Origin of the sequence: Desulfitobacterium metallireducens DSM 15288 (assembly GCF_000231405.2) — a bacterium.
In the GTDB taxonomy this organism is placed as follows: Bacteria; Bacillota; Desulfitobacteriia; order Desulfitobacteriales; family Desulfitobacteriaceae; genus Desulfitobacterium_A; species Desulfitobacterium_A metallireducens.
The window spans coordinates 1,958,267-2,073,609 of record NZ_CP007032.1; the positions used below are offsets into that span (position 1 = coordinate 1,958,267).

The window sequence follows — 115,343 nt, forward strand, 5'->3', positions numbered from 1 at the left end:
CCAGGACATAGCTAACCGATGGTCATGATGACTTTTTGCTCGTCCTCCACGCAATCTGGTTTTACCTGTAATTCGCATTCCATCGGGAAGTTCTTCAAGGTCTGCGCCCAAAGCTTGAAGTCCTTCAACGACTGTACTAATACGATCAGACTCCTTCACCCGAAGTTCTGCCGCATCACGGATCACAGTTTCTCCCTTAGCAAGGCTAGCGGCTACTGCTAAAATGGGAACTTCATCAATTAAGCGAGGGATAATTTCCCCTTGAATTTCGACTCCATGCAATTCTGAAGGCCTTACCCGCAAATCTGCTCTTGGCTCCCCGCAGATCTCAGCATAATTTTCAAGTTGAATATCAGCCCCCATCTTGAGCAAGACATCCAGAATCCCTGTTCGCGTCGGATTAACTCCAACTTTACGAATAAGTAATTCGCCTTTTTTCATTAAACTCCCGAGAACAAGAAAAAAAGCAGCTGAGGAAATATCTCCAGGCACTGACACATCTTGAGCTGTTAACTTGCTTCCGCCTATAATACGAGACTGAGTGCCTTCGCTCCAAACCTCTACGCCAAAACCACGAAGCATACGCTCGGTATGGTCTCTGGAAAGCGCAGGTTCGATTACCCAAGTTTCTCCACTCGCCCTAAGACCCGCTAAAAGGATCGCCGATTTAACTTGGGCTGAAGCCACAGGAGTTTTAAATACCCCCCCTTTTAAGTCCCCCCCCTGTATCGTCAAAGGAGCAAAATTCCCCTCCTGACGACCAAGAACTTTTACACCCATTTCAAGCAGAGGTCCGGTCACTCGCCTCATCGGTCGCTTCCGAATCGATTCATCTCCTGTAAAAGTGGAAGCAAAAGGGCTACCCGCAAGCACCCCAAGCATGAGGCGAAAGGTTGTCCCTGAATTTCCAACATCGAGTACATCTTGCGGTTCTGTCCAATTCTCGAGTCCTTGCCCCTGAATCCAGACTTCCGACTCGCGGCGTTCCCAATTTACCCCCAGCGCCTTTAAACAGCTCAGCGTGCTCAAACAATCTTGCCCGGGGAGAAAATTCATAATATGAGTATTTCCTTTGGCCATCCCCCCAAATAAAGCTGCACGATGGGAAATGGATTTATCACCGGGAACCGTGATATCCCCATTGATCTGACGCTGGGGATGGATAAATACTCCTTGTTCTTCGGTCATGAGTACTCAACCTCCTAAACCTTGTCTCACTGCATGTGCTTTACGAAATGCGCCAGCAATCTCATCTCCATTTTTTTCCTCGAGCCAGGATCTGATTTCATCCAATTTCCCTTGCCAAACATCCAAAGAAGCTAGCACTGCAGAAGCATTTCGAATCAAGATTTCCTGCCACATCTCCGGGGAACTATCGGCGATCCGGGTCATTTCCCGGAAACTCCGCCCGGCGAGTTCGATAGAGGAGGTTTCATTCGGGGATTCTTCTAAAATAGCTAAAGTCAAAGCGACCGCAAAAAGATGCGGAAGATGGCTCACCAAGGCCACTTGGCGGTCGTGTTCTTCAGGTGTACGCAGCACAACCTTAGCTCCGATTTGGTGAAGGAGTGCTTCTAACTTGTCCACAACCGGTTGAGGACTCGTGGCGCGGGGTACAAGAACATACGGAAAATTCCTAAACAATTCTGCATGAGCCGCTTGGACTCCCGACTTCTCCGACCCCGTCATAGGATGTCCGCCGATAAAATAAACATGACGTCGCTGTATATCGCTCTGGCATACTTCGGTTTTGACACTCCCGACATCCGTAATGATAGCACCTTCGCACACGCGCTCAAGAACGTGCTCTAATCCTTCGTTTAAAAGATGGATTGGCAGTGCCAAGATCACCAGATCTGCCTCTATTTTCTCAGGCCATTCCGTTTGACCGGCTTGGATCCAATTCTGATGTTCTGCCCATCGCAAACTTTCGGGTTGTGTATCGAGTGCCGTTACCTTCCAACCCAAATGGGACAACGTTGCAGCCCAAGATCCCCCAATTAAACCCAATCCGATAACCCATGCCTGAGGTCTTCTCTCCCCTCGCCAACCCGGTGAGAAAAAATCATCATCCATTACCGGTCCCCTCCTTCAGCAAAAGGACGGTCTACAGCCTGTGCAATCTTATCCAATTCAGCCATCATTTTTTGGAAATTAGGAAGGGTTAAGGATTGCTTTCCATCGGATAGAGCCTTCTCCGGTTGTGGGTGAACCTCAACAATCAAGCCATCCGCACCCGCAGCAATTGCAGCCTTGGCCATTGGCGAAACCAATTGCCAACGCCCCGTACCATGACTCGGGTCAACTATGACTGGTAAATGAGAAAGAGAATGAAGGGCCGGAACCATGCTCAAATCAAGGGTATTGCGAGTATAATTTTCGAACGTACGAATACCCCGTTCACAGAACATGACCTGGTCATTTCCACCGTCCAGAATATATTCTGCAGCGAGCATCCACTCTTCCAAAGTAGCCGATGGGCCCCGTTTGAGAAGGATCGGCTTATTCGTTTTGGCCACTTCCTTTAGGAGATTAAAGTTCTGCATATTTCGGGCCCCGATCTGTAAAATATCGGTATAGTAAGCCACTAGCTCAACATCACGGACATCAACAACTTCGGTCGTCACGGCCAAGCCCGTTTCTTCTCGAGCTTCTGCTAAAAATTTAAGACCTTCTTCCTCTAACCCTTGAAAAGCGTACGGAGAGGTTCTTGGTTTAAAAGCGCCACCACGTAAAATGGTCGCTCCTGCTTCTCTGACGGCATGAGCTGTCTCCAGAATTTGTGAACGGCTCTCTACACTACAGGGTCCCGCCATAATATGAATTTGGGAACCCCCGATTTCAAGGTTTCCGACTTTGATAATTGTATCTGTAGGATGAAATTCTCGGCTCACCAGTTTATACGGAGCAAGAATAGGAACGACTTTCTCCACCCAAGATAAGGCTTCTAGATCAAGTCCTTTCAAGCGACTCCGATCCCCAACTGCACCGATGATCGTTTTTTCCACGCCTTGGGAAAGATGAACCTTGAAACCTACTTCGCTTAATCTTTCTGTGATTTCTTGAATTTTTACCTCTTCTACACCTTTTTTAAGTACAATAATCATTTTTACTACCCCTTCCTACCATCCTACGAACTCCAAATTTTTTCTAATTTTGCTCCAAGTCTTGACGCAATTGAACCGCTTTACGTAAATAGATATGGCGCACTTCATCTTGCGATTTTTGAGTATTGACATGGAGTAACACGCGGATACATAGAGGCAACGCTCCCGGTACTGGAATTTCCGTACAACACATTAAGGGCACCCATTTCCATCCGAGCTTGCGTGCGGTAACCGCGGGAAAAGCAGCATTCAAATCCAAAGTCACTGTAAAGAGGGCACTAATAATATCCTCGACTTCGAGAGAATTTTCCTTAATAATAGCCTGTAACATTTCCTGGGTCGCTTTATCTATTTGTTCTGCTGAATTTTCATCGACCGTTATTGCTCCACGAATTCCCCTAACCATTTCTTAACTCCGAACTTTCTCTGGGTGTAGCGCGATGCCCTAGGCCTACGGCAACTTCATCTAAATGCAATAATCCCACAGCAAAAAATACGGCAACGCTCAAATGTTCATCGCGACGAGCAATGCCAATTTTTCCTCCGATATTGAGGCCCATAGCCTTAGGCATAATCTGGCTTAAGGCTTCGCGCGCTGCTCCCGCAACTGCGCCCTCATCAACATGCGTTTCGAGAATTACACCTTCCCGTTTTGCAGCCACGACAGCGCGTTCAATGATCTTTCTTGTGGCTGTAGCATACTCACCGCCATAATCGACAGCGACAGTCTTAATATGTTGTTTTCCAAAAAATTCTTTAAGGTGGCTTTCTTCTTCACGGCTCTCCGCCATAGCCATTCGGAGTGCTGCTTCAGCTATTTTCTTGCTTTCTGCGATCATCTTAATCCTGCCTTTCAAAACGATTTAAACGAAGAAAAAGACCCCGTGTAGCGGCGTCTTTAAGACTCACATCCACCGTCCCACCATCCTTCCTATTCTTTTGCCAATTCACTAGAATACCCTATTTGTACCCATCCTACAGGACATAACCCAAGGTTATGTTGATAGCATTATAGCCTGTTGTACCTTATTTTTCAAGGCGAAATACGAAGGTTTTGCACATTCTTTTCCACGATAAAGCTTTGATTCAGACGCGGTTCGTGCAGCTGTGGATCTCGATTAGTAATCTGTACGCGGACGATTTGCGAGACAGAAGTCCCATCAAGTTGAAGCGTTCCCGATTGAGGAGTAATTTCTAATTGGCCTCGAGATAAGGTGCCAAGTAACTTCCCATTTTGAAGCACGCGAACAGGTGCTGCTGGTGTTGCCTTCAAGGTTATGACCCAGTTCTCTGGAGAAACTTGAGATAAAACCTCAATTGGGGGAGCTTCTATTTTCTGGGCCATTGCAATATAAAAATCAACAGGATCTCGGGCTAGCCCGAGCCCAATTTGGGCAACCACTAAAAGAACGCTAGCTAAAACCATAAAACGAATTAACATGCGTTCAAAATTTAATTTATGTATTGGTTGCATTGGTCTTCGATACGGGCGCATACGCATAATGATCACCTCAGAACATTGTATGCGCCTATTCTAAAAATCAGACCCCAGCCCTGACATACTCTGCAGCAGCCCGTCCGGCTCGATACCCCATAGCGAAAGCCGCTTGTAGATTATAGCCTCCGGTTACTCCATCAACATCAACAACTTCACCTGCCCAATAAAGACCCGGGAAAAGTTTCGAAGCTAACGTTTTCGGGTTAATCTCTTTGACATCCACTCCGCCGGCCGTAACAATAGCCGAGGCTATAGGGAGAGTCCCTAGAACAGTTAACTTTAAACCTTGTAAAATTTGAACTAAATGTTTCCGTTCCTCGCGGGTAACCTGATGAATCACGCGATCAGGCGGAATTTGCGATAGTTGAATAATCACGGGAATTAAGCTTTGGGGCAGAAGCTCATCCAGAGCATTCTTAAATTGCTTATTGCTAAACTTCTGAAAATCCCGTTGTAATCTAAGATCCAGTTGTTCAGAAGTGAGCGCCGGTTTTAAGTTAATGTGTAATTCAACCTTTTCGCCTTGCTGCAGAGCTTCTCCAGCCCAACGGCTTAAGGTAAGAATAATTGGGCCCGAAACTCCAAAATGGGTAAAGAGCATTTCACCGAATTCTGTTCTCTGTTTTTTCCCACTATACCATAACGAAGCTTCAACATTGCGAAGAGATAATCCCTGGACCTCTGAAACCCACTTTTCTGCTGTCTTCAGTGGAACTAAGGAAGCTCGTGGTGAAATGAGATGATGGCCTAATTCTTTTGCAAAACGATAGCCATCCCCCGTCGAACCTGTTCCGGGATAAGAGCTTCCTCCTGTACAAACGATGATAGACTCCGCCTTAATGATCGAATTATTCGTAAGCTTAACCCCTGCGACTTGCCCCTCCTTAGTGAGGATCTCTTCCACCGTCTGATTCGTCTTTAATTCCACACCTACTTCATCAATGAATTGCAACAACGCATGGACGACGGCTTCGGCATCATCGGATACGGGAAAGACGCGTCCGCCTCGCTCTACTTTACTTTCTACACCATAGTGTGAAAAGAACTCTCTTAACCTCACATTATCAAATTCCCGTAAGATTCCGTTCAGAAAACGGCCATTTCCGGGATAGTTGTGAATAAAATCCGAGACATTTTCAGCATTGGTTAAATTGCAGCGTCCTTTACCTGAGATAGCTATTTTGCGACCTGGTTTTTCCTTCTTTTCAAGGAGCAGGACCTTAGCCCCTGCGCTTGCAGCTTGTCCAGCCGCCATTAGACCCGCTGCACCTGCACCGATAACAATTACATCTTGTACACTCATACGATTTCCTTCCTTATAAAGAAAACTACTTTAGATGGGATTATATTCTATCTTATCTGAATTAGTCTACCATACTCTTCCTCAAGGGTAAAATTACTCCTCTTTTTTGCCCCTCTTTTTTCTTTGTGATATATTAGTAATAATTAAAAATAGGGAGGAAAACCATGGAACTTGATACTCGTACAACGTTAATTATCCAAATCTCTGCTGCTGTTGCTACAAATGCTTTAGCTTCCTTGCGCGCTTCGGTTACCGACGCAAAAGCGCTGGGGATATCTTCAGACGAAATCCGTCAAATCGTAAAGATAGCCCAAGAAGTTCAAGAACAACCCTTATCCCATACTCGACATTTATTGGATCAACTTCTGCGTGAGCCTATTCGTAAATCACAGGAGCATACTCATGATCATGAGCATATTCATGGTCCGAATTGTAACTGTGGACACCACTCCTAAGCTATGCCCGAATTCTATCAACTCGTTCAAGGGTTTCATACTCCGTTTTGGGATGGATTCTTTATCCTTCTCAGCTTTATCGGTGACATACCGGTCTATATCTTTCTGTTTGCTATCCTTTTCTGGAATATGGATAAACGCTTTGGCTTTCGGCTAGGAGTTCTTCTCCTTATTTCAATGGCCGTTAATTCGTGGCTTAAGGATGCTTTTCATTTTGCCCGTCCCATTGGTCAAAAGGGAATTCGTTCTCTCTATCTTTCATCAGCCAGCGGCTATGCTTTTCCAAGTGGGCATAGCCAAGCTTCAGCTACCTTTTACCCCTATCTATTAACCCGCTGGAAGAACCTAAAATGGAAGTTCATGGCCCTTTTTATGGTTTTAGGAATTGGTTTTTCCCGACTTTACCTTGGTTTGCACTGGCCAGGAGACGTTATTTCAGGATATACTCTGGGTATTCTCCTCGTGCTTGGGTTCATCCAAGTTGACCAACGCCTTTTTAAAATTCCCTTTTCTTTAGCTCTCAAGATGAGTGCCTCAATTATCCTTCCTTTGCTCGCCTTAACCTTTTACCATACGGCTCAGGGCTTTCAATTAGTAGGGTTTATCATCGGCTTTACTTTAGGCTATTTTCTTGAGGATACCTTTCTTGACTACCAAGAGCAAACCCATTTTTTACCTTCCTTTTATAAAACGATTTTAGGAACCGCTTCTCTATTGATCTGGATACTTCTTTGCTTACCTCTCACCCATCTAGCGATCGTTTTCAACCTTCTCGTGTATTGCCTCGCTGGTCTCTGGACCTCCTTAGGGGCACCCTATCTATTCCGAAGATTAGGTTGGGAAGGTAAATGAAAAAGCACAAGCAGGAATCTACAGACCTAAAAGAGCCTTTTGTTAGGAATGAAGGCCTTTAAATGAGCCGCTTACCGAACTTGTCTTAAACTCGGGTCAGAAGCTTCAGCGGGGCGGCGCATAGGACGTGCGCCGCCGCCAACAGAGTCAGGAGACGATTTTGGCAGGCACCCCCTCTCTTTATACCGAGTTTAGGACTTAGTTTGGTCGGCGAACGCCTCGCCTGAATGGATAACAAAAGGCCTCTTTCAAATAACCCTGATGTATTACAAAGGGCTGGTACACTATGAACTCAGCGTCATAGTATACCAGCCCTTTAAACTACTTATTTAATTAAGGGAACCAAAGTCAGGATCACTTGAAGCACATCCTACGCATAAGACTGGCTCTTTGTTATCAAACACTTGCCTACCGCATTTTATACAATATCGATATTTTCCCTGGTGAAGGAGAATCTTCCCCGTGAATAATCGAAAGGATAAACGTTTATTCTCCATAGTCAACGCTTTGGGACGGCAAATACTCACACACCGCTGACAACGTACACATTTAAGCGGCTCATAAATCAAGGTTAATTCATCATGGTTTTCTTTTTTCGTGAGGGCTCCTTGCGGACAAATTGCTGCGCATACCCCACAGTTAGTGCAACTCTCTCCTATATTTAAAGCGGGAAGAGGAAGAATCTCTTTCTTAGATTCCCACGATTCGACCAAGAATAGCCTGCTATGAGGTATCGGGTAAGCTTCATCCGACGTCATTCCTGGCAACATCTCTTCAAGCTTCTCCCGTCCTAGATCTCGCCAACCTTTTTTTTCAGTAGGAGCAGGAGTACTAACCTTCTGATTTTGAGGCAAGGGCTTAGTCTTACCATCATCAGGGGCAACTGTGATCACTATAGGAGAATGTTCTGTCCAAGCTTTATGCACTTCAGTAAACGTTCTGACACTCTGAGCACAGGCTTTTTTATCCGGACAATTTGCACAATCTCCGGTTGAAATTCCCACCTGTTTCTCCTGTGCCTGAAGTAGCAAAGCCATCCATAAATCCCGATCAAGGATTCCCAAACAAGGAATCTCAAATCCCGTTGGAATTGCTTGGGGACAATTAAGCTGGATCTGGTCAGCACCACGAATATAGTGATATAACTTATCTAAATTGCGATCCACAATGCCATCGCTTGGACAGACAGCCATGCAAACCCCACATTCTGTACATAGTTTAGCCTTAATTTCATAATCTTCAGAAATAGCCTGATGGGGACAACTATCAATGCATAAGCGACATGGGTGAGCAAACGGTTTCTTGATATTGAGGCAATTACTCCGGTGATAGACAAATTGACAGGTATTTAGCATAATCCACCTCTATATTTAAACCTTTTCCATTCATAAGAATAATATTCGACTGAATTAGACAAATTCCTTCTCACCCGCTGCTAAATATGGCGATGTAGTTCTTCTTCAACCCCATTTAAATGTTCTAAAATATGTTCACTCGCTTTTAACGGATCTTTCATTTTAACCGCTTCATAGATTTGAGCGTGTTCCATATACAAGATATTAGGCGTATACTTTCCTGCGTAAAGCTTCGAGCGGCTGGTTTTAAGCATTTGTTGCATCATGTCTGAAATTGTATCCATCAAAAGGATAAGGATCTTATTTTTAGTCGCTCGCGTGACCGCATAATGAAAACGGAGGTCGGCTTTTTCCCCACCTAATTCGGGGTTCAATATCTCCTGCCGCATATCTTCTAGAGCTTCCTCTAACTCATGGAGATCTTCAGTCTGAGCTCTTTGTGCAGCGAGTTGAGCCGCTTGAACTTCGAGAATCTTACGAACCTCTAAAAGTTCTTGAGCCGTCCCTTTTTCAATAGACAGCATCCACGCTAAAGGAGCAATAACCGATTCAGGTCTTAACTTACGCATGAAGGTACCTTCTCCACTTCGTACCTCCAGGAGGCCCATCATTTCCAAGGCACTTAGAGCTTCGCGGATAGATGCTCGACTCACTTGCAAACGCGCCACTAAATCTCGTTCCGACGGTAACTTATCTCCAGGTCTAAGCTCTCCACGCATCACAAGTTCTCGAATTTGCTCAACAATTTCTTCATAAATTTTACGAGTCTTGATAGGTTTTAGTTCCACCGACGTACTCCTCCGCATGTTGAATCCTCTTAATTATTATATATATTTTAGACTATGTACTTAGTTTAACATGCTCCCGCATCAAATGCTATAAATGTTTAGATTTATTTAAATAATTAGCTAATTCCTTTTTGTCTTTGTTTTCAGTTAACTCATTTCAAAAAAAATCAGCTTACCACGGCGTAATTCGCTTCAACACCTGCTAGATGAGAATACATCAGCTGACTCGCTTGAGATATGTCTCTATGCTGGATCGCCTGAAAAATCGTGACATGTTCCTCATATAATCGTCTTGGCATATCGCTTCCTTCATAGAGCTTAATACGGCTAGCTTGCAACGTCCGTTCCATCGTATCGGATAGTACGTTCATCAAGTGAATAAAAATCGTGTTATGGGTCGCTCGCGCAATTGCAAAATGAAAACGCTGATCCGCTTTTTCCCCGAGTTGTTCGGTTTGTAAATCCTGATACATCATGTGAAGTGCATCTTCCAACTCCTGCAAGTCCTCTAAATTTGCCCGTTCTGCAGCGAGTGCAACCGCTTGAACTTCGAAAATTTTACGGACTTCTAAAAGTTCAAGCACCGTATCCTTTTCCATATAAAGTACCCAAGCTAAAGGTGCAACCAAGGATTCGATATTGACTTGGCGAATATAGGTTCCTTCACCACTTCGTGCATCAAGTAAGCCTAACATTTGCAGTGCACTCAAGGCTTCTCGAACTGAGGCTCGGCTGACCTGTAAGCGTTCTGCCAAATCTCGCTCAGAAGGAAGTCGATCTCCAGGTCTCAGTTCTCCTGAGGTTACAAGTTTTCTAATTTGATCTACGATTTCTTCATAAATTTTACGGGTTTTTATGGGTTTAAGATCCATTATAACCTTCTCCTTCATTGTAAATATGAACAAGGGAAGTGATTAAATCACTTCCCAAGCATATGCAGATTTAATTATTTAATCGCAGCAGTCAACGTCGGGATCATTCCCGGGAAAACGTATGCTTGAAGACCAATGATAATTATAACTGCTACCAAGAAGATCATTGAGTGTTTTAAGCTAAAGCGGAAGAGGTCAGATTCTTTACCGACTAGCCCAGTTGCAGCTGCTGCAACTGCAATCGATTGAGGAGAAATCATCTTACCCACAACTCCACCTGAACTGTTTGCTGCAACAGTAAGGACTGGGTTAACTCCGATTTGTTGAGCAGTAACCTGTTGAAGTTTACCAAAGAGAGCATTTGATGAAGTATCAGAACCTGTTAAGAAAACTCCCATCCAACCCAAGACTGGAGAAAGGAAGGGGAATACTTTACCTGTCGAAGCGAGTAAGAGACCTAGTGTATAAGAAAGACCAGAGTAGTTTGCAAGGTAAGCGAAACCAAGAACTGCACTCATCGTAATAATGGAGGTCCCTAATTGTTTAAACGTATTAACAAAGACTTTTACACCTTTAGAAGGGGAAACTCCAAGAATAACCATGCTGATAATAGATGTAAAGAGGATTGCTGTGCCCCCCGCTGAAAAGAAATCCCAACGATAAGAAGCAGCATAAACTACTGGTTTCGCAACAATTGGAGCAGCTTTATAGACGAGACCATCTAGGCCAGGCCAATGGGCAATGTTCACGAACCAACCCATTTGAGTCACCCAGTTTTTGAAGCTTGGAGTTCCCCATATGGCGACCATAATCGTTAAGAGAATAAAGGGAGACCAAGCTCGAATCGTTTGTCCAGCTGTGTAATGCTTAATATCCGTGGTATCGGCTTCTCCTTCGCTGGCAAAACGGAATTCATGTTTTGGTTTCCAGAATTTTAAGAAGACCGCAGTCACAATGAGAGAAGTTAAGGAAGAAATAATATCCGGTAAATAAGCTCCCAATAAATTAGAGGATAAGAATTGCGCACCTGCAAAAGAAACACCGGAAACGAGGACCGCAGGCATTACTTCCTTAGCCCCTTTCCAACCTGACATCAAAACGACTAAATACAGAGGAATGATTATAGATAAGAAAGGAAGCTGACGACCAATGGCTTGAGCAATAACGAAATCTCCCATACCGGTGACAGCACCTGCGGCGATAATTGGGCTACCAATAGCACCAAAAGCAACTGGGGCAGTATTTGCAACCAAACAAATTCCAGCAGCATACATCGGTTCAAAGCCCAGACCGATGAGTAGTGCGGCTGTAATAGCGACTGGAGCACCGAAACCAGCAGCACCTTCAAGGAAGGCTCCAAAGGAAAAGGCCACGAGTAAGGCTTGGATTCGACGGTCATTTGAAAGCGAAGAAATCGAACTCTTAATCACTTCAAAATGACCTGATTCAACGGTTAAGTTATATAAGAACACTGCCGCTAATACGATCCACGCAATCGGAAAGAGTCCGTTAACGATACCCAAAGCTGTGGCAGATAAAGCGGTCCCAACAGGCATCTTATAAACAAGAACAACATCGACGAGTGTAATTAGAACTGTCCCTAACCCTGCGATATGTGCTTTCATTTTTTTTATGGCTAAAGCCCAAAACATAAAGAAAATGGGGATCGCTACGACAAGTGAGGTAAGTGCTAAGCTATTTCCTAATGCAGCATAATTATGAGTCCACGGCATAAAATGACCACCTTTCTCCTCTTCAACTTTTTCTATTAGTTTCTGTCTTTTCTTAGAATAAATACACTAAAATCAATATCCTTATTTAGTGTGAAATTTCATTCCTCCATTCATAAAGTCTATATCTTGGCGTATCTGTTTGAAAATTAGCAATGGTCTGACCGCCTAGCCATGTACATAATAGTCTAAAAATTAGAATTTTGCAATACATTATCTTTATTAATAAAATTTTCACAAACTTTGTTGAATTTTGTCTTATTATGTCATTGAGTATATCTAACAGATAATAAACAAGACCTGACAAAACGTGTTGCGTTCTGCCAGGTCTCTCTGTTAGATCGTTCAATTTACTGAAATGTAATTTCTAATTTTGGAATTTACGTTCTAATTTTTTTACCTCTTCTTGCATGAGTTGATGCACTCTGAACAGAAGCCTTTCCGCATCCAAACGATAAATATTTAGATTTTCGGGGCTTAAAAACTCAATCTTCCGAAACTCCGGTTTCAAAACCAGAGGTAACAAGTCATCCACATTTTCAAGTCGCAACGTTAAAATTATGGGTGCATAGGCCGTTTCTTTATTTCTGCGTCCATCAAAATCATTGACTGTGTAAATATCCAGACTTAAATCAAATTCTTCGATCACAATTCCCTGGAGAGGAATGTTTCTCAGTAAGGCGACTTCTTGTTCTCGCGTTTGTTCTGCCATTTCCTCTTTACTTTTGCCTCCAAAAAGAAAACGACCCGTTTTACCTGCTCCTTTATAATCGAGACGTACGCGCACGCGAATATGTTCGGTTAAAACTTCCTCGCCAATCCGTATTTTCATTAGCATCTCTCCATGTTTAAATTAGTTAAAATAAAATTCGGCATAACCCTGATTTTCTCCTGCAATATGATGGTGTAACCTCGGATTTTATGGATATACTAATGACGATTAAACCATCAGGAAAATGACTACAAGGGGGATAAAGGATGACTACTCGATCAGTTATCGCTATTTTCAAAGGTCCACAACAAACGAAAGAAGCCATCGAAGAGATTCAAGGGGAATCTCTTGCCAATAGCTTCATTTCTGTTTTGGTTCGTAGCGAATATTTACACCAAGGGGATTTTAAGGAAGAACTTGCTAACGAGTTAGCCTATCATCCTTCTGAAATTAATCTCGATCTTTTTAACGCTTGGTTGGTACAAGCCCCGCCGATGAATATCCCAAACCTCGGTGAATGTGTGGTGGCAGGCCCCTTGGCCTACGATTTGCTTCATAAACCACACGGTCAGGGCTTGGGGGAAGCATTATTAAGTTATGGTCTATCCGAGGAACGCGTCCGCCACTATGAGCATGAAGCACGTACAGGTCATTTTCTGGTCCTGATTGAAACTGAACAAGAAAAAGTTAATTCCGTGGCCAATGCGCTCCAAAAATTCGGAGGACGAGATATTGAAAAATGGAATAAGGAACTCGACCATCCCCTTTATTCCAGACATTAGATCAATTGAACCGCTCGCTGTAATTTATAAACTTCAGTCGCACTAAGTGCACGATATTTACCTATAGAAAGGCTTGGTTCCAATTCGAGTGGGCCAAAACGAATTCGCTGCAAGGAAGCAACCGGATACCCAACCTTGGCAAACATCCGTCTGACTTGGCGGTTCCGTCCTTCATGAATCGTGATATCAAGAAAACGAAATAAGCCCTCACCGATTCGGGAGACTTCCCGTACTTTGGCGGGGGCTGTTTTTCCGTCTTCGAGAACGACTCCCGCTCGTAATTGATTCAACGCTTCATCCGTAGGTTTTTCCTTAATTCCTACTCGATACGTTTTCTCCACACCATAGCGGGGATGCATAAGCCGATAGGCTAATTCTCCGTCATTGGTCAGAAGGAGAAGCCCGGATGTGTCGTAATCTAAACGCCCAATAGGGTAAACCCGCTGAGGAACTTCCCGCAGTAGATCAACAACGGTCTTTCGACCCTGTGGGTCCATTGCACTCGTAATAACCCCTGTCGGTTTATGTAACACATAATAAACTAAGGACTCAGCCGGAACAGTGATCAATTTCCCTTGGACGGCCACCTTATCTTGAGGTTGGACCCGAGTTCCAAGAATTGTGACAATCTCACCATTGACCGTGACCTGACCCTCAAGAATCATTTGTTCAGCCTGTCGGCGCGAGGCAACTCCGGCATGAGCCAGTAACTTTTGTAATCGCTCTCCTTTAGTATCGGTATTCATGCTATCTTTCTCTATTCCCTTCACATGTCTTCTCCACTTCTCTATTTCATTACTGATTTTTCAATTGATATACTCCTGGACCGATTTCTGGAAAAACGGCTCTCACTTCATACCAAAACTCAGGGCTCTGTGTGGTGTGAGGCAGTTCAATCAAATAATCCCCTGGAATTTCTAGAAGCTCTTGCCAAGTCTCCTTATTTTTAGTGAGGTTCAAACGGTAACCTACTCTTTGGGCATAGTAGAACGTCATTGGCGGAGGATCGCTAAGGATCATGATACTCCCTGGCGGCGTAGAATCACGAAGCCAGAGTGCTTGTGATAAATACTCTTCCTGCCAAGCATACTTTTCCTCATTACCAAATGTACTATTTACCAAAAGCAGGGATAAAACCAGTATCCCGATGACTACCCCAGGAGTATCTTCGACTTGCTCAAGTGCTATACCTGCTAATAGCGCAAAGGGCAGAATCACAGGTATGAGATAATAATCAAGAGAAATTCGTGAACAAATGATTAAAATATATCCCCAACTGATTATACACCAAAGAAATATTCCATATAAAGTTCCTCGCCTCGTCTGAACGAATAATCTTTTTCGAAATAGGTAAAAACTTCCTATTCCTGACAAAACTAAAACCGGCATACCCACCCCTTCTCGCAGGTGAACCCTTAACTCCCACCAAAAAAGGCCTGTTGATTCTACAACTTGCCCCGTTAGAATTCCTGATACGAATTGACTCGACTGACTAGCTCCCACGTGAACCCAACTGTAATAGAGTAAAGGGGGAAGAAGAGCTAACCCTGAATAGATTAGAATAGGCCGAACCTTCCCTTTTAACGGCCAGAAGCCCATCACAATTGCAACCGGAAATATCATGAGTTGGGGAAGCTTCGCTAAAATCGCCAAAGCCATCATTAAGCCTGCTCCAGCAAACCGTAATCGCCCAGGTTTCTCCTGCCAATAAACCAAGGCATTTATAGCCCAAACTGAACAGGCCTGAACCACCGGCTCTGGCATCACAACCCGTCCATAATACACCGTTAAGGGGGCAAGTGCGTAAATCCCTGCAGCCCATAAACCGGCACGCTCAGAAAAACATTTTTGACCCAGAAGAAAAATGCCCCAAATGGTCAGCAAGGAAAAGATAATCCCCCATGCTCTGCCCCAAAGATCGGACCAACCAAACCAAGTCCAGGTCCACGCTAATAGATATGGTAGAAAAGGAAATTCCAACTCAACTTTTTGAGGAACCGTTCCATCATAGCTCAGAGTCGGAAACCATACCTGAGGAACATCTGTAAGTTTGCCCAGCATATGATAGGCCATGCTCGCCGTGTCCGCCTGTCTCCATCCTTGATCATCTAAAAGTGGATTTAGGATTCCTCGGGAGCGCATTAAAACTCCCAAGATGAGAATCACCAGCAAGAGCCAATAAATTGATGAGCGCTTTATTCTTCCACCCATTCGACTGAGCTCCACGCTCCTTTTTTAAATCGATAGATTAACGTAAAATACCCTTTTATTGTCGACCCGATTTTCATTTTACTTTTTCCTTGTTTTCTTTCATAATGCAAAATCAAAGGAACTTCAGCAATAGTTTGACAGAAGGGGACGACTTTAATAAGCAGTTCAACCATTGCTGCAAAGTTTCGGCTTTCCATCAACTGTTCCCCATAATTATGATAAGCCTTTTTCAGGGTTAATAGTCGATAGGCTCGATAACCGCAAGAATAATCTTTAACCCCAGGGATAGGGAAAAAGAGCGTCATCAGTCGGCCCGCGCCCCAAGATAGAATTTTACGAAAAGGACTAAGACCCAATTGCTGACCTCCAGTGACGTAACGCGAAGCAATAGCTAAATCTGATCCTTCCTTCATTTTTTGGAGCAGCAGAGGAATTCGATCCGCTGGATGGGTATTATCCGCATCTAAAGTAATTAAAATATCCTCTTCAAAATTCACCGAAGCGCTATTTAATACATAGGAAAAACCCGTCATCAAAGCTCCTCCAAGGCCCTTATTTTCCTCGTGATTGAGAACCCTTATATCTCCAAACTGACGAGCGTATTTCTCAGCTAAAACTGATGTTTGATCCGTACTAGCATCATTGACCACAATGATCAGATGAGGCTCCTCTTTTAACACTGAATTCAGATCCTGAAGTAAATTTCCTAAACTTGCTTGCTCATTATAAGCAGGTAATACAACAAAAAGCATACTACGACAGCCTCCTTTAGTCCCTTCGTAGTATGCACATTCTCACTCCTAATAAAACGTATAAAGGACAATCCAAATCGAGGCGATTAAACCAACCAAATCAGCCAACAATCCTAATTTTAAGGCGTACCGATATTTTTTAATACCGACAGATCCGAAATATACGGTCAAAACAAAGAAGGTTGTATCGGTACTCCCCTGTAAAGTTGAAGCGATCCGCCCAATCATCGAGTCTGGACCATACTGATTAATCAATTGTGTTGAAACTCCAAGTGCTCCTGAACCACTTAATGGGCGCATTACGGCGAGAGGAATGATAGCTGTGAGATTAGGATCTAATCCCAAATATCCAAAAACGGGTTGCAAGAAGTGTGAAAGAATCTCTAGTGCCCCCGAATCGACAAACACACGAATCGAAACCAGCATCCCTATTAGAAAAGGCATAATCCTTATTCCAGTCTTGAATCCTTCCTCTGCTCCCGTAACAAAAGATTCGTATACAGGAACTTTACGAAGATAGGCAATAAGCGGAATAAATAAGAGCAGAAAAGGAATCGCCCAGCGGGAAATCTCCGCAATAAACCTCATACCTTACTCCTCCTGCGAATCAGGAAATCAACGATAATGGCTAACGTCATCGCACACCCAGTTGCAAAAATTGTGGTTCCTATAATCTCAGTGGGATTAGAAGATTGAGCTTTCACTCGAATGGCAATAATTGTCGCTGGAATCAAGGTAAGGCAAGAGGTATTCAAGGCTAAGAACGTGATCATCGCCTGACTGGCCACCTCAGGATGAGGATTTTCTTTCTGAAGTTCCTGCATGGCTTTGAGTCCGAAGGGAGTGGCTGCATTTCCTAACCCCAAGATATTTGCACATAAATTCATGATGATAGCCCCTAAAGCGGGACTGTCCGGTTTAAGGGAAGGAAACAAACGGCGAATCATAGGCCCGAAGAAACGTGCAAGAGCTTTGATGAATCCTGCCTCTTCCGCTAAATGCATCAAACCCAACCAAAGACTCATCACTCCGATTAACCCAAATGCGGTCTGTACTCCAAGTTCAGTTGCTTGCATCGCGGATGATGTCACCGTATCAATTCGTCCATTAATTGCAGCCACGATTATCCCCGTGGCTAACATAAATAGCCAAATCGCGTTAACCATACCCTACTCCCCCTTGTCAAATATCTATGATTGGACAAGGGAGATTAGACCCTCTGAATAATTTGGGTTGGGCTGACAAACAAAGTGCTGTTGCATTGTGAACAAGCGTTCCGTATGCAACAGCACTTTATATATCATTTTATGTATTCCTGACTTAATCTTTTACGATGATGATTTCGTCATCGTTATAATCATCTTTCTTACTTTGATTATCCTTTTTCTTTAAAAGAGCGGCAACCTTATCAACCATACCTGGAACTTCGTCAATAATTCGGTCTACGATCATATTGTTATCGACAGGAAGAAGTCGAACTTGTCCATGACCGACAACCAAGAAACCAACCGGCTGCACGGATACGCCTGCACCACTTCCGCCTCCGAAGGGCAAAGCTGAGGATCCTTGCTTATCTTGTTTGTCTTCTTCTTTATTTTTGTCACCCTCGGGTGGTGGAAATTCACTTCCACCTGCCGCAAAACCGCAAGCAACCCTCGAGACTGGAATGATTATTGTACCATCGGGAGCCTCAACCGGATCTCCAACGATCGTATTTACATCAACCATTTGTTGAATGCTTTCCATCGCGGTTTTCATTAACGCTTCAATTGGATGATTCCCCATTTAAAATCTTCCTCCTTATCCCTAGATAAATGCCCGTACTCAGTCCAATCTTATGAACATAATATGTCCGATTCGCAGTTTGAATATCCAATAAACTTTATTGAAATTTACTTTTTTCTCGCATGACTAATCGTATTAAGTCCACTCCTACGACCATGATATGTCCAATTCGCAGTTTAAAGACACAATGAAGCTCGCAAGAAAAACCGGGTTGATTAAAATTAGGGATCACGGAAAGCTGAGGATGATTTGTATCCATCGTAACCTGACGATACAGCTTAGCTAATGAATAACCAATCATGCTCCAAAAATTCCCTGCAAGAATTGCCGTATAGGCCGCATCTTTACAGCCAACCTTCACCTTCCAATCCAACAGGGTACAATGAATACCCCTATAAAACTTGACTTTAATATGGTTGAGTTTGCTCAGGAGTCTTGGAATCATCGGCCAAAGGCGATAAAAAAATCCTCTTCGAAAGTAGCGAAAACGAACATTGACCTTTGTGTCACGTTCTTCTCCTGTCACCGCTTGAGTTTCCTCTAAAACTTCGAGTTGCGGTCCTTCTTCCCATGTAAGTCGAGCAGTAGGAACCTGGAGCTTAAATTTCCAGAGCCCTCCAACAGCTGACATTTGTATTTCTAAATGGTCATTTTCCGCCTGTCGGCGATATTGGAAATCCACCGTTGCCCGAATGAGCAAGATTAACCCTAATCCGATCAAACTGGCGAGTAGAAGCGCCAGAATCCGCACGAAAATCCCTCCGAACAATCCCAAAAATCTTTCTAAAATCTTAGGGTATCCGTATGACTTAAAGAATATGCAAAAAAAGATTCTATTGGGATAGCACCGCAATAGAATCTCCGCAATAGAATCTTTCTATAAAAATCGTATTCCAGAATAGATAAAGTAAGTGGCTATCCCCATTAAGAACAGTCCGCAAACCCAAAGGATCGTTCGATAAACCATCGGAGTCAATAAACGTCGCCCTTTTGCAACGGCACCAGAAACCAATGAAAACCAGATAAAATCTGAAGCAATATGCCCCAAATAGAAGCACACAGATCCCCCAATTCCATTCTTTCCTGCAAGCATTAAGGAACCCATCCCCACGGTCGCCCACCAAAGAACCCAGTACGGATTCGAAGAACTCGTCGTTACTCCAAGCAGTACGGGGTTCATACTCTTTTCAGACTGAGAGGCATTAAGGGACATGTCTAAATCCTTCTCACGGGCCTCTCGAATCATTCCATACGCCATCCAAATGAGGAACAATCCACCAATTAGCCCAATTAAGCCTTGCACAAGCGGGATATTTAAAACCGTGCCAAAACCAAACAACAGCAACAAAACCAGGAGCAGTTCTAAGAAAGCATGGCCAAGAATAATCAGAGGACCTGCTTTAAACCCTCTCCGCAAAGTCTCGTTAATCGTTACCGTGAGTACAGGGCCTGGCATAATCGCCCCAGAAAACCCCATGACTAGACTCGCCACAAAAATTGAACCTAACTCCATCTTATTTTTTATTCCTCATCTTCTTCACTCAATTCTTCCCTTGCTGCTTCCCTCATCTTGTCAAAATCAAGTTCAGGTAAATCTTTTAACGATTTAAGCCCGAAATGAAGGAGAAACTGCTCCGTTGTCCCATAAAGAATAGGGCGTCCTGGTCCTTCTTTACGACCAATCTCCTTTGTCAACCCTTTTTCCACGAGGGTTGCTAATGCGCGATCCGATTGAACTCCTCGTAAAAAATCAATTTCTCCTTTGGTTACGGGTTGCTTATAAGCAATAATTGCCAAGACTTCGAGCGCTGCCCCGGATAAACCTTGGGTAGGCTGATGATAAAGAGTCTCTATATAATGCGACATCTCCGGTTTAGTTCCCAGCTTATAGCCTTCATTAACTTCAAAAATCATAAATCCACAACCAGGCTCTGAATAGCGTTCCTGAAGTTCAGTAAGAAGTTCTGCCACATCTGGAGGATTCAATTCCAGGATAACCGATAACTGTTCAATCATTAAAGGCTCCTTAGCCACTAGCAATAAAGCTTCCAGTCCCGCAATTTCTGTTTCACGAAACAACATTTCCTACTCTCCTTCGGTAAATTCCCCAGCTTTTTCTGTGGGGAACAAATGAATATCCTGCCGAGGTGAGCTTTGTTCACAGCGAATTTTACCCGCTTTCAGAAGCTCTAACAAGGCTAAAAAAGACACAATGACTTCCATGCGAGTATTTCCTCTGATAAGTTGACTAAAACGTGTCCCATGCGGATGGAGAATCACCCGACGAAGCACATCGTCCATCATTTTGTCAATGGATATCTCGTCCGGTTCAACCGTTTTAATTTCTTCGCCCTGCTCAGCTCTCACAATAACGTGGCAAAAGGCCTCCCATAAATCATCAAAACCCACGCCTTCAAGAGGATCTTCCTCCTCCTTAAATTGACTCCGGATTTCGTCTATATCCACCGTTCTAAAATATTTCTGACCTGAGGAAACCTCTAACTCCCCAAGCGTCTGCGCCGCTTCCTTAAAGGACCGGTAAGCGATCAATCGTTCCACTAATTCCTGACGAGGATCCTCCACTTCACCCTCCAATTCTTCTTTTGGAGATTTGGGTAAAAGGTAACGTGATTTAATATACAGAAGTTGAGCCGCTAAAACTAAAAATTCACTGGTCACTTCCATATCTAAAGCATCCATCTGTCGAACAACTTCGATAAAGTGATCCGCAATCTGAGCTATAGGAATATCATAGATATCAATTTTTTCCTGTTGGATTAAATGAAGCAATAGATCTAACGGACCTTGGAAGGCTGGCAATTCAACATAAGGACCTGTTGTAGTAAGCGCTCCTTTTTTCATTCTAAAACCCTAAAATTGGAGACAATAACGCGATTGCCCCCTTCTGATATAGCGAATAGAGTGCTCCAACAAGAGGAAAAAGAACGCTTCCTAAAATATTCGTAAAGAGTACAAGCATCAAAATGACCATTCCATACTGCTCCAAGATGTGTAGAAAATTGCTAAAGCGATCGGGCAGAATCCACCCTAGAATAGAAAAACCATCCAGTGGCGGAATCGGTAATAGATTAAAAACGCCCAAGCCTAAATTCATGAGAACCAGCGCCATCATGATCTTAGAAAGAATCATCATCCAAGAGGAATTTCCAAACGAATGGAGTAATATTACCCAAACTACCATTCCTATAAAAGCGATGCACAAATTCATAAACGGGCCGGCAATAGCAACCAGCATATTACCTCGAGTTGGATTTCCTTTATAATACTGAGGATGCGTCTGGACCGGTTTTGCCCATCCGAATTGAAAAAATACCGCCATCAAAGTCCCAAAAAGATCCAAATGGGCAAAAGGATTCATCGTCAGGCGACCCTGACTTCGTGGAGTGGGATCCCCTAACCGATCAGCGACATACGCATGGGCGTATTCATGAAAAGCAAAACCAATCAACAAAGCGGGAACATTTGCAATGATCGTCGTCAAATCTAATCCTGGCACACTATTTCCTCCTTTGCTCGATTAGGCGTAGCACAAACTCTTTCTCCTCGGCAGAAGTATGAATTCTCTGTTCAAGCCAAGCCAATCGAACCTCTTTTAAAACATTCCCGATTTCGGGTCCTTTAGGAACTCCAAACTGCAGAAGCACCTTGCCATTTACCCCGAGTTTCAATTGAGCTACTGCCTCTTCGTAACTTGAGACGGCTTCATTTAAAACAGGATCCCATTTTAAAGCGCTTCGTATTTCCTGAGAAACACCCACAAGCTGCTGGTCTAAAACAGCCAAGCTCAAAGAAGGCTGAGCATAAAGGATTGCCTGAATTTCCTTAAATTTCAGAGTTTCTTTCCTCAATTCTTTCGTCAACTTCAGGCCTAAAACCTGTTCTGTTTCTTGAAAATTAAAATTTGAGACCGAGATAAGCCACCTTTCTTCAAGAGTCAGGTTCTCATTCTCCGCAACCCGAGCAAAATTCCAAGGCAACTTCTCGCCAAACCATTCTTCAAAAACACCGAGTTCGACCAAACTTTCCCCCATTTTAGGGAAGTGTTTTTCATGAAGCATAAGGAGAATTTCTTGAGTAAAACGTTCTATACTCACTTTCTTTAAAACCCCAGCCTTAAGCGCTGTTTCGACTCCCTCTAACGTCTCCTTTGACAACTGAAAACCATAGCGTTCGGCAAACCGAATGGCGCGTAAAATGCGTGTTGGATCCTCGATAAAGCTAAGATGATGGATAAACCGAATCTCCCCTTGTTTAAGATCCCGTAACCCTCCATAAAAATCAACAAGTTCACCATAGTGTTCCGAATTGATCGCTAAGGCCATTGCATTGATCGTAAAATCACGCCGGAATAAATCATCCCTTAACCGAGATTCTTCGACTTGGGGCAAAGCACCAGGATACTCATAATACTCCCAACGCGTACCCGCAACATCTAGATGCGTTTCATCCGGAAATTCAATTCGGGCCGTTCCAAATTGTTCATGAAGCGTTAATTGCCCAGAGCCCAATTCTTCAAAAAGGGCTTGAGCAAATGCATGCCCATTCCCCTCGACCACAAAATCCAAATCCTGAGTGGGGGTAAGAAGCAGAAGATCCCGAACAAACCCCCCAATAATAAAAACAGAATACCCTAAAGTATCAGCAACCTTTTGGCCTGCTTTCAACAAATCGCGCGTCTTTTTCGGAAGGTTTCCCAGCAGGTTAAGAATATCCTGACGCATTGCTAAACTTCGATCTCGGGTCAGGTTTGTTTCTGTCGGCACAGACCCCCCATGAATTAAACGTAAAACATCGGAGCGGGAAACGATACCTACGAGTTGATTATCTTCTAAAACTGGAATTCGTCCAATGTCCTCCTGAACCATTAACTGCTGAACTTCTTCCCAACCCGCATTTCCATCAACCGTCACAACCTCTTTAGTCATGAACCCTTTCACTGGCGCATGTTCTAAGCCATGTTTAAGCCCTTTATCTACATCACGTCGCGAAATAATCCCAACAAGCTTGCCTTCTTCTACAACCGGAACACCTGTATGGCCGTATCGAAGAAGGATTTGTTGCACATCTTTAAGCTTCATCTCAGGCGCCACACTCTTCACTGGATAACTCATGATGTCGTGAACCAGATGAGGGCTTCTTACCCGTTGCTTGATTTCTTCTTGGAGCTTAACGACCGTCTCTTGCACCGTCTTATTCTTGAGCGTTGCCGATGCAGCTTTAGCATGGCCTGCTCCCCCAAAAACTTGGGCAATTAAATTGACAGGTATCCCCCGCCCCCGTGAACGTCCAACGAGATAGACCCGATTCTCCATCCCCACAACAAGGAACAGCGTTTCTGCACCTTCCATTTCGCCGACGCGATGGGCAAGCAAAGCTAACCCCCCCACATAATCCGAGCTAACTGCGAACGAAATATAGATAGGCACTCCCTCAAACAATTCAGTTTGACCATGATCTAATAATTCTTGGAGCAGAACTTTTTGTTCATCAGTTAAGGGTTTACGTAGATAATCAGAAACAACGCTCAAGTTCGCTCCCTGTTCTAATAAGTATGCTATAGCTCTCACATCTCGAACCGTAGTACTATCGAAAAGCAAACTTCCCGTATCCTCATAAATTCCCAAGGCCAATAAAGTGGCTTCAAAACTACTGAGCGACACTTTGTTGATCTGGATTTGCTCCACTAAAAGCGTAGTGCACGCACCCGTATTTTCAATATGCATCCCCGGGCTAATTGGTCCGGAATAGGGATGATGATCGTAAATCTCCACTTCGAGCGATTCAAGCTGTCTAAGTTCTTCCACTTCTTTCAGCCCAGCTGCCCTACTGAAGTCATGGGTATCAACAAGGACAACCTTATGCACACTCGACCATGAAACATCCTTTAGTTTTGTCAACGGCAGACTATCTTTAGCTAAGGTAATATAGTCCTGAACATAAGTATTAGGTTTACCATCTATCCCCAAAATGCTATCAGGATACAGGGCTTTAGCAGCAACCATTGATGCCAAGGCATCAAAATCCATTTGCCGATGCGCAAGAATTAAGATCATGTGCTTTTCGTCCTTCATTTTTACAAAATCTTGATAATGGTTAATTATAACATTTCTATAATTAAAAAAGCCACCTCTAAAGGTAGCTTCTATTCATTACATTACTTCGTTAATTTCTTCCATCTTTTTATCAATATCAGCTTGTGTCATTCCATCCTTTATCATCCTAAAATTGATCGCATCCATCCAAAAGCCTGCTTTAGCGCTTATTTTCTTATACAACTTGCCATTCTTTTTGCTCCGTTTGGCCCGAGAATCTGCGTTAGCTTGAACAATTGAGCAAATGTAGCGTGATTTAAGCCGCATATCTTCGTCCATGTCTTCAAAACTATCAGTGAGTGTTTGAATCACTTTTTTGTGATATTCCGAAAATTCATCAAGCGGAATTTCCGTCTCCATATGTAAATATTCTTTCATCTTCTCAAATAATTGTTCCATCCATAAACCTCCATCACATTTTCCTAAAGGACCTTAAAATTATATCTTAATTTACAAGGAATAACAAGCCTATCGTAACCAATCCTTCTTCCAAAAATAGATTAGCACAACAATGATGATGAGAAACCCTATTGCATAAAAAATATATAATCCATAATAATTCCTGATCAAAGGCATATGTTCAAAATTCATACCGAAAAAGCTAGTCAACAAGGTGATAGGCAGTAAAACTGTGGCTAAGATTGAGAGTAATTTCATTATATCGTTAGCTCGGATATCAACGGCTGCCTGATAAGCTTCTCTTAGGCTTTCCATCCGTTCATGGGCCTGCCGGATATTTTCAAGTTCTCGTTCCGATTCTGTAATCAGCTCAGGCCAAGGAGAGGATGAGCTTGTGTCAATTCTCCCCAATCGTTCAAACGCTGTAAGATGATTATTCAGAGACTTCTTCAAACCCATAACGCTTCGATGCAGCACAATAATCTTGCTTTGTTGACTGGAATTTATTTGATTAAGAATTTCTTCTTCTAGCTGATCCATTTGGTTTTCAATTGATTCGAGTCGTGTTTGGTGATGACGTAAAACTCGGATTCCAATAATCTGGACTAAATCCATAGGGGAATCAATAATTCCTCGGTTTGCCCACTCAAGGACTTTTTCCTTGCGAAGCAAAGGGTAACCCACGATGACTAAGACATCTTTCGTTAGAAAGAAACGTATCGGATGTTCCTTCTCTTGACGGTCTCGATCGCTAAATAAAACATGATGAAAGCCAGGTCTTAAACGCATGACTCCAGGACGGACTTTTGAAGTTCTATCTCGCGTCGACGCATTAGCCAAGTTCGCTATGGGATGAATTTGCTTAAACCACTGGGTTTGAAATACGGCTTCATCTAACGGAAAAAGCTGAGGCAGAACTTCCCACTCTGTTAATTCCAAAAGATAAATTTTAAAACTAATCTCGTTATCCTTGACAGGTACAGTAAATTCTTCCATATTTTCTCCTTTTCGCCTGGATAATTAGACCTCCTTCTAAATTCAACTTCAAACTTGTTTTACCTTCTCTTTTCTTGTTAATTTTCCATTACCTCAAATTGGATCTCTTGATTTGGATTCTGAGTAGGAATGTTCTGAGTGCTTGATTTTTCTTCTGAATTCTGGTTCTGATTTTTTTGATTATCCTGTTTCTTGACTTCACCCTTCGAACGATTTTCCTGTCCAAAAACAGAGGTTGTTTTTCCCTCAAGAAATAGTTGGGTAACCACTTTTTGAACTTGGTTCGAATTTACCTTCCAATAACTTATCCCTTTTTCGATTGCAAATTTTCCCGGAAGGGTTTGACTCACAATTTGATACTGTTCCGTTTTCTTTAATAAACTGGCAAGAGACCAGATCTGGCTGATACTCAAATCCGTCTGAACTGACTGATACACTTTGGGGATGGCAAAAGGAAGCTTCGGCAAATTTTCAAGTTCAGTCGCTTCCTTAAAAATGGCTTTGACAACTGCCTGCTGGCGAGCTGTTCTTGAAATATCTCCCATTTCATCATTGCGGAAACGGGCATATTGAAGAGCCTGGCTTCCTGTAAGACGCTGGGTTCCTTTTTTTAAATCTATATATCGGTCTTGGCTATCTCCAGTATCATAATGCATATTCTTCTCAACATTTAACGTAATTCCACCTAAGCTATCAATGATACTTTTAAAGCCATTAAAATTTGTCGCAACATAACCGTCAATCGGGTAACCGATCATGGTCTCAACATACTTTTGAGTCGCAGAAAATCCATTTTTCACTCGAGCAATAGCATTGATCTTTTGAATATCTACCCCCGGAAGATCAACTTGAGTATCCCGAGGAATACTCAGGAACGTCAATCTTTCGTTTGATTGATCGATACTGGCTACGAGCAAAGAATCCGTGTTGCAGAGAGAAGTTTCCTCTGGACGATTATCCATTCCGATCAAGAGAACGGTAAAACGTGAACTATTAAAAGATTCTACGGTTTCATTTACCTTATCCTGTGGAGATGCTTTTTCATCCTTAGCTGTTTGATTAACCCTCTGCGATGGTTGCGTTTCTGCTGAAAAAATTTTTCCCACTTGACCCCGTCCCCAAAGAGTTAGAGCAAGAAGTACAATCCCAACGCCAAGCCCAAAACCTAAGATGGCATTAACCCCATATACTTTAAAGAATTCAAGGCTACTTGCCTTTTTTTTGTCTTTGGGCATGTCGTCTCAACTCCATTCTTGAAATCTCAAGAATAGCTTCGACAATCTGAACCCATTTATGCATCATGAAGTATCGTTAATTTTTGGAATCTCCCTATTCCCTTACCTTCACATTGGTAAATTTATGTAGCAACTCTTTTTGAATGGAATATAATACCATTAGATAACCATTAAAGGGGGGATCAATGTGTTTTTCCTTAACAAACTATCATCCCGTACTAATGAGCAAAAACAAGAGCTAGAATTAGCACCCGCACCATCTCCAAGTACTTCAAGCTTAGAACAAGAAAACTCTCCCGAAGTTCTTGAAAACGCAAATACTGAGCTCGATCAAGATTTTTCGTATGAAACGCCAGCTTTATTTAGCAAGTTTCTCCGCAATCAGAAAATCTACTCAGGTCCGGACACTTTCTTTGAAGATGAGTCTTGGGCGCCAGAGTATCAATCTGTTAGGCTCTTTCACAGACAGTGGGGCACAACAGAAGAACAAATATCCTCACCTTCCGACCCCCAATAATCATAGGGCCGTGTCCTTAAATACACGGCCCCTCTCCTTCTCTTAAGCCTAACTCAACGCTATTTTCTAAAGGAGGCAACTTGCCCATGTCTTCTGGTATCTTTGGACCACGTGCCCCGTCCTATCCCCTTCCTTCTTATTTTAATCAACCTTATCGATCTCCCTATGGTCATTCTTCGCACGTCCCATATACCTCGCCAACGTACTCTCGACCTGTTTATCCTCAGCAGTTTACGGAAGTGCCACAATCTTATGCCACTTTTCCTTATCAAAGCTTACCTGTTCGTCTCGTATACCCTGAAAATCCCCCTTACTTCTCGAATTCCGTCTATTCGCCTGTCTCACAGTATTCGAAAGGCATCTCTGAGCAAGGCTTAGAAACCATCTTAATCGCCATACTTGTTCTGGTCTCTTTGGATCTGGTTTTTGTTCGACCGCTGAAAAAGCTTTCAGTAAGTGAACCGTGAGTCACGCTTCCCCACTGTGGCGTCATGTGCTATACCGCCCCTATTCCTAAGAGGTTACTGCTACAGTTTTTTCACCGGTTCGATCATCTTGAACTTCAGTAACCGTTGCGGACCATTTTCCGCAGCGATCGCCCCAGCGGGCTAAGATTTGCTTTTCCTGCCGAATTTCTACAACTTCACAATGATTGGCGCAACCTTTGCAATCGAAACTGCGCGCTTCAAAGCAGGTATCTGTAAGTTGAAGTCCCCGGAATTTACTCATATGGTTTTTCTTCTGAGCTATTTTTTCTTGGGCCAGATAAGCGGCGCCTAATGCTCCCATAACTGCGAAATGATTGGGTACAATTACTTTTTGACCCAGCTCTCTTTCAAAGGCCTGCCGGATTCCTGGATTAGCTGCGACTCCTCCTTGAAAAAGAATAGGGCCAAGTATTTCTTTGTTTTTGCCTACGTTATTTAAATAATTGCGGACCATCGCTTGACACAACCCTGCGAGAATATCGGGTAAAGGGTGTCCTAATTGCTGTTTATGGATCATATCTGATTCAGCAAAAACAGAGCATCGCCCGGCTATTCTAACCGGGTGTTCTGCTCGTATCGCGATCGGACCAAAGTCTTCAATGGGAATCCCTAACCGAGCTGCTTGTTGATCCAAAAAAGAGCCTGTCCCAGCGGCACAAACTGTATTCATCGCAAAATCAACCACAATGCCATCACGCAAAATAATTATCTTAGAATCCTGACCGCCGATTTCCAGGATCGTTTTAACCTCAGGATATTCACGCGAGGCAGCTACAGCATGAGCCGTGATTTCATTTTTTACAACATCTGCACCCAATAAAGTTGCAGCAAGTTGGCGTGCACTTCCTGTCGTCCCAACTCCAATAATTTGAGCAGAATTTCCTATTTTTTCTCGTAACGTCTTTAGGCCTTCTTGAATGGTTTGCATGGGGCGTCCCTGAGTCCTTAAATACATTGCTTCAGCCACTACATTATCTTCCCCTAGTAGCACAATATTTGTGCTAACAGACCCTACATCTACTCCTAAGAAATACTTATGAGTGTGCACTAATCAGCCCTCCTCGATTTGCTTCTTTATGACGAGATCGCTCAAGCAGATCGACAAAGGCCTCGAGTCGGGTCTGAATCCCTGCCTGTCCAGTATGCTCATCAAACGTTAGGGTCATGATGGGTAGGTTATAGTCTTCTTGAATCCGCGGAAGAATGCTTGAGGCCACAATTTCTGGCATACAGCCTAGAGGTAAAATTTGAATAATTCCATCATATCCCTGACGTGCAAAATGAACTGCTGAGCCTACAGTTTCAATTCCGTGCCCCCCCACGAAATGATTCAGATAAGGTTTAGCTAGACGATAATAAGGTTTCAAAGGCCGATATCCCTGCGCCAAACCTTGAAAGACATGTTGCCCAACCCAGCCAGAAAGATAGATCGAGCGATCTACATAGGTTCCTAGGTTTCCTAACTCTTTCTCCACTTCACAGGAGGTAAACGGTTCTAAAAGAGTATAGATCTCTCCAATAATGCCAATATTCAAGGGTTTAATTGTCAAACCCTCTGGATGTTCGGCGTGTTTTTCCTTGATCCTAGCTTGGAGCCATCGGACTACCCCTTGAAGACCTTCATCCGTCATCGCCAACACAAGCCTTCTCTTGGCTTCCTCATAAAGCGCGTCGGCTTCATGCGGATTTTGAGCACGCGGACGAAACCCATGAATGAGAATCTCAATCCGATCCATAGCAACTGATTTACGATAGGCAAACTGGACTGCGCGTATTATCTTAGCCCATGAGTTTTTCTCTCCTGCAAGATATCTAATCCGCCCTGCTAAGCCCAACAATCGCCCTTCAGGCGGTTCAAGTTGAATGAATTCATAATTAAACCCAGCATCCTTAAGAATCATTCGCTCGCTTTCGCCATAATATCCGAATCGACAAGGGCCTCTTCCTGCAGTAATCGCAACCGTATCTGCACCTAATTCCGCTGCTTCTACATAGTTTCCAAGATTGAGTTTAAGAGGTAAACAGGCCGATTCCGGCGCAAGCTTTGTCCCAATATTTAATGTTTGTTTACTATTAAATGGTGCAACAACAAATTCCACTTCCAAAGACTCAAATAGAGCTTGAATGATAATCCAGGCATTCCCCATGTGTGGGAAGGTGACCTTCATGTCTATTTCTCCTCTCTAGCATGTCAAGGAAAGCCTCTAAGCGGGTAATTAGGCCCGCTTCACCTGTATGTTCGTCCAGCGTAACCACAAGATAAGGCTTTTGCTCCGCTCTTGCTCGTCGTGCAAGGAGATCGTTCGTTACCGAATCCGTCCCACAACCAAAACACGAAAGATAAATGATCCCATCGACTTCTGGATCTTCAAGATAAGACTCCCCTGCTCCATAAATTTTCTGCGCATGGCTCCAGAAGATACTTTTTCTAAGAAGTTTCTGTTTTGCTTGAGTTACCGCTAACGGAACATTTTCAACCACCCTGAGATTTGCTTTCTCCGCTAACTTTGAAAGAAGATCAAGATTGGCATACGTTTCATAGGTTAAATAGCTATGCCCCAGGAGCGCAATTGTAGGGCGATGTTCTTCCTCCGCTGCCTCTCCCGAATTATTTTGCATTTCCGGCCATTTTTGATTTCTATTGGGCCCTAAAGGAGGATCAGCTGTCAAACCCAAATTATTGAGTTTTTCTGACTCCGCTATATTTTCGAAACATTCCATGCTTTCCTCAAAACTCCAACCCTGCCTGCGCATTTCATGATAGGTCTGAAGCCAACGTTCTCCTTCAGCAAAAGCGTGCTGAATTTGGTGTTTACTTTTCCCTAAACATTTTCCCCATTGAATCAAGTTCTTGAGGACACTATGTACTCCAGCCTGCCGATTGATATCCACGCTGAGTACCTCAAGGCCTGCTGGGATTACCCCAAGAACGCTTTCGGGAAGTCCCAGTACCTTAGGACAAAGATATGTGTTTTTTTCCATACTGACTAAGCGTGGCAGAAAAACGGCATCTACATCACTCAGCGCATTAAGATGACCCACAAGTATTTTAATCGGAAGGCACGTTTCCGCTGGAGCTTTTTTTAAGCCGATTTCCATTATGTCCCGATTGGTCTGTGGCGTACTCACAAGTTCAATATCTAATTCTCGTAAAAATCCTGCCCAAAACGGATAATAATCATAATAGGTTAACGCACGGGGATAACCTAATTTCAAGCGTATGAACCTCCCTATTTTTTAGTTTTTTGGGGTTGTCGCGATTCATCTTGCGGCTTCAGAATACTTGGTCTTGTATTCTGAAGCGTCACCGGTGAACGGAAAAGAGCCTTTCCTACAGCCTTACCATCAAAAGGGATAACTGGCCATAGATAAGGAACGCCAAAGGATTTTGTCCGCAATAGCAAAATGAACACAGCAATAATTCCTATTCCAAAGCCAATAAAATTTCCGATAAAAGTCATGATCACTAAAAAAAGCCGAGCCAAGCGATTCGCCTGAGCGAGTTCATAACTAGGGGTCGCAAAGGTACCCACCGAAACAATCGCGATATACATGACAATTTCGGGTGTAAATAAGCCCACTTTAATCGCGATGTCCCCCAACATAAACGTGGCCACTAAACCTAAGGCTGTGGATAATGGAGAAGGGGTATGAATCGCAGCCATTCTCATCAAATCCACACCGAATTCAGCGATGAGAATCTGAGGAAGAAGACCCACCTTACCCGGTTGCGAAACTCCAATCCACTTGAGCCATTCCGGCAATACATCTGGATTTAAAGCTCCTGCTAACCATAAGGGCAGTAAAAAAACGGACACGAAAATTCCAATATACCGCACAAAACGCAAGTAAGCACCAACGATAGGTTCTTGCCTATACTCTTCAGCATGTTGCAGATGGTGCCAATAAGTAACCGGGGCAATAATGACGGAGGGCGATGTATCTACGATAATAATCACATGCCCCTCTAAGAGATGAGTTGTTGCTACATCCGGTCTTTCCGTGTACCTCACCCGGGGGTAGGGATTCCAAAACTTACTCCCTAAAATAAACTCCTCCACGCTTTTTTCAGCCATGGGAATCCCGTCGACTTGAATTCCTTGCAGTTCTTCAGTTATCTTACGAACAAGTTCAAGATTCGTTACATCTTCGATATAGGCCACACAGACATCCGTTTTGGACCGTGTTCCAACTTGAACGAGCTTCATCCTTAACTTTGGATCGCGCATCCGTCTACGAATCAAGGCGGTATTAAAAACCATCGTCTCTACGAAACCATCCCTTGATCCCCTTGTAACCTTCTCAATATCTGGTTCTTGTGGGGCTCGAGCAGGGAACGTCCGAACATCTACAATGATTGCTTTTTCCTGACCTTCAACCAAAATGACCATCGGACCGGACAGTAGAAAGTAAAAAATTTTGTCCATCGTTTCGACTTCAGAGACCTGTAAGTTAACGATCCGACCTTTAACCAATTTCGATAACGCATTAACGACCAAATCTGCTCGTTCTAAATCGATGAGTGCTTCAAGGATTAGACTGACAACCTGCGTGTTCACCATACCATTGACAGAATAGATCGCGACTTTTTTCCCACCAATAGACATTTCGCGTAAAACTATGTCAAAGCTATCGGGTACACCCAGTTCTTTATTCATATAATCTACATTTTCTTGATAAGACTTGCTGACCTTAATATTTTGTTCACTCGAGTTACTTGAACTACTTGAATCACTATTACTCAACGCTTAACCTCCCTCTATCCCTTGGGATTAAAGGTAATCGATACGAGATAACCAAAAAGCACAGCGCTTGCGATCCCAATTGCTGCCGCTTCCACACCTCCTGAAAAAGCTCCCATCAAGCCTCTTTTGTCGACAGCCTCCATGGCTCCTTTGGACAGCAAGTAACCAAATCCTGAGAGAGGAACACTCGCCCCTGCTCCCGCGAATTTTACTAAGGGCCCATATACTCCTAATGCCCCTAAAATGGCTCCACCCGTAACAAAGGTCACCAAAACATGAGCTGGTGTAAAAGCGGGTTTTGTTAAGTCCATCAGGAGCTGTCCAATCACACAAATCAGCCCTCCCACAATAAAGGCCGGAATAATCTGCTCAAACATCTGTACGTCTCTCCTTTCAGGCTTCAATCACGACAGCATGTCCAACCCCTGGAATAGATTCTCCCTGTAAAGCCGAAGTCGGGCTATGCAAGGATCCACTCCCGACAAGCAACACGCGTTGGTACTGCTTCGAAATCAACTTCTGCATGATCTCACCGGCAAAAACAACCGCGGAGCAGGCACAACCGCTTCCCCCGGCATGTACATCCTGACTCGAATCGTAGATCATGACGCCACAATCGTTGAATTGGTTCGCCGTTTCCATACCACTTCGTTTCAAGACTTCCTTGGCTAGGTGTAAACCGACTTGCCCTAAGTCCCCTGAAACAATCAAATCATAATCTCCAGGTGTCCGGTTTAAATCCTTCATATGATTTAAAATGGTATCAGCTACTGCCGGCGCCATAGCCGCCCCCATATTATTGACATCCTTTTCGCCATAATCCAGAACTCGGCCGATCGTTGCAGCCGTAATTCGCGGACCTGTCCCGGATTGAGAAAGCACAACACTCCCCGCCCCTGTAACTGTCCATTGAGCGCTCATTGCGCGTTGACTTCCTTGTTCTGTAGGTGAACGGTATTGCCGTTCAGCAGTATCATGATGACTGGAAACGCCAACTAGAACATTGCGAGCAAACTGCCCGTCGATTAACATACTTCCCACAGCCATGCTTAAGGCCATTGTCGAACATGCCCCATAAATTCCGATAAACGGAAAACCCATCGTACGTGCCGCGAAGTTAGCGGAAATAATCTGATTAAGCAAATCCCCAGCCAACATGTAATCCAGTTCTTCAGTCTTGACTTTAGACTGCTTAACCGCTCCTTGCAGCGCCTCTTCGAGCATTTTGCTCTCGGCGACCTCCCATGATTTATTTCCATTCAGATTATCCTGCATAACTTTACTAAACGTCTTACTCAAGGGCCCTTGTCCTTCCTTCGGTCCAACCACCGAATAGGACGAAAGAATGACGGGTGGATTTGCAAAAACCACCGTTTGATTTCCAATGCGTTTAAGATTCATTCAGCTCTCATCCCCAATTCCCTTACATTAAAATCGCACTAAATAATAAATAATTCCTACGACAATTGATGTCGTAATTCCATAGACTAAAACCGGACCAGCCACAGTAAAAAGACGAGCTCCTACCCCCATAACATACCCTTCTCGTTTGAACTCTAAAGCTGGCGCGACCACCGAATTTGAAAAACCTGTGACAGGTACAATTGAACCTGCCCCAGCAAATTTACCAATTTCATCGTATATTCCAAGCCCCGTGAGCAGTGCCCCCAGCAAGATCAGAATGGCCGTAGCAGCTGCGGAAGCTTCTGTTCTCTCTAATCCTGTCAGCACAAGCAAATTGATGATCAGTTGCCCATTCGTACAGATTAGCCCTCCCACTAAAAACGCACGCAGAGAATTACGCATAACGGTAGGTTTAGGGGTCATCGACTTCGTTAAATTTTGATACTCTTGTTGGGTAATATTCACATTGGGTGGTCTTAACTTTTCTCCGGGCATAGGACAACTCTCCTCTCAAATACAAATTAAGCCTTGCAGTAAGTTACTGCTTAGTATTTAACTCGAAATATTTATTTATTCAGAAATCATAAAAAGAGAATAGAAGATTATCTTACAAGAGAAATTTTCCTTTAAATCCTAGAAGGAAAAATCTGGATAACGTCGAATTGAATTCAGGAGAACATGGATAGGGAGGAACAGGTTTGCTCATGGATAAAAAAATAGAGCGTCAGACATTGACCTTGTGTTTAGCAGGAGAGCTAGATATGAGAACTTCGGAAAATCTGCGCCAAGCCATCGATACAGAAATTGACCGTCGCGGAATACGAATCGTGATCCTGGACCTTCATGATGTTACCTTTGTCGATAGTTCTGGGTTAGGAGTGATACTCGGACGATACAAAAAACTTCTCCCACTGGGCGGAAAAATCTTAATCAAACACGTACCCCCTCATATTTATAAAATTATGGAGCTATCCGGGTTACCGAAGATCATCCCCTTTGAAAGTGAATCTTCAGATGTAGGAAGGACGGGAAATGTTCAATGAATAAAAATAGTTTAGCTCTCACCTTCTCTAGTATTGCCGAAAATGTTAGTATTGCACGCATGCTCATCGCTTCAATTGGTGCACAGCTTGATCTTTCCCTCAATGATATTGAGGAGTTAAAAGTAGTTGTCTCTGAAGCAGTCTCAAATGCCATCATTCATGGTTATCAAAATGATCCGGACAAGCTCGTCATACTTGAAATCGAATTTAATGACGAACTATTGCGAATTATTGTGCGTGATCAAGGATGTGGAATATTTGACGTAGAACAAGCGATGCAACCCGCCTATAGTTCTGATCCAGAGCGGATGGGCCTCGGCTTCGTCTTTATGCAATCTTTCATGGACGAACTAACCGTTGACTCTATTGTGGATCAAGGAACAACCGTAACTATGGTCAAGGACCTGAACAAAAATCACCCCTCCTTGCATTAGGAGGGCATTAAAATGATTCAAAGATTAACTGAAATGAATCTTCCTCGCTTTCCTCTGCTTTCAGATGAAGAAATGATGCGCCTGTTACATGAAGCTCAGGAGGGTAATGAAGAAGCCCGAGAAAAATTGGTGAATTGCAACCTCAAATTGATTTTCAACCTTGTTCAACGCTTCTCTCGCCGGGGATATGAATTAGAAGATCTCTTTCAAATTGGCACGATCGGCTTGATTAAGGCTATTGATAAATTTGATTTTAGCTATGGTGTGAAATTCTCAACCTATGCTGTTCCCATGATTATCGGCGAAATTCGACGCTTCCTTCGCGATGATCATCCGATTAAAGTCCCCCGATCTTATAAAGAACTTGTGTATAAGGTCAACCGAGCACGCGAACAACTGTCGGCCACCCTTGGTCGAGAACCTACCATTGGTGAAATTGCCGAAGAAATCGAAGTCGAACGTGAAGACATTGTTTCCGCTCTTGAAGCGGTCCAAAGTCCAACTTCAATTCATGACACGCTTTACCAGGACGACTCTGACCCAATTTATGTCTTAGATCAGCTTCCGTTGGATAAAGATCTGGAACCGAGTTGGTTTGAAAAAATCGCCCTCAATGAGGTTCTCGACAAGCTTTCCGAACGTGAAAAACACGTTATTTTAATGCGTTTCTTTGAAGATAAGACGCAAAGTGAAATTGCTGCCCAACTCCATCTCTCCCAAGTCCAAATCTCACGAATTGAGCGGGCAGCACTTCACCATATCCGAGAACTCCTACAAGTTAATCCCTCAAAACCCAAAGACTCCTTGTAGTGTCCGCGTCATTTGCTGATATAATCCTGCTTTAGCAATAGGTTTCTCGGCCACCAAGTTAACCTGGTTCAGAAGTTCATTTTCACGGTAAAGAAGGACTTCTCCCAATTTCTGTCCTTGTTGAACTGGAGCTTCTATGTCTGGGTTGAGTTTTGTCTCGACCCAGATATTTTTATCTTTACCTTTTTCAACAGTTACACCTAAGGCTTGTTCAGTTACTGCCACAACTTCACTTTCCGCTCCCTTACGGACTTGAACAACACCCTGTTTTTGAGAAGCAGGTGCAAACTCTTTATGTGCATATTTGGCAAATCCATAATTATAGATTTTCATAGATTCGGCAAAATGCCCGCGCACTTGAGGAACGCCCATAACCACGGCAATCAGACGGAGTCCGTCTCGTTCTACCGTCGAAGCCAGACAATATTTTGCTTCGTTGGTCCAACCCGTCTTAAAACCATCTGCTCCCTGGTACCACCACAGCAGCTTATTCGTATTCCACAATTTAAACTTACCATCACGTATATCATATTCTTTAATCGCGGTTAATTTTTTGACCAGCGGATATTTCAAGGCCGCTCGACCCATCAATGCTAGATCATAAGCACTCGTATAGTGTCCTTCAGCCGGTAATCCATAGGCATTCGCAAAATGCGTATTTTTACATCCCAAATCTTGAGCTTTTTTATTCATTTCATTAACAAAGGCTTCATGACTCCCACTAATATGCTCGGCAACTGCAACACACGCATCATTGGCCGAACCTACAGCTATGGAAATCAACATTTCTTCAAGGGAAAAGGATTCACCCGGCTCTAAATAAATTTGTGAACCTCCTAAACTACAAGCATTTTCACTCGCTGTCACTTTATCGGTCAGTTTGACACGCCCTGACTCAACTGCATCCGCTGCAACAAGCATAGTCATAAGCTTTGTCACACTTGCAGGGGCAAGTTCTTTGTTCGCTTCCTTCTGATATAGAATCTGCCCTGATTCCGCATCCATTAAAATTGCGCTTGCGGCCTCGGTTTGTAATTCTGCCCCTTGTGCCGGTGCAGTTGCAGGCGCCGCCTGTACAACCCCTAGATTTCCTAATACCAGCGCTAAGGCTAATATTAACGTCAATCCTTTACGCATTTTTAACCCTCCTTGAGAACTTAATTTTGTACTTTTCTTCTATTATTCCCAGAAATCAAAAAAGCACTCAATTAAGTGTTCACTTAATTGAGTGCTCAATTTTAACCCGACTACAAACCCATACGTTGACGGAAGCTTTTAACATTCGTCCGGCTCACTGGAATTTCATAACGGTCTTTCATGATTAGATTATAGGTATTATTAAACCATGGCACGATGGATTCGATTTTATCCACGTTCGCCAGATAACTCTTATGAACTCGCAAAAAAGAAGGTCCAAGCATTCCTTCCAAGTCACTCAGAGTGTAATTGGTCAAATAACTTTTTTGCTCAGTCACAACCCTCACTAACCGTTCATCAATCGTAGCATAGAGAATATCCGAGCTCGGGATCAAATAGATTTTTCCATTCTCTTCAATCTTTAGTTTGTGGGCTGTGGGATTTAAAGAATGATATATCATGTCTAATTTTCTGAGATATTCTCCAGAAGTATCTTCATAATCCTTAATCTCTTGTGAATGTGGATCGTTTTCTTGCGTAATATCGCTTTCGGACAAGGAGTGCATGATTTCGTAGCTTCTATTTAAGCGAGTGATCGTTTCGTTCAATCGTTCCACATGAATGGGCTTAAGCAAATAGTCAATCGCATTAACTGCAAAAGCCTCAACTGCATACTGATCAAAAGCTGTCACAAATACAATAACAGGATTGGTTTTCTCCACGAACAATTGACGGGCGATGTCAATTCCAGAGGCATCAGGCATTTGAATATCCAAGAAAAGCACATCCGGATTAAGTTTCCTAACCTGCTCTAAGACTTCTTCTCCGCAGGCTGCTTCACCAATCACTTCAATTCCTTCGATTTGTTTTAGCAAATAATGGAGTTCATCTCGCGCTGGACGTTCATCATCAGCAATTAAGACTCTCATCATCACATCTCCTTCAATTCACTCGAAAGATTTCTAGGGATCGTTAGGGTAACACAGGTTCCTTCTCCAACTGTGCTATCAATGGAGAACTGAGCCTGATTATGATAGACATATTTTAATCTTTGGGCAACATTTTGAATTCCTATGCCGAGCCCAGTCGTGGATATCTTTACACCTTGTCGAATGAGTTCCAGCTTTTCCGGGGAAATTCCTACACCATTATCTTTGATTTGAATTACTAAATATTCAGGTTCGAGCCATGCTAAAATCCGAATAACTCCCTGTCCTTTACCTCGATAAACCCCATGTTTCAGTGCATTTTCCACAAGAGGTTGCAAGGTTAAGCCCGGTAAACGATAACTGAGAGCATCCTCTTCAACCTTCTCTTCCACCTGAAGGCGATCAGAAAAGCGAGCTTGTTCAATCGCTAAGTAAGATCGGATATGTTCACATTCTTCCTGAAGTGTTACAAATTTCTCGCCACTTTGTAAGTTTTTACGAAAAAAGTCCCCCAGCTGAAAAAGAAGTTGGCGTGCCTTTTCAGAATCCGTTCGACAAAACGATACGATTGTGTTAATCGCATTAAAAAGAAAATGGGGGTTAATTTGGGCCTGAAGAGCTCTGAGCTCCGCCTCAGTCACCAGTTGAGCACGCTCTTCCAACTCAGCCACCTCCAGTTGTGTAGAGAATAGCATTCCTAAACCTGCCCCGAATTCCCAATCAACCGGACTAATCTTTTGACCATGCTCTCGGTAAATCTTCAATGTTCCAATCACCCTATCCCCAACCCTTAGAGGAACAACTAAGGCAGCTGACAAAGGACAGTTCTTTTCCCTGCAGCCAATTTCCTCAGTAGTATCTGCCAGCATTAACTCACCTGATTCTAAAGCGAGCCAAGTGGCTTGGGTTTGAATGATCGTTCCACTTTTATGATGATCTGATGCTTTTCCCACATGAGCCAGAATTTTTTCGCGATCGGTTAGGGCCACTGCCGCCATATCCGTTTGATCATAGATGATTTGTGCTACACGTAAAGCCGTGTTCTCGTTTAAGCCTGCTCGCAAGATGGTCAGCGTTTGGTTAGCAATTTTTAACGCTTTTTGGGCTTCTAAGGCGCCAATTTGCTCTTCTTCTAACGCTGTCTGAACGACTCCGATAAAGATAGCAATCCCAATTCCATTGATAATAATCATAGGCAAGCCGATCACTTCTACCAAATCCCAAGCCTGCTCGAAAGGTCGTGTGAGTAACAAAATAACGAGCATCTGAAGAACTTCTGCTTCCATACCCGCCAACAAGGCTTGCTTCCAGCTCAAACGTTTACCCCCAAGTTTGCGGTGAATTAAACCCGCAAATAACCCCTCAAGGATTGTTGCGACTCCACAGGAAAACGCAGTAAACCCTCCAAGTAAAGCGCGATGTCCTCCAGCGAGCAAACCTGCCCCAATTCCCATCAAAGGGCCACCCAATAAGCCTGCAGCAACAACCCCGACGACACGTGAGTTGGCTAAGGCCCCCTTAATTTCAATTCCCGTATACGTCCCTGCAATCCCCATTGCTCCAAAAACAATAACCAGTAAAATTTTATCTCTTTTACTCGCCTTATGGCGTAACGTCTTTTTAAAAATTTTAGTTTTACTGACAAGATAAGCTAGCGTTATAATTAAACTGGTATTTAAAGCCAAACGCTCAAAGAGGAGCCAGATCATTTTAAATTTCTCCAATCTTCCAATATAGCGTATTAAACTACATTTCTACTAGTGTCGTGTATCTACTATTGAGAATACCATTTTTTCTCGATTTGACAATCTTCTTCGCTAAATTAGTTAATTAGCTATGATCTGGTCTATTCATCTGTTTATCGAACATTATTCAATTTGTATTAGATAACGTTCGAAAAACATATTGCTTTTTTTAATGGTATGGGATATAGTTGTAACGTTTGTTCTTACGAAATGTTACTTCAGATGGAGGTTGAAGAGCTTGAAAAATTATGATGTCATCATCGTTGGAGCTGGACCTGCCGGTATTTTCACGGCTTATGAACTAACGACCCAGCATCCCGATCTTTCCATTCTTCTTGTCGATAAAGGCCGTAATATCTATAAACGCTATTGCCCAATTCTTAAAAAAACGCTCTCTAAATGTCCGCCGCCAACTGACCATAAAGAGTATGCTGGCTGTGTTCCTGCTTGTTCGATTACCAATGGTTTTGGAGGAGCTGGCGCATATTCTGACGGTAAATTTAATATTACAACAGAGTTTGGTGGCTGGATGACCGAATATCTAGCCCCTTCTAAAGTACTAGACCTTATCCATTATGTTGACAAAATCAATTTACATCATGGAGCCACAGCTGAACTCACGGACCCAACGACGCCTATGGTCAAAGAAATTGAGCGTCGCGGATTAGCCGCTGGTTTAAAACTTCTCAGAGCTCAAGTGCGTCATCTCGGTACAGAACAAAATCTTGAAATTATGAAAAGCATTTATGAAGAATTAAAACCTAAAATTGATATGGTCTTCGAAACAGAAATTACGGATCTTTTAACTGTAGAAGAGGCCGGTCAGCTCCGAATAACGGGTATTCTCGATGAAGAAGGTCACGAGATTCATGCGCCTTATGTCGTTCTCGTTCCGGGCCGTGATGGTTCAGAATGGTTAACTCACGTTTTTAATAAGCACAACTTAGAAATGAACAGCAACCAGGTTGATGTTGGTGTTCGAGTCGAAACCTTAGATACCATTATGGAAGATATTAATGAAAATCTATATGAAGGAAAATTCGTTTATAGGACTTCCGTGGGGACCTCTGTCCGCAGTTTCTGCAGTAATCCCTCAGGCCATGTCGTTATCGAGAATCATAGTGGCGTCATGTTAGCCAATGGTCATGCTTTCAAGGATAAAAACTTAGGCAGCCATAATACAAACTTTGCTTTGCTGGTCTCGCATAATTTTTCATATCCCTTCAATAAGCCGAATGAGTATGCGAAGGCTATTTCGCGCCTCGCGAACGACTTATCAAATGGGAGCGTCCTCCTGCAACGGTTTGGGGATATCCTGAAGGGGCGCCGCTCGACTGAGAAGAGAATTCGTGAAGGATTCATTGAGCCAACACTTAAAGAAGCAGTACCTGGAAACTTATGTCTTGCTTTACCTTACACCACGATGAAAAGCATTATCGAGATGATCCAAGCTCTGGATCGAGTTACCCCAGGCATTGCTTCAGAGCATACCCTCCTCTATGGGGTTGAAGCAAAATTCTATTCTTCTCGACCCAAACTCACAAGCACGTTTGAAACAGAAATTTCCGGACTCTATGCGGGTGGAGATGGAGCCGGAGTCACCCGGGGACTCGCTCAAGCCAGCGCCTGCGGAGTTGCCATTGCGCGGGACATTAGCTTGAAGTTTTGAAGTTATGGAACAAATCTCAAACTGTAATAAACAAAGACTGCCCTTATTTAATTAAGAGCAGTCTCTCTTTATCTCCACTCATATTATATTAAGATCATAAAAAATCTTGCCGGCAATACTGTGTCTGACGATCTTCTCGTGTTGGGTTAAATGTTCAAGAAAAGCGAGGGTCTCTCCAATGGCTGAAAACTTTTCGAGCTTTGAGAAGTCCTCCCACTTTGTCCTAAGACTCCAATGCATTTGTGCAGCCGTTTCTTTTGGTGTCAATTTCCCTTGGTTCAATAAATTTTCCGTTTCAACAAGGCGTTCCTCACAATGGGCTATGAGTTCTTCAATCCGTCTTCGATGATCCCGAATAATATTGAGATGAGCAGTAAATAGATAATCCACGTCGAGCTCATAAACCTTCTTCAGACTATTGATATACTGGTTTAAAATGTCCTGATCAAAACCCCAAAAAACAACACTAGGACTAATATGCTCAAGGATATGATCTCCGCCAAAAAATAACCTGTGCTTCCTTTCATATAAACCAATATGTCCTGGGGTGTGGCCTGGTATACTCACGACCTCAAACTCGTAATCCCCGACAAAGAATTTATCTCCTTCAATTAAATAATGAAATTGGATCGCCTCGGTCGAATTGTCACCAAACGCATGACCGCGAACTGCCTCAATATCCTTATCCTCAGTTAAAACCTCGTATAATTCTTGCAAAGGCGATTTATTCTTTTGAGTATAAACAGAGTTAATTAACTCACCATCGACCAAGCTGATGTAGACTTTTGCCCCTTTTTCCTGTAGATAGGAGGCCAAGCCGACATGATCCGGATGCATGTGAGTTAAAATAACATCGGTTTTGTTCAGATCCACTTTAAGTTCTTGGATACTTTGAAGCATCGCATCTCTGCCTAAATCCGTATTAAAGCCGGTATCGATCATAAGATTTCTTTGATCTGACAAGATCAGATAACTATTGACCGCCTGCAGCGAAAATTTGGGCAGGGGAATTTCGTTTAAATAGATCTGCGGATAAACTTCGGTTAACAACGTCTTCACCTCAATGAATGTTCGCTTTGAGAGGTAGAAAACGTTTTATAGATCTCTCTAAGCTTAAACTTTTGAATTTTTCCGGCGCTATCGACAGGAAACTGATTGACAAAATCAACATATCTCGGCTTTTTATAGCTGGACAATTGGCACTTGCAGTGTTCTTGAATTTCTTCTAAAGTGATCGAACATCCTTTTCGGAGTTTAATGACAACCATCACCGCTTCACCAAAAATGGGATCAGGAATACCAATCACCGCACAGTCCTGGATCGATGAATGACTTCGAATAACTCCCTCTACCTCTTGGGCAAAGACATTTTCTCCCCCCGTCTTAATCATATCCTTCTTGCGGTCCATGATATAGTAATAACCTTCTTCATCCTGCTTAAACATATCCCCAGTATAAATCCAGCCATCCTTGATGGCTTTCGCGGTTAATTCCGGCTGATTATAGTATCCTGACATAACTGAAGGCCCTTTAACAATACATTCACCGACTTCTCCGATTGGGACATCCTTACCTTCTTCATCCACAATCCGAAGTTGAATCAATGGCATAGCCCGCCCAATGCTTTTTGTTTTTTCCGGATGCTGTTGAACTAATTCACGCGTGAGCACGATATTGGTTCCTGCTCCAGACTCAGTTTGCCCCCAGCCATAATTCACTTCACAATTGAGAAAAACATCATACGTTTTAAAGATAATACTCTGTGAAGTGCCGCCGGCCGACATCTGAACGTACTTAACGGAAGTCAAATCATAATCCTTAAGATTCGGAACATCGTATAACCGGAGGTAAGTCACCGGAGGAAGCAATAAGAGATACGTTACTTTGTAATCTTGAATCTGACGAAGAATATCCTCCGCATTAAAGACATCACAAAAAACAAATTCTGCCCCTGTTGCAATCGCCGAAAGGAGCCAGGACATTCCCCCTTGATGATGGAGCGGACACTGAACCATCACAACCTCATCCGGATTTGCACCCATTTTGTTTTGTGTCATGATACTAATGGTTTGAAAGATATCACTTTCGTGAGTTCGCATGACCCCTTTAGAACGACCTGTTGTTCCCCCTGTAAACTGAATCCGGCTCAGGTCACTCCCTAAAATAGGTACGTTAGGCTCAGTATTATCTTCATGGGTACATAATTGTTCATAAGAACATTCTCCTGAAATAGATATCCCTGAAGAGATTAACATTTTTACTGTATTAAATTCCTGTTTTACCTCTGCTACTTTATCAGCATACATATCGCTATACACAAAAACTTTACATTCAGCAGTATCAACCAAACACTTGATCTCTTGAGAGACCAAACGATGATTCAGCGGTACAGCAATAGCTCCTATTTTTACGATAGCAAAGAGCAGTTCAACGATCTGATTACAGTTTGGGAAAATAAACCCGACTTTATCCCCTTTCGTAATTCCAAGATCCATTAAAGAATGAGCAAGACGGTTTACCGTATCATTTATTTCACGATAGGAAAACCTCCGACCCTTATACAGAAGCGCTGTTTTATTGGGATATCTGTTCGCATTAAGAGTCAGCAGATACCCTATATTAATAGGAAACATCTATTTTCTCTCCTTCTTACAAGGCTGACCGACACGTAATGAACCTATATATAGCGTTGTTCACCAATACAGAACTTTTCATTCCTGACAAACTGGTGAACAACACATGTGTTTATATGATTTATTTCTGTACTAAGCTACTCGTTCTTCTGTATCTTCCGTAGGTCGAACCGGTTGACTCGGTAAAAAGATTATCGTGAGCAAAAAGACGACTACAGTCACTCCCAGAATAATGTAGCTCATTTTATTTAAGGCACCTACCATAGCTTGTACATTTGCCGGCGTGTAGAGGTCCTGGAATTTAATGCCCATTTTAGTCAGTTGATCAGCCAAAGCAGGATCTAGCGTTTTGCCTGCAGTCTTTCCAGCCTTTAATAAAGCAGGAAGCATATCTTGACTCATTCCCATTTTTTGTGCTGAAGTGGTCAGTTGTGCTGCCAATGCAGAAGCGGATAAAGAACCAAATACCGCTAAACCCACAGACGATCCAGCAGGGTTACCCATATATTGAAGCATCGTGTAAGTTCCTGAACCGGCACCGAGTTTGTTGCTCGGCACAATGGATAAAGCCATTTTAATGCAGGCCGGCATCATCATGCAGATTCCCGCTGTAAAGATACAGACTGACATGGCAATATACCAAACCGGTGTATTTACGTTAAACCGTGAGAAGGAAATAATCCCGACGAAAAAGATGGTAATGCCTAATAACATAACATATTTGATTCTAATCTTGTCAATGAGCTTACCACTCGTAAATCCTGCAATTGCTCCCGCAAGATAACTATACATGGACACTATACCGACAACTTGTGGTCCTCCACCCGGTTTACCATTTACAAAGAAGGAATTTGCCGTCATAGCACCTGTATTGCATAGCTGAATGAAGAAATAGACGATGAGCGGAACAATAAATATCGGATTCTTCAAAAGGGATAATTCGATAAAAGGATGCGAACTTCGTTTTTCCACATTCAAAAAGACAACGGCCAAGATAATACCAAGAGCTAATACGCTCAAAGTTGTTGGTGAGCCAGCGCCTAAATTAGAGACCAATGTGGTTACAGATAACAGCGTACCGATCGTCAGCAAAAGCAAAATAGCGCCGATATAATCGAACGGCTTTCTCTGATTACGCGAAGTTTCTGGGACTGTAGAAGCCACTAAAATCATTCCCAGGAGCGCCAAAGTACCATTGATCAGGTAAATAGACTGCCATCCAAAACGAGTGACCACAATTCCGCCAATCAGTCCACCCACAGCAGCACCTACTGTACCAATAGAAGAAAAGGTTCCGAGCGCAGCACCTCTTTTCTCTTGCGGAAAAAGATAGGATGCATAGGCAAGTCCCGAAGAAACAACACAGGCTGATCCAACCCCTTGGAGCAAGCGTGCAGCTAAAAACATGGGGAAATTCACCGATGCAGCTGCCATAAATTCACTAGCTGCAAAAATGGCCATTCCTGTGAGAACGATGCGTTTACGACCCAATTGGTCCCCAATGTTTCCCCAAATAGGACCAAAGACAATATGTGTCAAATAATAGCATAGACCAATAAAGGCGGCTGAGGCTACTGAAATACCAAATACTTTGGTCAGAATTGGAACAACGGGAATTTGAAAGGATAACGATTCAATAATGGTAAAAGAACCAAACAACAAACCAAGATACGCCTTCCATGGATTCTTTACAGGTGACTGCTCACTCATCGTGGGTCTACCTCCTTTTTTTGAAGGTAAGCGAAAACCACTTACCTTAACCGCAAAAGTTATAAAGTATAATGGCGACATTTGAGAATTGTAGTTTTCCTTTAACCCTGTCGGAAAATGATCCCGAACCCACCTCTTGGGTATTTCCAATCAATCGCTTTCTTGTCACAAACTGCCCGGCAAGTCCCACATTCCAAGCAACCTGCCCACTCAACAATGATTTCGCCATTCTGCTCACTATAAAGCCCTGCTGGGCAGACCAAGAGACAGCTTTTAGGTCCACAGGATTTACATAACTCATTGTTGATCAGGATATGGGGTTCTCCCTCATCCACTTCAAATTTATTTAGATTTAATTTATCCGCTAAACTCAGTCGGTTCATAGTGCACGCACCCCCATTATTCCATCCTTAGCTAAGTCGAACAGGGAGATCCCGTTTTCTTTGAGCGACTGCATCGCCGTCTTCATTAAATGCTCTTTCGGGGTCAGATCTTGGGTATATACCTTCCCAAAGAGATGATTCACCATAAGAGAATACTTTTTATACAAACGATCATTTTCCATAAATCCTGGGGCCTTAGCATAGAGCTTTAGGTCTTTCATGACAAAACTCTCATCCAAGATACGGCTATAAGCGCTTAAACCCGCCTCACTCCAGTCATTTTTTCCTTTGGCTTCCAGGACAGCTTCCGCGGCAGCCATTCCGGACCCGATCGCCAAATCCATTCCCCGAATGACGAGACCGCTGTTGATCGTGAACCCTGCCGCATCACCAATGATGAGCAATCCATCCGCATACAGCTTTTGCGGTACCATGTTGAGTCCGCCTTCACCCGTCAGATGTGCACCATATTCTGTCATTATTCCACCTTTCACGAGTGGGGCGATCATTGGATGTTCCAGAAGATCATCCAGGACCTCGGGAGGCTTAACTCTCGCTTTAACGAGATCATCTAAGCGCATAACCACGCCGATTGAGAGACTTTCCTGATTCGTATAGAAGAACGCTCCCCCCGCAACGCCATGGGTTGCCTCTCCTAAAATGGCATAAGCGGCTCCTTCATTCCCCGTCAATCGAAAACGCTCTTCAATCACGTTCCTGGGAAGTTCAATCAGAGCTTTCGCTCCAACGGCGAGATGATCCAGTTTAATTTCACCGCGTAAACCCGCTTCTTGACAGATGAAGGAGTTGATTCCGTCAGCTGCGATCACAACGTCAGCCAACATCTCCTCATCCCCAGTGCTGATTCCTACGATACGGTTACCTTCTTTAAGGAGTTTTTCCACTTTGATGCCTGTCACGATCATCGCGCCGGCTTTTTCTGCCTTTTCAGCGAGCCAGCGATCAAATTTCGCACGGAGGACAGTCACGGCATTATACGGCGTATTTCCTAAGGCTTTGCCTTTATACTCCAGGTTAAAGTAGTCCTCTTCGGTCATCAGTGTGGTAATATAACTCGAGATATAGCGTTCAATCGGAGCTTCTTCCCAAAACTCAGGAATAAGTTGGTCGAGAACACGGCTATACAGAACTCCCCCGCTGAGATTTTTACTTCCTGGATAATCGCCGCGTTCAATAACGACAACTTCTATCCCCGCTTGAGCTAACTTATAAGCGGCCGCAAGCCCCGCAGGGCCTGCGCCGACAATAATAACTTCATATTTGTCTGCCATTTGTTCCTCCATTCTATCCATAATACCGTTGCGTCTTATACTGTTTATTTGCTGGCTTTGAATTTCTCGGCCAGAAGCGGAAGTACTTTATAGAGGTCTCCAATAATTCCGTAATCCGCATGTTTGAAGATTGGAGCCGCTTTATCCTTATTTATAGCAATAATCACTTTGGCCTGATTCACACCCACCATGTGCTGAACTTGTCCGGATATTCCGACGGCAAGATAGACTTCTGGTTTTAGAATAGCCCCCGAAACCCCGATATAGCGTTCCGTCGGAAGCCAATTGACCCCTTCGGCGATGGGTCGTGAACATCCGACCTCTGCACCAATTTGTTCGGCTAACTCTTCCGCAAGCTTAATATCTTCTTGATTTGCAATCCCTCGGCCGATACCGACAACCCGTTTGGCGGCACTCAGATTAACGGTGGCGCCTGCTTTATTCTTTTTCTCAAGTAGCTTAACTTTATGCTGGGGTTCAACAAATTCGACATCAATCACGGTTCCTTGGCGGGTCGCTTCTTCGGGAAGAGCGGTATATGCACCTGCACCTACCGTAACAATCGTTGTCTCGGTCAGAGCTTGTTCCGTTCGGAAGGCTGCTCCTCCATAAACCATGTGCGTGACTTGGACTTTTTCTTCAACTTTAACCTCAGTAGCATCGACTAATACGCTCGTTCCCAGATTGGCCGCGAGACGACCCGCGAGAAGCTTTCCGCGTTTGCTAGGCTGTACCAGCACGAGCTCAGGACGTTCTTGCTTAAGCAATCCCGAAATCGTTGGAGCGTAATCCTCATATACGTTCTCGGCTTTGAGCTCTCCGAGCCAATAGATTTTGTCTGCACCGAGGGAGATTGCTTTTTTTGTCTCTTCTTTTGTTCCCAAGACCACCGCCGCGACTTCTTCTCCCAGTTGACGGCCTCCTGCTAAGAGTTGAGCCAAGGCTGACTCTTTTTCAGCAATGACCCATACTTTATTGATCTTACTCATGTTTTTCACCATCCTCTAGAGAAGTTCTTTATGAATGTTCTCAAATAGCTTTTGCACGACTTCTTCCGTATCGCCTTCGAAAATAATCTGCTTACGATCGACGTCTGCTGGAGCTAAGGTGCTTAACGTTTCCGTGGGCTTCTTCGCATCCTCTAAGCCAAGATGGGCTGCACCCCATTGGGTTGTGGGTTTTTTTCCGGCAGCTAAGATGTTTTTCATAGAGGGAATACGTGGAAGATTGATATCTGTCGTTACGGAAATAACCGATGGAAGAGTAACCTCGAGAACCTCAACTTCGTTTTCTAAAGTCCGTTCAACGACCAGCTTGTCCCCGGCAGGAGTAATCTTGCTCACGGCATTTAAAGTCGGAACATTAAGCAGTTCACCGAGCTGAATCCCAACTTGCTGTGAATACAAATCCCCAGATCCTTCTCCACAAAGGATGAGATCATAGCTTCCGATTTTTTGAATCCCGGCTTCAAGGGCTTTAGCGGTCAAATGAGAATCTGCATTTCCAAAGCGATCATCCACGACAAGGAACAAATCCTCTGGGCCTCGGGAAAGGATTCCTTTCTTCAACTTAGAGTTATCCGCTTGTTTATCCCCCACACTAAGAGCTGAAACCTTTCCGCCAACCGCTTCGACGATTTGCATTCCGGCCTCGACAGCATTAAGGTCATATTGACCGATTTTCCACTCTGCCCGGGCAAAGGAGAGGTTCCGATCGGGTTGAACCACAATATCCTGTTCCTCGGGGACAACTTTATAACATGCAATAACGTTCATTATTTCACCTCAATCAGTAAATGTTAAATAGAGTTTGGAGCTCACTTTATTATTGATGTTTTATTGCTTCTTGATGGTTTTTGTCTCATAGAAGTTTTGAATCTCAGCTTCACTAAAGCCTATTTCGCTTAACACATCTTCATTATCCATCCCATAAGTGGCTCCCCCGCGGAATATCTGGCTCGGGTTATTTTTGAATTTAGGAATGGGTCCTACGCCTTTAACCATGCGGTCCGTAATTGGATCATGCCATTCTGTTATGGTTTCTCTTGCTTTATATTGGGGATTCTCCAACATCATTTCATAGGTCATGATCATACTGCACGGAATTTGATGAGCGTTTAATATGCTGTCCACTTCCTCAGCAGTATGGGTTTGACAAAACTCTACGGCCGCTTTCACAAATTTTTCTGCCCGTGGTCCATCCGTCTTAAAGATAACGCCATGAGTTTCTGCAAAGTCCGGATCATCTCCTAAACCCCATAGCTTCTCAACCCGTTTCAAAACTGCAGCTCCACCTAAAGCCAGCATAACCCAATTACCATCCTTACATTTTTGAACATTTTCTAAAGCGGATCTTAGATCTTTATTACCCATACGTTGAGGCTGTTTCCCATTGTTAATCCCTTCAGTAAGGAAATTCCCTTGAAGTCGTGCTAACGTCTCATACTGGGCGATATCGATACTCTCACCGATCCCGGTTTTCCGTGTACGATAGAGCGCTGCCATGCAAGACCATGCAGCCGTTAGCGCAGTAATATAATCACAGGTAAACGGTTTTGCCGCATAAGGAGGTGCGGGATCAGGCTCTCCGTTAATGGCCATAAAGCCACTAAATGCTTGTCCTATGGGATCAAAAGAACCCCGCGTTATATATCCAGGATCTCCCGTCTGTCCAAAGCCAGAGATATGTGCGATAACGAGCTTAGGATTGATTTCCCATAACACATCATCGGTCAATCCCCATTTTGCCCAAGTTCCCCCTTTGGAATTTTCGACAAGGACATCACATTTTTCGAGGAGTCGGGCCAGAATTTTTCGTCCTTCAGGGGAAGGGACATCAAGAGTGATCGATCTTTGATTTCGATGCTCTACCGTAAATACATCACCAAACATTCGGAACATATCAGGGGATATTGTACTTTCGGCATAAATGACATCAGCCCCTTGTTCAGAAAAAAGCGTGCCTACAAACGGGCCGGCAATCGCTGAACCTATGCTTAGTACTTTAATCCCTTGCAGATTTCCAAACTTCGGCATTTCAGTGCTTTTCATAGTAACTAACTCTCCTCCTTACACATTTGAGTTGATCGCGAAAAATCATTATTATATGTTTTTCAATTCTTTATAATTGCAATACTCATGCCAAGTTGTTATTCACATGCAAAAGCCCTAAATTCAGCAAAAATGGATCAGCTTTGTTCACTATGTGATAGTATTATTGTTCACTAAGTTGAGCAAAGTGTTCACACATTGTGTTAGACTGAGCTATTTCTTTTCAGGAGATAATATTTATCTTTTGAAAAGTGTCCAAACTTAGTGTAAAATAAATTCTAACTTATCAATGTGAAAGTAATTGTTTGATCAAGTTCAGGCAATAATGTTTAAAATTGTTAAATAATCTCATTAACGTCTTCTTAATTTTGACTTGTGAGTTAAAGTGCGTATTGTAACATCAGAGTTTATTCAAGTACTAAAATATATTTCCAATATTGATAGCTAAGGAGGTGCAAAAATTGTTGAATACACAGGAAGAAGTCCTTGAAGCTTGGAAAACGTTTATTGCACGTGGAATTATTTTAGAAGACAAAGTGAGACCTGAAATTGCTCGCTCCTGGGAGCGATGCAAAGCGAATGGAATGGACCCATGGTCTTTAGATTTTCCGATATATTCCCAATCACTCTTAAAGGAAAAGAGAACCAAATATGCTCAATTACTAACTCTTTCCGGACCTATTATGAACTTTCTTTTAACCTTGTTAGATTGCAATATATCGATTTGCAATCTTGAGGGCTTTGTTTTTGAATTAATTACTCCGCTTAAGCATTATCCAAGATCTTTGGGTACCTATGCCAACGAATTTACCAGTGGTAACGGCGCCGTCACGATCGCTCTGAACGAAAAAATTGCTTTCCGAACGGATGGGTTCGAGCACTACCGAATGGTTTCCCAAACTTATTCCGATGTTAGCGTACCTATTCACTCTAATAGCATAATGATCGGGGCACTTAATGCCGTAAATCCTTTCAGCTGTCTCCCCAACCAAGCCCTTCCGATGATCATTGCTGCTGATAAAATCCTGGAGAACTTACTTGATCACAATGAGGGAAAATTCAAGCCATTTATAGACTCTAAATCTTTTCAGGAAATGATCGACTGCAGTTCCCTATTTGTTATCGTTATAAATCAGGAAGGAGTTGTTCTCGCCGAAAACCTGGCATCAGAACAACTTTGGGATCCTATTCTCTTAAAAAATAAATCCTTTGAAAATTCCTTGATTTATAAAGGGGATCTTTCCCTCCTTTTGGATAAAGATACCCAGAACGTCAACCAACGAGATTTTCTAATTAAAGAATTAACGACGAGTAAAAAGCAATCTTATCTTCACTGTGTTCTTCTTAGAAAAAACAGAATTCTGCTTCCAAACGGAGATATCTACTCGGTACTTGTCTTCGACCCTTTCTCCGCAAAAGATGAAACAGGGAATCCCTGCAATTTCTCTTCAAAACCTCCAAAATATTGCAAACCAACACTTCCTAAAGATGTTGACTATATCGGGGAAAGTCCCGCCTGGACTAAAGTCGATCGCATGATTCACAAAACAGCGCAGTTTCCCTCTAATGTTCTTCTTCAAGGAGAGACAGGAACGGGTAAGGAAGTTGTCGCTAAAGCCATACATCGCATAAGTCAGCGTAAAGGCAGCTTCGTCGCCATTAACTGTGGAGCACTCCCCAAGGAACTTCTTCAGAGTGAACTTTTCGGATATGAAGAAGGAGCTTTTACTGGGGCACGAACCCATGGTTCAATTGGAAAATTTGAGCATGCTCATGAAGGTACCTTGCTTCTTGATGAAATTGGTGAAATGCCATTAGACATGCAGGTCGCTCTCTTAAGATTTCTGCAAGAGCGAACGATTACCCGGATCAATTCAACAAAATCTAAAAAAGTAGATGTACGGATCATCGCAGCGACCAATAAAAATATGGCTGAACTTGTTAAGGCCGGTCAATTTAGACAAGATCTTTATTATCGGCTGAATGTCATCGAAATTGAACTTCCCCCACTTCGGGAACGGAAAAGTGACATCCCCCTTTTGGCGAACTACTTTATATCGGAACTATCTAAACAGTTGAAAATGCAGCCGAAAGAAATCAGTGATGATGCCTTAAAAATCCTTTGTCAGTATAATTGGCCGGGCAATGTCAGAGAATTAAAAAATGTCATTGAAAAAGCCATGATCTTATCCGAAGACGAGCAGATTTCTTCGGAAATTTTATCCGAATATATATTACATTGGGCTCCTGATTCTTCTTCCTCCAAAGATGAGGACTCAGTAGAAAAGCTCTCTGAACGAGATCATATTATTCAGCTCTTAGAAAAAACTAATGGCAATATTTTTCAAACGGCTAAAGCTCTAAATATCGCTCGTAATACGCTCTATCGTAAGATAGAGAAGCTGAATATTAAAATTAAAACTTCAGCCCTTAAGGACAGCAAGTAAGGCTTGAAAATTCAAATGCGTAAGTAATCTTAAGTTAAAGCAAAGTAAGTTAAGCTACGCAAGCAAAAAACTTTGCATGCGAAAAAGGGGTGACCTAGAAGAACAACTTCCGGGTCACCCCTTGGCTTAATACTTTGCTTCTTACTTCTTTGTGAATTTAGCAATGATTTCCTTGTATTCTGCAGTCTGTGTGCAAAAGGGTGATGCTGTCGATTCAGCATCCATAACCAGATTGAGCATAGGATTCATCGTACTATTCGTAATCCCTTTCGTAATTTGGACTGACATGGCAGAAACAGTAGCAATCTCTTGTGCAAAAGCAATTGTTCCTTCTTCAAGTTCCTCGGCAGGGAGAATTTTATTGGCAAATCCCATTTTATAGGCTTCCTCGGCTCCAACAACCCGTCCGGTAAACCAAAGTTCCTTCGCACGATAGGGGCCGATGAGCTGGGGTAAAAACATCATGACTCCCATTTCAGGGATAATGCCCACCTTCAGAAAGTTAGATGTAAACTTAACACGCTCGGAAACATAGATAATATCGCAGGCTAAGGCCATACTCATGGCTCCGCCAACAGCCCAACCGTCAACCATGGCAATGACAGGTTTGCCAATTTGTTGTAGGGTTTGGATCGTACGGATATATTTTTTTAAGAGTTTTCGGCCTTGCTCAACGCTAAGCCCTTCTGGGCCGCCTTGCTTCAAGTCGCCACCCGCTGAAAAATTATCGCCTTCCCCCTTAAGGATAATCACTCGTACTTCATCGTCAGCATCTAATTTCAGCAACGCATCACTTAAGAGATCCATCATGGGGCCACTAATGGCATTTTTTCTCTGGGGCTTATTTATCACTAAAAAAGCAATTCCGTCATTTCTTTTATTGACATAAATGTCTTCCATCATTTGATATCTCCTTTAAAAAAGTTGAAGATTTCTAAAACAAAGCATTAAATTTGGCTGGCAGCCAGATAACCCGCTTTAGTTGCATCTGCCATTCTTGCAGGATTGGTGCAATCACCGACAACATAGAGTTCTTTAATGCTGTGCATTAAGGAATCCGCTAAATCCATATTTTTATCAAAGCCTAAGGTAATCGCTACTGTATCGACATTGTAGAAAACCTCTGAGCCATCTTCATGGACGACCTTTACACCCTGATTCGTGATTTCTTTAACCTTAGTCAGGGGTTCCAACGTGACGTGCGGAGATTTTTTAAAGGCAGACGTAATATGGAAACGGTCACTGCCGCCCACATCATGGCCAATTTTTTTGTGGTCGTCGATGATCACCAAATCTCGGTCGTGGTGCATCATTTCTTTTCCCAGCTCACAGCCAGGCAACCCACCGCCGATGATTGCAATTTTTTTGCCGAGAGGCCAAGGGAACTTCGCCATAAAGGTCCGAGCTAAGTCTGGCGTATAGAAGAATTTGAGGAACACAGATCCGCAATTCCACATCACCTTATTGACTATTCCCGGTTTTTGCGGCGGTTTGCCATTCAACATTTCCAAGAAATCATGGGATTTGATTACATTCCCGCCGCCTGCTCCGGGGACATCAAGATCAACCGGATGTCCACCGATTGCGACCACAACCGCATCCGGCTTCACGCTTTTCACTAATTCCGGGGTAACGGTCGTATTGAGCTCTACTTTTATTTCAGGATGTTTTCTGAGAATCGTTTTATAGTACGTATTTAAGCGATCATAAATCGGACTGAAAATCGAACTCATGACCAAACAACCGCCGACACGGGGTCCACGTTCATAAATCGTAACCTGATGCCCTCTTCGGGCAGCAGTAACCGCAGCTGAGAAGCCTCCTGGGCCGCTTCCGATGACCATAACCTTTTTTGCCTTATTCGTTTTTGTAATCAGAGGCTTTTCCAGTTCTTCCCCTAAATGGGGATTGACTCCGCAATAGTTCAGGGGTTTTGCTTGGCTGATCACATCATCTAAGCAACGGCAGCAGCAGATGCATCGATTAATATCCTCAGGCCGGCCCTCGACTACCTTGTTTGCAAATTCAGGATCAGCGATATTGTATCTTAGACCTCCAATGATATCGGCTTTTTTCTTTTGGAGAATTTCTTCCATCACATCAGGGTCTGTATTTCTGTAAGCCGTGGTAACAGGAATCGTGGCTACTGTTTTAATTTTTTCGGAAATCCAAGACCAATAGCCATCCTGAATATCCTTGGTCGTGAGAGGAACTGAGGTTTCATGCCAGCCAGGTGCCAAGTTATGCAATGCGGCCCCGGCTTTTTCTAAAATGGTTACAATTTTTAAGGATTCTTCCATCTCCAGGCTGCCTTTAATAAAATCAACAGGCGACCAGCGCACCAGAATGGTAAAATCTTGACCGCAGGCTTTTTTAATTTCTGTCATAACTTCAACCGTAAGTCGACAGCGATTTTCCAGGCTGCCACCGTATTCATCGGTCCGGTCATTGGTCGCAGGTGACATGAAACGGTTTAAAATACCCCCGACACCGGCCATGACCTCAACCCCGTCCCAGCCCGCATTTTGCAGCGTAACAGCACACTGAACCACATTTTTCTTAAAGGTCTCGATGTGTTCCTTCGTCATAGGGTTCGGGATCAATTTCGATATTGTTTTCGTCGATGGACCCCAGTATTCTTCGTCAGCATCCGGAGTGGGTTTCCAATCATGGACGGCATAAGGCTGCCCAATGATCAATCCGCCGTGCTTTTGAACGCGCTCAGCCATAGCTCTTAGATACGGAAGATGCTCATTTGAAAAACCCAAGGGCAAGGGATGGAGGTGTCCAGTGACTATCCTGGGATAAAAGGCAATCGTTTGACAAATCAAAGCCGTTCCGCCAGCAGCTCTTTCTTCTAAATAGTTTAACAACCGTTGAGTCGGAACCCCTTCATTGGTGACATATCCATGACCTGGCGACATGGAGGTCGTCATCATTCGATTCCTCATGGTGAGGCTTCCGACTTTAATCGGAGAGCTTAGTATCGGAAATTGAGTCATTATTATCCCTCCACTTTCTTTATTTTATTCCTACTTATATTGTTTTAAGATGGCTCGTCCGGCAGCATGAATCATAACCTCATCAGTACCGCCGCCAATTCTAAAGACCCGAGCATCAACCCATAATCTTGAAATTCGGCAATCGGTTGTATAGCCAATTCCACCCATAATTTGCAATGCATCATCAATGACTTCGTTGGCAGACTGAGCACAGTAGAGTTTGGATAACGCTGAAGAAATTTGAACCGGGAGACCGTTATCAATTTCCCAAGCACATTTATAAACCATGTTCTTCATATTTTCGATTTTAATTTTCATATACGTAAGTTTCTCTTGAATAAGCTGTTGACTGCCGATGGTCTTACCGAATTGAACGCGTTGATTAGCATAACGCGCTGCATCTTCAAAAGCACATTCTGCATAACCTAAGACCGATGCTGCCATTAAGAGGCGTTCCACTTCAAAGTTAATCAAAACCTGCATAAAGCCATTACCTTCAACCCCAACGAGATCCTTTTCCTCGACTTCGACATTTTCGAGGTAGACTTCACACGTATCCATCATATGCCAGCCGATTTTTTTCAGTCTTTCGACTTTGATACCTGGTGCATTCATCGGAACCCACCACATCGAAAACGCATTGCGCTTGTCCGCATCCCCAACTTCCTCGGAATTACGGGTCATACAAAGCATATAGGGTGCTGTTAAAGCATTACTCATAAAGGTTTTATGGCCGTTAATATAGATTTTGCCATTTTTACGCGTATGGGTTGCCGCAATCGCGCTACTATCAGAGCCGGCCTGAGGCTCGGTAAAGCCCAAGACAAAGGCAACATTCCCTTGTTGAACCTCTCTCATGGTATCCGCTATTTGCTCTTCAGAGCCAAATTCCAACATGTCTGCGATCGACAAAGCCTGTCCAAATACAAAATGAGGGCCGCCATTTTTGGTGATTTCTTCAGCAACCAGCATCAAAGTCATCGTATCTACTGGAGTACCGCCATATTCCTCAGGAACGCCTAACATACCAAATCCATTTTCTGATAACGCTTGGATAAACTTTTTCGGAGACTCGCCTTTCTCATTGCATTCTTTCATATATTCTTCCGTACAATCTCTAGCCATAATCTCCCTAAGGCTCTCCAATAATAATTCTTGTTCTTCTGTCATTCTAAAATCCATGAATAATTCCCCCTATAAATATACTTTTATAAAAATGAAGTTTTGCTTCAAAGGAATCTTTTTGATCCCCTACTTTAAATATAGCAATACTCATGCCAAGTTCCTCTGAAAAGGAAAGCCCTCTATTTACAGGGTTTCATTGCCCTCAGATTTTCTATGTGATTGTAATCTTGTTCACTTTGCTGAACAACCTGTTCAGTCGAGTGTTAGATAAAGAATAAGCTCCCGATTATTTCAGGAGCTTTACCCTAAAATTTCAATCCATTCATTTGCTTTCAAAATAATCCCGTTTTCCTAATTTTCCTTCAGCATACATTTTGTCAATCATCTCTTGAGGAATGCCCAGCTCTTCCAAAATATCTTGATTATCCATCCCGATATTAGGCGCACCCCGCCAAATCTGACCGGGGTTATTTTTAATTTTAGGTACGACATTTACACCGGGGATTTGCGTTTCCCCATCCGCAGCGGTCCAAGTCGTAAAGACCTCACGTGCCTTGTAGTGGGGATGATTGACAGCATCCTCATAGTTAAGCAAACGGGAACATGGAACGCCATTCGATGTCAAAAGAGCCTCTGCCTCTTCTGCTGTATGTTCAGCACAGAATTTTTGAATTGCGTCTTCTACAATTTTCGCAGCAGTTGTATCGACGGGAACAAAGGAGGAACCTTCAGGAATAAGCTCTGTACCGTACTCTACGCCAAGGACAGGCAATCCTTTTTGCAATACTCCAGGATTTAAAAGAAGCATATAAATTTCGTTGCCATCTTTGCAGGAATACGTTCCGTATCCAGCACAAATTCTACTATGATTACCCTCTTTAATATAATCTAGACCATAACGCAGGTAATCGGTCGGATAATTGGCCTGAATGCGCATCATCAGTTCATATTGAGCAAGGTCAAGACTTTCCCCTTTCCCCGTTTCATTGCGTTTAAGCAAAGCAGCAAGCGTCAATCCAAAAGCATAAAAGGAGGCAGTATAATCTCCTGGAAAAGGCATCGCCGGTGCTGAAGGCTGACCTGGCATACCGTTCATTCTCATAACACAGCCAAAAGCCTGAGCAATCGGATCATAACTTGCCCGATTCACATATTCCTGGATTCCAGTTTGCCCAAACCCGGAGATATGGGCAATGACGAGCTTAGGGTTACGTTCCCATAAAGCTTCGTCGCTCAAACCCATTTTCTCATAGCGACCGCCAATTGATGCTTCAATAAGAACATCCGCTGTTTCTAAAAGCTTTAGAAAAACTTCTTTCCCCTCGTTTTTTGTATAATTCATAGCCAAGCTGCGCATATTTCGGCGGTCCTGCTGCCAGCTACCGCTTTTACGGGCAACACGGCCTGCATCAACATTGGTGGGATGTTCAATCCAAATCACATCTGCACCATTTTCTGCATACAATTCACCGGCAAAAGGTGCAGCTACAGAAGCGCCCATCATGACCACACGATAACCGGACAACATTCCAAACTTCGGCATTTGGGTCGTTATTCCCATCATCTTATCCCTCTTTCATCATAAATCTCTAAATTTAATCCTTAAATTCTGCTACAAACTAACCTAACATCCAATACTACCGTTGCCTTTTAGCCTTCGGCGCGGGATCAGCCCACCCTGCATACGTCTGAACGATTGACGCATAACGTCGAGCTTCTTCTCCTACAACTTCTAACTCGGTATCCATCCAGTTTCTGCGGCGGATGGATACTAAAGCCCAATCTTTAGCACTGCCCTTTATATAATTTTCAGCCCCTTGATCCCCTTTTGCCCATATCTCACCCGATGGCAGTTTTAATTCTAAATAGATCGGCGTGTCAGGCATCTCGAGGTTGTTGATGCGGTAAGCATTCGGACGAGCTTGCCATGATAAAAATAATGTACTGGTAATGCGGTCTTTGACAATAGGATCCAATCCTAAAGCATCATAAATATCGACCGAGTGCGCCCATAATTCCATAAGACGTGCGGAAGCAAGGGATTTGGCCGACATGGGCAGACCGGGTGCCCAGGGAACACGATCTTTTGGATTTTTATCATACAGCTGATTAACCAAACGAGTACGAACCTCACGCCACCAGCTTAGAACTTCAGGACCGGTCAGATGGTGAAACTTTGTTGCGCGAACATACTGATCCTGCCCGGATTCTACCTCTGAAAAAGACACTAAATCCTCAGCCTCACCTGCAATTAGCTTAGTTGCTGCATAATCAAAAAAAGCGATATGAATGATGGCATCTTTAATGTTCCACATTTCTACATCAGGGAGCGGCCTTTGCCATTGTTCATCGGTTAAATCATTCACTAACGCGTCGACTAAAGATTGCTCGGCAATAAAATCGTTAAGGATAGTTTTCATCGAAAATCCCCTTTCTGTGTTAGCTTTATAGTTATTATTATTTTTCTTTTTTTCTTTTTTTCTTTTTTTTCTTATTTCACTGGCTTAAACTCTCTTTTTACGATCACCTTGTGGCTGTAGAGTTCCTCGATTTCATCATCAGTTAGACCCAACTCGATAAAAATATCTTCATTGTCCATGCCTACACTTAGAGCACCTCTCCAGATCTGTCCTGGATAGTTCTTCAATTTAGGAAATATATTTACATACAAGGAGTTTTGGCATTCTCGAGCATAATAACATCAGCACCCGCTTCTGCAAAAAGGGATGCAGCCAAAGGACCAGCTATCGATGCTGTACAATGAACCACTCTAACTCCTGATAATAATCCAAATTGAGGGATATCAGATCGTTTTGCCATTTTTCTCCTTCTCTCTATCCTTCACATTAAAATCAAGCCTCATCTTCCGGTCTTGATTTTAATGTTGCCTGATAGACAGTAACTGACTGTCTCCAGCCAGTTACTGTATTAAAAAGACCCCAATCCCATAGAAGACTGGGGTCTATTCACAAAATAGACTATAGAAGTATTCGATAATTACTCTTGAACAAGCTTTTTACCGATCTTAACGGCTCCAATGACCAAAATGATACCTATTACTAAAGTTACAAGGTTCAACTGCCAAGCAAAGACAAAGCTCTTGGTGAGGTCAAAAATTCTTGCATAAATAATGGCTGCAAAAGCAGCAATGACACTTTGTACCATGGTAACGTAACTATAGATTTTACCAAACTCTCTCTGTCCAAAGATTCCTTTGATTAGGAGTGGCAGCATAACAGTCAGAGCAGCAAAACAAAGTCCAAAGAAAATCAAGCCCGTGTAGAAGACGGTAACGTTTCCGCCACCCATCAAAATAACAACAACTCCTACAATACCGCTGATTAAGGAAGTAAGCATAGCGCCAAGATAGCCAACCTTATCCGTAAGCCATCCCAGGAAAACTTTTCCGCCCATATTGGCGAAGTTCAAAATCGTCATCGCAAATGCTCCTACCGTTGTAGCAAGACCCACCGAAGTTGCATATCCCGGGATTTGGGTGTTCATGGAAGCATACAAAACAACAATGCCGGCAACGAGAACAACCATATACAAGGCAGGGGATTTCAGCGCATTGACTGCAGATACTCCTTTTAAAGGTGCAGCAGCCTTAGACGTTTGTCCTTCTTCATAGCCATAAGGCTTTAAGCCCATTTCTGAAGGCTTGAAACGGATAACAAAGAGAATTCCAGGCATGGAAATGACCCAAGCAGCTACAGACATGATAAGACGAGCGGATCTCCATCCATATTGGGTAATCAATTGTCCTGCAATAGGATTGGCAATTGCCGAACCTACAGTACCTAGAGCTAAGGCGACTCCCAAAAGAGTGGCATATTTTTTGTTAAACCAGTTACCTAAGATGATAGGCACTGCGAGATACATAATTACAGCTTGACCAAGACCGATAAAGATAGCTGAAATATTCCAAGCCATAGCCGTATGGAACTGGGAAGCAGCTCCTGTAGCAACACAAACAAAAGTCATAGCAGTACCTAATAATAACTTTGAATTGACTTTATAAATCAATTGGCTGGCAAATGGTTGAGAGAACGCCATAACTAACATATAAATGGTTAGATACCAAGATGCAGCTGTACGTGTCCAACCCATTTCTTTAGCTACTGGTGTTAGATAGAGACCGTTGGTGTTTCCCAACATTCCTACTGCGGCAAAAAACATCAATGATAAGGAAATGAAAACTAACCAGGGATAATAAGATTTTTTGCTTTGTTCCATGTATAATTCCCTTCCTTTTAAAAAATTACAATTAGCTCTTCGGAAAGATATATCTTTTTCCCCTTGATATTAACTTAACCTCCTCTCATCGACTCGGGGAAAAATAATTAACAATAAAAATTCAATTACTTAAATTGTTTTAAAATGGCTCGGCCGGCGACATGAACCATAACCTCATCTGTTCCGCCCCCGATGCGGTGAACCCGAGAATCAACCCACAATCTCGAAATTCGGCAATCCGTCGTATAGCCAATTCCGCCCATAATCTGCAGGGCGTCATCAATAACCTCACAGGATGCCTGAGCACAATAAAGTTTGGCCAATGCAGAAGAAACCTGAACGGAAATCCCATTGTCAATTTCCCAAGCACACTTGTAGACCATATTCTTCATATTTTCGATTTTCAATTTCATATACGTCAGCTTTTCTTGAATAAGCTGTTGACTGCCGATAGTCTTGCCAAATTGGACCCGTTGATTCGCATAACGGGCTGCATCCTCAAAGGCGCATTCCGCCATGCCCATTACAGCTGCTGCAATATACAGTCGTTCAACCTCAAAATTGATCATGGCCTGTATAAAGCCCTTGCCCTCAACCCCGACCAGGTCCTTTTCTTCAAGCTCAACATTCTCCAAATAGACCTCACAGGTATCCATCATATGCCAACCAATTTTTTTGAGTTTCTCAACTTTAACACCGGGTACATTCATCGGAACCCACCACATGGTAAATGCATTGCGCTTGTCTGCATCATTGACTTCTTCTGAGTTTCGAGCTAAACAAAGCATATAGGGCGCTCTTAGGGCATTACTCATGAAGGTTTTATGCCCATTAATATAAACCTTGCCATTTTTGCGGGTAAACGTTGTCGCAATCGCACTGCTGTCAGAACCAGCCTGAGGCTCGGTAAAGCCCAAGACAAAAGCTACATTACCGGCCTGAACCTCTCTCATCGTGTCCGTCTTTTGTTCCTCTGAGCCAAATTCCAGCATATCGGCAATGGATAAGGCCTGTCCAAACACGAAGTGTGGTCCGCCGTTCTTTGTTATCTCTTCCGCAACGAGCATCATCGTCATGGTATCCACAGGAGTACCGTCATATTCCTCAGGAACACCTAACATACCAAAACCGTTTTCCATTAATGCTTTCACAAACCGCGTAGGATACTGACCTAGTTCATTACACTCTTTCATATATTCCTCTGTGCAATCTCTGGCCATAATCTCTCGAAGACTCTCCAATAATAATTCTTGTTCTTCTGTCAGCCTAAAATCCATCGTATTGCCTCCTGCGTGGTAATGATTTAATGACAGCAGCTAGCGAAACCTATTTCTAAGTATTTGCAAGTCCTGTGCCAAATCGCCAAAAATAATAAAACCCAATATTCATAAGGATTATATTGAACAAGTCAATTTATGTGAATGTAATTATGTTCACTATCTTTGAACAATGTGTTCAAGTAAAGTGTTAGACTTCACAAAGATTGTTCAGTTATAATAAAAAGATGACTCCTGTACAAAACAGAAATCATCTTTTAGCTTCACTTCTATAAATTACCATCTTTTCTTCGGAACTTTTGGAGAATGTAATCCGTGCCAATAACAAGGATTGAAAAATCCAAAAGGCCGAGTAAAGATTTTATGTTTCAGAATACACCCTTTAACGACTTCGATCCCCAATTCATCCGCCTGTTTCTGAAACTCAGAAGTCCAATTTTGCTCCTGGAACCAGACCGTTTTAGCACCACACGCTTGAACCTCAGACATGAGATCAGCAAGCTTCTCAGCATGTAGACAGGGCACAACCACATCTACTTTATCCTGCAATGCTGCTAAATTAGGATAAACTTTGCTTCCTTCAAGTCGAGCTAGTCCCTCTGCCACGGGAAAGGTTGCACAGCCAAATTCCTTTAGCGTTTGATAAGCTTTCCAGGCATGCTTATGTTTGAGGAAACGCCCATCATCCCCTAGAATTGCATAACTCTGACCTGTATTTAAATTCCCTGCTAGTCTATAAATCTTTTTCTCACGCATCATACCCACTCCTTAGGTTACTTACCTAAAGATACGTAGGAAAGCGTAGTCCTATGAAAAAATTTTTATCCCTTAACGAATGACTTCGGCGATAAGCGGAAGATTTTCAGGCTTCTTTGGCCCGACCAGAACGGATTCCTGTGCTAAGGCTATGCCTTCCGCTTTTTTATCCTCGGTAGAGGTATACAGCTCGAGCACAGGTTCTCCTGCTTCCACCCAATCCCCTTGCTTTTTATATAAGTAAACTCCGGCTCCAAGATCAATCTTACTTTCCTTAGTCACGCGCCCTGCGCCTAAAACCATCGCAATATGACCAATCTTACGCGCATCGATCCATTGAATATACCCAGAAATTGGAGCGAGATAAGAAGCCCTGAGAGGGGCAAGCGAGAAATTTTTTTGCTCAAAATTTGTCAAGTTTCCACCCTGAGCCCTAACAAATTCACGAAATTTGGCTAAAGCTTGTCCATTTTCTAATGTTTCTCTTACCCGTTTGCGGCCTTCCTGGGTATTTTGAACCTTTCTTCCGGCAACAAGCATTAACGCTCCCAGTTCAACACAAAGTTCAACGAGATCCTGGGGCCCCTTCCCTTGCAAAGCCTCCAGAACTTCAATAACCTCAATCGCATTACCAATCGCGTTCCCTAAGGGCTGTTCCATAGCGCTTAAAACAGCAATCGTATCCCTACCTAAGGTCTTCCCGATTCCAACCATTGTTTTTGCTAAAGCTTGAGCATCTTCAAGCGTTGCCATGAACGCACCCGAACCATATTTAACATCAAGAACGATTCCTTGAGCTCCAGCAGCAATTTTTTTGCTCATAACGGACGAGGCAATCAAAGGAATAGAGGGCACAGTTCCCGTAACATCCCTCAAGGCATACAGTTTTTTGTCAGCGGGTACGATATTCCCGGACTGCGCAATTACCGCAAGTCCAACATCCTTCACTTGTTGCAAAAATTCATCCCGCTCCAGTTCAACCTTAAACCCTGGAATCGAGCTTAATTTATCAATCGTTCCCCCAGTATGACCCAGTCCTCTACCTGACATCTTGGCAATGGGCACTCCACAAGCAGCCACCATCGGACTCAAGAGAAGGGTTGTTTTGTCTCCCACCCCACCCGTACTGTGCTTGTCCACAAATCGTCCATCAAGAACAGAAAGGTCTAACTGTTCCCCACTCTCAGCCATCGCTAAGGTTAACTCGGCAATTTCCTCTGTCTCCATCCCACGGAAAAAGACAGCCATCGCCCAAGCTGACATCTGATAATCAAGGATTTGTCCCTCGACGTATCCTTGGATGATAAAGCGAATCTCCGCTGGAGTCAGCGTACCGCCATCTCTTTTTTTCTCGATAAGATCGACCATCCGCATCGTATTCACTCCTACCCCTTACAGCACTCTTACCAAAGCTTGGACAAACCGAATAAACTGCTTCTCGATCCGTTCCGCCGTTTCCATGACTTCTGCATGGCTAAGACGTTGTGGCAAAATCCCTGCAGCCATATTCGTTACACATGAAATACCGAGAACTCGCATTCCACCTTGATTTGCGATAATGACTTCAGGTACAGTCGACATTCCGACTAAATCGGCTCCGACGGTTCGAAGGAAACGAATTTCGGCAGGAGTTTCATAACTTGGGCCACTCATCGCAGCGTAGATTCCTTCTTGAGGATGAATCCCGATTTCCTGGGCTACAGATAAGGCCTTTTGTCGCCATTCTAAATCATAGCCTTCACTCAGATCAGGAAAGCGTGGACCTAAGCTCGAGATATTTTCTCCTCTCAAGGGATTTTCTCCCATGAAATTGATATGATCTTTGATTAAGACCAAATCGCCCGGGCGATAAGAAGCATTAATTCCTCCAGCAGCATTTGTGACAATTAACCCATTCAGACCGAGAACTTGCATTACGCGTATGGGAAAAGTGACCTCTTGCATCGAGTAACCTTCGTAGTAATGGAACCGTCCCTGCATGGCCACAATATATTTACCCATCACCTTGCCAAAAACGAGTTCACCCTTATGTCCCTCAACCGTCGAGACGGGGAAATGAGGAATTTCCCGATAAGGAATAGCAATTTTTTCTTCGATAAGATCCGCAAATCCGCCTAACCCTGAACCGAGAATGATTCCAAGCTCTGGTTGTATATTCACTTTTTCATTGAGATAACTTCGAACTTCAGCAAGCTTTGTTGAATACTCCGCTTCTTTAATAATGGTCATTTTTCGTCGCCCTCCTTCAAATTATTAACTCTATTTGGGTTGGAAAACTTCTGCTAAAAAGCTCTGCCCATGCGGTAGAGAAGTCGTTTCAAGATAATCAGCGACAGTTTGTCCCAGATCGGCAAAGCTTGTCCTAATCCCTAAATCAACACCACTTCGCAGGGTATTCCCCATCACTAAAAGGGGAACATATTCTCGAGAATGATCGGTACTCGGTGTCGTCGGATCACAACCATGATCTGCCGTAATCACGAGGAGATCCTCCTCACGTAAACGGGCTAGAATCTCCGGCAAACGCACATCAAATTCTTCCAAAGCCTGTGCATATCCTTCGACATTATTTCGGTGACCATACACCATATCAAAGTCTACGAGATTCGTCATAATAAGGCCTGGCATATCCTGTTCAAGATAGGTGAGCGTTTTATCGGCACCCTCTTGATTCCCCTTAGTCAAAACGAACTCTGTAACACCATGACCATAATAGATATCTTTAATTTTGCCGACCGCCATCACCCCTAACCCCGCCTCTTGAACATAATCCAAGAGAATTTTATGCGGCGGCTCGATTGCGAAGTCGTGCCGATTCGTGGTTCTGTAATAATTTCCAGGTTCGCCTAGAAACGGTCGAGCTATGACTCGCCCAACCCGTAAATCACCATCCAGCATTTCCCGAGCGATTCCGCAAATCTGCATGAGTTCAGGAAGAGGAATGACCTCTTCATGAGCGGCAATCTGAAAAACCGAATCAGCTGAAGTATATACAATCGGCCGACCTGTTTTGACATGTTCTTCTCCCAAACGTTGGATAATTTCAGTGCCGGAAGCCACTTCATTTCCTAAAATCTGTCGTCCAATTTTCTCTTCAAAGGATTGAATAAAGGCATCAGGAAAACCTTTCGGAAAAGTCGGAAATGCTTTTTCGAGAACAACTCCTGCTATTTCCCAATGTCCTGTCGTCGTATCCTTACCCGGGGATACCTCCGCCATCTTGCCGTAGCAAGCCTTAGGCGCTGAACTCGGGTCTACTCCTTGTATTGGAGCAATATTTCCAAGTCCAAGAGCTTGAAGATGGGGTAAATTTAATCCCCCCCTCGCTTTAGCAATGTTCCCAAGGGTGTTGCTACCTCGATCACCATATTCTGCAGCATCCGGCATTTCGCCGATACCTACGCTATCTAAAACGATTACAATGACTCTTTTCCCCAAACGATTGCACCTCCTGAATGAACTCAAGTCTTAATCTGCTCGCGGATGGGCCTTCCGGAAAACCTCGATTAAATGCTGACGTGATACATGGGTATAAATCTGAGTCGTTGAAATATCCACATGTCCCAACATTTCCTGGACCGAACGAAGATCAGCTCCATGATCAAGCATATGCGTAGCAAAGCTGTGCCTCATCAAGTGAGGATAGACATTTTCTTTAATTCCATGCTTTTTAGCCCATTTTTTGAGAATTTCCCAAACCCCTTGACGGGTAAGGCCTCCTCCTCGAAAATTCAGAAAGAGCAAGTTTGAGGATTTCTTACCCAGAAGTCTTCCTCTTGCTTCCTGAAGATAGTTTTGTATAGCTTGCACCGCAGGCTCTCCTAAGGGAACAATTCGTTCCTTATTCCCTTTTCCTCGGCAACGCAAATAAGCATTCTCCAATGATAAATCCTTCAACGTCAGCCCAGTCAATTCAGACACACGCAAGCCACAACTATACAAGACTTCCAAAATAGCTCGATCCCGCAGTTCCAAAACAAGGTTTTTAGTTTCTTCTTTTGTACTTTCTCCTTTTGTACTCTCTTCTATTTGTTCCTGACTGCTTTTCTCTCCTATATCAGGTTTTGGAGAACTGTCTAATAGTTTGTCCATTACCTTCTCAGACAACACATAAGGAAGATTTTGTTCAAGTTTAGGTGTCGTTAAATATTCTGTTGGATCATCTGACCTCAGTCTTTCTATAAGGAGAAAAGAAAAAAGCCCCCTTATCGTTGCTAGATAACGGGCAAGCGTACGCGCAGATCGACCCTGCTTTTTCTCATCAAGAAGAAACAGGAAGAGATCATTTCCTTCACAGTTTCTTAAAGTCTTTGTTTTAGCATTCAGAAACAGATGTAATTTTTTTAGATCACGCTCGTAGCTGCGGCGAGTATTAATCGACAGTCCACGTTCCACATTAAGGCAGGTCAAATATCTGCGAATCCAAGCCAAATCCTGGATCTCCATCCAGCATCCCTCCCTTATAGTCTAATCATTCTACATTAGGGAGGGATATTCCTGCGCCTTTAACGTAAGCTTCAACGTCGTGTAGTATCCTCAACCCTCATCGGATTCCCACTTGGATGACGTTCATCCTGAGCTTGCGAAGAAATCCAAAGGCTACAGACATTCACTAATTTTGGCAATACGACTGCGAGAAGGATCAGCAGAATAAAAACGCGTGCAATATAAAAGAAAAACTCAGTCCAACTTTTTTTCATCATACGCTCCCCTCCCCTAAAAGCGTATGCAATCAACGATTGTCTCTATGTATTTTTCCCATCATTAAAGGTTTAAAAATTTTACGCCGAGCAGTGAAAAATACCCTTGAGACACCCCTACTGCCACTGAACCTAACGAGATCAGAACGGTTGCAAGGGAATAATAAAAGAACTCACGGCGTAAAGACTCTCCTGTACTTTTCCCTTTAATTAGAAGGAAGGAAAAAATTGTGGCAAACCCAGCCCCCAAAAGAAGAAGTGGAATTCCTGCAAGCGCAGGAAGGAAGACAGAGATAAGAATCAAGCCCAACCCCCAAAAACCTTTGACTCCAACAATAAAACTAACCGTAAAGCCGAGTACAAATCCGCGTGTAAAAATAATCAAATAAATGAGCGGAGTTCCTATTACGGTTAACCCCAAAACCCAAATGCCTGCCATGATAATAAATTGCTCTCGCGCCAGCTGCATCAAAAAACTCGAATCTAAAGATTGGGGCTGGCTAAGTAGAAGCTTATCTAGAAATTGAGCCAACTGGCCACTTTCCGTCCCACTTAAAGCGCTCACTCCAATAGCCCCAAAGACAATCCCCGCCAGATAGACGGCTGTTAACGTCAGATAAATTACCCAAAACTGACGAATATGCTCCATAAGGATTCTGCGCATGTGGCTTGCCCCCTAACCAAAAAAATCTTTACTCGATTGCAACAATGTACAACCCTAGTAAAGATTTATTCGCGCAATTAGGAAAGTATGTCCACTACCCGACCATAAACTCCTCCCCCACCGGGTTGGAAAATCAGTTTTCCCTTTCGTGAACTCAGAATCCATTCAGTAATCTTTTCCCCAACAACCTTGGCCAGCTCTTCCTCGCTCGCCTGATGTAATACCGCCATTTCCGTTCCAAAAGCTTCAAGTAAGCGTTTATATACCTTAGGACCAACGCCGGGTAAATCACTGAGGGGAACTTGATAAATATATCGAGGATCGGGCGTGTGAACAAGCTGACGATCAGCAATACTCACCAATCGGTCCATGACCCCAGTCACTACCTTGCGACTTCCACAATGGGGACAACTCAGTAAAGGCGGCTCACTGTCCACGATTTTTTCGCAAACTAAGCAGTACGTCCGGTGGTATTTTCCCACCTTAGGAGGAAGTCCGTAATTGGTTACCACCTGACCCTGTTTATCAAGGACCAGTTTAGCCAATCCTTTAAAAGAATTCTCTGTAAGCTCCAAAAGGTTATATTCCCGGGCAATTTTTGGTAAGGAATGAGCATCGGAATTACTAAAAAGGGTCACATGCTCCAGTTCCGATAAGCTTCTCGCCATTTGCCGATCAGCACTCAGCCCAATTTCTAAAGCCGGAGGTAGGCCGGGTAAAACATCAAGCAATGATTTACAACAGTTTCCGTAGATTCCTTTATGGGGAGTAAACGCATGTGCAGGTAACCAGATCCCTTCACCCTGTGCAACTGCACCTAGCCAATCGTCAACCGAAACATAGGCCTTCTGTGAACTAAGCTGCCAATTCTTGACTTGGGGTTTAATTTCTGCAATATAGCGTTCCATGTGTTCCAGGGTTGGAAAATAAGCTAGAAAATGCGCGTTTCCTTCACCCACACTTAACTCTTGCTCGATTCCAGGAATCAAAGTAAGGTTTTCATATCGATAACCGCCACCTTCTAGCGATTTAAGCTGACCATCATGAAGCATCGTCCGGAAATCTTGTCGTACTCCTCGAGAATGCGCATCAATCACGCCGACCATCGATAACCCTTTCACATCTCGCGCAAAGTGAAGGATATTCGGCAAAGTTAACGCACGGGAGGCCGTAATTTTGACGGCTTTTCCATCTAAGCTCTGTCCGATATGAATATGTAAGTCTGCCCATACTCTAATCACGTGTTTTCCCTGCCTGCATTAAAATTCCTAAAGCGGTTTTAGCATCCTGAAATTCACCCTGTTGGGCCTTACGAATCGCTTCCACCCAGGGAATCCGCTCCACTCCTAAAAATTCATCATCATCAGCATCTAAAGGAGCCCAAACCAGATCTCTAGCACTAAAAAGATGAATAAGCTCATTCGAAAAACCTGGAGTGGAATAAAATCGTCCGAGATAAGTCAGTTTTCCCTGATACCCGGTCTCTTCACGAAGCTCTCTTTGCGCACAAGATTCCGGCGTTTCGCCTGGTTCGAGTTTTCCTGCAGGGATTTCCAAGGTTTCCTGATCGATCGGGTAGCGGTATTGTCTTACCAATAACAGTTTATCCCCCTCTAAGGCTACGATCGCAACCGCACCGGGATGATGTATAACCTCCCGTGTTGTTTCCACACCATTGGGCAAACGAACGCTATCCCGATTCAGACGAAGTAAACGACCTTGAAAAATTGTTTCCTGACATACACATACTTCGCGTAAGTTTTTTAGATCAATTTTCTGATTTGGCATTATGAACCTCCCTAAAACTGAATTGTTTGGGGGTCAGACCCCCAAACAATTCTCACACAATTACTCTTGCTTTAGTCTTCTTTGGTAATAAAGAAAAATGGGTAACGGAATCACGATCCAGCCAAAGCTTTTAATTAGACTGTTCATCGCCCGATCTTGGGCCCTTTTCTTATCATCAGCAATCATCTGGTTATAGTTTTCCCTTAAAATATCTTCATTTAAACCTACAGTTGAAGAGGAAGGCTGTTTTCCCTCTACTCCCATGACTTTATATTCCTCAAACGTTTGATAATATCCTGGAGGAGAAACGAGATCCGCAATCGCCATAAAAGCTGCAACACTTCCACCAATCGTCATCATTAAAGTCGCAAATAAAATAACATAGGTATAAACCACACGTATCATATTTTTGCTCCTCTCTGGATGTTCCTGGTCTGAGTTCTCCGATGCCCCCACTTTTGTTTTTCCTCTTGTAATTAAGGCTACAGTTGTTCCAAGAATAAGGACGAGAATCACGAGCAGAATAGCCAAAATTATACTTATGGCCAAACTCTTCACCTCCATGCTTTCGTCTGAGATTATTTTACCATACCTCATCCTCAATATCACTTGCCAATACAACGAGTTATCCTTTATTCAAGATTTGATGGCTCATACAATAAAAAATAAGGGTCATGTAGTTTCGGGTCTTTTGCAATTGTCCATAATTATTTTGAGCACCGAAAAAGGGACTGTTTTGCGACAGCCCCCTCAACCTTTCGTCTAAACCTATTTTACGATACTAACACCCAATTCTAAAGCATCCCGATTCATTGAGATAAGGTTATACCGATATTCTGGAAGAACTTTTTTCAGCGCCTTTTCTACACTTTCCAAGCTAACCGCATGAGTCAGTTCAAGAAATGCCCCCAGAAGGATCATATTTGCAACCCGAGAATTTCCAAATTTATTATTGGCTAAATCATCTGAAGGAATCTTAACCACTTGAATATCGTCACGCTGAGGAGAGATATCGATCAAGGAAGAGTTCATTAAAAGCAGTCCGCCCGTTTTTAGACCCTTTTCAAACTTCTCCAACGATGGGCGATTAAGCACGATTAATGTGTTAGGTTCGCTGATCACAGGGGAGCTGATCGGAAGATCTGAAAGAGTCACAGAACAATTTGCTGTCCCACCGCGCATTTCCGGACCATAAGAAGGGATCCAACTTACATGCTCCCCTTCAAACATTCCAGCATAAGCTAAGAGTTGTCCCATAGACATAACGCCCTGCCCGCCAAAACCCGCTAAAATGATCTCTTGTAACATCTCCTCACCCCTCCTCTGCATGATTCTGTGAGTCTGCCGCATTGATTAGTGATTTTTTAACTCCCAGAGGGTAATAAGGAATCATATTTTTTTCCAACCATTTGAGCGCTTCAACTGGTGTAAATCCCCAGTTGGTTGGACAACTCGAAAGCACTTCAACCAAAGCAAATCCTTTGCCAGCGATTTGCACCTCAAAGGCTTGCCGTATTGCCTTTTTTGCCTTGGCCACTTCTTTCGGGTTATGCACGGAAACACGGGCAATGAAAGCGGGTCCATCAAGGGTTGCTAAGATTTCGGACATGCGAATCGGATATCCTTGCACAAGCGGATCCCGCCCTTTAGGAGATGTCGTCGCTTCTTGTCTCGGCAGCGTCGTAGGCGCCATCTGTCCACCGGTCATTCCATATATTGCATTATTCACAAAGATCGTTGTAAATTTTTCTCCTCGCGCCGCCGCATGAATAATTTCAGCCGTTCCAATCGCTGCTAAATCCCCATCCCCTTGATAGGTAAATACGACTTTATCTGGATGCACCCGTTTAACGCCAGTAGCAACTGCTGGGGCACGACCGTGTGCAGCTTGTTGCATATCCACATTGAAATAGTTGTAGGCGAGTACTGAACATCCTACCGAGGCAATCCCAATCGTCTCTTCACGTACGCCTAATTCGTCGATCACTTCAGCCACTAAACGATGAATAATGCCATGTGTGCACCCTGGACAATAATGGGTTCTAGAAAGGGTTAACGCCTCAGGACGTTTAAACACTGTAATCATGATGCACCCCCTTCCTTTACTAGATCTTCAAGGGCTCGATATACTTCACTCGGCGTAGGAATCATACCGCCTACCCGACCGTAATGATAAACGGGTACTTTAAATTCCAGGTGGTAGCGGACATCTTCGACAAGCTGTCCTAAACTCATTTCAACCGTTAACACCTGTTTTGCTTGTTGACAGGCTGCTTGAATTTCTTGATGGGGAAAGGGGTAAAGGGTAATTGGACGAAACAACCCTGCCTTGATTCCCCTTTTTCGAGCTTGATCTACTGCGGCCTTCGCAATTCGTGCCGAAGAACCGTAACCCACAAGAACTATTTCTGCATCCTCTGTTTGATAGGACTCTGCTAACGTCTCTTTCTCACTCATTCTCTGATATTTATCCTGTAAATGGTAGTTATGCTGTTCCAATTTCTCCGGATCAAGATACAAGGAATTAATGAGATTAGGGTCTCTGCCTTTAGCGCCCGTCGTCGCCCAGGGTTTTGGCGTCAAGACAGTTGATCCTTCCTGATCGGGGAATTCTACAGCTTCCATCATTTGTCCTAAAATTCCATCGCCAAGGATCATAACCGGATTTCGGTATTCGTCAGCTAAATCAAACGCTTTGCCCATTAGATCCACGATCTCTTGAATCGTCGCAGGGGCGAGAACGAGTAGGTGATAATCCCCATGCCCTCCCCCTTTGACGGCTTGAAAATAATCAGCTTGTCCGGGTTGAATTCCTCCAAGCCCTGGTCCGCCTCGCTGCATGTTTACTATGACACAGGGAAGCTCTGCACAGGCGATATAACTGATCCCTTCCTGCTTTAAACTAATTCCTAAGGATGAAGAAGAAGTCATTACCCGAGCGCCAGCTCCGGCTGCTCCATATACCATGTTAATAGCGGCTATTTCTGATTCAGCTTGAATAAATACTCCGCCCACTTCGGGGAGGCGCCAAGCTAAGTACTGAGGAATCTCGTTCTGGGGAGTGATCGGATACCCAAAGAAATAACGACAACCTGCTCGTACTGCAGCTTCAGCCAAGGCTTCATTCCCTTTCATTAAAACCTTTGTCATCCCTTCTTCTCCTCCTTTCGGACGGTGATCACCACGTCCGGACACATATAGGCACAGCGCGCACAAGAGATGCAGGATTCCTGATCTGTAACGATTGCTGGACGAAAACCCATGCCATTGAGGTGATCAGCTAACGCTATCAAATTCTTCGGGCAAGCTGAGACACAGAGCTCACACCCTTTACACCGTTCTTCTTCAAACTCAACTTTTCGCATTTCCGTCGCCCCCTCACTTCCCTTTGCAAATTAAGTGATGCAAATTGAATGCCAGGATAAGCACTAATTATCTTTCAGAATAATATAAATTTTCCCCCTATTGAAGGCAAGGATAGCCTAAATACGGTCTTTAGCTTTTATAGTATAGATTTTTAATCAGTTCAGTTATTGAAACATACTCGACCCTAGTGAAATCCCTGCATTTTTTTGCAAAGTAATGCAAAAAGCTGCTTGCAATAATTTGCAAACAGCTTCCTAGTCCCCTTTAGTCCCCCAGTCCGTGACGTTCTAACTTATAGTAAAGATTACGTAATGATATCTTTAGTAATTGGGCAGCCTTTGTTTTATTTCCTCCCGTCTTCTGTAAAACTTCGATTAACAGCTCCCGTTCCCATTTGCGGTGAAGTAAAGTAAACCCATTTTCGTCGAAATGACCAGAAAGGACGTCCCCTATACTTTCATTCCTTTGTAAAGGATCAATTGTCTGGAGGATGGGTAAATGGTGCGCTTCAATCCGGTTCTCCCCCATTTTCATGCTAATGATGGCACGTCCGAGAACATTCTCTAGTTCTCGAACATTACCTGGCCAAGTATAATGTTCTAATATTCGTATCGCCTCATCACTGATTTTCTCTACATTTCGTCCATAATCCTGATTAAAGCGACGAAGAAGGTGTTCCCCCAACAAAGGGATATCCGAGAGACGTTGACGCAAGGGCGGAATAACGATGGGAATAACGTTCAATCGATAATAAAGATCTTCTCGAAATCTTCCGCATCGTATTTCTTCTTCTAAATTAACATGGGTTGCAGCGATAACCCGAACATCGATGGGAATCGGGTGGTTATCACCAACCCGTATGAGTTCTTTTTCTTGTAAAACGCGCAATAATTTCATTTGAAGGTTTAAACTCATGCTTCCGATTTCATCGAGGAAAAGCGTCCCCCCGTTTGCTTCTTCAAATAACCCCATTTTTCCGCCGCGTCGGGCTCCTGTAAATGCCCCTTCAACATATCCGAAGAGTTCACTTTCAAGGAGATTTTCTACAAGTGCAGTACAATTAACACGGATGAACTGTCCGTTATGCCGTACGCTAGCACGGTGAATCGCATGGGCGAAAAGTTCTTTTCCTGTCCCACTCTCGCCTCTCAGCAAAACTGTGGCTGGGGTTTGAGCTGCATTCTGTGCCTGTTCGATTACTTCCCTGATCTCCTGACATTCGCCGATGATATCTTTAAACGAATATTTGGCCTCAAGATGACGGATGAGGCTCTTTGCTCCCTCGAGTTCTTCCGAGAGCATGCGGATTTCGGAGACATCATGGATGACCGCAACTGAGCCCATCAGTTTTCCTTCAACTATTATAGGTGCGACATTGACTAGGACTTCGCGCCGTTTTGGGCCGACTCTCATTGAAACGCCTTTGACTGCCTTCCCTGTCTCTAAGACCTGCATATGCATGCTTTCCCCGACAGCAATATCGACCGTGGCTGGTTTACCTAATACATCGTCGGCTGTTAACCCTGTTAAACGGGTATAAGCAGGGTTAATTAAAAGTCCCAGTCCTTGCTCATCTACGACCGAAATCGCATCTTGTGTGGAATTGATAATCGCCGACAATAATTCGGCATCAATGACGTGGACGTGTTCCTTAGTCATCACAATCCCGCCTTTCACTACTCTATATGCAAAACAGCCCTAACGCTAAAATTAGGCTAATGACTGATTTCTTGAGCTAACCAGTCTTTCTCTTCTGCGTTTAGATAAGGAGAAAGTTTCATATATACCATTTTATTGTAGGTGTTTAGCCATTCCATTTCGGTTTCAGACAGCAAAGTTTGATCAACTCCGGCGAGATCAATCGGACAAAAAGTGATCGTTTCAAATTTCATGAATTGACCATATTCTGTCTCTTCATCTTTGACGACAATCATCATATTTTCCGTTCGAATCCCATGTTTTCCTTCTGTATAAATACCTGGTTCGTTCGTAATAAGCATGCCTTCTTCGAGTCTTACGCTATTCGGGTTAGTACTCAGCCGATGAGGCCCTTCGTGAACATTCAAGAAAAATCCTACCCCATGCCCGGTTCCGCATTTATAGTCTAATCCATATTGCCAAATCGGTTGCCTTGCCAAACCATCTAAAATTGGGCCTGTTGTACCATAAAGGAATTTAGCCGTAGCTAACGTAATATGACTTTTTAGCACTAACGTGAAATCTCTCTTTTCTTCTTCCGTAAGCTTCCCAAGGACAATCGTTCGGGTAATATCCGTTGTTCCATTATAGTATTGACCGCCTGAATCGACGAGCAATAGTCCTTCACTTTTTAAGGTATAGGTGTTTTCAGATGTTGCCTTAAAATGCATCATGGCCGCATGGTCTTTATATCCAGCAATCGTATCAAAGCTAAGGTCAACACAAAGTTCATTCTGTCTGCGAAACTCTTCCAACTTATCTCCCACTGAAAGCTCTGTGACGCTTTGTTGTCCGACCGTACTTTTTAACCATTTCAAAAATTTGACCATTGCTACGCCATCCGCAATTTCGCAACTTCTTAAATTTTCAAGTTCTGTTTTATTTTTTACAGCCTTTAATAGCGTCGTAGGGTTAGGACACTCAATCTTTGATGCCTTAATATTGATCGCCTTATAAAGAGAAGCATTCGTAATATCGGGATCTAGCATAATCGAATCTGTATCTTTAAGTTCTCGCAAAAGTTGGGCTGTTTCCTGATAATTTTTGATTTGAATTCCTTCAGCCTCTAACTCTGACTTAACCGTACTAGGGACTTTAGCAGGATCAATTAACAAGTAACACGTATTAAGGGTTAATAGGACATTAGCGATTGTCACTGGATTATTAGGAACATCTGCTCCCCTAATATTGAGAAGCCATGCAATATCATCTAAGGAGGTGAGTAAATAATAATTTGAACCTTTCGTTTTCATTTCCGCTCTTACTTCATTTAATTTTTCAACTCTAGATTTTCCTGCGAATTGAACATCATGGACAAATACAGAGCTTGAGGGCAAGGCGGGTCGATCTTCCCAAAGCATTCCAATTAAATCCAGATCCATTTTTAAACTTATTTTTTGGGATCTAAATTCACTTTCCATTTTGTTAACACTGTTCGCCGAGAAAACGTTGCCATCAAGACCTATACAACCTTTTTCTGGAAGAACTGTTTTTAGCCACTCTATGTAGGAAGGAACGCCGAGGTCGGCCGCTCTAAACAATTGAATTCCTGAATTTCTGAGTTGTTTTTCAGCTTGAATATAGTAACGGCCATCTGTCCAAAGGCCAGCGTCATCTAACGTAATGACTACTGTACCCGCTGAACCAGTAAAACCAGATACCCATTCTCTACATTTAAAATGAGCTGCAACATATTCGCTCAGATGCGGATCCGAACTGGGAATGATGTAAGCATCCATTGTATTGTCGTTCATTAGTCGTCTAAGTCTTTTAATTTTCGTTTTGATATCCATAAAACTTCACTCCACTTCAACAGAATAAAAAATAATTGCACCCGTGAAAATGCAATTATTTTTGGTTCAAATTAACTTCAAGTCTATGCCTTAATTTAGAGTAAGTCAACCCAGTATAAATTAGATTGGCTTTCCATCACCCCAATTATTTATAGGCTAAATAATAGGACATGTATTCATTATAACCCGCTATTTTTGCGGGGTCATCACTGTATTTTGCTTGAAAGTGATCGATACTGAAAGCAGTATAACCTGTGACATATGCATTTTCTGCGGTCATTTGTGAAGTGATACGATCTATAGGTGCTGTTACATTGTCATTCGCTATTGAAGTAAACGTTTCAGTGTTGGCATAGAGTTTTAAGCCTGCCGCATCTGTACCTTTTTTAGTATAGTCGTAAAGGCTCGATAATTGATCCACTGAATTATAACCCACACCTACACTGTCTTGTAACGCCAATATATCTACACCGGTACCCTTAAATATATTTTCAATCGCGGTTGCCCAGTTTGCTAGAGAACCTTGAACTGATAAATTTGAATTATAAAATGGGGAAATCATGACTGTTTCCTTCGGTGTTTTTAATTTCATTTCACTGACTATGGGCTTAAAAAAAGCGTTTAAATTCGCTTGTTCTGTTGATGTTATTGCTGTGATATTTGAAATCTCATATGATAAATACCAACCGCCAAAGGAGGGGTGTGAAGCATACTTTGTTGATATTTCATCAACGATAAGTTTGTTCGTATTTGCTTCATTCGCTAACCAAGTTTTGTCGGTAGCCCCTTTACGCCACCAGTCATCGTTATCCGCAGTACCTACTCTGACTTTCATCCCTAAAATATCAGCTTCAGTTAGTGCATTTTCTAATACATCTACTTCGCTAGATGTATACCCTGCTATCGATGAATTATAACTTGCAAACTTATGAGCAGGGGTTGTATCAACCGTGTTCTGAATAATAACCTCATTGATCCCTATATCTTTCAGCATCGAAAGTTCACGCAACCAACGTTCTGTACTCCAATCCTCACAATACCAGGACTGAATAAAAGAACTTCCAAAAATCGGTTTAACTTTCTGAAATAAAGAATCAGAAACCACGCCAGTACCTCCAAGAATCGTTAATTGTTTGTGGTTCTTAGTTAACTCATTATCAAGATATATGCGAGTAACATCACTTATAGCTGTATCCACTAAAACAATAGGCGCATTGTTCTTGGCAGCTAATGCCGTTCCAGTTAAAGCATCGGCAAAGTCGTTCCCTGTTGCCACATAAACATAATTACTGTTTAAATCTGAACTAAATTTATTAAAAACCGCAATATTCCGTTCATATTTTGTAGCCCCTATTATTCGTTCCACATTTGGAAATTGCTGTGCTACATTTTCACTAATTTGATCTGTATTGCCAATAATATACGTTTTGGAAAGCTTATGTTGTTTAATAAGTGCAAGAGCATCATCAGCAATACTATCTTTCGCAACGAGTATGATTGGCATACTTTTACTTGCCGCAACTGAAGCGATTGATAAAGAATCGGCAAAATCTTCTCCTGTAGTTACAGCGATTTGCGAGGTATCACTAAATTGGGAGGCAACAACTAAGGCTGTTTCATATCGATCATTCCCAGCCAATCGACTAGAAGCAATACCCAGCTTCTGCAATTCTGAAAGAATATCAACGGATAAAACGCCTGTTCCACCAATAAGTATTACCTTTTTAACATTTAAATCGATTAATTCTTGTTTTGTAACGGATGGCAAAGAATCTTTATAGGAAAGTAGAATAGGAGCATTCACCTTTTTTGCCATAGGCGCAGCCACTAAAGCATCGGGATAATTCTCTCCACAAACTAGGATAGCATATTCCGATTGAGTCCAACCTTCTTTCGCAATTGCTGCTGCTGTAGCATATCGATCATCTCCTGCTAATCGAGTCGCTATTGATGATGAATTTGCAAACGTTGGCATCCCAAAAGATAAAATGATCATAACGGTAAGAAAAGCGCTTAAGGATTTCTTCTTTATCGTCATCTTTCTAATTTCTCCCCCAATTAAAAACCTTCCTATCAGACCTATAAAAGTTTGAAGGAAGGCGTTTCTCGATTTCTACAGACAAAGAATCAACCCTGTAATTCGTTAATCCGATTAATAAAATAGGATTTGAGTTGAGCAACATATTCCGGTTTGAGAATATATCTTTTGAAGTACATATTCTCATTTCTATCTAAGCCATATGTCCCTGTCTCAAACCATTCAGCATCAAGCGTACACGTTGCAGTAATTTGATCGTACAAATATTTGGAGTTCGAAAATTTCTCTAAAAGAGTATATAACTCGCTTTCAATCTGTTGCTGTGGAAACAAAAGATTAAACGGTTTTCTATAGTCTTTAATTTCAGAAGTATCTGCTTCTTCCCAAACAAATGGTTTTTCACAAGAGTCCAAAATCGCTTGACAGGTTTTAATCATTTTTTCTTTATTTTCAAGTTCTAGAGACATTTTTTACACCTCTTACATATTATTTTCTCGCTTTATTATACAACTTAAAAGCGAGAAAATAAATTTTCGGTGTATTATAAAAATCTTGAATGTAATACATTAGTCAATTTTACCGGAAATTTGCCATTCGCAATTTGTCGGCAACCATGGCAATAAATTCAGAATTCGTTGGTTTTCCGCGGTCAACGTTAATCGTATAGCCAAAAAAGCGATTCATAAAATCAATATTCCCACGGTCCCAAGCAAGTTCAATCGCATACCGGATAGCTCGTTCAACTCGACTCGCAGTCGTAGCATATTTTTCGGCGATCATCGGGTAAAGTTCTTTAGTTACCGCTCCCAAGAGAGAAACATCCTGAACTACACTCACAATAGCATCTCGTAAGTATTGATACCCTTTAACATGAGCAGGTACGCCCATTTGATGAATCATACGCGTCACTTCAACTTCTAAATTACGGGACATCGATTCATTATCGGATACAGAACTAACTGAATGAGGAACAGTCACCTGGCTTCCGGAATTGGTTTGTATCAAGGTTGTTCCAGTATCCCGACCCTGGAGCTGTCGTATTCTTTTGCCCAACGTATCTAAATCAAAAGGTTTAAGTACAAAGTAATCTGCACCTAGTCGGACCGCTCTTTGTGTCATACTTTCCTGTCCAAAGGCCGTCAAGATAATAACACGAGGTTTTTGAATATCATTTTGGAGCTTCTCCAATACCCCTAAACCATCGAGATGAGGCATGATGATGTCCAAGACGACAACATCCGGTTGTTCACGATAAATCAGTTCTAAAGCCTCATTCCCATGATAGGCAACCCCAATCACCTGCATATCCTCTTGCCGATTGATATACTCCTTTAATACTTCCACGAGTTCACGATTGTCATCTGCAACTAAAACGCGAATGGGTCTTTGCATTATTCTGCTCCCCCTTGTTTCGGAGTTCTCTTACTTTTCCTCACCCGGAAATATTTAGTATTTCGACATTTATTTAGAACTTCCTGCTCAGGTATTTTATTTTAATTCTTAGACAATTCACATTATAGCATATCTTAGAATTAATGTAGCAAAATATCTTTATAGAAAAAAGGCAGAGTTAAAAACTCCACCTTTTCCCTCGCAAAAAGCTTTTTAATTTAAGCAGCTTCTTTATTACTTACTAATCCTGCCTCTTTAATCATGTTTTGAATAAACACTCCATACCCGCGAGTTGCATCATTGACAAAAACATGAGTTACGGCTCCGATAATCTTTCCATCCTGAACGATCGGACTTCCACTCATTCCTTGAATAATCCCGCCGGTTTTATCTAATAATCGTTGATCCGTAACACGGATAACCATGTTCTTACTATCGGTACGGTTATGCATAATCCGCTCTATTTGAACCTCGTATTCTTCAATCTTTTCGCCATCAAGCACGGTGTAAATCTTGGCTGGTCCTTCTTTAATTTCTGCTTCCCAAGCAACGGGAATAGCTTCTTTAAAGTAAGGATTTAAAATTTTTCCCTGCATGGTACCAAAGATTCCCGAGATTGAATTTTTTTCGATATTTCCCGTAAACAAAGTCTGGTTTACAAATGAACCTACTTTTTCTCCAGGGTGACCTCGTCGACCTTTCTCAATTGCATAGATGGACGAAGCAATGACACTGCCGTTGGCCACTTCAATTTTTTGGTTTGTATCTGCATCATTGATTACATGCCCTAACGCTCCGTATTTCCGGGTTTGCGGTTCATAAAACGTTAAGGTTCCTACGCCAGCAGCTTCATTCCGGACATAAAGCCCAACTCGATAACGATTTGTTTCCGAACAATATACGGTTATGATTCGTTTTTGAATAATCTGTCCATTGCGAAGACACACAAGATTTGAGAATCCTTGCTTTTGTCCAGCTTGATGAATTGCATTAGCCACGTCTTGATCTGTCTTGACCTCTTGATCATCGATCTTTAAGATGACATCGCCGACCTCGATTCCAGCCTCTTTCGCCGGATAATTTTGTTTACCATCTGTCCCCGTTACTGCAGCTTGTCCAACAACCATAACTCCTTTAGCTTGGAGACTGACTCCAATCGATTGCCCACCGGGCAGTAGTTTGATGTCAGGCACAACCTCGATTTGACTTGTTTTAAGAGGGAAAATTCCGAAGAGTTTGTAGGATACTTGAATGACTTCGGATTCTTCCATATTCGAGGCCATTACTGCATTTGTTTCTCCGATAACGGGTTCAACTTGAATCACGTGAGACAAAATTCCAGAAACTTGCGAAATGGAAATCTCACTTTGTTCTTTAAACTCCGGAATGGCTCCAAGTTGCTGAAACAAAGGTTGAATTCCTAGGAAGGTACAGAGAAGAAGACTTCCGAAGATTACCGTTCTCCTCGTATTCACTCTCGTATCACCCTCCAGTCTTTTGACTCTGTCTCCCCAAATTTCTTCCTTTTCCTCATTTTTAAGCGAAAAACAATATTTAAGCGAAACCTAATGTTAAATTGTCCATCTTGCTTGTTTTTAATCCTGTAAAATACGTTCCATGATTTCCAATAAAAAATATAAAGCTTTGTTTTTTACTGCAATAAAAAAAGAAGGTCTTAATTTTGACCTTCTTCTTTGAATATTTCCTTTATTTCTACTTTTTAACTTTGTTGTGCACGCCATAATTGTTCCGCATGTTGGTAGGATATTTCATCTGTACCGCCCAGCATCCGGGCCAATTCTTCAATTCGTTCAGATTCATTTAAACGATTGACCAAAGTTCGAGTTCTCTCACCGTTAATTTCCTTAACGATACCGAAATGTTCTTCAGCAAAGGCGGCTACTGGTGCCGAATGCGTAATACAGAAGACCTGTTTATTCTGTCCAACTTTAGCCAGCTTTTCTCCCACCTTTTGGATCGTTCGTCCTCCTACCCCGCTATCGACTTCATCAAAAACAAAGGTACCCACACTTTCGATCTTCGCAAGTAGACTTTTTAGAGCCAGCATTAAACGTGACATTTCTCCACCGGAAGCCACCTTTGCTAAAGGTTTAGGAGGTTCTCCCGGATTGGCTGTAAAATAAAATTCAACTTCTTCTGCCCCACCTGAACGCGGCTCCTTGACCGGCGTAAAATGCACCTCAAAATGACTCTTCTCCAAACCAAGGCTAGAAAGTTCTTCGTGAAGACCCATTTCCATTTCTTTCGCCACTTGAGTCCGTTGTTCGGTTAATTTCTTAGCTCCTGTTGTATATTGAGCGAATACGATTGCCTTTTTCTCTTGAAGCTTTTCTAACTCTTCTTGCAAATGCGTAATTCGTTGAAGTTCTTCAATCATTTCTTCTTTGGAGGCCAAAACTTCTTCAACGGTATGGCCATACTTGCGCAAGCGTTGGAGCTGAATTAAACGCTCCTCAATTTGATCCAGTCGACCGGGTTCAAATTCTAACGATTCCTGATAAGAACGCACGCGTTCAACTAAATCCTCAATAGCATAATAAACAGCCTCAAACGGCTCCAACATGTCCTGAAACTGATCATCGAAGCGGACCAGATCCTGAACGAGTTTACGGCTTCCCCCTAAAAGATCATAAATTGATCGTTCTTGTTCACTTTGGTAAAGATTCGCATAGAGTTCCGTAGTTAAGTTGAGAATTTTCTCGCGATTAGCCAAACGCTTTTTCTCTGCTAGTAGCTCCTCTTCTTCACTGTCCTGAGGATTCACCGCCATTATTTCCTTAATCTGATACCGCAACATTTCTTCACGCTTCTCACGATCGCGTTCTGATAATAGGAGTTCTTTTTCTTGAGTTAATAACGCACGATAATCATGTGCTTGCTCATTGACGTACTTGAGAAGCTGAAGATGTTCCCCACCGCCAAAATCATCAAGTAACCCTCGATGCGTTTCCGGTTGAAATAAAGATTGGTGCTCCATCTGGCCATGGATATCCACTAAGCCTTGGCAAAGACTCCGATAAAGGCTGAGCGGGACGGTCCGGCCTTGGACCCGGCAAGCATTTTTACCATTTGCATTGATTTCACGATAAAGGAAAAGCTGTCCGTCTTCCACTGGGTAGCCAACTTCATCAAGCTTAGCGATTACATTTGAAGGTAAGTCTTCAAAAACGCCTTCGATCCGTGCCTTTTCCAGACCATGCCGAATAAAATCTGTACTGGCTCTTCCTCCGAGCAAAACACCCAGAGCATCAATCAGCATCGATTTACCGGTTCCAGTTTCTCCGGTAAAAACCGTTAACCCCGGATGTAAATTTAAACGGACATTTTCCATCAGTGCAAAATTCTCAACATGCATCTCCGTTAGCATTTAAGTCCCCTCTTTTCTCAAACGCCTTATCCCATAATGTCTGTAATTCGTTGGCGAACCCCATCGACCGCACTTAGAGGTTTAATCACGAGCAAGATCGTATCATCTCCGGCCACTGTGCCGATAATCTCTTCCCAATTGGCCTTATCAATTAAATCAGCCAGAGCTTGAGCATTTCCTGAAATCGTTCGAATAACAATTAAATTTTCACTATCATTTATGGTCACCACGGTTTCCCGCATTCTCCGTTTTAAGCGCTCTGAGGAATTAATAGGCTGGGCTGCTCCCGGACTTGCATAACGGTAATCCTCATCGGGGGTAGGAATTTTAATCAGTCCCATTTCCTTAATATCTCTTGAAACAGTCGCTTGGGTTACTTCAAAGCCTGTTAACCTTAAGTGATCGGCTAATTCTTCCTGAGTATGAATGGCCTCTTTGGTAATAATCTCTTGAATTTTCATTTGCCTCCGAGCCTTCATCAGATCTCTCCCCTCTTCTTTTGAACCAGAATCCAATAGGGCGATTTATCGCCCTGATTAATATACTGTCCTTCAAGCACGCTATAGCTCTTAGGAGGCAGGTCTGTCAAGAATTCATGCACTGCTCTTGCCTCTTCCTCTCCACCCGGATGGCCCCGATAAACGGTTAAAGCAAGTATGCCATTCTCAACTAAAAGTTTCAAGACATCTTGGAGCGCTTGAAGCGTAGACTTCGCTTGGGTGGTCACGGAATGATCGGACCCCGGTAAATAACCCAAATTAAACATGGCCAGTTTTACCGGTTCAGAGACAAATTCCTGAACACGTGCATGATCTGCCTGATGCAGGGTAACCCATTCAGCAACCCCTTCTTCTTCTAATAAACGTTGCGTCTCCGCGAGGGCAATGGCTTGAATATCAAAAGCATAGACTCTGCCATTTGGACCAACCGCTTGAGCCAAAAACAGCGTATCTCTTCCCAAACCGGCCGTCAAATCTAAAGCAGTATCCCCGAGCTCAATTCGGGGAACAATAATCTCTCGCAAAAAACCTTGTATATCTTGAAGTCGATCACTCATGCCAACGATCCCTCAGCTTTTCACGAACAACCCTTGGGAAACTTCGACTTCCTAAGCGAATAAGGAGTGCCTTTAGGGGAGCGGTTCTGATCTGAACCATCTCTCCTGATCTTAAACTTAGATTTTCCCGACCATCAAAGGTCATCTGGCATTCCTTTCCTCGTGCTAATAGGATTTCAATCGTTTCCTTATCTGAAACAACCATTGGTCGCGCGGAAAGAGAGTGCGCTGCCAATGGAGTCAACAAAATGGCCTGAACATCAGGGCTCACGATCGGTCCACCTGCCGATAAGGAATATGCAGTTGAACCTGTAGGCGTCGATATGATTAACCCATCCGCAGGGTAACTCACCGAAGGCTCTCCCGATAAGTTTGCCTGAAGCGTGACTATCCCCTCTAGACTTTGCCGAAGGAAGACGACATCATTCAAAACGGTATATCTTAATTCGGTTTTATCCGTTCGTTTAATTACAGCCTCCAGCATGAGGCGTTCCTGAATGCTATATTTCTTATGTAAAACCTGTTTCAAAGCAACATAGACCTCAGCGCGCTCGATCTCACACAAAAAACCTAAACGACCAAGGTTTACCCCTAAGACTGGAATTTTATACGGAGCTGCTTCACGCGCCGCTTCAAGGAGCGTTCCATCCCCTCCCAGTGAGATTAGAAATTCGACACCCTGGGTTATGATTTCATTCCACTCGATTAATACTTCCCAGCCCTGTGACCGAAACCAATGCGTCAATTGCAAAGCTAACGCAAGGGATTCCGGTTTGCTCTGATTGGTCCATAAACCGACTCGTTCCACTCGATTCACTCCGTTCCTGATTGCGCTTCTTTGACGAGTTCTGAAACCTTCGACTGCCAATCTATACCCTGATCGGACTGTACTGATAACCAAGCAAGATACTCAATATTCCCTTCCGGTCCACGAATCGGAGAAAAGTCTACCCCCCGAACCGTGAACCCCAGGTTTTCAGCCTGTCCAAGAACCATCCATAAGACTTGGGCATGGACTTCAGGATCCCTCACGACCCCTTTTTTGCCCACATGTTCACGGCCCGCTTCAAATTGAGGTTTGATTAAAGAGAGCACTTGCCCTTCATCTTTGAGGATAGCCCGCATCGCCGGAAAAACTTTCGTAACCGAGATAAACGCTAAATCAGAAACGACCCAATCCATCTTTTCCGGCAGGTCTTCAGCCGTAAGATAGCGAGCATTTACCCGTTCCATGGATACGACGCGTGGATCTGTTCTCAACTTCCAATCCAGCTGGCCATAGCCGACATCGATGGCATAAACCCGTTGGGCTCCATTTTGCAACGCGCAATCCGTAAAACCGCCCGTTGAGGCTCCTAAATCGGCGAGCACGCACTGAGATAATTCGATGGGAAAAACCTTTAACGCTTTTTCTAGTTTTAAGCCTCCCCGGGATACGTAGGGTAAGGTATTCCCTCTGATTTCAAAAACAGTTGTCTCCGAAAAATCCATGCCTGGTTTATCTGCACGTTGTCCACCAGCAAAAACAATGCCTTCCATGATTGCCGCCTTAGCTTTTTCACGACTTTGGAAAAGTCCCTGCTGGACCAATAAAACATCTAAGCGTTCCTTCCCTTTAGCCACGATTTCTCCCTTCTAGCCGTTGCAGAACCTTAAGTCGTTCTACCGCTCCAAGAATTCCTTCTACAGATAACCCGTTTTCCTGTTGAAGTACAGAAATCGAACCTTGCTCTACATAATTTTCATAACCGAGACGTTCAACTGCCACATCCGTCATACCCGCATCTGCTAAAATCTCAAGAATCGCACTTCCCATCCCGCCGGCAAGCATATGGTCTTCAATCGTCACGATCCGTTTCGTCAGGCGCGCGTAATAAAGAAGGGTATCCTTATCTAAGGGATTAAGGAACCGCAGATTAAGGACAGTGGCTTCCACTCCCCGAACCTGAAGCTCGTTTGCTGCAGCCATACACGTATACACCATCGGGCCAATTCCGATGAGTGTCACATCTTTCCCTTTTCTTAATACCTCAGCTTTACCGATCGGTAATTCTTTTAATTCCTCATCAAGAGGAATCCCTTGACCTACCGAACGGGGATAACGCAAAGCGACTGGTCCATCTTGGCATAGCGCCGTATAAAGCATATGTTGCAATTCGTTTTCATCCTTCGGCGCCATAAAGGTTAAATTAGGAATGATTCGAAGGAAGGAGATATCAAAAACGCCATGATGCGTCGGCCCATCATCGCCTACCACACCAGCCCGGTCAATGGCTAACACGACATTAGCATTTGGAAGACAAACATCATGAAGGACCTGATCATAGGCCCGTTGATAAAAGGTGGAGTAGATTGAAACGACCGGCTTCATCCCACCAAAGGCCAAAGCTGAAGCAAAAGTGACCGCGTGTTGTTCTGCAATCCCCACATCGAAAAATCGGTCTGGAAAACGCTTACCAAAAAGGCTGAGCCCAGTCCCCCCCGCCATCGCTGCTGTAATCGCCACGACTTTAGGATTCTCTTCCCCTATACGACACAACGTCTCTCCAAAGACTTGAGTAAACGTAGGGGTGGTAGCTTTTTTCTTAAGCTCTCCAGTTTCCTTATCAAAAGGCCCTACACCGTGAAAAATATCCGGATTTTTCTCGGCGGGTAGGTATCCTTTACCTTTCTTCGTAATGACATGGACGAGTACTGGCCCTTTCTTTTGTTTTGCCAGTTCTAATGTTTGCTCAATGAGAAGTTCGTCATGCCCATCAATTGGACCCAAATAGGTAAATCCTAGTTCTTCAAATAAGAGACCTTGGACCAAAAGATATTTTAAGCTATCTTTGGCCTTTTCAGCGGCTTTCGCCATTTTATTCCCGATTCTGGGAATCCGTTTTAAAATATTTTCAATTTCTTCTTTACTCTGGGCATAGCGAGGATCGGTCCTTAAGCGAGTAAGATAAGAAGACATCGCTCCTACATTGGCAGAGATCGCCATTTCATTATCATTCAGTACGACAATTAAATTCGTGTTACTATGGCCTGCATGATTTAAGGCCTCGAAAGCCATTCCTCCAGTCATGGCACCATCGCCAATCACGGCCACACAGAAAGATTTCTCTCCGAGAAGATCACGAGCTCTCGCGAATCCCACTGCCGCAGAAATAGAAGTGCTGGAATGACCCGTTTCAAAACAATCATGAGGACTTTCCGCGCGTTTTGGAAAACCAGAAAGTCCATGATGAAGACGCAGACTCTTGAATTCCTCCTGACGGCCGGTCAGAAGTTTATGGACATACGTCTGATGACCAACATCCCAGACAATCTTGTCAGTAGGCGTATTAAAAACGCGGTGAAGAGCAATAGTCAGCTCGACAACCCCTAAATTTGGGGCTAAATGCCCACCATTTGTCGAAACGACATCAATCATTTCTTCCCGGATTTCCTGGGCGAGAACTTTGAGTTCCTGCGCATTCAGCGTTCGTAAATCTCGTGGCTGTTTAATCTTTTCGAGAATCCCCATTTCTCTTCCCCCCCTTTTTTTTCGTATCTGTAAAGGAATGACCTGTAATCTCCTCAATTTTCGCGATCAAAGCTCCTACTTTACTCATAATCTCATCCGCCTCATTGATCGCTAATGATTTTCCTAACGCTTTTCCTGTAATCGTCAAGGAAGCAACAAGGGCCAGTAAGAACGTATTCCAAAGAATTTCCTGATTTCCCAAAGAGGGATAAGAACGAATTAGATCAACCAAAATTGAAGCTGCCATCGCACCGCTTAGCGTCCCCGCGACATCACCAATAATATCGTTACAAAAATTGGCCACGAAATCCGCATTACGCAGCAGATAAACGGTTTGTTTTGCCCCCTGTACGCGATTAGCTGCTTTAGCATGATGCGGTTTTTCTATAGCAGCAGTCGCCGCTATCCCAATAATATCAAAGATAATACTGATCCCTATAATCATAAAAAGTAAGATCCACGCGACCCAAATCGAAGATTTTCTCATGAGAAGCTCTGAACCCAAACCTGCCAAGACCGCAATCGCGAAACTTAATATAAAGACAAAAGAAATCTTTTTCCAACTTTTACGTTTTAGTGCCAAAAAGATGTGAACCTCCTCAATCTATAGCAACGAACTAAGCGATAATTCCGACAATGATTCCGACGATAGCCCCTGCAAAGACTTCAAAGGGCGTATGTCCGATTAATTCTTTCAAACGCTCTTGCGAGAGGTCTGACATCTGCTCGTACAACCCCGATACAAGCTGATTAATCACTTCTGCCTGCTTTCCTGCCTCTCGACGTACACCCGCCGCATCATACATAACAATCATGGCGAGGACTGCTGCAACTGAAAAAATGGGTGAATCCCATCCATAATATTTTCCAATTCCTACAGATAACGCACAAACCGTCGCAGCATGTGAACTGGGAAATCCCCCTGAACTGATTAAGAAATATAAATCAAACGTGTGATGAATCTTGAAGTTAATCAAAACCTTGATCACTTGAGCGACCAACCAAGCCGTGATCGCCGAAACTAAAACTTCATTTTGAAAAATTCCTGGATATATTGTCATAGTCCACCTCAATGCATGCGATCAGCAATGTAATCTGCTAAGGAATGTAAAAAATCAACAGATTGAGTAAAAACAGATAACGCTTCGTGGGCTTCTTTAATCTTGACTGCAAGCTCTTCTTTCGCCCCGGCTAGACCGAGCAAAGAGGGATAGGTCGACTTTTCTTGTTCAAGATCACTTTGGGCGGGTTTTCCTAAAGTTGCGCTATCACCCTCAAGATCTAAGATATCATCTTTGATTTGGAAAGCAAGGCCAAGTGCCTGTGCATAGCGTGTTAACGCTTGAATCTGCGCCTCAGTTCCACCGCCTAAAATGCCTCCCATGCGAGCTGAAACTACAAGCATAGCGCCTGTTTTATGCTGATGAATCTGTTCAATTTCTCCAAGGGTTAAGGTTTTTCCTTCAGCTTCAAGATCTAATACTTGCCCTAAGACCATCCCTTCTGGTCCTGCTGCCTGAGCCACTTCCTGAATCACGCGCAATTGTCGCTCTGCATTCACGGGAAGCGGACGTGCGATCAATTCAAAGGCATAGGTTAAAAGGCCATCCCCTGCAAGGATTGCCTTTCCTTCACCAAATACCTTATGATTGGCTAACCGTCCCCTCCGGTAATCATCATTATCCATTGCAGGCAGATCATCGTGGATGAGAGAATACGTATGGATCAATTCTAAGGCACAGGCTGATGGCAAAATTGAATCAGCCTGCCCTCCCACCGCTTCGGCAGCAGCTAAGGCCAGCACGGGGCGAATCCGTTTCCCGCCACCTACCAGCGAATAGCGCATACTCTGCCCCATTGTTCCCTCATCCCAGGATAAACACTCTAAAAATGCATCTATTTTTTCAACATAGGACTCAAATGAGGTACGAAACATGAAATGCTCATCCTTCCACTGCGAAATCTGCCGGTCGAACTTCAAGTTCCCCATCCGGTCCTTCCAGCAGAATCTCCATCTGTTTTTCAGCATGGTCAAGTAAACCATTACAATGTTGAACCATTTCGATTCCTTGCCGGAATAAGTTCAAAGCCTCTTCCAAAGGAACCTCTTTTTGTTCGAGTTCCCGAACGATCTGCTCGAGCTGGCCGATCCCCTCTTCAAACGTAATTCCTTTATCTTTCTTTTTAGCCATTTATATCCCCTCTTTACATTATCCTTCGCTTTCTTTTGTAAGAACCTGACAAGTCAGAGCGCCTTTGTTAAGGCGAACTTTGATATGATCCCCTGCATTAGCTTCGGTACTTGAACGGAGAAGTTTCCCCTCTGAAGAATATGTCAGCGAGTAACCTCTTCCTAGAATCGCCAAAGGACTAAGTAAATCGAGCTTTGTCGCCAATAATTTTAGTATACCATTTTTATCAGAAACAAATCTAGTCATCTCTTGTTGCAGGGCAGTACTGACATTATCCAATCGCTGGCGATTTTGTTCGATTCTCCACAATGGATTGAGCAACGGTCCACTGGCAGCTAGTCTATTGATTTTCTCTCTTTTTCGCCCGATTTGGGCTTTTATTCCCACTTGAAGACGAGCACTTAGATCTTCAACATCATGGCGTAATTCTTGAAAAATAGGAACGGCTAATTCCGCCGCGGCGGAAGGGGTTGGCGCCCGCATGTCGGCAACCATATCCGCAATCGTGACATCCGTTTCATGCCCGACAGCTGAAATAATCGGGATAGCAGAGTTCGCGATCGCGCGAGCCACTTCCTCCGTATTGAAGGCCCAAAGTTCTTCTAAGGAACCGCCCCCCCGACCGACGATCAGGACGTCAATTTGACCATAGCGATTTAAGCGTTCAATCGCTTGGGCCACTTCGCGAGGAGATTGTTCGCCCTGAACAGCTGCAGGCGCTAAAATCCAAGAAAGATGGGGATCACGGCGCCCCATTACTTTTAAAATATCGCGAATTGCTGCTCCAGTTGGGCTTGTGACAATCCCCACCCGGCGCGGTATTCTGGGAATGGGCTTTTTACGCTCTGGATCAAAAAGTCCTTCCGCTGATAAGCGTTGCTTTAATTGTTCAAACGCAAGATAGAGAGCACCAACACCACTCGGTTGCATTTCATCAACATAGAGTTGTACATTGCCATCGCGCTCGTAAACTTTGACACTTCCCCTGAGCAAGACCTTCATCCCATCCTGCGGGATAAATTGAACTCGTTCAGCACGACTGCGAAACATCACGGCCTTGATACTTGAGGATTGATCCTTCAAGGTAAAATACCAATGCCCTGACGGACGGTGATTCTTGTAATTGGAAAGTTCACCGCTCACCCAACAACTCACGAGCTCATCATTATCACTTAGAGTACGACTAATTTCAGTGGTCAATTCTGCTACAGTCCAAATCTTCGGCACAAACTTCACCTCAGCTCATTATCCCCCATGTCATTGGGGGACTAAAGCATATTTTTCTTCCATAAAATAAACGCACTCACACCGGCAATTCCTATCGCTGAGAACGAGACAATAGCAAACCCATACGGGTGTTGCATAAAGGGAACGTTCACATTCATCCCCCAGAAGCTAGCAATCATGGTTGGTACGGCAAGAATAATCGTCATCGACGCAAGAAATTTCATGACCATATTCAAATTATTGGAGATAATCGAGGCAAAAGCATCAGTCATACTACTTAAGATATTCGTATACATCTCAACCATTTGGATCGCCTGGTTATTCTCAATTATAACATCCTCAAGCAGGTCTTCATCCTCTTCATACATTTTGATTAAATGCCGAGCTTGGCTATTCGAACGCAAGCGAAGCAAACGATCCATCACCACTCCATTGGAGCGCAAGGAAGAGGTAAAGTACGTAAGACCTTTCTGAAGATCCATAAGCTGAAAAATTTCTTGGTTCTTAAGTGACTTGCGTAAATCGATTTCAATTTGATCTGTTCGTTTATTGATTTGTCGCAGGTATTTTAAAAAATAGGTTGCTGATTTATAAAGTATTTGAAAAATAAAGCGTGTCTTCTTTGCCGTATTGAAGCTTCGACAACTTCCACGGCCAAATTCCGTGAGTACTGGATTTTCTCTTAAGCATACCGTAATGATATGATCTTCTGTTAAGATGATTCCCAAGGGTAAGGTGTCATAGTTCGTCTCATTAAACATTACCGGCATATCTGTGAGTATAAGTACTTGTTCTTCTTCAAGTTCAATCCGGGAGCGTTCTTCTTCATCAAGGGCCGCCTTTAAGAAATCCAGCGGCGCTCCAGTTGCCTCTGAAACCGCATTAAGTTCCTCGGTATCAGGATTTACGAGCTTAATCCAAGAGTTTTTAACCAGACCCGCTAAATCGAGTTCGAGGAAGTTCACCCCATCATTCTTAATAATCTTCAACATTGGGTTTTCCCCCTTTAAGACAAACTGGACGCAAGCCCAATATACTCTATTCACAAGAGGGAGTCAATTCCTCAGTACTAAGCCCTATTTTCCGTAGATCTGATGATAGAGCTCTTGATATCTCAGATACTGCTATTGATAAAACTCCGCTTCAGTGGGTAAGGGCCACAAATCAACTCTACAAACTAACGCAAAAACTCCCCGTCCTCTTTTTTAAAGGTACAGGGAGTTTATTGTCTTCAATATTATAACCCACTTATCATCAATTTATAACCGGCTTTGAACCACCTGAACGGTTTCGGTCTTAATCTTATCCGCTTCTGTAAAGAGGCGTTCCCGTTCTGCTTTAACGCGAGCTTGGTAGTCCGCATTCTTAACTTGGGGCAAATTAATATCGACACTGAACATTGCTGCCTTGAGCGCGCTTTCCCCTAAATAAGCAGCAACACCAACATCACTAATTGCACCCTTATTGCCAATTGGAGCAAGCTCTTGAGCGAGTTTTAAGACTGCAAAACAGTTTTGGGCAATCCCCAACGGCGTATCAGTTGCGCCAACAAGTACCTCTTGAAGTTTTTCAGCACGTGACATTTTTTGCTCTTCCGTATCTTTGGGCAATTTAAGCACAGCCATGAAGTTCGAAAACTCAGCAATATCCTGACTCAGGCCTTTTTTTAAATCGTCGAGGAGGCGTTGTCCGCGTGCTAAAATGTCTTGAACTTGATGTTCCACATTCTTATATTTTTCTTTGCCTATTGTCAGATTCGCTACCATGCAGACCATGGACGCAGCTAACGCGCCGACATAAGCGGAAACACTTCCACCTCCAGGAGTCGGAGCTGAGCTAGCCCCTTGAGCCAAGAATTCAGAAGTCGTCCATTTCCAAACATCTTGTTCTGGCATTAGCCATTCCTCCTTTGAAGAATAATTCCTTTCAGAATGTTTCGCATGATAAGGGCCGTTGTTAGAGATCCTACACCTCCAGGAACAGGAGAAATCAAGCTTGCCTTTTCTTTAACCGCTTCAAAGTCAACATCGCCGCAAATTCCGTCCGGAGTTTCATTGATCCCTGCATCGACAACAATCGCACCAGACTTGACCATATCCCCTGTGATCAATTTAGCCCGACCTACCGCTGCAATCACAATGTCTGCCTGACGAGTAAAGGCCCCTAGATCTGGGGTTTTAGAGTGGCAAATTGTCACTGTTGCATTATGTTTAAGGATGAGGAATACGAGCGGCTTACCCACCGTTTCTCCCCGTCCCACAATCACAACATGTTTCCCTGCAATTTCTACGCCAGAACGCAACAGAATTTCAATACAGCTTTGAGGAGTCGCCGGGAATAGCCCTTCTTCCCCACTCAAAATATAACCACGGTTAATTGGATGTACGCCATCGACATCTTTATCTGGACGAACAGCAGCCATGACATTCTCTTTAGAGATATGTTTCGGCAACGGCAACTCAATCATGATTCCATGAATTTTCTCATTCGTATTCAATTGCTCGATAAGGGTCAGAACGTCTTTTTCCAGGCTATCAGCAGGCAGCGTATAGAGCTCAAACCCTATTCCTAAATTTTCACTGACCTTTTGCTTCGATTTTGCATAAACGACAGATGCGGGATCCTCTCCAACCAAAATGACCGCCAACTTAGGCTCTACACCCTGATCTTTCCATTCTTGGACTTCGCTCTTGATTTCCTCTTTCAAGACCTTCGCAATCGCTTTACCATCGAGTAACTCTGACAAACCCTTCACTCCCCTTTTGGTATGATGATATGTCTATCTCTATTATTCTCCGTTCATAAAACAACTCCTGTTGAATGAGCAGAAAATTAACAAAATTTTACTAAATTTAGTTAATTACTTAATTGGCTAATTCGAATAATCCATTCTCCTTGTTGTAGATAAACACTTCACCCGTCTCAATAAGGTAATACCAGCCCCCGATTGTAAGCGTTCCTTGCGAAACTTTTTCACGAATAAACGGGTAAGTAAGAAGGTTCTTTAGCTGTTCCACAATGTTAACTTGCTCTGTCATCCATTCCCTTTTATCGACTTCTTCTACTGAAACCTCAGCTAGAACTTTTGTTTTAGCCTCGTATGCCAACTCTAACCATTTCTTGGTATGCGGAATTTCGTTTAACACCTCATCCGATGCATATAACGACTTACACCCGCCACAGTTTGAATGCCCGCACACCACAATATTTTCTATTTCAAGAACATTGACGGCATATTCAATGGAAGAGGTTGTGGATAAATATTCCTCAGACTCATGATAGGGCGGCACAATGTTAGCAATGTTTCGAACAACAAATAACTCTCCAGGTAAAGTTTGCGTAATTAGATTCGGAATAAGTCTCGAATCAGAACACCCAATAAATAAGGTATGTGGATTTTGTTCCTTACTTAACTGTCCGAATAGTTCTTTGTGTTCTTCAAAATCGATTTCTCTAAATTTGATTAGTCCTTCTAAAAGCTTTTGCATTACTTTATCACCCCAAAATATTCAAAATCTAATTTACTTTTTTGTGAATGGAATGAGTGCTGGAACTTTTTTTTGATACTCAATGTAGGTTAATCCAAATTGTTTGATGAGTTTTCTTTCCTCTAACTTGATTCCAATTAGAATATAGAGAGTTAGAACGAGATGAACAAGAATATCCACCCTTGTAGAATTTAGACTCCACATGAATACAAGAGTTGCTAAGTAAATTGGATGGCGCACCATACCTAGTAAACCCTTAGTATTGATTGTTATTGAAGGCGTATCATCCTTCTTCCCATATTCTCTGATCTGGCGAATACCCACGAATTCTAAGATGTCATAACTTAGCAAGGCCCATATAATCATGAAACCTGAGCCTATGAGTAAAATGGATTGTAGAATCGTCCAGGGTGGCGTAAATTTTATGACAACTTCATTGTCTAAGGATCTCGAATATTTCAGTAGAGTAATAAATAAGGTTAGCGAAAGAATGTTATACAAGAATCTATAATAGGCATAGTACCTTCCCATTACTCGACTAGCCCAATTTGAAAAACGCAGATCAATAAGTATACTATGAATTAATGCGAATCCTATCCAAATCAAAATAACAATTAGATAATTCAATTTCTTCCTCCACATCATTAGACTTCCATAGCATCATATCATATATGCCCAGACATTACCGAAGCATCCCCTCGCTTATCTCATTATATCTTTCCTCAGCAGCCTTAATCGCATTGATACCTGTTTTGCATAGGACATTGATTCCTTTAACCATTGTCACAATATTAAACGCCTCGACCAATTCTTTCACGGTTAGTCCTGCTTCGATCGACGCTACAGCATGTGCCTTTGCACCACTGGCCTCATCATCTAACGCATCTAATATAGTGAAAATCAATTCTACTATCTTTCTAGGTAGTTCACCATCCTGAACTGATTTGCGCATTGTAAAGTAACCTTCCAAGGCATCTGGCGAATATCGCGATAAAACATCTGCAAAAGGAGGATCCCATTTAAGCTCCTCCCTGTAGTATTTAAGAATGTCTTGATTCTTTTCCATTTACTATCGCCTCTAAATTCTAACTTTCCGCATAACTCCAAACCCAATCTCTTAACGGCCCAGGCTTCAGCTGATCTTGCAAAGTACAGACAAGTTCGTCTATATAAATATTTTCAATTATCTTTAGTCTTGGAGGATATCGCATTGATAATAGCAATATAGAATAATAAAAACAAAAAATAGCATGCTCTGAAAAATGCGACACATAAAGTTCTATCTGCTTTCCGACTTATCATTACTCTTAAGCATTTCTTTAATCTCTTTTACATCTGAAGCAATCCTAAATACTTTATAGTAAACTATAAACAAGATAATTAGTATAAAGTAAATTTCCGTGAGGATTCCCCCTTTCAGATACTTTCAAATACATCATAATATCCTACGAATCTGTCATAACATTATATAAGCACCTAAAGACTTATGCTCATATGGAACTTACCCATCCTTATTGTTTCCTTACCATATTTTTAAATCTTATAAGAAGCAAAGCTAGACCAAAAATCAGGAAAACTGACAGTATCCAAAAAATTGCCATCAATCTATACTCTGAAATGAAAGCCCAAAAATTATATCCTAAAACATCCCCTCCACCGTAGTAAGTTTTTGTTCCGTCTGGCATAACTTGAGATTTTGTAACATGAACTTTTATCATCGTGGAAAGTATCCATAGAAGAAGAATACCAACCGCCCCAATACTACCGATTATGATAGCTGTTATCTGTAGTACTTTCTTATGATAAATATTATTCTCTTTTACGGCAGGTATATCATTATCGCTTTGAAATTTATCATTAAGCAAGTAATCAATAGACACTCCGAATACCTTGCTTAACTGAATGATATTATCTGTGTCTGGCAATGATTCACCAAGCTCCCACTTCGAAATGGCTTGTCTTGATACGGTAATTTGTGCCGCTAGTTGTTCCTGAGACATATTTTTTGATTTTCTTAGCATGTGTAGCTTTTCGGCAAAAGTCAGAAAGACCACCTCCTGTTTTGTTACTATTAGTTTAGTATTTTGTTTGGTTGCATTCTACCAACCAGACTTTGAACCTTCGCAACTAACAGTTGCAATCTTTTTTAATCTACTTATTGCCATGGATTATATAATTGTCCTCACTTCACATTTTCCTACTAACGCGACAGAATATTTCAGATTCATTTTCAGCGCCATGGACGGTGTGGCCTTTGCACGATATGTCGTATAACGTTCCGCAGGTTCCCGCTGCGCCTTAACCACATTCATCTTTTCTAAGTGGCGGGAACGTGCTGTTTATACGGAGATTCCGTCTGGAATACCCAGATGAAACGTTACTCATCAATCTTCAGGCTACTCATTTTCCATTCACCATTAACCTGAGAATAGGTAACATTTAATGTATAAGTCCTATCATCATATTTATTACCCGATAAATAACCTGCGTCATAAATTTCATATATCGAAGTATAATTATCTTTATCATCCTTCATGAATGTTCTTTGCCTTAATCTCATTGACTTATCCGGAATAATAAATTCAAAACGCCCAACGCCCGCCTTTGTAATTACTTTCTTGTTCTCAATACGAATATTCGAATCCATGTTCTTTTGAGCAACTTCATAATCCCCTTTTATAAGGGCACTTAAGGTCTTATGTAAATGGTCATCCAAAATATTTCTTAGTTCGTAGAGTTCCTCGAGTTGGTTAACCTTGTTATTTGTAGATTCGACTTGTTGTTGTAGTGATTCCATTTCAGTTTTCAGTTGAGTATTCTCCTTAATTAATTCAAAATTTTGATTACTACATCCGGCCAGAGTGATGATGCATATTAAAAATAACCCAAGCATCCTAACTTTTTTACCCATCTTATCACCCTCCCGCATAAAATTTAACCCAGAACCTTCACACTATAATTACTAGGAAGTTTCATATAACTCATCCATATGCCGCCACTTTGGCGGTATCCATGATAATGGAAAACTTACCATTACTTTCTGTATAAGTGAGTTACAGGCTGGACTGTCCGAACGCTGTGAACGATTGCTAAAATCCGATCTTTGAGCGGATAAGCCCGTGCATAACTCTGCGACGGCTACCTTTTGTGAATCTATAATTGTGCCTTGGACTTTAGATTAGAAAATTTGACACTATTCATAAGAACAAACCGCCCCACTTATTTATAGTCACAAAGCTAGTCTCCTTGTCCACGCATGGACGCGCGGAAATTCCACCGATTAAACTTTCCCAAAATCCATTCGTATTAACTCTTTCCCATTTGGCAGTAGGTAAGAATTTTTTTTGATGCACACGAAACCAATCTTTAAAAATTTATTAAATAGATTTTCCGAATCAATATCATGGTGTATAGATATTAGGAGTTCTAAGGATGACGTCAATTTTGAATTACTCACAAAATCATTATTGTTATTCTTCTGGATAACACAGGAGATTACATTAACGTTATCCTTATTGTTGCTTATTAGCTCTATAAATTTGTTCACTCCAATATATTCAATTATCAAATTGCAGATCATTATATTTGAATACGGCAGCAGGACATCGCTATTATTAAGATCACAACAGACCAATTCTAAAATACCGGTCAAATGAGGATACCTTTCCTTACACATATCAAGATATTGGCTATTAATGTCTAGTCCAAAAACCTTTTCTGTGCTAGAAATATCAATATGTTCAAGTCCATTTCCACCGGCAACACCTAGAATTAAAACATTTGTATGGACATAGTTCTCGATCTGTTCTTCTGTAATGCTTTTTAAAGTTTGTAATTGATACAAACCATCAGATGACATATGTGTCTCATATGTACTTAAGTCGATTTTCTCCCATGGATTATTCATAACTACTCCCTTTAAACTAAGGCAAATATAATTTCCTATATAGCCTTGCTCCGCCCCAGGTACGGAGCAAAATAGAAATATTGTGACTTAAATGTCTAAATAATATACTTTGTTCTCAAATTTTCTTAATCCATCAAAACTTTGATAAGTGCCATCTTTTATATAAACGAAGCCTACATGACGCATTACTGCCCCCGAAGCTGGATTTTCCTTTGCATGAGAGCAAATAAAGTGCTTAATCCCAACTTCATTTACTAAGAAATCCATTACACATTTTAAGGCTTCCGTAGCATATCCATGACCCCAGTACTTTTTGCCAATTGCATATCCTATTTCATATCTATTGGGTTCTTCAGCATTTATAAATGCTCCTATTGAGCCAATTGGTTCCTTAGTTTCTTTTAAAACTATTCCCCACTCATAACGCGACTTATCTTTAGAAATTTCTTCACATTCTTTCATCCATTGCTCAGTTACCCCAATATCAGTATGTACATTCCATCGCATAAATTTAGCTACTTCCTTATCACTAGTCCAGTTCTTAAAGACGTTCGGTGCATCTTCAAGTTTTAGCCCTCGTAATATTAACCTTTCTGTCTCCAACAAAACAGTTCCTTTATGAATTAACATTGTTTTCTCCTTTCAGAACGTTTTCTCCACTGTTATGTATACATGATTGAAAATTGGCAAGCCATTATTCCACCATTTTGAGAAGTAGTCCTCGGTCATTGTTCTATTCCCTGGGAGTTCAGCATTTTCATCCTTTTCCCTACCAGAGTCGACGAAATACAACTCTGATTTTTCGTTATCATACCCTACAAGCGTCATGTAGTGTTACCAGAATAGTCCATTACCAACTAAAACAATAACTGGATCATTTCCTTGCACAAGTTTTGACTTTAATGAATTTATATCCCCTTTGTAAATAGCTGGTCTGAATCCTTGAGATTGTATATAGGTTACTACTCCCTTTGGCAAAACATATCCCGATAACGGTATCTTATATGGAATTCTATCGTAAACCTCTGAACCTTTTGCTTTCTCGCCAAAGTTTCGTAGTACGAAAGCAGTAGAAAACGCCGCACACTGGTTTTTTCCCTGGAGCTCAAATCCAGTATTGATGGGCACATCGAATCTAGTTGGAAGGTTGATTGCTTTAAATTCGCTTGTCGGAAACGGTGATAAAATGTGAATTGACCCGAGAAGAAGAAAGCAGAATAAAAGAGCTAACAGTATCCACTTTCTTTTCAACTTTCTCTTATTAAACCCCATATCAACCTCCGCAATTGTGATTTTAAATACGTCCTATATCATTTATGTTAACGCTTGTCTCTTCCCAGACATCCTGATTGTTATCATCGTTAAAAGGTCGCAATGCCCATACACTTTTTCCGCTAGCAAGAACTGAAAATTCCAGATTAGAGGCCTTCTGGTCTCCGTTTTGAAACTTTCCTTTTACAAAAACTATATACATCATCTCCTTAGTCACTTCCGTTTCTGTTCGTTTAACTGTAATTATCTGAGGCTTCGATTCACCATAAATTCGCGAAACTTTACTTATCGATTCTGTAGCCTCTTGTGAAATACCGCTTACAGGTCTATTCAATTCGCTCCCACATCCTGTGAGAATAATGGATAGTATGATGATCATAACAATCGAAATTCTTTTGATCATCATAGCTCCCCATTCCTAAACACCAAAATCATGATACTAAAAAATAGCCTATTAGCCATTCCAACCCCTTGCATCCTTATAAAGTACCAAGAATCTTTTTTTAGCTGATGTCGGACGGCCCGTGACTAAATCTACTTTTCACAACTAAAAAAGAAATACTCCCTGTTTTCGATTGCAACATTTTTAAACCCACATTCTTTGCTGAGTTGATATAAAGTTTCATCAGTTGGAATGGGTTCTTTCTCTGGGATATAGCCAATTCTTCTATGATGTTCCTTAAGCCCTTCCCTTGTTCTGCTATGAGAAATAGTAAACTTCCCCCCAGCCTTTAAGTTTTTAAAGGCATTTAGAAAAACTCTACGTAGGTTGTCAAAGTGCGGAATGCTATTAAAAATAATTACATAGTCAAACTTTTTTTCAAGCAAAATATCCGCCTCAAAGTCAAGACATCGTACGTCAGTGTCAGGATACAAATCTATGAACTCTTCCACCATCTTATCCGAAATGTCTATAGCAACATATTTGCAAAGCCCACGGTCCTTTAATAAGGCAAATAATATTCCGGTCCCTGCGGCAACATCCAAAACCGAATCTCCTTTACATATCTCTAATCTGTTGATCATTCTTTCGGCGATTTGATAGTTATGTGGATTAACCTTATTACTCCAGTTTTTTGCCCTCTCGTTAAAAAAAATCACTAATTCGGTTTTATTCTGAGAACCCAAAATATCTCCACCTCACTCTCAAAACTTAGAATTATACCCAGCTTCGATTACCCTCGTCCGGTTCAGGTAACGTCCCGAGTATTGCCAAAACGTCTCAACCCCTTGCATCCTTACAAAATGTCGGGAATCTTTTATTATACGATGCCTCGGCAAAGATCTATCTCGAAAAAGCGTATTATCCTATTCGATGAGGTTAAAGGTACTTCTTAAATCCTCGAACTAAATCCACATTGTAACCAATTGCTTCATAAAATTTATGTGCTCCCTTTCTATGTCCTGCGGACACAAGCATTGTATAATAACAATTTCTTGTCCGTCCTATTTTCTCAATTTCTTCCATTAGGCTTTCTCCAATTCCTCTGCCACGCCAAGTATTTTTCACTATTACATTTTCAATTACCATAAATGGCTGGCATTTTAGCACTAAATCAAGACAAATAATTCCCATTATCGATCCAACTACTTCTTTGTCTTCTTTCGCTGTCAAGATTACGTAATTAGGATTAGACTCCATCAAATTAAAATTCTCTTTCATTTTTATAGGATCAGATTCTTCCCCACTTAGTTCTTTATAAAGTTGAGATAAAGATTCTAAGTCCTCAACTGTTGCATTTTGTAATGTTAGCAATGAATCTGCCCCTTTCTTGAGCTTAAACGATTTCCAAGACCCCTGCGCACGATGAAATCTGGGTATAAGTAGCGTTTAGCATTTTCTTTCTCATTTTTTCCATTATCTCATCAGCCACAATATAGATCTCATCCTCATCCCAGCCTTTGGTATTGTCTTTACATTGTTTCATATCGTCCTTTGTTTGAAACGCTATGTCTGCAATAATAATATTTCCATTCTCTTCTAAGCTGTCTTTTAGTTGCGCAATAAAATCAATCTTCTTATTATCATCAAGATGATGAATTGCGTATGACGATATTATATAGTTGAATTTCATCTTCTTTAATTCAATGGGGAGACCATTTGTAAAGTCATGACACAAAAATTGTCCATTTGGCATATTTCGTCTAGCCAATTCCAACATTTTAGGTGAAAAATCAATTCCATAGACTCCTACACCTTTGTTGTACAACTCTTTTGTCAGTAAGCCTGTTCCTACACCAATATCTAAAATCCTAGTCCCTTTGGACAAATCAACACAACGACTTACGAAAGAAAGCACTTCGTAATACCCCTCGAAAGGATAACCTTCACTTAATTTTGAAATTGACTCATCATATTCCCCAGCCCAATTATCAAACCCTTTACTATTTAACATCAGAATTCTCCTTAACCTAAATTAACATTAGCCCATTAGAATGACATACTCAAACCCTTAGCCACTATATTCCTGTATATTCGGGAACAATAGTAAGCCTTTGTCTTTCGCCTCTATCCGCTAATTCATATCCGAAGAAAATTTGATCAATTTAGCACCCACGTGAGCCCAGCCTAATAGATTCCGCCTCCAGTACCAAAGGTACAGGTGCAGTTTAACCAGAATGTCACTGGAGTTCCGCTTGGTGGTGTTAATGTCTTTGACCGAATAGTTCCTCCCGGTGCAACCCTTGTCAGTGAAGAAGATGGAAAGTTTATCTTTCCTTCTGGAGGTAATTGGGTTCTCTTTTTGACCTCTCCGGGGTCGATAGAAGTTTCTTTTTCAGCAATAGTAGCATAAGGCTGGTGGGAGGAAAAAACGAAGCACATCAAGTAATCCTCAATTAGGTATAAATATCATGTATTACCAGGCATAAAAAAGCCTCCTAGACGAAAGGGGGTCTTTCTTCCTGAGTTCCCCTAAGCAGAATAAATCACATAAGTATTCTCCGAAATCGGACGTTTCACCTAACGTCTCGCATTTTTCTGCAACGTCCTAACCATATTCATTTTGACAAAGTTATAGAAAAACGCTGTTAAAGAAACCTTTGTACTGGCCCAATCCAGTCTTCCTTCTGAATTTCCTCAAAGTCCCCTTGAGTGAAAGCATGTATAACTTTCCGCCAAAATGCTTGCGCAGGTCTATTTTCTTCTACCTCAGCAACTTCCCATACCCCTGAGAACATATTAAATATCCGAAATGCTACCTCTCTTCCAACCCCTTGCTTTCGATATTTCTTCATTACGAAAAATTCCGCTATCGAATATATATAATCATTAAGATCACTAACATAATAGCGACGTACTAATACAAATCCCGCAATATTCCCATCGATATAAATAAAGAAGGGATGCCTACCTTCTTCAGTCCAATATTGATCCAAATATTTATAACCATACAAACCATGACAATCAACGTCGTCAGGAATAAATTCAGTAAAGTCATATATATAAAGTTCTAATAGATTTCTTAATACTGATTTCTGCTCAATGGAAACAGCTTCTAACGCAATATTCACTGTTTTTTCCTCCAACATCATTTCTTCTATGATTTACCCTCATGCATATTCTCATATAGGCAACTTAAATAAAGAAACATTTCTCCCTTTGATATTCGACGGCACTTCCTCGATATATTGAGCATTTATACTTTCATAGAAACCTTTTGCATTTGGATCTGATAAAATATGTAAAAAGCCAATATTCCTTTCTCTACACAATCCCCTAGCAAAGAATATAAGTTCTGAACCTATTCTTCTCCCAATAAAAGATGGGTGTACAAAAATATGATCTAACCAAAAACCCTTTCTTATCAATAACTCTCCAGCCTGAAAGTCATTTTTCACTTCAACTATTGAAATAAAACCGATTGCCTTATCGTCAACATCGGCGACATAAACTTCATTCTCATTTATGTATTCTTCAGTGATCGTTAATTCGTCCTTCCAGATGTCGAAATACTCTTCGGGATATTTCCAATACCGTTTTGCTGCAAAAGAAATTGATGTTAGTATATTACTTTCTTTACCCTCGGCACGCCTAATCAACATATTCACTTTCCCACCCCAAACTCTTCCTCTGGCATAAAACGATTCTTAAAATTATACCTAGTAGCGCTATTTTACGTAACGTTCTGTGCATTTGCGACGCGTTTAACGTGACTTAGTCAATCTCTATTCCCATATGAATGGAATCATAAAATTTTCCGTTAATAAAGAATTCACGGGAGATAGTTCCTTCGAATACAAAATTTAAGCTTTTATACAATTTCACGGCACGATTATTGTCACTTCGAACCTTTAAATTTATTTTACGTATTATACGGGTTTCCTTCGCCCAATTGATCAAATATTTTATGAATTCCGTTCCAATTTCAAGTCCCCAGTATTCTTTTAATACTGTAATGCTAAACTCTCCTGTATGCATAATGCGTGGTCGATGACCCCCGGCAAATACCAATTGTCCAACTAGTTTTTCTTCAATATAAGCACAAATCATAAGCTGGTTCTCTGATTTAGAAACCGCTTCTATAAATTCAGCTTCCTTGTCTGCGGTAATTCCAAACTCGCCCTCGCCAAACGTTAGATTTTCTGTCTCTTTACACACTTTATTAATGTAATCTATTATACGGGAGGCATCTTCTATTTTAGCCTTGCGTATCATAAGAGTTTGTCCATTTCTCAGTTGAAAATATTTCATCTTTACCTCACCCTTCTCAAAATGGAGTAGTAAGTGCTATAAAACATTTAAATAGCATAAAAATCATTAAATTAAATACTCTGATATGGACATGTCATCTAAGGTATAATAATCATTAGAATATTTCGATACTTATTGTTAAGTTACCTTCAAATTACTCAAATTTTTTACATATTATTACAAGGAAAAAACGACACCAGCTGGTGTCGTTTTTTCCTTGTTTCTTTATCGTGTTTTAAAATCGGTTATAAACCATAATTTATTTCTGCTTCAAATAATTATCCATTGCTGCAGCTGCTTTCTTTCCTGCGCCCATAGCGAGGATTACGGTGGCTGCACCAGTTACGATATCACCGCCGGCAAAAACGCCAGGAATCGAGGTTTCCATCGTCTCTTCATTGGCAACAATGTTACCGCGTTTGTTCAACTCTAATCCTTCAGTGGATTTCGTGACGAGCGGGTTAGGGCCTTGTCCAATTGCTACAACGACAGTGTCAACAGGAAGTTCAAATTCTGAACCTTTAATTGGAATTGGCGAACGACGACCGGAAGCATCAGGCTCACCAAGTTCAAAACGCAAACAGGTTAAGGCACGAACACTGCCCTTCTCATCGCCTTCAATCGATACTGGGTTCGTAAGAAGTTGGAATTTGACGCCTTCTTCTTCAGCATGCTCCAGCTCTTCATGACGAGCCGGCATTTCTGCACGCGAACGACGATAAACAATGTAGACCTCTTCGGCTCCTAAGCGCAAAGCGGTGCGGGCAGAATCCATCGCAACATTACCCGCGCCAAGAACAGCGACTCGTTTTCCTACTTTAACTGGAGTTGAGTATTCAGGGAACTTATATCCTTTCATCAAGTTCGTCCGAGTCAAGAACTCATTAGCTGAATAAACACCATTTAAGTTCTCTCCAGGAATGTTCATGAAATACGGCAATCCTGCGCCTGTTCCAATAAATACTGAATCATAGCCATTAGCCATCAATTCATGGACCGAAGTAACCTTCCCTACGACTTGGTTCGTCAGAATCTCAACGCCCATTTCTTTAAGATTACTAATCTCAGTTTGGACAACTTCTTTAGGAAGACGGAATTGAGGAATACCATACATTAAAACTCCGCCGGCAACATGTAACGCTTCAAAAACAGTGACCTTATGTCCTGCTTTAGCCAAATCTCCTGCACAAGCTAAGCCCGAGGGACCTGCTCCGATAATTGCCACGCGCTTACCTGTTGATTCTGGTTTTTCAAACTTCGGCGTTCCATTTTGTAATTCATAATCAGCCACAAAACGTTCAAGACGTCCAATCGCTACTGATTCACCTTTGATCCCTAAGATACACTTCGATTCACATTGATTTTCTTGAGGGCAAACTCGGCCACAAACAGCCGGCAGGGAATTTTTAACTTTTAAAACTTGAGCTGCTCCCAAAAAATCAGATTCAGAAACCTTATGGATGAAATCGGGTATTAAAACATTAACAGGACAACCTTCACGGCATTTAGGATTTTTACATTGCAGGCAACGCCCGGCTTCTTCTACTGCCGTTTCTGGAGTGTACCCTAAAGCAACTTCTTCAAAGTTATGGGCACGCACATGCGGATCTTGACAAGGCATATCATGACGTGGAACTTTCAAAGCCATTATTGTGCCCCTCCTTTCCCGCAATCACAGTTTTTACCAATCTTTGCACGTTCTTCTTCATCTCTATAGAAAGCAAGACGTTTCATCGCCAGATCAAAATCGACTAAATGGCCATCAAATTCCGGTCCATCGACACACGCAAATTTCGTTTCACCCCCGACGCTTATGCGGCAAGCACCACACATCCCTGTTCCGTCAACCATAATGGGGTTCATGCTGACAATCGTCTTAAGTCCTAACGGGCGAGTAAAATTAGCAACAGACTTCATCATGACAACCGGTCCAATTGCCCAAACGGCATCGACTTTAATTCCCTTTTGCAAAATAGAGTCTAAACCGTTCGTAACAAAACCTTTAACGCCCTTGCTGCCATCATCTGTTGTTACGACAACTTCATCACTGATTGCACTCATTTCCTCTTCAAGAATGAGTATATCAGCATTCTTTGCCCCGATCACGGAGATGACTTTATTTCCAGCTTCTTTTAAAGCGCGAGCAATCGGATAAACTGGAGCAACACCAAGTCCTCCACCAATACATACGACAGTCCCATAATTCTCAATTTCAGAAGGCACACCAAGCGGGCCTACAAAATCTTGAAAATAGCTTCCTTCTTGCATTTCATTGATCATTGCCGAAGAATAGCCGACATCTTGAATAACTATGGTAATCGTACCCTTCTCCCGATTAAAATCCGTGACTGTTAGTGGGATTCGTTCCGATTTTTCATCCATACGGACGATGACGAATTGACCTGGTTCGACTTTCTTAGCCACTGCTGGCGCCTCTACTTCCAAAAGAATAATGGAAGGTGCTGCAGCAAGCTGTCTTCTTTTCATTACCCGGTACACGAACACTCCTCCTTAAGAGTTAATCTAGAAAGATCTACTATCAACGCTCATATTATTCGAGATGAGAAAGCATATTTCCTGCTCTTTTCAAAAAAATAAAACAAGATTTTACATAGTGAAACAAAATGAGATTTAACCCCTATCCAAACATCATGGAGAAAGGACTTGGTAGAAAAAGAACCTCGCCAAAGATTAATTTTCATCTTAATCTTGCAAGGTTTCCTTTACATCTTAGTTCTCATTATCTAAATTCGAGGTTTACTATTCATTCCTTGAGATGTCAACAACGCAACGCCAATAGCTTGGTCACGACTCCATTCGGGTTCTGCCCAATAAAGTTGGGTTTTGCGTACTAGACGTCGAGCCAACTCTGCACGAATAAATTGATTTGATGCGACTCCACCGACGATTAAACAATGTTTAATTCCCGTCTTTTCGATACCCGCTAGAATTAGCTTACCCATTGTTCTGGCGACACATCCCTCAACGGCCCGTGCCACTTGAGCAGACGGCGTATGCTGATCAATTAAACGCTGAGCTGCTGATTCAACTCCCGAAAAGCTGACTTCAAAGCCTCTCACTGCAGAGGGAAGAAGTGAAGCTGCTTCAGAATCTGCTCCCTGAGCTAAGTGTTCTAATTCCTTTCCTGCAGGAAAAGACAGTCCAAGGCGTACACCAATTCGATCCACGAATTGGCCAGCATGTAAATCGGTTGTTCCACCGAGAAGTTCGATTTCGATTTTTCCTGGGTCCTTCTTTTCGACCCGCAATAACTCGGTTGTTCCTCCGGAAAGATGAACTGCTAAAAATTGAGTTTCAGTTAATCGTCCGGAGACGATGCCTGCAGCCAAATGTCCTTCTTGGTGACTTGTAAGATAAAGGGGAAGGCGTAATCCCGTCGCTAAGGAGGAGGCAACACAATAACCCGCAGTGAAAACCGGCATGTACGAACCCTCCACTGGACGAGGAGCCATACTTACCCCCACACCGGCTAAATCTGACCATAAATCGGTAGGAATTTTCTCCACCAAGTGGGGTAGATTTTGGACATGTTGAAAAAAAGCCTCCGACTGGGCTAGTCCACGCTCTCCAGTAGGGACATTGAGAACTTTGCGATCTTCCCAATGCAATAGAGCCTTTTCATCAACAACCGCTAAAGATGTGGTATAGGCACTCGTATCGACTCCAAGATAATAAGGCATTAGTCTTTCTCTTCCATTTTCTGAACACTAGCTACGACTTTATCCAGTATTCCATTGATAAACTTACCTGATTCTGCACTTCCATAAAGCTTGGCAATTTCAATCGCTTCATTGAGCGTAACCCTTCCCGGAATTTCAGGGTGATAAAGAATTTCGTATGAGGCCAAACGCAAAAGATTCCGATCGACATTCGCCATCCGTTTCAAGCCCCATCCTTCAGACAATCCACTCAGTTTTTCGTCAATTTGAGATTGATGCTCTAACGTCCCTGTTACGAGTTCTTGCGCAAAGGGAATACTCTGCTCCGGAACGGCAAATTCTTCAGCCCAATGACGAATCACTGTCTCAATATCGGACTTATCCCCATTTACATCCAGTTGAAATAAAACTTGAAGCGCAGTCTCGCGCGCTAATCTCCGACTCATGTAATGTCCTCCTAATTAAAAAAACGATCTAACCAATCAAAAAGCTTTTTATTATCATCCTGCCTTTTTCCGAGCAAAAAACCGATAATGACAAAGAGAAAAAGAACAAAGGTCTTCCAGAATCCGAGTAGAACCACGAATAGCCCTAGCAGAAAGCCTAAAATAGAGCCTATCAGTTTTCCAGGGTGTTCGTCAAGGAGCTTTAGGAAAAAAACGGTTAATTTATGAACGATTTCACTCCATAAGCTACTCATCTCACGCGTAACTGGCGCGCAGGTTCTAAGCTGCGCACTAGCACTTTCACCTCAACAACTTTAATTCCTGTGTAAAGCTCCAGATCTTCCCTGATTTTAACCTGAAGCTGTTCAGTGGTTTCTGGAATAATGAATTCCGGGTTGAGTTGAGCATAAACTAAGACTTCCAAACCGTCTTCTCTCTGCCTCAGACTAGGTTGAACTCGTAGTATACCCGGTAAAGATTGAGCACTCCGGACGATAATATCTTTCATCGCAGGTTCCGACATTCGAACTTCCCCAAGACGTGAAGGAATAAGGAACGTCGACTCAGTGCGTTGCGAACGGGGTCTCAAAAAGGGTAAAATGCCTAAAGCCAAAAGACAGGCTGCAATAATGACATCTTTCCACGGATTAGCTTTCATCCAGAATAAACCCCCCCTTAATATTTCATAGGGAAGATTCCAACCGCTCATAATGGCTAAAATCCATCCAGCCACAATCATGAAAAAAGCACCTACGAAGTAGGCTATCACAATTTTCACCTCTTTCAAACTTTTAAACCCCCCTGGAATCCAGGGGGGAAGCCTTTTGCTCTATTTTACGCGATTTTCATCTTCCTTAGTTTTGGGTTCAACAGGTGCGCGAAATTGAACACCTTGCACATGGACGTTTGTCTCCATCACTTTCAACCCGGTCATACTCTCGATTCCTTCTTTAACAGCTTCTTGCACGCGAAGTGCAACGCTTGGGATGGAAACACCGTACTCAACCGTGATGAAGAGATCTACAGCGGCTTCATGTTCACCGACTTCTACCTTGACCCCTTTAGCCATATTTTTACCCCGGCTCAGCATAGAGGCGATATCGCCAACTAAGCCACTGCTCATGCCAGCCACTCCTTCGACTTCGGAAGCAGCGAGTCCTGCGATGATTTCCACCACTTCATCTGAAATCCGAATTGCACCTAAGGAATTTTGCACGGATAATTTTTCTTCCATATCTTCACCTCATAACCTTACTTATCCTCATATGTTCTTTCATTATAACAAAAGTCGGATAAACTGGCAAAGGCATCATTGAGAAGGAATTATTCTCCAAGCATTCGGCGTTGAATAAAGTTGGTATAAACTTCACCCCGACGGAAAAAGGCATTATCCAAAACTTTCAGATGGAACGGAATCGTCGTATGAATTCCTTCGATCACAAACTCCTCTAACGCGCGTTTCATTCTGTGGATCGCTTCCTCACGATCCTTACCCCATACAATCACTTTTCCAACCATAGAATCATAATAAGGAGGGATCGTATAGCCTTGATATACTGCACTGTCCACTCGAACACCCGGTCCGCCAGGAACATGATAGTATTGAATCGTTCCTGGGGAAGGCATAAAATTCTTTTCTGTGTTTTCTGCATTAATACGGCACTCAATCGCCCAACCCCGAACTTGAATATCCTCTTGTTGGAATGATAGCGGCTCCCCAGCTGCAATTCGAATTTGTTCTTTGAGTAGATCAACTCCAGTAACAAGTTCTGTAACCGGATGTTCAACCTGAATTCGGGTATTCATTTCAATGAAGTAAAATTGATTATGTTTATCGAGGAGAAATTCAATCGTACCTACACTGGAATAATTGGCCGCATTGACCGCTTTCACAGCCGCCTCTCCCATCGCTTGGCGTAATTCAGGCGTCATGGCTGAAGAAGGTGATTCCTCTAAGAGTTTTTGATGGCGACGTTGCATGGAGCAATCACGTTCTCCAAGATGAACAACGTTGCCAAATTTATCTGCAAGAATTTGAAATTCAATATGCCGTGGTTCCTCAACGTATTTTTCCAAATAAACTTCGGAATTTCCGAAAGCAGCTTGGGCCTCGGCCTGTGCCGCCTGCACGGATTTAACGAGTTCTTTCTCATTTTGAGCAACCCGCATCCCTTTTCCCCCGCCGCCAGCAGAAGCCTTAATCAGTACAGGGTAACCAATTTCATCTGCAATCTTGGCCGCGACTTCTAAATCAGTAATGATTTCCTTCGAACCGGGAACAACTGGGACTCCTGCCTCAATCATCGTCTTGCGAGCTGTTGCTTTGTCTCCCATGGTTTCAATGGCATGCGGAGTAGGTCCAATAAACGTAATCCCACTCGACTCACAAATTTCTGCAAACCGCGCATTTTCTGATAAGAAGCCATAACCTGGATGAATCGCATCAACGCCGGTTAATTCAGCCGCGCTAATAATATTCGGGATATTTAAATAGCTTTTCGCTGAGGCATTGGGTCCAATGCAAACCGCTTGATCTGCAGCCTTAACATGCAAAGCATCCCGGTCCGCTTCAGAAAAGACCGCTACTGTCTCAATATTCATTTCCCGACAGGCCCGAATAATCCGCAGGGCAATTTCACCACGATTAGCAATCAGGATTTTCTTAAACATACCTCTTCACCCTATTTCTCAATGGCAAACAACGGTTGACCAAACTCCACCGGTTGCCCGTTTTCTACTAATACTTCAACGACTTTTCCTTCAACTTCAGCTTCAATCTCATTCATAAGTTTCATTGCTTCGATAATACAAACGGCTTGACCAAGCTTAACCGTTTGTCCTAATTCTACAAAAGAGGGCGCATCTGGAGCTGGCGTACGATAAAATGTCCCAACCATTGGAGATTTAATATATTCAAAATTTGTTTTAGCGCTTGTATCAGCACTTACGATTTCAACTTTTCCTTGAGCCATTGGCGCAACTTGCGCTGGAGCGACAACCGGTGCTGGAGCTGTAACCGTAGCCATTGTAGGAACAGCTACCGTTTGAGATGTTGAAAATGCGCTTCCTTTCTTAATGGAAACCTTAACACCCTCGCTCTCTAAATTAACTTCGGCTATATCCGTTTCCCCTAAAAGCTTAATCAGTTCTTTAATTTCTTTTAAATTCATTTTTGAATCCTCCTTAGAATTTGCAGGTTTAAGCTCTACACCGCTTTTGGATCCACCCTTTTGTCTTTCCAGAAAGAACTTTTTAGCGACTTGCGGAAAGACAGCATAACTAAGAACATCTTCACGCGAGCGGGCCAGACCGGCACATTCGTTCTCTGCTTTTTCAAGACCAGGTAACAATTTGTCGGCAGGTCGTTCTGTTAAAGGAATTTCATCCCCAATAATCTTTTTCTGAATAAGAGGATCTACCTCAGCCGGCGGTTTGCCATACTGTCCTTTGACATAGGCTTTAACTTCCCCAGGAACTAATTTATATCGTTCCCCGCTGAGAACGTTTAATACTGCCTGTGTTCCCACAATCTGGCTGGTTGGGGTAACTAGAGGGGGATATCCCAATTCTGCCCTAACTCGAGGTATTTCGTCAAGTACCTCATCAATCCGGTTTAAGGCCTTCTGCTCTTCTAACTGGGACACAAGATTCGAAATCATGCCTCCAGGCACTTGGTGTTCGAAAACACGCATATCCGAAATCCTTGTAATTCCTCGTTCATAGCCACGCGCTTTGCGAATGCCCTCAAAATAATTGGCGATCTTAAAGAGATGAGGAATATTGATATCGGAAGCAAAATTATAATCTCCGAGTGCACGCACAACCGTTTCAACAGGGGGCTGACTTGCACCAAAAGCTAGGGGAACACTCGCTGTATCGATAACGTCCACTCCTGCCTCAGCCGCCTTGACATAAGCAATTGTGCCCATTCCTCCAATATAATGAGTATGAAGCTGAATCATAACTCCCAGTTCATCTTTTAAAAGCTTGACCAATTTATACGCTTTTAAGGGGGTCAACAATCCTGCCATATCTTTGATACAAATAGAATCGGCACCTAATTTAACGAGTTCTCGAGCCGTCTCCAAATAATGTTCAACCGTATGAACAGGACTTATGGTATACACTACAGAAGCCTGAACATGCGCACCTGCTTCTTTAGCGGCTTGAATCGGAACGACCATATTTCGAACATCATTTAATGCATCAAAAATACGTATTATATCGATCCCATTCTTAACACTCAACTGGATAAATTCACGAACAACGTCATCCGGGTAATGTTGATAACCCACCAGAGATTGTCCTCTCAAAAGCATCTGTAGCGGTGTCTTCTTGACTTCACTCTTAATCAAGCGTAAACGTTCCCAAGGATCTTCTCCTAAGAATCGGAGACAGACATCGAAGGTTGCTCCTCCCCAGACCTCTAAGGAATGATATCCTGCATCGTCAAGCTCTCTAAGAATGGGTAACATATCCTCAGTACGCATCCGTGTTGCCCAAAGGCTCTGATGTCCATCGCGTAACGTTGTATCCGTAATTCCAATCTTCTTCACTACTCCATGGCCCCTCTCTCTTCTCTGAAATCGATTTTCCTTCAAGAGGATGGTTATTACTTTTCTTTCTACTTAAAAAATACGAATATTCCGTCTTCAATGTTCTGAAAATAAATGGGGTTATCCCCCATTTGAGGAAAATCATTATTGCTTTAACGTATGTTTTATTATATGAAACTTAAACGGCTTTTTCAATAAAACCTCATCAAGTATACAGTATAAATCCTTAAATACAGTTTAATCAAAAGCCCCCCATCATACACTTTTATCGTGAATCGGGAGGCTTATTTCTTCACACTTAATTTCTAAGCTCGTAAATATTTATTTACAGTTTCCAAAAGTTTATTCGCTCGAAAAGGCTTAATTAAAAAGTCTGTCGCTCCCATTTCAATGGCTTTTTGCACCACTTTTTCCTGGGCTACAGCACTACACATAATAACCTTTGCTTGAGGATTGAGTGTTAAAATTTCTTGTAGCGTTTCTAACCCGTCTTTAATCGGCATGGTGATGTCCAAAAAAGTTAAATCCGGCTTACACTCTTGAAAGAGTTCCACTGCCACCTGGCCATTTTCAGCTTCACATATTTCAATAGATTCTCGGCGAGATAAAATTTGCCGAATCATTAGCCTCATAAAAGTTGCATCATCAGCAACCAAAATTTTACTCATTTTTCTGGTGTCCTCTCTCGACCATAAACTCTCTATATTTAA

At 42.6% G+C, this 115,343-nt stretch carries 124 protein-coding genes (1 of these 124 cut by a window edge); 11 read left to right on the forward strand and 113 right to left on the reverse strand.

Annotation, left to right across the window (positions count from 1 at the left end; genetic code table 11):
* From aroA to DESME_RS09405, 7 genes are all read right to left on the reverse strand, one after another.
* Positions 1 to 1,188, reverse strand: partial view of a 3-phosphoshikimate 1-carboxyvinyltransferase gene (gene aroA, locus DESME_RS09375; protein ID WP_006716186.1) — the 5' portion only. The gene continues 111 nt to the left of window position 1, outside the view; 1,188 of the gene's 1,299 nt are visible here — the first part of the coding sequence; it begins with the start codon at positions 1,186 to 1,188; its stop codon lies beyond the left edge, outside the window.
* 6 nt (positions 1,189 to 1,194) lie between these two features.
* Positions 1,195 to 2,076 carry a prephenate dehydrogenase gene (locus DESME_RS09380; RefSeq protein WP_006716185.1) on the reverse strand — a complete coding sequence of 294 codons (882 nt, stop codon included), beginning with the start codon at positions 2,074 to 2,076 and terminating at the stop codon, positions 1,195 to 1,197.
* Complete coding sequence (gene aroF, locus DESME_RS09385; protein WP_006716184.1) at positions 2,076 to 3,107, reverse strand: 3-deoxy-7-phosphoheptulonate synthase; 1,032 nt, start codon at positions 3,105 to 3,107, stop codon at positions 2,076 to 2,078. Before aroF ends, DESME_RS09380 begins: the two co-directional genes overlap by 1 nt.
* Positions 3,108 to 3,150: 43 nt before the next feature.
* Positions 3,151 to 3,513, reverse strand: coding sequence for a chorismate mutase (aroH, locus tag DESME_RS09390; RefSeq protein WP_006716183.1), 363 nt, complete (start codon positions 3,511 to 3,513; stop codon positions 3,151 to 3,153).
* Positions 3,506 to 3,946: a HutP family protein gene (locus DESME_RS09395; RefSeq protein ID WP_006716182.1), complete on the reverse strand. Its 441-nt coding sequence runs from the start codon at positions 3,944 to 3,946 to the stop codon at positions 3,506 to 3,508. The genes aroH and DESME_RS09395 overlap by 8 nt, the downstream gene beginning before the upstream one ends.
* Before the next feature lie 194 nt (positions 3,947 to 4,140).
* Entirely contained in the window at positions 4,141 to 4,581 is a 441-nt protein-coding gene (locus tag DESME_RS09400) for a hypothetical protein (protein WP_041484204.1), read from the reverse strand.
* Positions 4,582 to 4,648: 67 nt separating this feature from the next.
* On the reverse strand, positions 4,649 to 5,908 hold the full coding sequence (locus DESME_RS09405; protein WP_006716180.1) for a BaiN/RdsA family NAD(P)/FAD-dependent oxidoreductase: 1,260 nt from the start codon (positions 5,906 to 5,908) through the stop codon (positions 4,649 to 4,651).
* 164 nt (positions 5,909 to 6,072) lie between these two features.
* Here DESME_RS09405 and DESME_RS09410 point away from each other — a divergent pair, with 164 nt between their 5' ends.
* Together DESME_RS09410 and DESME_RS09415 are read left to right on the forward strand one after the other, a co-directional pair.
* Positions 6,073 to 6,363, forward strand: a complete 291-nt coding sequence (locus tag DESME_RS09410; protein WP_006716179.1) for a carboxymuconolactone decarboxylase family protein — start codon at positions 6,073 to 6,075, stop codon at positions 6,361 to 6,363.
* Between the two features lie 3 nt (positions 6,364 to 6,366).
* Positions 6,367 to 7,215, forward strand: a complete 849-nt coding sequence (locus DESME_RS09415) for a phosphatase PAP2 family protein (protein ID WP_006716178.1) — start codon at positions 6,367 to 6,369, stop codon at positions 7,213 to 7,215.
* Between the two features lie 329 nt (positions 7,216 to 7,544).
* Here DESME_RS09415 and DESME_RS09420 read toward each other — a convergent pair whose 3' ends face one another.
* The 5 genes from DESME_RS09420 to DESME_RS09440 form a co-directional block, all read right to left on the reverse strand.
* Positions 7,545 to 8,570, reverse strand: a complete 1,026-nt coding sequence (locus DESME_RS09420; RefSeq protein WP_006716177.1) for an NADH-quinone oxidoreductase subunit I — start codon at positions 8,568 to 8,570, stop codon at positions 7,545 to 7,547.
* An 80-nt stretch (positions 8,571 to 8,650) separates the two neighbouring features.
* Entirely contained in the window at positions 8,651 to 9,358 is a 708-nt protein-coding gene (locus DESME_RS09425) for a FadR/GntR family transcriptional regulator (protein ID WP_025248750.1), read from the reverse strand.
* 167 nt (positions 9,359 to 9,525) lie between these two features.
* Positions 9,526 to 10,230 (reverse strand): FadR/GntR family transcriptional regulator, encoded by a 705-nt coding sequence (locus DESME_RS09430; protein ID WP_006716175.1) that lies wholly within the window; start codon positions 10,228 to 10,230, stop codon positions 9,526 to 9,528.
* 74 nt (positions 10,231 to 10,304) lie between these two features.
* On the reverse strand, positions 10,305 to 11,963 hold the full coding sequence (locus tag DESME_RS09435; RefSeq protein ID WP_006716174.1) for an L-lactate permease: 1,659 nt from the start codon (positions 11,961 to 11,963) through the stop codon (positions 10,305 to 10,307).
* 364 nt (positions 11,964 to 12,327) lie between these two features.
* A complete protein-coding gene (locus DESME_RS09440) occupies positions 12,328 to 12,792 on the reverse strand; it encodes a hypothetical protein (RefSeq protein WP_006716173.1) in 465 nt (154 codons plus the stop codon).
* A gap of 146 nt (positions 12,793 to 12,938) precedes the next feature.
* Between DESME_RS09440 and DESME_RS09445 the strand changes: the two genes are divergently transcribed.
* Positions 12,939 to 13,454 carry a hypothetical protein gene (locus DESME_RS09445; RefSeq protein WP_006716172.1) on the forward strand — a complete coding sequence of 172 codons (516 nt, stop codon included), beginning with the start codon at positions 12,939 to 12,941 and terminating at the stop codon, positions 13,452 to 13,454.
* Here DESME_RS09445 and DESME_RS09450 read toward each other — a convergent pair.
* From DESME_RS09450 to DESME_RS09520, 15 genes are all read right to left on the reverse strand, one after another.
* Positions 13,451 to 14,200 (reverse strand): pseudouridine synthase, encoded by a 750-nt coding sequence (locus tag DESME_RS09450; RefSeq protein WP_041484206.1) that lies wholly within the window; start codon positions 14,198 to 14,200, stop codon positions 13,451 to 13,453. The two genes, DESME_RS09445 and DESME_RS09450, sit on opposite strands and share 4 nt — an antisense overlap.
* 49 nt (positions 14,201 to 14,249) lie before the next feature.
* Complete coding sequence (locus DESME_RS09455; RefSeq protein WP_006716170.1) at positions 14,250 to 15,665, reverse strand: ArnT family glycosyltransferase; 1,416 nt, start codon at positions 15,663 to 15,665, stop codon at positions 14,250 to 14,252.
* Positions 15,650 to 16,417 (reverse strand): glycosyltransferase family 2 protein, encoded by a 768-nt coding sequence (locus tag DESME_RS09460; protein ID WP_006716169.1) that lies wholly within the window; start codon positions 16,415 to 16,417, stop codon positions 15,650 to 15,652. Before DESME_RS09460 ends, DESME_RS09455 begins: the two co-directional genes overlap by 16 nt.
* A gap of 48 nt (positions 16,418 to 16,465) precedes the next feature.
* A complete protein-coding gene (locus tag DESME_RS09465; RefSeq protein WP_006716168.1) occupies positions 16,466 to 17,005 on the reverse strand; it encodes a spore maturation protein in 540 nt (179 codons plus the stop codon).
* Positions 17,002 to 17,583 (reverse strand): nucleoside recognition domain-containing protein, encoded by a 582-nt coding sequence (locus tag DESME_RS09470; protein ID WP_006716167.1) that lies wholly within the window; start codon positions 17,581 to 17,583, stop codon positions 17,002 to 17,004. Before DESME_RS09470 ends, DESME_RS09465 begins: the two co-directional genes overlap by 4 nt.
* 154 nt (positions 17,584 to 17,737) lie before the next feature.
* Positions 17,738 to 18,202 carry a GerW family sporulation protein gene (gene ytfJ / locus DESME_RS09475; protein WP_006716166.1) on the reverse strand — a complete coding sequence of 155 codons (465 nt, stop codon included), beginning with the start codon at positions 18,200 to 18,202 and terminating at the stop codon, positions 17,738 to 17,740.
* A 97-nt stretch (positions 18,203 to 18,299) separates the two neighbouring features.
* Positions 18,300 to 18,953, reverse strand: coding sequence for a DUF2953 domain-containing protein (locus DESME_RS09480; protein WP_006716165.1), 654 nt, complete (start codon positions 18,951 to 18,953; stop codon positions 18,300 to 18,302).
* A 126-nt stretch (positions 18,954 to 19,079) separates the two neighbouring features.
* Positions 19,080 to 19,715, reverse strand: a complete 636-nt coding sequence (locus DESME_RS09485) for a LysE family transporter (protein WP_006716164.1) — start codon at positions 19,713 to 19,715, stop codon at positions 19,080 to 19,082.
* An 8-nt stretch (positions 19,716 to 19,723) separates the two neighbouring features.
* Positions 19,724 to 20,284, reverse strand: coding sequence for an SMC-Scp complex subunit ScpB (scpB, locus tag DESME_RS09490; RefSeq protein ID WP_006716163.1), 561 nt, complete (start codon positions 20,282 to 20,284; stop codon positions 19,724 to 19,726).
* A gap of 3 nt (positions 20,285 to 20,287) precedes the next feature.
* Positions 20,288 to 21,064, reverse strand: a complete 777-nt coding sequence (locus DESME_RS09495; RefSeq protein WP_006716162.1) for a segregation and condensation protein A — start codon at positions 21,062 to 21,064, stop codon at positions 20,288 to 20,290.
* A gap of 1 nt (position 21,065) precedes the next feature.
* Positions 21,066 to 21,719: a site-2 protease family protein gene (locus DESME_RS09500; RefSeq protein ID WP_006716161.1), complete on the reverse strand. Its 654-nt coding sequence runs from the start codon at positions 21,717 to 21,719 to the stop codon at positions 21,066 to 21,068.
* A 1-nt stretch (position 21,720) separates the two neighbouring features.
* On the reverse strand, positions 21,721 to 24,276 hold the full coding sequence (locus DESME_RS09505) for a CBS domain-containing protein (protein WP_006716160.1): 2,556 nt from the start codon (positions 24,274 to 24,276) through the stop codon (positions 21,721 to 21,723).
* Positions 24,277 to 24,372: 96 nt separating this feature from the next.
* Positions 24,373 to 24,714, reverse strand: a complete 342-nt coding sequence (locus tag DESME_RS09510) for a hypothetical protein (RefSeq protein WP_006716159.1) — start codon at positions 24,712 to 24,714, stop codon at positions 24,373 to 24,375.
* A 69-nt stretch (positions 24,715 to 24,783) separates the two neighbouring features.
* The gene (locus tag DESME_RS09515) at positions 24,784 to 25,710 is read right to left on the reverse strand and encodes a magnesium transporter CorA family protein (protein WP_006716158.1); all 927 of its coding nucleotides are present in this window, start codon (positions 25,708 to 25,710) and stop codon (positions 24,784 to 24,786) included.
* A gap of 77 nt (positions 25,711 to 25,787) precedes the next feature.
* Complete coding sequence (locus tag DESME_RS09520; protein WP_006716157.1) at positions 25,788 to 26,945, reverse strand: LCP family protein; 1,158 nt, start codon at positions 26,943 to 26,945, stop codon at positions 25,788 to 25,790.
* A gap of 187 nt (positions 26,946 to 27,132) precedes the next feature.
* Here DESME_RS09520 and DESME_RS09525 point away from each other — a divergent pair, with 187 nt between their 5' ends.
* Positions 27,133 to 27,462 (forward strand): hypothetical protein, encoded by a 330-nt coding sequence (locus DESME_RS09525; protein WP_006716156.1) that lies wholly within the window; start codon positions 27,133 to 27,135, stop codon positions 27,460 to 27,462.
* A gap of 86 nt (positions 27,463 to 27,548) precedes the next feature.
* A complete protein-coding gene (locus DESME_RS09530; RefSeq protein ID WP_006716155.1) occupies positions 27,549 to 27,929 on the forward strand; it encodes a hypothetical protein in 381 nt (126 codons plus the stop codon).
* Between the two features lie 46 nt (positions 27,930 to 27,975).
* Here the strand turns inward: DESME_RS09530 and DESME_RS09535 are convergent, their stop codons facing one another.
* From DESME_RS09535 to spoVAC, 7 genes are all read right to left on the reverse strand, one after another.
* Positions 27,976 to 28,998, reverse strand: coding sequence for an acyl-CoA dehydratase activase (locus tag DESME_RS09535; RefSeq protein WP_006716154.1), 1,023 nt, complete (start codon positions 28,996 to 28,998; stop codon positions 27,976 to 27,978).
* Positions 28,985 to 30,118, reverse strand: a complete 1,134-nt coding sequence (locus DESME_RS09540; RefSeq protein WP_006716153.1) for a hypothetical protein — start codon at positions 30,116 to 30,118, stop codon at positions 28,985 to 28,987. Before DESME_RS09540 ends, DESME_RS09535 begins: the two co-directional genes overlap by 14 nt.
* Positions 30,060 to 31,166 carry an acyl-CoA dehydratase activase-related protein gene (locus tag DESME_RS09545; protein WP_006716152.1) on the reverse strand — a complete coding sequence of 369 codons (1,107 nt, stop codon included), beginning with the start codon at positions 31,164 to 31,166 and terminating at the stop codon, positions 30,060 to 30,062. The genes DESME_RS09540 and DESME_RS09545 overlap by 59 nt, the downstream gene beginning before the upstream one ends.
* A gap of 14 nt (positions 31,167 to 31,180) precedes the next feature.
* Positions 31,181 to 32,608, reverse strand: a complete 1,428-nt coding sequence (locus DESME_RS09550) for a spore germination protein (RefSeq protein WP_084553228.1) — start codon at positions 32,606 to 32,608, stop codon at positions 31,181 to 31,183.
* Positions 32,609 to 32,709: 101 nt separating this feature from the next.
* Positions 32,710 to 33,072, reverse strand: a complete 363-nt coding sequence (gene spoVAE, locus DESME_RS09555; RefSeq protein ID WP_006716150.1) for a stage V sporulation protein AE — start codon at positions 33,070 to 33,072, stop codon at positions 32,710 to 32,712.
* 16 nt (positions 33,073 to 33,088) lie between these two features.
* The gene (spoVAD, locus tag DESME_RS09560; protein WP_006716149.1) at positions 33,089 to 34,096 is read right to left on the reverse strand and encodes a stage V sporulation protein AD; all 1,008 of its coding nucleotides are present in this window, start codon (positions 34,094 to 34,096) and stop codon (positions 33,089 to 33,091) included.
* Between the two features lie 27 nt (positions 34,097 to 34,123).
* The gene (spoVAC, locus tag DESME_RS09565; RefSeq protein ID WP_006716148.1) at positions 34,124 to 34,594 is read right to left on the reverse strand and encodes a stage V sporulation protein AC; all 471 of its coding nucleotides are present in this window, start codon (positions 34,592 to 34,594) and stop codon (positions 34,124 to 34,126) included.
* A 203-nt stretch (positions 34,595 to 34,797) separates the two neighbouring features.
* On the opposite strand from spoVAC, the gene DESME_RS09570 reads away from it, so the two are divergent.
* The 3 genes from DESME_RS09570 to sigF are packed head-to-tail and all read left to right on the forward strand — an operon-like array spanning position 34,798 to position 36,386.
* The gene (locus tag DESME_RS09570; RefSeq protein ID WP_006716147.1) at positions 34,798 to 35,142 is read left to right on the forward strand and encodes an STAS domain-containing protein; all 345 of its coding nucleotides are present in this window, start codon (positions 34,798 to 34,800) and stop codon (positions 35,140 to 35,142) included.
* Entirely contained in the window at positions 35,139 to 35,576 is a 438-nt protein-coding gene (gene spoIIAB / locus DESME_RS09575; RefSeq protein ID WP_006716146.1) for an anti-sigma F factor, read from the forward strand. Before DESME_RS09570 ends, spoIIAB begins: the two co-directional genes overlap by 4 nt.
* 12 nt (positions 35,577 to 35,588) lie before the next feature.
* Positions 35,589 to 36,386: an RNA polymerase sporulation sigma factor SigF gene (gene sigF / locus DESME_RS09580; protein ID WP_006716145.1), complete on the forward strand. Its 798-nt coding sequence runs from the start codon at positions 35,589 to 35,591 to the stop codon at positions 36,384 to 36,386.
* Here sigF and DESME_RS09585 read toward each other — a convergent pair.
* The 3 genes from DESME_RS09585 to DESME_RS09595 all read right to left on the reverse strand — a co-directional run bounded on the left by DESME_RS09585 (position 36,363) and on the right by DESME_RS09595 (position 40,161).
* Positions 36,363 to 37,523 (reverse strand): D-alanyl-D-alanine carboxypeptidase family protein, encoded by a 1,161-nt coding sequence (locus DESME_RS09585; RefSeq protein WP_006716144.1) that lies wholly within the window; start codon positions 37,521 to 37,523, stop codon positions 36,363 to 36,365. The two genes, sigF and DESME_RS09585, sit on opposite strands and share 24 nt — an antisense overlap.
* A gap of 110 nt (positions 37,524 to 37,633) precedes the next feature.
* The gene (locus DESME_RS09590) at positions 37,634 to 38,452 is read right to left on the reverse strand and encodes a LytR/AlgR family response regulator transcription factor (protein ID WP_041483977.1); all 819 of its coding nucleotides are present in this window, start codon (positions 38,450 to 38,452) and stop codon (positions 37,634 to 37,636) included.
* 2 nt (positions 38,453 to 38,454) lie between these two features.
* Positions 38,455 to 40,161: a sensor histidine kinase gene (locus tag DESME_RS09595; RefSeq protein ID WP_006716142.1), complete on the reverse strand. Its 1,707-nt coding sequence runs from the start codon at positions 40,159 to 40,161 to the stop codon at positions 38,455 to 38,457.
* A 274-nt stretch (positions 40,162 to 40,435) separates the two neighbouring features.
* On the opposite strand from DESME_RS09595, the gene DESME_RS09600 reads away from it, so the two are divergent.
* Positions 40,436 to 41,866, forward strand: coding sequence for an NAD(P)/FAD-dependent oxidoreductase (locus tag DESME_RS09600; protein ID WP_006716141.1), 1,431 nt, complete (start codon positions 40,436 to 40,438; stop codon positions 41,864 to 41,866).
* A 78-nt stretch (positions 41,867 to 41,944) separates the two neighbouring features.
* On the opposite strand, the gene DESME_RS09605 is transcribed toward DESME_RS09600, so the two are convergent.
* The 8 genes from DESME_RS09605 to DESME_RS09640 form a co-directional block, all read right to left on the reverse strand.
* Positions 41,945 to 42,916 carry an MBL fold metallo-hydrolase gene (locus DESME_RS09605; RefSeq protein ID WP_025248751.1) on the reverse strand — a complete coding sequence of 324 codons (972 nt, stop codon included), beginning with the start codon at positions 42,914 to 42,916 and terminating at the stop codon, positions 41,945 to 41,947.
* 5 nt (positions 42,917 to 42,921) lie between these two features.
* Positions 42,922 to 44,499, reverse strand: a complete 1,578-nt coding sequence (locus DESME_RS09610; protein ID WP_006716139.1) for a class I adenylate-forming enzyme family protein — start codon at positions 44,497 to 44,499, stop codon at positions 42,922 to 42,924.
* Positions 44,500 to 44,631: 132 nt separating this feature from the next.
* Entirely contained in the window at positions 44,632 to 46,209 is a 1,578-nt protein-coding gene (locus DESME_RS09615) for an MFS transporter (protein ID WP_006716138.1), read from the reverse strand.
* Positions 46,210 to 46,310: 101 nt separating this feature from the next.
* Positions 46,311 to 46,592, reverse strand: a complete 282-nt coding sequence (locus tag DESME_RS09620; RefSeq protein ID WP_006716137.1) for a ferredoxin family protein — start codon at positions 46,590 to 46,592, stop codon at positions 46,311 to 46,313.
* The gene (locus DESME_RS09625; RefSeq protein ID WP_006716136.1) at positions 46,589 to 47,884 is read right to left on the reverse strand and encodes an FAD-dependent oxidoreductase; all 1,296 of its coding nucleotides are present in this window, start codon (positions 47,882 to 47,884) and stop codon (positions 46,589 to 46,591) included. Before DESME_RS09625 ends, DESME_RS09620 begins: the two co-directional genes overlap by 4 nt.
* Before the next feature lie 44 nt (positions 47,885 to 47,928).
* Positions 47,929 to 48,873, reverse strand: coding sequence for an electron transfer flavoprotein subunit alpha/FixB family protein (locus DESME_RS09630; protein ID WP_006716135.1), 945 nt, complete (start codon positions 48,871 to 48,873; stop codon positions 47,929 to 47,931).
* Positions 48,874 to 48,888: 15 nt separating this feature from the next.
* On the reverse strand, positions 48,889 to 49,659 hold the full coding sequence (locus DESME_RS09635; protein ID WP_006716134.1) for an electron transfer flavoprotein: 771 nt from the start codon (positions 49,657 to 49,659) through the stop codon (positions 48,889 to 48,891).
* Between the two features lie 60 nt (positions 49,660 to 49,719).
* Positions 49,720 to 50,934, reverse strand: a complete 1,215-nt coding sequence (locus DESME_RS09640) for a CoA transferase (RefSeq protein ID WP_006716133.1) — start codon at positions 50,932 to 50,934, stop codon at positions 49,720 to 49,722.
* Between the two features lie 461 nt (positions 50,935 to 51,395).
* Between DESME_RS09640 and DESME_RS09645 the strand changes: the two genes are divergently transcribed.
* Positions 51,396 to 53,381, forward strand: coding sequence for a sigma-54 interaction domain-containing protein (locus DESME_RS09645; protein WP_006716132.1), 1,986 nt, complete (start codon positions 51,396 to 51,398; stop codon positions 53,379 to 53,381).
* A gap of 141 nt (positions 53,382 to 53,522) precedes the next feature.
* Here the strand turns inward: DESME_RS09645 and DESME_RS09650 are convergent, their stop codons facing one another.
* The 55 genes from DESME_RS09650 to DESME_RS09920 form a co-directional block, all read right to left on the reverse strand.
* The gene (locus tag DESME_RS09650) at positions 53,523 to 54,284 is read right to left on the reverse strand and encodes an enoyl-CoA hydratase/isomerase family protein (RefSeq protein ID WP_025248752.1); all 762 of its coding nucleotides are present in this window, start codon (positions 54,282 to 54,284) and stop codon (positions 53,523 to 53,525) included.
* 44 nt (positions 54,285 to 54,328) lie between these two features.
* Positions 54,329 to 56,383 (reverse strand): oxidoreductase, encoded by a 2,055-nt coding sequence (locus DESME_RS09655; protein ID WP_006716130.1) that lies wholly within the window; start codon positions 56,381 to 56,383, stop codon positions 54,329 to 54,331.
* 30 nt (positions 56,384 to 56,413) lie between these two features.
* Positions 56,414 to 57,565, reverse strand: coding sequence for an acyl-CoA dehydrogenase (locus tag DESME_RS09660; RefSeq protein WP_006716129.1), 1,152 nt, complete (start codon positions 57,563 to 57,565; stop codon positions 56,414 to 56,416).
* Between the two features lie 265 nt (positions 57,566 to 57,830).
* Positions 57,831 to 59,072 (reverse strand): CoA transferase, encoded by a 1,242-nt coding sequence (locus DESME_RS09665; RefSeq protein ID WP_242837398.1) that lies wholly within the window; start codon positions 59,070 to 59,072, stop codon positions 57,831 to 57,833.
* A 73-nt stretch (positions 59,073 to 59,145) separates the two neighbouring features.
* Positions 59,146 to 59,928 carry a TIGR03084 family metal-binding protein gene (locus tag DESME_RS09670; protein ID WP_006716127.1) on the reverse strand — a complete coding sequence of 261 codons (783 nt, stop codon included), beginning with the start codon at positions 59,926 to 59,928 and terminating at the stop codon, positions 59,146 to 59,148.
* Positions 59,929 to 59,999: 71 nt separating this feature from the next.
* On the reverse strand, positions 60,000 to 60,155 hold the full coding sequence (locus DESME_RS16075; RefSeq protein ID WP_167998838.1) for a hypothetical protein: 156 nt from the start codon (positions 60,153 to 60,155) through the stop codon (positions 60,000 to 60,002).
* 14 nt (positions 60,156 to 60,169) lie between these two features.
* Positions 60,170 to 60,328 (reverse strand): CoA transferase, encoded by a 159-nt coding sequence (locus DESME_RS15710; protein WP_006716126.1) that lies wholly within the window; start codon positions 60,326 to 60,328, stop codon positions 60,170 to 60,172.
* Between the two features lie 177 nt (positions 60,329 to 60,505).
* Entirely contained in the window at positions 60,506 to 61,744 is a 1,239-nt protein-coding gene (locus DESME_RS09680) for an MFS transporter (protein ID WP_006716125.1), read from the reverse strand.
* A gap of 125 nt (positions 61,745 to 61,869) precedes the next feature.
* The gene (locus DESME_RS09685; protein WP_006716124.1) at positions 61,870 to 63,021 is read right to left on the reverse strand and encodes an acyl-CoA dehydrogenase; all 1,152 of its coding nucleotides are present in this window, start codon (positions 63,019 to 63,021) and stop codon (positions 61,870 to 61,872) included.
* 276 nt (positions 63,022 to 63,297) lie between these two features.
* Positions 63,298 to 63,777: a CoA-binding protein gene (locus tag DESME_RS09690; RefSeq protein ID WP_041483978.1), complete on the reverse strand. Its 480-nt coding sequence runs from the start codon at positions 63,775 to 63,777 to the stop codon at positions 63,298 to 63,300.
* Positions 63,778 to 63,849: 72 nt separating this feature from the next.
* Positions 63,850 to 65,151, reverse strand: coding sequence for a pyrimidine-nucleoside phosphorylase (locus tag DESME_RS09695; protein ID WP_006716122.1), 1,302 nt, complete (start codon positions 65,149 to 65,151; stop codon positions 63,850 to 63,852).
* Positions 65,152 to 65,169: 18 nt separating this feature from the next.
* Positions 65,170 to 66,006, reverse strand: coding sequence for a purine-nucleoside phosphorylase (locus tag DESME_RS09700; RefSeq protein ID WP_006716121.1), 837 nt, complete (start codon positions 66,004 to 66,006; stop codon positions 65,170 to 65,172).
* A 30-nt stretch (positions 66,007 to 66,036) separates the two neighbouring features.
* Positions 66,037 to 67,215 carry a phosphopentomutase gene (locus tag DESME_RS09705; RefSeq protein WP_006716120.1) on the reverse strand — a complete coding sequence of 393 codons (1,179 nt, stop codon included), beginning with the start codon at positions 67,213 to 67,215 and terminating at the stop codon, positions 66,037 to 66,039.
* 30 nt (positions 67,216 to 67,245) lie between these two features.
* Positions 67,246 to 68,223 carry a site-specific tyrosine recombinase XerD gene (gene xerD, locus DESME_RS09710; RefSeq protein WP_006716119.1) on the reverse strand — a complete coding sequence of 326 codons (978 nt, stop codon included), beginning with the start codon at positions 68,221 to 68,223 and terminating at the stop codon, positions 67,246 to 67,248.
* A 71-nt stretch (positions 68,224 to 68,294) separates the two neighbouring features.
* On the reverse strand, positions 68,295 to 68,480 hold the full coding sequence (locus tag DESME_RS09715) for a hypothetical protein (protein ID WP_006716118.1): 186 nt from the start codon (positions 68,478 to 68,480) through the stop codon (positions 68,295 to 68,297).
* Between the two features lie 61 nt (positions 68,481 to 68,541).
* The gene (locus DESME_RS09720; RefSeq protein ID WP_006716117.1) at positions 68,542 to 69,141 is read right to left on the reverse strand and encodes a stage II sporulation protein M; all 600 of its coding nucleotides are present in this window, start codon (positions 69,139 to 69,141) and stop codon (positions 68,542 to 68,544) included.
* Positions 69,142 to 69,218: 77 nt separating this feature from the next.
* Positions 69,219 to 70,382, reverse strand: coding sequence for an endonuclease Q family protein (locus DESME_RS09725; protein ID WP_006716116.1), 1,164 nt, complete (start codon positions 70,380 to 70,382; stop codon positions 69,219 to 69,221).
* Positions 70,375 to 70,929 carry an NUDIX domain-containing protein gene (locus tag DESME_RS09730; RefSeq protein WP_006716115.1) on the reverse strand — a complete coding sequence of 185 codons (555 nt, stop codon included), beginning with the start codon at positions 70,927 to 70,929 and terminating at the stop codon, positions 70,375 to 70,377. Before DESME_RS09730 ends, DESME_RS09725 begins: the two co-directional genes overlap by 8 nt.
* A 60-nt stretch (positions 70,930 to 70,989) precedes the next feature.
* A complete protein-coding gene (locus DESME_RS09735; protein ID WP_006716114.1) occupies positions 70,990 to 71,478 on the reverse strand; it encodes a hypothetical protein in 489 nt (162 codons plus the stop codon).
* A gap of 219 nt (positions 71,479 to 71,697) precedes the next feature.
* Entirely contained in the window at positions 71,698 to 72,237 is a 540-nt protein-coding gene (locus DESME_RS09740) for a 2-oxoacid:ferredoxin oxidoreductase subunit gamma family protein (protein ID WP_006716113.1), read from the reverse strand.
* Between the two features lie 4 nt (positions 72,238 to 72,241).
* Positions 72,242 to 73,015 carry a thiamine pyrophosphate-dependent enzyme gene (locus DESME_RS09745; protein WP_006716112.1) on the reverse strand — a complete coding sequence of 258 codons (774 nt, stop codon included), beginning with the start codon at positions 73,013 to 73,015 and terminating at the stop codon, positions 72,242 to 72,244.
* Entirely contained in the window at positions 73,012 to 74,079 is a 1,068-nt protein-coding gene (locus DESME_RS09750; protein ID WP_006716111.1) for a 3-methyl-2-oxobutanoate dehydrogenase subunit VorB, read from the reverse strand. Before DESME_RS09750 ends, DESME_RS09745 begins: the two co-directional genes overlap by 4 nt.
* The gene (locus DESME_RS09755; protein ID WP_006716110.1) at positions 74,076 to 74,294 is read right to left on the reverse strand and encodes a 4Fe-4S binding protein; all 219 of its coding nucleotides are present in this window, start codon (positions 74,292 to 74,294) and stop codon (positions 74,076 to 74,078) included. Before DESME_RS09755 ends, DESME_RS09750 begins: the two co-directional genes overlap by 4 nt.
* Positions 74,295 to 74,559: 265 nt before the next feature.
* Positions 74,560 to 75,954, reverse strand: coding sequence for a sigma-54 interaction domain-containing protein (locus DESME_RS09760; RefSeq protein WP_006716109.1), 1,395 nt, complete (start codon positions 75,952 to 75,954; stop codon positions 74,560 to 74,562).
* Positions 75,955 to 76,010: 56 nt separating this feature from the next.
* Positions 76,011 to 77,786: an aminopeptidase P family protein gene (locus DESME_RS09765; RefSeq protein ID WP_006716108.1), complete on the reverse strand. Its 1,776-nt coding sequence runs from the start codon at positions 77,784 to 77,786 to the stop codon at positions 76,011 to 76,013.
* Positions 77,787 to 77,931: 145 nt separating this feature from the next.
* Entirely contained in the window at positions 77,932 to 79,824 is a 1,893-nt protein-coding gene (locus DESME_RS15410; protein ID WP_006716107.1) for a DUF4434 domain-containing protein, read from the reverse strand.
* 89 nt (positions 79,825 to 79,913) lie between these two features.
* Positions 79,914 to 80,291 carry a hypothetical protein gene (locus DESME_RS09780; RefSeq protein ID WP_006716106.1) on the reverse strand — a complete coding sequence of 126 codons (378 nt, stop codon included), beginning with the start codon at positions 80,289 to 80,291 and terminating at the stop codon, positions 79,914 to 79,916.
* A gap of 109 nt (positions 80,292 to 80,400) precedes the next feature.
* Entirely contained in the window at positions 80,401 to 81,216 is an 816-nt protein-coding gene (gene spo0A, locus DESME_RS09785) for a sporulation transcription factor Spo0A (protein ID WP_006716105.1), read from the reverse strand.
* A 218-nt stretch (positions 81,217 to 81,434) separates the two neighbouring features.
* On the reverse strand, positions 81,435 to 82,691 hold the full coding sequence (spoIVB, locus tag DESME_RS09790) for a SpoIVB peptidase (RefSeq protein ID WP_006716104.1): 1,257 nt from the start codon (positions 82,689 to 82,691) through the stop codon (positions 81,435 to 81,437).
* 245 nt (positions 82,692 to 82,936) lie between these two features.
* On the reverse strand, positions 82,937 to 84,604 hold the full coding sequence (gene recN / locus DESME_RS09795; protein ID WP_006716103.1) for a DNA repair protein RecN: 1,668 nt from the start codon (positions 84,602 to 84,604) through the stop codon (positions 82,937 to 82,939).
* Between the two features lie 26 nt (positions 84,605 to 84,630).
* Positions 84,631 to 85,083 carry an arginine repressor gene (argR, locus tag DESME_RS09800; RefSeq protein ID WP_006716102.1) on the reverse strand — a complete coding sequence of 151 codons (453 nt, stop codon included), beginning with the start codon at positions 85,081 to 85,083 and terminating at the stop codon, positions 84,631 to 84,633.
* On the reverse strand, positions 85,083 to 85,661 hold the full coding sequence (gene mnmM / locus DESME_RS09805; protein ID WP_006716101.1) for a tRNA 5-(aminomethyl)-2-thiouridylate-methyltransferase MnmM: 579 nt from the start codon (positions 85,659 to 85,661) through the stop codon (positions 85,083 to 85,085). The genes argR and mnmM overlap by 1 nt, the downstream gene beginning before the upstream one ends.
* On the reverse strand, positions 85,654 to 86,469 hold the full coding sequence (locus DESME_RS09810) for an NAD(+)/NADH kinase (RefSeq protein WP_006716100.1): 816 nt from the start codon (positions 86,467 to 86,469) through the stop codon (positions 85,654 to 85,656). Before DESME_RS09810 ends, mnmM begins: the two co-directional genes overlap by 8 nt.
* A 5-nt stretch (positions 86,470 to 86,474) precedes the next feature.
* Positions 86,475 to 87,284, reverse strand: a complete 810-nt coding sequence (locus DESME_RS09815) for a TlyA family RNA methyltransferase (protein WP_006716099.1) — start codon at positions 87,282 to 87,284, stop codon at positions 86,475 to 86,477.
* Positions 87,277 to 89,172 carry a 1-deoxy-D-xylulose-5-phosphate synthase gene (gene dxs / locus DESME_RS09820; protein WP_006716098.1) on the reverse strand — a complete coding sequence of 632 codons (1,896 nt, stop codon included), beginning with the start codon at positions 89,170 to 89,172 and terminating at the stop codon, positions 87,277 to 87,279. Before dxs ends, DESME_RS09815 begins: the two co-directional genes overlap by 8 nt.
* Complete coding sequence (locus tag DESME_RS09825) at positions 89,150 to 89,755, reverse strand: hypothetical protein (protein WP_006716097.1); 606 nt, start codon at positions 89,753 to 89,755, stop codon at positions 89,150 to 89,152. The genes dxs and DESME_RS09825 overlap by 23 nt, the downstream gene beginning before the upstream one ends.
* A gap of 34 nt (positions 89,756 to 89,789) precedes the next feature.
* Positions 89,790 to 90,233 carry a divergent PAP2 family protein gene (locus DESME_RS09830; protein WP_006716096.1) on the reverse strand — a complete coding sequence of 148 codons (444 nt, stop codon included), beginning with the start codon at positions 90,231 to 90,233 and terminating at the stop codon, positions 89,790 to 89,792.
* Positions 90,234 to 90,241: 8 nt separating this feature from the next.
* Positions 90,242 to 91,108 (reverse strand): polyprenyl synthetase family protein, encoded by an 867-nt coding sequence (locus DESME_RS09835; protein ID WP_006716095.1) that lies wholly within the window; start codon positions 91,106 to 91,108, stop codon positions 90,242 to 90,244.
* Positions 91,109 to 91,115: 7 nt separating this feature from the next.
* Positions 91,116 to 91,364, reverse strand: coding sequence for an exodeoxyribonuclease VII small subunit (gene xseB, locus DESME_RS09840; RefSeq protein ID WP_006716094.1), 249 nt, complete (start codon positions 91,362 to 91,364; stop codon positions 91,116 to 91,118).
* Between the two features lie 18 nt (positions 91,365 to 91,382).
* Positions 91,383 to 92,591: an exodeoxyribonuclease VII large subunit gene (gene xseA / locus DESME_RS09845; RefSeq protein WP_006716093.1), complete on the reverse strand. Its 1,209-nt coding sequence runs from the start codon at positions 92,589 to 92,591 to the stop codon at positions 91,383 to 91,385.
* Between the two features lie 41 nt (positions 92,592 to 92,632).
* Positions 92,633 to 93,583 (reverse strand): magnesium transporter CorA family protein, encoded by a 951-nt coding sequence (locus DESME_RS09850; RefSeq protein WP_006716092.1) that lies wholly within the window; start codon positions 93,581 to 93,583, stop codon positions 92,633 to 92,635.
* 267 nt (positions 93,584 to 93,850) lie between these two features.
* On the reverse strand, positions 93,851 to 94,486 hold the full coding sequence (locus DESME_RS09855; protein WP_006716091.1) for a cyclodeaminase/cyclohydrolase family protein: 636 nt from the start codon (positions 94,484 to 94,486) through the stop codon (positions 93,851 to 93,853).
* Complete coding sequence (locus tag DESME_RS09860; protein ID WP_006716090.1) at positions 94,486 to 95,337, reverse strand: bifunctional 5,10-methylenetetrahydrofolate dehydrogenase/5,10-methenyltetrahydrofolate cyclohydrolase; 852 nt, start codon at positions 95,335 to 95,337, stop codon at positions 94,486 to 94,488. The genes DESME_RS09855 and DESME_RS09860 overlap by 1 nt, the downstream gene beginning before the upstream one ends.
* 118 nt (positions 95,338 to 95,455) lie before the next feature.
* Complete coding sequence (locus tag DESME_RS09865; protein WP_006716089.1) at positions 95,456 to 96,079, reverse strand: carbonic anhydrase; 624 nt, start codon at positions 96,077 to 96,079, stop codon at positions 95,456 to 95,458.
* Between the two features lie 33 nt (positions 96,080 to 96,112).
* Entirely contained in the window at positions 96,113 to 96,706 is a 594-nt protein-coding gene (locus DESME_RS09870) for a methyltransferase family protein (RefSeq protein ID WP_006716088.1), read from the reverse strand.
* Between the two features lie 55 nt (positions 96,707 to 96,761).
* Positions 96,762 to 97,145 (reverse strand): carboxymuconolactone decarboxylase family protein, encoded by a 384-nt coding sequence (locus DESME_RS09875; protein WP_006716087.1) that lies wholly within the window; start codon positions 97,143 to 97,145, stop codon positions 96,762 to 96,764.
* A gap of 445 nt (positions 97,146 to 97,590) precedes the next feature.
* Positions 97,591 to 98,133, reverse strand: coding sequence for a helix-turn-helix domain-containing protein (locus DESME_RS09880; protein WP_006716086.1), 543 nt, complete (start codon positions 98,131 to 98,133; stop codon positions 97,591 to 97,593).
* 323 nt (positions 98,134 to 98,456) lie between these two features.
* On the reverse strand, positions 98,457 to 98,990 hold the full coding sequence (locus DESME_RS09885) for a hypothetical protein (RefSeq protein WP_006716085.1): 534 nt from the start codon (positions 98,988 to 98,990) through the stop codon (positions 98,457 to 98,459).
* A gap of 369 nt (positions 98,991 to 99,359) precedes the next feature.
* Positions 99,360 to 99,986 (reverse strand): hypothetical protein, encoded by a 627-nt coding sequence (locus DESME_RS09890; RefSeq protein WP_006716084.1) that lies wholly within the window; start codon positions 99,984 to 99,986, stop codon positions 99,360 to 99,362.
* A gap of 87 nt (positions 99,987 to 100,073) precedes the next feature.
* Entirely contained in the window at positions 100,074 to 100,616 is a 543-nt protein-coding gene (locus DESME_RS09895; RefSeq protein ID WP_006716083.1) for a GNAT family N-acetyltransferase, read from the reverse strand.
* Positions 100,617 to 100,820: 204 nt separating this feature from the next.
* Entirely contained in the window at positions 100,821 to 101,237 is a 417-nt protein-coding gene (locus tag DESME_RS09900; protein WP_242837400.1) for a cysteine peptidase family C39 domain-containing protein, read from the reverse strand.
* A gap of 43 nt (positions 101,238 to 101,280) precedes the next feature.
* Positions 101,281 to 101,661 (reverse strand): hypothetical protein, encoded by a 381-nt coding sequence (locus DESME_RS09905; protein ID WP_006716081.1) that lies wholly within the window; start codon positions 101,659 to 101,661, stop codon positions 101,281 to 101,283.
* Positions 101,662 to 101,792: 131 nt separating this feature from the next.
* Positions 101,793 to 102,386, reverse strand: a complete 594-nt coding sequence (locus DESME_RS09910; protein ID WP_006716080.1) for a class I SAM-dependent methyltransferase — start codon at positions 102,384 to 102,386, stop codon at positions 101,793 to 101,795.
* 193 nt (positions 102,387 to 102,579) lie between these two features.
* A complete protein-coding gene (locus DESME_RS09915) occupies positions 102,580 to 103,014 on the reverse strand; it encodes a GNAT family N-acetyltransferase (RefSeq protein ID WP_006716079.1) in 435 nt (144 codons plus the stop codon).
* Between the two features lie 22 nt (positions 103,015 to 103,036).
* Positions 103,037 to 103,654, reverse strand: a complete 618-nt coding sequence (locus DESME_RS09920) for a class I SAM-dependent methyltransferase (RefSeq protein ID WP_006716078.1) — start codon at positions 103,652 to 103,654, stop codon at positions 103,037 to 103,039.
* Positions 103,655 to 103,834: 180 nt separating this feature from the next.
* Here DESME_RS09920 and DESME_RS09925 point away from each other — a divergent pair, with 180 nt between their 5' ends.
* Positions 103,835 to 104,053 carry a DUF6143 family protein gene (locus DESME_RS09925; RefSeq protein WP_282432830.1) on the forward strand — a complete coding sequence of 73 codons (219 nt, stop codon included), beginning with the start codon at positions 103,835 to 103,837 and terminating at the stop codon, positions 104,051 to 104,053.
* Between the two features lie 235 nt (positions 104,054 to 104,288).
* On the opposite strand, the gene DESME_RS09930 is transcribed toward DESME_RS09925, so the two are convergent.
* The 13 genes from DESME_RS09930 to DESME_RS09990 all read right to left on the reverse strand — a co-directional run bounded on the left by DESME_RS09930 (position 104,289) and on the right by DESME_RS09990 (position 115,301).
* A complete protein-coding gene (locus DESME_RS09930) occupies positions 104,289 to 104,771 on the reverse strand; it encodes a GNAT family N-acetyltransferase (protein ID WP_006716076.1) in 483 nt (160 codons plus the stop codon).
* Between the two features lie 51 nt (positions 104,772 to 104,822).
* Complete coding sequence (locus tag DESME_RS09935) at positions 104,823 to 105,302, reverse strand: GNAT family N-acetyltransferase (RefSeq protein WP_006716075.1); 480 nt, start codon at positions 105,300 to 105,302, stop codon at positions 104,823 to 104,825.
* Positions 105,303 to 105,414: 112 nt separating this feature from the next.
* Complete coding sequence (locus DESME_RS09940) at positions 105,415 to 105,951, reverse strand: GNAT family N-acetyltransferase (RefSeq protein ID WP_006716074.1); 537 nt, start codon at positions 105,949 to 105,951, stop codon at positions 105,415 to 105,417.
* 259 nt (positions 105,952 to 106,210) lie between these two features.
* Positions 106,211 to 107,599, reverse strand: coding sequence for an NADPH-dependent glutamate synthase (gene gltA, locus DESME_RS09945; protein WP_006716073.1), 1,389 nt, complete (start codon positions 107,597 to 107,599; stop codon positions 106,211 to 106,213).
* Positions 107,599 to 108,450, reverse strand: a complete 852-nt coding sequence (locus DESME_RS09950) for a sulfide/dihydroorotate dehydrogenase-like FAD/NAD-binding protein (protein WP_006716072.1) — start codon at positions 108,448 to 108,450, stop codon at positions 107,599 to 107,601. The genes gltA and DESME_RS09950 overlap by 1 nt, the downstream gene beginning before the upstream one ends.
* Positions 108,451 to 108,695: 245 nt before the next feature.
* Positions 108,696 to 109,652 (reverse strand): tRNA (adenosine(37)-N6)-threonylcarbamoyltransferase complex transferase subunit TsaD, encoded by a 957-nt coding sequence (locus DESME_RS09955; RefSeq protein WP_006716071.1) that lies wholly within the window; start codon positions 109,650 to 109,652, stop codon positions 108,696 to 108,698.
* Positions 109,652 to 110,077: a transcription antitermination factor NusB gene (gene nusB, locus DESME_RS09960; protein ID WP_006716070.1), complete on the reverse strand. Its 426-nt coding sequence runs from the start codon at positions 110,075 to 110,077 to the stop codon at positions 109,652 to 109,654. Before nusB ends, DESME_RS09955 begins: the two co-directional genes overlap by 1 nt.
* A gap of 11 nt (positions 110,078 to 110,088) precedes the next feature.
* Positions 110,089 to 110,331 carry a DUF2273 domain-containing protein gene (locus DESME_RS09965; protein WP_006716069.1) on the reverse strand — a complete coding sequence of 81 codons (243 nt, stop codon included), beginning with the start codon at positions 110,329 to 110,331 and terminating at the stop codon, positions 110,089 to 110,091.
* Entirely contained in the window at positions 110,328 to 110,855 is a 528-nt protein-coding gene (locus DESME_RS09970) for an alkaline shock response membrane anchor protein AmaP (protein WP_242837453.1), read from the reverse strand. The genes DESME_RS09965 and DESME_RS09970 overlap by 4 nt, the downstream gene beginning before the upstream one ends.
* 51 nt (positions 110,856 to 110,906) lie before the next feature.
* On the reverse strand, positions 110,907 to 111,311 hold the full coding sequence (locus DESME_RS09975; RefSeq protein WP_006716067.1) for an Asp23/Gls24 family envelope stress response protein: 405 nt from the start codon (positions 111,309 to 111,311) through the stop codon (positions 110,907 to 110,909).
* 89 nt (positions 111,312 to 111,400) lie between these two features.
* Positions 111,401 to 112,747: an acetyl-CoA carboxylase biotin carboxylase subunit gene (gene accC / locus DESME_RS09980; RefSeq protein ID WP_006716066.1), complete on the reverse strand. Its 1,347-nt coding sequence runs from the start codon at positions 112,745 to 112,747 to the stop codon at positions 111,401 to 111,403.
* Between the two features lie 11 nt (positions 112,748 to 112,758).
* Complete coding sequence (gene accB, locus DESME_RS09985) at positions 112,759 to 114,633, reverse strand: acetyl-CoA carboxylase biotin carboxyl carrier protein (RefSeq protein ID WP_006716065.1); 1,875 nt, start codon at positions 114,631 to 114,633, stop codon at positions 112,759 to 112,761.
* Between the two features lie 305 nt (positions 114,634 to 114,938).
* Positions 114,939 to 115,301 carry a response regulator gene (locus DESME_RS09990; protein ID WP_006716064.1) on the reverse strand — a complete coding sequence of 121 codons (363 nt, stop codon included), beginning with the start codon at positions 115,299 to 115,301 and terminating at the stop codon, positions 114,939 to 114,941.
* Positions 115,302 to 115,343: the final 42 nt, after the last annotated feature.

Coding starts and splice junctions, on each gene's coding strand:
- DESME_RS09380 (WP_006716185.1), bottom strand. CDS start 2,076: ATGGATGATGATTTTTTCTCACCGGGTTGGCGAGGGGAGAGAAGACCT.
- aroF (WP_006716184.1), bottom strand. CDS start 3,107: ATGATTATTGTACTTAAAAAAGGTGTAGAAGAGGTAAAAATTCAAGAA.
- aroH (WP_006716183.1), bottom strand. CDS start 3,513: ATGGTTAGGGGAATTCGTGGAGCAATAACGGTCGATGAAAATTCAGCA.
- DESME_RS09395 (WP_006716182.1), bottom strand. CDS start 3,946: ATGATCGCAGAAAGCAAGAAAATAGCTGAAGCAGCACTCCGAATGGCT.
- DESME_RS09400 (WP_041484204.1), bottom strand. CDS start 4,581: ATGCAACCAATACATAAATTAAATTTTGAACGCATGTTAATTCGTTTT.
- DESME_RS09405 (WP_006716180.1), bottom strand. CDS start 5,908: ATGAGTGTACAAGATGTAATTGTTATCGGTGCAGGTGCAGCGGGTCTA.
- DESME_RS09410 (WP_006716179.1), top strand. CDS start 6,073: ATGGAACTTGATACTCGTACAACGTTAATTATCCAAATCTCTGCTGCT.
- DESME_RS09415 (WP_006716178.1), top strand. CDS start 6,367: ATGCCCGAATTCTATCAACTCGTTCAAGGGTTTCATACTCCGTTTTGG.
- DESME_RS09420 (WP_006716177.1), bottom strand. CDS start 8,570: ATGCTAAATACCTGTCAATTTGTCTATCACCGGAGTAATTGCCTCAAT.
- DESME_RS09430 (WP_006716175.1), bottom strand. CDS start 10,230: ATGGATCTTAAACCCATAAAAACCCGTAAAATTTATGAAGAAATCGTA.
- DESME_RS09435 (WP_006716174.1), bottom strand. CDS start 11,963: ATGCCGTGGACTCATAATTATGCTGCATTAGGAAATAGCTTAGCACTT.
- DESME_RS09440 (WP_006716173.1), bottom strand. CDS start 12,792: ATGAAAATACGGATTGGCGAGGAAGTTTTAACCGAACATATTCGCGTG.
- DESME_RS09445 (WP_006716172.1), top strand. CDS start 12,939: ATGACTACTCGATCAGTTATCGCTATTTTCAAAGGTCCACAACAAACG.
- DESME_RS09450 (WP_041484206.1), bottom strand. CDS start 14,200: ATGAATACCGATACTAAAGGAGAGCGATTACAAAAGTTACTGGCTCAT.
- DESME_RS09455 (WP_006716170.1), bottom strand. CDS start 15,665: ATGGGTGGAAGAATAAAGCGCTCATCAATTTATTGGCTCTTGCTGGTG.
- DESME_RS09460 (WP_006716169.1), bottom strand. CDS start 16,417: ATGCTTTTTGTTGTATTACCTGCTTATAATGAGCAAGCAAGTTTAGGA.
- DESME_RS09465 (WP_006716168.1), bottom strand. CDS start 17,005: ATGAGGTTTATTGCGGAGATTTCCCGCTGGGCGATTCCTTTTCTGCTC.
- DESME_RS09470 (WP_006716167.1), bottom strand. CDS start 17,583: ATGGTTAACGCGATTTGGCTATTTATGTTAGCCACGGGGATAATCGTG.
- ytfJ (WP_006716166.1), bottom strand. CDS start 18,202: ATGGGGAATCATCCAATTGAAGCGTTAATGAAAACCGCGATGGAAAGC.
- DESME_RS09485 (WP_006716164.1), bottom strand. CDS start 19,715: ATGGAGTTAGGTTCAATTTTTGTGGCGAGTCTAGTCATGGGGTTTTCT.
- scpB (WP_006716163.1), bottom strand. CDS start 20,284: ATGTTGTTTCGTGAAACAGAAATTGCGGGACTGGAAGCTTTATTGCTA.
- DESME_RS09495 (WP_006716162.1), bottom strand. CDS start 21,064: ATGAAAAAAGGAGCGCTTACTACAACAGGTCCTTATGTTGAATTGCCA.
- DESME_RS09505 (WP_006716160.1), bottom strand. CDS start 24,276: ATGATCTTAATTCTTGCGCATCGGCAAATGGATTTTGATGCCTTGGCA.
- DESME_RS09510 (WP_006716159.1), bottom strand. CDS start 24,714: ATGGAACAATTATTTGAGAAGATGAAAGAATATTTACATATGGAGACG.
- DESME_RS09515 (WP_006716158.1), bottom strand. CDS start 25,710: ATGGAAGAATTTACTGTACCTGTCAAGGATAACGAGATTAGTTTTAAA.
- DESME_RS09520 (WP_006716157.1), bottom strand. CDS start 26,945: ATGCCCAAAGACAAAAAAAAGGCAAGTAGCCTTGAATTCTTTAAAGTA.
- DESME_RS09530 (WP_006716155.1), top strand. CDS start 27,549: ATGTCTTCTGGTATCTTTGGACCACGTGCCCCGTCCTATCCCCTTCCT.
- DESME_RS09540 (WP_006716153.1), bottom strand. CDS start 30,118: ATGAAGGTCACCTTCCCACACATGGGGAATGCCTGGATTATCATTCAA.
- DESME_RS09550 (WP_084553228.1), bottom strand. CDS start 32,608: ATGAATAAAGAACTGGGTGTACCCGATAGCTTTGACATAGTTTTACGC.
- spoVAE (WP_006716150.1), bottom strand. CDS start 33,072: ATGTTTGAGCAGATTATTCCGGCCTTTATTGTGGGAGGGCTGATTTGT.
- spoVAD (WP_006716149.1), bottom strand. CDS start 34,096: ATGAATCTTAAACGCATTGGAAATCAAACGGTGGTTTTTGCAAATCCA.
- spoVAC (WP_006716148.1), bottom strand. CDS start 34,594: ATGCCCGGAGAAAAGTTAAGACCACCCAATGTGAATATTACCCAACAA.
- spoIIAB (WP_006716146.1), top strand. CDS start 35,139: ATGAATAAAAATAGTTTAGCTCTCACCTTCTCTAGTATTGCCGAAAAT.
- sigF (WP_006716145.1), top strand. CDS start 35,589: ATGATTCAAAGATTAACTGAAATGAATCTTCCTCGCTTTCCTCTGCTT.
- DESME_RS09585 (WP_006716144.1), bottom strand. CDS start 37,523: ATGCGTAAAGGATTGACGTTAATATTAGCCTTAGCGCTGGTATTAGGA.
- DESME_RS09590 (WP_041483977.1), bottom strand. CDS start 38,452: ATGAGAGTCTTAATTGCTGATGATGAACGTCCAGCGCGAGATGAACTC.
- DESME_RS09595 (WP_006716142.1), bottom strand. CDS start 40,161: ATGATCTGGCTCCTCTTTGAGCGTTTGGCTTTAAATACCAGTTTAATT.
- DESME_RS09610 (WP_006716139.1), bottom strand. CDS start 44,499: ATGTTTCCTATTAATATAGGGTATCTGCTGACTCTTAATGCGAACAGA.
- DESME_RS09615 (WP_006716138.1), bottom strand. CDS start 46,209: ATGAGTGAGCAGTCACCTGTAAAGAATCCATGGAAGGCGTATCTTGGT.
- DESME_RS09620 (WP_006716137.1), bottom strand. CDS start 46,592: ATGAACCGACTGAGTTTAGCGGATAAATTAAATCTAAATAAATTTGAA.
- DESME_RS09625 (WP_006716136.1), bottom strand. CDS start 47,884: ATGGCAGACAAATATGAAGTTATTATTGTCGGCGCAGGCCCTGCGGGG.
- DESME_RS09630 (WP_006716135.1), bottom strand. CDS start 48,873: ATGAGTAAGATCAATAAAGTATGGGTCATTGCTGAAAAAGAGTCAGCC.
- DESME_RS09635 (WP_006716134.1), bottom strand. CDS start 49,659: ATGAACGTTATTGCATGTTATAAAGTTGTCCCCGAGGAACAGGATATT.
- DESME_RS09640 (WP_006716133.1), bottom strand. CDS start 50,934: ATGAAAAGCACTGAAATGCCGAAGTTTGGAAATCTGCAAGGGATTAAA.
- DESME_RS09650 (WP_025248752.1), bottom strand. CDS start 54,284: ATGATGGAAGACATTTATGTCAATAAAAGAAATGACGGAATTGCTTTT.
- DESME_RS09655 (WP_006716130.1), bottom strand. CDS start 56,383: ATGACTCAATTTCCGATACTAAGCTCTCCGATTAAAGTCGGAAGCCTC.
- DESME_RS09660 (WP_006716129.1), bottom strand. CDS start 57,565: ATGGATTTTAGAATGACAGAAGAACAAGAATTATTATTGGAGAGCCTT.
- DESME_RS09665 (WP_242837398.1), bottom strand. CDS start 59,072: ATGATGGGAATAACGACCCAAATGCCGAAGTTTGGAATGTTGTCCGGT.
- DESME_RS09670 (WP_006716127.1), bottom strand. CDS start 59,928: ATGAAAACTATCCTTAACGATTTTATTGCCGAGCAATCTTTAGTCGAC.
- DESME_RS15710 (WP_006716126.1), bottom strand. CDS start 60,328: ATGGCAAAACGATCTGATATCCCTCAATTTGGATTATTATCAGGAGTT.
- DESME_RS09680 (WP_006716125.1), bottom strand. CDS start 61,744: ATGGAACAAAGCAAAAAATCTTATTATCCCTGGTTAGTTTTCATTTCC.
- DESME_RS09685 (WP_006716124.1), bottom strand. CDS start 63,021: ATGGATTTTAGGCTGACAGAAGAACAAGAATTATTATTGGAGAGTCTT.
- DESME_RS09690 (WP_041483978.1), bottom strand. CDS start 63,777: ATGCGTGAGAAAAAGATTTATAGACTAGCAGGGAATTTAAATACAGGT.
- DESME_RS09695 (WP_006716122.1), bottom strand. CDS start 65,151: ATGCGGATGGTCGATCTTATCGAGAAAAAAAGAGATGGCGGTACGCTG.
- DESME_RS09700 (WP_006716121.1), bottom strand. CDS start 66,006: ATGACCATTATTAAAGAAGCGGAGTATTCAACAAAGCTTGCTGAAGTT.
- xerD (WP_006716119.1), bottom strand. CDS start 68,223: ATGGAGATCCAGGATTTGGCTTGGATTCGCAGATATTTGACCTGCCTT.
- DESME_RS09715 (WP_006716118.1), bottom strand. CDS start 68,480: ATGATGAAAAAAAGTTGGACTGAGTTTTTCTTTTATATTGCACGCGTT.
- DESME_RS09720 (WP_006716117.1), bottom strand. CDS start 69,141: ATGCGCAGAATCCTTATGGAGCATATTCGTCAGTTTTGGGTAATTTAT.
- DESME_RS09730 (WP_006716115.1), bottom strand. CDS start 70,929: ATGCCAAATCAGAAAATTGATCTAAAAAACTTACGCGAAGTATGTGTA.
- DESME_RS09740 (WP_006716113.1), bottom strand. CDS start 72,237: ATGTTACAAGAGATCATTTTAGCGGGTTTTGGCGGGCAGGGCGTTATG.
- DESME_RS09745 (WP_006716112.1), bottom strand. CDS start 73,015: ATGATTACAGTGTTTAAACGTCCTGAGGCGTTAACCCTTTCTAGAACC.
- DESME_RS09750 (WP_006716111.1), bottom strand. CDS start 74,079: ATGACAAAGGTTTTAATGAAAGGGAATGAAGCCTTGGCTGAAGCTGCA.
- DESME_RS09755 (WP_006716110.1), bottom strand. CDS start 74,294: ATGCGAAAAGTTGAGTTTGAAGAAGAACGGTGTAAAGGGTGTGAGCTC.
- DESME_RS09760 (WP_006716109.1), bottom strand. CDS start 75,954: ATGACTAAGGAACACGTCCACGTCATTGATGCCGAATTATTGTCGGCG.
- DESME_RS09765 (WP_006716108.1), bottom strand. CDS start 77,786: ATGGATATCAAAACGAAAATTAAAAGACTTAGACGACTAATGAACGAC.
- DESME_RS15410 (WP_006716107.1), bottom strand. CDS start 79,824: ATGACGATAAAGAAGAAATCCTTAAGCGCTTTTCTTACCGTTATGATC.
- DESME_RS09780 (WP_006716106.1), bottom strand. CDS start 80,291: ATGTCTCTAGAACTTGAAAATAAAGAAAAAATGATTAAAACCTGTCAA.
- spo0A (WP_006716105.1), bottom strand. CDS start 81,216: ATGCAAAGACCCATTCGCGTTTTAGTTGCAGATGACAATCGTGAACTC.
- recN (WP_006716103.1), bottom strand. CDS start 84,604: ATGCTAACGGAGATGCATGTTGAGAATTTTGCACTGATGGAAAATGTC.
- argR (WP_006716102.1), bottom strand. CDS start 85,083: ATGAAGGCTCGGAGGCAAATGAAAATTCAAGAGATTATTACCAAAGAG.
- mnmM (WP_006716101.1), bottom strand. CDS start 85,661: ATGAGTGATCGACTTCAAGATATACAAGGTTTTTTGCGAGAGATTATT.
- dxs (WP_006716098.1), bottom strand. CDS start 89,172: ATGGGGATTCTCGAAAAGATTAAACAGCCACGAGATTTACGAACGCTG.
- DESME_RS09830 (WP_006716096.1), bottom strand. CDS start 90,233: ATGACAATATATCCAGGAATTTTTCAAAATGAAGTTTTAGTTTCGGCG.
- DESME_RS09835 (WP_006716095.1), bottom strand. CDS start 91,108: ATGTTTCGTACCTCATTTGAGTCCTATGTTGAAAAAATAGATGCATTT.
- xseB (WP_006716094.1), bottom strand. CDS start 91,364: ATGGCTAAAAAGAAAGATAAAGGAATTACGTTTGAAGAGGGGATCGGC.
- DESME_RS09850 (WP_006716092.1), bottom strand. CDS start 93,583: ATGTTGAAGATTATTAAGAATGATGGGGTGAACTTCCTCGAACTCGAT.
- DESME_RS09855 (WP_006716091.1), bottom strand. CDS start 94,486: ATGCCAGAACAAGATGTTTGGAAATGGACGACTTCTGAATTCTTGGCT.
- DESME_RS09865 (WP_006716089.1), bottom strand. CDS start 96,079: ATGCAAAAGCTTTTAGAAGGACTAATCAAATTTAGAGAAATCGATTTT.
- DESME_RS09875 (WP_006716087.1), bottom strand. CDS start 97,145: ATGGAAAAGAATCAAGACATTCTTAAATACTACAGGGAGGAGCTTAAA.
- DESME_RS09885 (WP_006716085.1), bottom strand. CDS start 98,990: ATGGGTAAAAAAGTTAGGATGCTTGGGTTATTTTTAATATGCATCATC.
- DESME_RS09890 (WP_006716084.1), bottom strand. CDS start 99,986: ATGAATAATCCATGGGAGAAAATCGACTTAAGTACATATGAGACACAT.
- DESME_RS09895 (WP_006716083.1), bottom strand. CDS start 100,616: ATGTTAATTCATAAAGGAACTGTTTTGTTGGAGACAGAAAGGTTAATA.
- DESME_RS09905 (WP_006716081.1), bottom strand. CDS start 101,661: ATGATCAAAAGAATTTCGATTGTTATGATCATCATACTATCCATTATT.
- DESME_RS09920 (WP_006716078.1), bottom strand. CDS start 103,654: ATGTTAAATAGTAAAGGGTTTGATAATTGGGCTGGGGAATATGATGAG.
- DESME_RS09935 (WP_006716075.1), bottom strand. CDS start 105,302: ATGTTGATTAGGCGTGCCGAGGGTAAAGAAAGTAATATACTAACATCA.
- DESME_RS09940 (WP_006716074.1), bottom strand. CDS start 105,951: ATGAAATATTTTCAACTGAGAAATGGACAAACTCTTATGATACGCAAG.
- gltA (WP_006716073.1), bottom strand. CDS start 107,599: ATGGCTTTGAAAGTTCCACGTCATGATATGCCTTGTCAAGATCCGCAT.
- DESME_RS09955 (WP_006716071.1), bottom strand. CDS start 109,652: ATGCCTTATTATCTTGGAGTCGATACGAGTGCCTATACCACATCTTTA.
- nusB (WP_006716070.1), bottom strand. CDS start 110,077: ATGAGTCGGAGATTAGCGCGCGAGACTGCGCTTCAAGTTTTATTTCAA.
- DESME_RS09965 (WP_006716069.1), bottom strand. CDS start 110,331: ATGAGTAGCTTATGGAGTGAAATCGTTCATAAATTAACCGTTTTTTTC.
- DESME_RS09975 (WP_006716067.1), bottom strand. CDS start 111,311: ATGGAAGAAAAATTATCCGTGCAAAATTCCTTAGGTGCAATTCGGATT.
- accC (WP_006716066.1), bottom strand. CDS start 112,747: ATGTTTAAGAAAATCCTGATTGCTAATCGTGGTGAAATTGCCCTGCGG.
- DESME_RS09990 (WP_006716064.1), bottom strand. CDS start 115,301: ATGAGTAAAATTTTGGTTGCTGATGATGCAACTTTTATGAGGCTAATG.